General features: G+C 35.2%; 117 protein-coding genes, 6 tRNA genes and 1 other annotated feature. Of the genes, 114 read left to right on the forward strand and 9 right to left on the reverse strand.

The genetic code is table 11. The annotated features are described in order from the left end of the window. Positions 1-22: 22 nt before the first annotated feature. From FFM55_RS06675 to FFM55_RS06720, 10 genes are all read left to right on the forward strand, one after another. Positions 23-95 (forward strand) — tRNA-Val (locus FFM55_RS06675). 2 nt (positions 96-97) lie between these two features. Continuing rightward, positions 98-170 (forward strand) — tRNA-Lys (locus FFM55_RS06680). A 9-nt stretch (positions 171-179) separates the two neighbouring features. Further along, positions 180-253: transfer RNA gene (locus FFM55_RS06685), tRNA-Arg, on the forward strand. A 27-nt stretch (positions 254-280) separates the two neighbouring features. Beyond that, positions 281-354, forward strand: a tRNA-Pro gene (locus FFM55_RS06690). Between the two features lie 26 nt (positions 355-380). Then, positions 381-454 (forward strand) — tRNA-Met (locus FFM55_RS06695). Positions 455-465: 11 nt separating this feature from the next. Continuing rightward, a tRNA-Gly gene (locus FFM55_RS06700) sits at positions 466-537 on the forward strand. A 150-nt stretch (positions 538-687) separates the two neighbouring features. Further along, positions 688-1,317 (forward strand): HAD family hydrolase, encoded by a 630-nt coding sequence (locus FFM55_RS06705; protein WP_042492444.1) that lies wholly within the window; start codon positions 688-690, stop codon positions 1,315-1,317. A 34-nt stretch (positions 1,318-1,351) separates the two neighbouring features. Continuing rightward, the gene (gene murI, locus FFM55_RS06710; protein WP_137600761.1) at positions 1,352-2,185 is read left to right on the forward strand and encodes a glutamate racemase; all 834 of its coding nucleotides are present in this window, start codon (positions 1,352-1,354) and stop codon (positions 2,183-2,185) included. A 26-nt stretch (positions 2,186-2,211) separates the two neighbouring features. Further along, positions 2,212-2,808: an XTP/dITP diphosphatase gene (locus FFM55_RS06715; RefSeq protein ID WP_042492450.1), complete on the forward strand. Its 597-nt coding sequence runs from the start codon at positions 2,212-2,214 to the stop codon at positions 2,806-2,808. Positions 2,809-2,810: 2 nt separating this feature from the next. Continuing rightward, on the forward strand, positions 2,811-3,329 hold the full coding sequence (locus tag FFM55_RS06720; RefSeq protein ID WP_042492452.1) for a YfcE family phosphodiesterase: 519 nt from the start codon (positions 2,811-2,813) through the stop codon (positions 3,327-3,329). Positions 3,330-3,384: 55 nt separating this feature from the next. Here the strand turns inward: FFM55_RS06720 and FFM55_RS06725 are convergent, their stop codons facing one another. Continuing rightward, the gene (locus FFM55_RS06725) at positions 3,385-3,999 is read right to left on the reverse strand and encodes a DsbA family protein (RefSeq protein WP_052348382.1); all 615 of its coding nucleotides are present in this window, start codon (positions 3,997-3,999) and stop codon (positions 3,385-3,387) included. Between the two features lie 344 nt (positions 4,000-4,343). On the opposite strand from FFM55_RS06725, the gene FFM55_RS06730 reads away from it, so the two are divergent. From FFM55_RS06730 to FFM55_RS06855, 26 genes are all read left to right on the forward strand, one after another. After that, positions 4,344-4,961, forward strand: a complete 618-nt coding sequence (locus tag FFM55_RS06730; protein WP_042492453.1) for a GTP pyrophosphokinase — start codon at positions 4,344-4,346, stop codon at positions 4,959-4,961. A 21-nt stretch (positions 4,962-4,982) separates the two neighbouring features. Then, a complete protein-coding gene (locus FFM55_RS06735; RefSeq protein WP_042492456.1) occupies positions 4,983-5,801 on the forward strand; it encodes an NAD kinase in 819 nt (272 codons plus the stop codon). A gap of 1 nt (position 5,802) precedes the next feature. After that, positions 5,803-6,720, forward strand: a complete 918-nt coding sequence (locus FFM55_RS06740) for an RluA family pseudouridine synthase (protein WP_042492458.1) — start codon at positions 5,803-5,805, stop codon at positions 6,718-6,720. Positions 6,721-6,735: 15 nt separating this feature from the next. Continuing rightward, positions 6,736-8,115 (forward strand): magnesium transporter, encoded by a 1,380-nt coding sequence (gene mgtE, locus FFM55_RS06745; protein ID WP_137600762.1) that lies wholly within the window; start codon positions 6,736-6,738, stop codon positions 8,113-8,115. Between the two features lie 165 nt (positions 8,116-8,280). Continuing rightward, entirely contained in the window at positions 8,281-8,967 is a 687-nt protein-coding gene (locus FFM55_RS06750; RefSeq protein WP_042492462.1) for a ribosome maturation factor RimP, read from the forward strand. A 17-nt stretch (positions 8,968-8,984) separates the two neighbouring features. After that, the gene (nusA, locus tag FFM55_RS06755) at positions 8,985-10,115 is read left to right on the forward strand and encodes a transcription termination factor NusA (protein ID WP_042492464.1); all 1,131 of its coding nucleotides are present in this window, start codon (positions 8,985-8,987) and stop codon (positions 10,113-10,115) included. A 12-nt stretch (positions 10,116-10,127) separates the two neighbouring features. Beyond that, positions 10,128-10,427 carry an RNase P modulator RnpM gene (rnpM, locus tag FFM55_RS06760; protein ID WP_042492466.1) on the forward strand — a complete coding sequence of 100 codons (300 nt, stop codon included), beginning with the start codon at positions 10,128-10,130 and terminating at the stop codon, positions 10,425-10,427. Further along, a complete protein-coding gene (locus FFM55_RS06765) occupies positions 10,417-10,722 on the forward strand; it encodes a YlxQ-related RNA-binding protein (RefSeq protein ID WP_137600763.1) in 306 nt (101 codons plus the stop codon). The genes rnpM and FFM55_RS06765 overlap by 11 nt, the downstream gene beginning before the upstream one ends. An 11-nt stretch (positions 10,723-10,733) precedes the next feature. After that, a complete protein-coding gene (gene infB / locus FFM55_RS06770) occupies positions 10,734-12,947 on the forward strand; it encodes a translation initiation factor IF-2 (RefSeq protein ID WP_042492469.1) in 2,214 nt (737 codons plus the stop codon). 38 nt (positions 12,948-12,985) lie between these two features. After that, entirely contained in the window at positions 12,986-13,339 is a 354-nt protein-coding gene (rbfA, locus tag FFM55_RS06775; protein WP_042492471.1) for a 30S ribosome-binding factor RbfA, read from the forward strand. A gap of 126 nt (positions 13,340-13,465) precedes the next feature. Continuing rightward, positions 13,466-14,377, forward strand: a complete 912-nt coding sequence (gene truB / locus FFM55_RS06780; protein WP_042492474.1) for a tRNA pseudouridine(55) synthase TruB — start codon at positions 13,466-13,468, stop codon at positions 14,375-14,377. Positions 14,378-14,440: 63 nt separating this feature from the next. Further along, positions 14,441-15,379, forward strand: a complete 939-nt coding sequence (gene ribF, locus FFM55_RS06785) for a riboflavin biosynthesis protein RibF (RefSeq protein ID WP_042492476.1) — start codon at positions 14,441-14,443, stop codon at positions 15,377-15,379. Positions 15,380-15,398: 19 nt separating this feature from the next. Beyond that, the gene (locus FFM55_RS06790; protein ID WP_137600764.1) at positions 15,399-17,093 is read left to right on the forward strand and encodes an NFACT RNA binding domain-containing protein; all 1,695 of its coding nucleotides are present in this window, start codon (positions 15,399-15,401) and stop codon (positions 17,091-17,093) included. Between the two features lie 102 nt (positions 17,094-17,195). Continuing rightward, the gene (locus FFM55_RS06795; RefSeq protein ID WP_042492480.1) at positions 17,196-17,831 is read left to right on the forward strand and encodes a copper homeostasis protein CutC; all 636 of its coding nucleotides are present in this window, start codon (positions 17,196-17,198) and stop codon (positions 17,829-17,831) included. A 41-nt stretch (positions 17,832-17,872) separates the two neighbouring features. Beyond that, positions 17,873-18,289: a MarR family winged helix-turn-helix transcriptional regulator gene (locus tag FFM55_RS06800; RefSeq protein ID WP_042492482.1), complete on the forward strand. Its 417-nt coding sequence runs from the start codon at positions 17,873-17,875 to the stop codon at positions 18,287-18,289. A 174-nt stretch (positions 18,290-18,463) separates the two neighbouring features. Beyond that, on the forward strand, positions 18,464-19,330 hold the full coding sequence (fakB, locus tag FFM55_RS06805) for a DegV family protein (RefSeq protein WP_042492484.1): 867 nt from the start codon (positions 18,464-18,466) through the stop codon (positions 19,328-19,330). Positions 19,331-19,510: 180 nt separating this feature from the next. Continuing rightward, positions 19,511-20,356, forward strand: a complete 846-nt coding sequence (gene fakB / locus FFM55_RS06810) for a DegV family protein (protein WP_042492486.1) — start codon at positions 19,511-19,513, stop codon at positions 20,354-20,356. Between the two features lie 114 nt (positions 20,357-20,470). Next, positions 20,471-21,355 (forward strand): GDSL-type esterase/lipase family protein, encoded by an 885-nt coding sequence (locus FFM55_RS06815; RefSeq protein ID WP_052348383.1) that lies wholly within the window; start codon positions 20,471-20,473, stop codon positions 21,353-21,355. Then, positions 21,342-21,959 (forward strand): YpmS family protein, encoded by a 618-nt coding sequence (locus tag FFM55_RS06820; protein ID WP_081839285.1) that lies wholly within the window; start codon positions 21,342-21,344, stop codon positions 21,957-21,959. Before FFM55_RS06815 ends, FFM55_RS06820 begins: the two co-directional genes overlap by 14 nt. Further along, on the forward strand, positions 21,956-22,177 hold the full coding sequence (locus FFM55_RS06825; protein ID WP_042492488.1) for a YozE family protein: 222 nt from the start codon (positions 21,956-21,958) through the stop codon (positions 22,175-22,177). Before FFM55_RS06820 ends, FFM55_RS06825 begins: the two co-directional genes overlap by 4 nt. Before the next feature lie 21 nt (positions 22,178-22,198). Continuing rightward, entirely contained in the window at positions 22,199-23,074 is an 876-nt protein-coding gene (ylqF, locus tag FFM55_RS06830; protein WP_042492490.1) for a ribosome biogenesis GTPase YlqF, read from the forward strand. Next, on the forward strand, positions 23,064-23,831 hold the full coding sequence (gene rnhB, locus FFM55_RS06835) for a ribonuclease HII (RefSeq protein WP_042492492.1): 768 nt from the start codon (positions 23,064-23,066) through the stop codon (positions 23,829-23,831). The genes ylqF and rnhB overlap by 11 nt, the downstream gene beginning before the upstream one ends. Positions 23,832-23,880: 49 nt before the next feature. Further along, a complete protein-coding gene (gene dprA, locus FFM55_RS06840; protein WP_042492495.1) occupies positions 23,881-24,747 on the forward strand; it encodes a DNA-processing protein DprA in 867 nt (288 codons plus the stop codon). Positions 24,748-24,870: 123 nt separating this feature from the next. Further along, positions 24,871-27,021, forward strand: coding sequence for a type I DNA topoisomerase (topA, locus tag FFM55_RS06845; protein WP_042492497.1), 2,151 nt, complete (start codon positions 24,871-24,873; stop codon positions 27,019-27,021). 11 nt (positions 27,022-27,032) lie between these two features. Then, positions 27,033-27,959: a tyrosine recombinase XerC gene (xerC, locus tag FFM55_RS06850; protein WP_042492498.1), complete on the forward strand. Its 927-nt coding sequence runs from the start codon at positions 27,033-27,035 to the stop codon at positions 27,957-27,959. A gap of 79 nt (positions 27,960-28,038) precedes the next feature. Then, on the forward strand, positions 28,039-28,920 hold the full coding sequence (locus tag FFM55_RS06855; protein WP_042492500.1) for an aldose 1-epimerase family protein: 882 nt from the start codon (positions 28,039-28,041) through the stop codon (positions 28,918-28,920). Positions 28,921-29,013: 93 nt separating this feature from the next. On the opposite strand, the gene plsY is transcribed toward FFM55_RS06855, so the two are convergent. Further along, entirely contained in the window at positions 29,014-29,637 is a 624-nt protein-coding gene (plsY, locus tag FFM55_RS06860) for a glycerol-3-phosphate 1-O-acyltransferase PlsY (protein ID WP_042492501.1), read from the reverse strand. Positions 29,638-29,831: 194 nt separating this feature from the next. Between plsY and parE the strand changes: the two genes are divergently transcribed. From parE to FFM55_RS06875, 3 genes are all read left to right on the forward strand, one after another. Further along, on the forward strand, positions 29,832-31,859 hold the full coding sequence (gene parE / locus FFM55_RS06865; protein ID WP_042492504.1) for a DNA topoisomerase IV subunit B: 2,028 nt from the start codon (positions 29,832-29,834) through the stop codon (positions 31,857-31,859). 6 nt (positions 31,860-31,865) lie between these two features. Then, positions 31,866-34,322, forward strand: a complete 2,457-nt coding sequence (gene parC, locus FFM55_RS06870; protein ID WP_137600765.1) for a DNA topoisomerase IV subunit A — start codon at positions 31,866-31,868, stop codon at positions 34,320-34,322. A 77-nt stretch (positions 34,323-34,399) separates the two neighbouring features. Next, positions 34,400-35,326 carry a manganese-dependent inorganic pyrophosphatase gene (locus FFM55_RS06875; protein ID WP_042492510.1) on the forward strand — a complete coding sequence of 309 codons (927 nt, stop codon included), beginning with the start codon at positions 34,400-34,402 and terminating at the stop codon, positions 35,324-35,326. Between the two features lie 132 nt (positions 35,327-35,458). Here FFM55_RS06875 and FFM55_RS06880 read toward each other — a convergent pair whose 3' ends face one another. Next, a complete protein-coding gene (locus FFM55_RS06880; RefSeq protein ID WP_042492512.1) occupies positions 35,459-36,076 on the reverse strand; it encodes a GntR family transcriptional regulator in 618 nt (205 codons plus the stop codon). 246 nt (positions 36,077-36,322) lie between these two features. Here FFM55_RS06880 and FFM55_RS06885 point away from each other — a divergent pair, with 246 nt between their 5' ends. The 7 genes from FFM55_RS06885 to FFM55_RS06915 all read left to right on the forward strand — a co-directional run bounded on the left by FFM55_RS06885 (position 36,323) and on the right by FFM55_RS06915 (position 43,785). Beyond that, on the forward strand, positions 36,323-37,576 hold the full coding sequence (locus FFM55_RS06885) for a quaternary amine ABC transporter ATP-binding protein (RefSeq protein ID WP_042492514.1): 1,254 nt from the start codon (positions 36,323-36,325) through the stop codon (positions 37,574-37,576). Between the two features lies 1 nt (position 37,577). Continuing rightward, a complete protein-coding gene (locus tag FFM55_RS06890; RefSeq protein WP_137600766.1) occupies positions 37,578-39,311 on the forward strand; it encodes an ABC transporter permease/substrate binding protein in 1,734 nt (577 codons plus the stop codon). Positions 39,312-39,328: 17 nt separating this feature from the next. Further along, positions 39,329-39,502 (forward strand): hypothetical protein, encoded by a 174-nt coding sequence (locus FFM55_RS06895; RefSeq protein ID WP_228179876.1) that lies wholly within the window; start codon positions 39,329-39,331, stop codon positions 39,500-39,502. 231 nt (positions 39,503-39,733) lie between these two features. Next, positions 39,734-41,080 (forward strand): FAD-dependent oxidoreductase, encoded by a 1,347-nt coding sequence (locus FFM55_RS06900; protein ID WP_042492520.1) that lies wholly within the window; start codon positions 39,734-39,736, stop codon positions 41,078-41,080. Positions 41,081-41,137: 57 nt separating this feature from the next. Next, positions 41,138-41,402, forward strand: a binding site (T-box leader). 47 nt (positions 41,403-41,449) lie between these two features. Continuing rightward, the gene (locus tag FFM55_RS06905) at positions 41,450-42,283 is read left to right on the forward strand and encodes a MetQ/NlpA family ABC transporter substrate-binding protein (protein WP_137600767.1); all 834 of its coding nucleotides are present in this window, start codon (positions 41,450-41,452) and stop codon (positions 42,281-42,283) included. A 13-nt stretch (positions 42,284-42,296) separates the two neighbouring features. Next, entirely contained in the window at positions 42,297-42,827 is a 531-nt protein-coding gene (gene msrA, locus FFM55_RS06910; RefSeq protein ID WP_042492525.1) for a peptide-methionine (S)-S-oxide reductase MsrA, read from the forward strand. 13 nt (positions 42,828-42,840) lie between these two features. Continuing rightward, a complete protein-coding gene (locus FFM55_RS06915) occupies positions 42,841-43,785 on the forward strand; it encodes a diacylglycerol/lipid kinase family protein (RefSeq protein ID WP_137600768.1) in 945 nt (314 codons plus the stop codon). Between the two features lie 84 nt (positions 43,786-43,869). Here FFM55_RS06915 and rnjA read toward each other — a convergent pair whose 3' ends face one another. Beyond that, positions 43,870-45,549: a ribonuclease J1 gene (gene rnjA / locus FFM55_RS06920; RefSeq protein WP_137600769.1), complete on the reverse strand. Its 1,680-nt coding sequence runs from the start codon at positions 45,547-45,549 to the stop codon at positions 43,870-43,872. A 3-nt stretch (positions 45,550-45,552) separates the two neighbouring features. Then, positions 45,553-45,765 (reverse strand): DNA-directed RNA polymerase subunit epsilon, encoded by a 213-nt coding sequence (locus FFM55_RS06925; RefSeq protein WP_042492538.1) that lies wholly within the window; start codon positions 45,763-45,765, stop codon positions 45,553-45,555. A 307-nt stretch (positions 45,766-46,072) separates the two neighbouring features. On the opposite strand from FFM55_RS06925, the gene FFM55_RS06930 reads away from it, so the two are divergent. The 25 genes from FFM55_RS06930 (at position 46,073) to FFM55_RS07050 (ending at position 72,665) form a co-directional block, all read left to right on the forward strand. After that, on the forward strand, positions 46,073-46,555 hold the full coding sequence (locus tag FFM55_RS06930) for a hypothetical protein (RefSeq protein WP_042492542.1): 483 nt from the start codon (positions 46,073-46,075) through the stop codon (positions 46,553-46,555). Between the two features lie 44 nt (positions 46,556-46,599). Beyond that, on the forward strand, positions 46,600-47,187 hold the full coding sequence (gene def / locus FFM55_RS06935; RefSeq protein WP_137600770.1) for a peptide deformylase: 588 nt from the start codon (positions 46,600-46,602) through the stop codon (positions 47,185-47,187). A gap of 3 nt (positions 47,188-47,190) precedes the next feature. After that, entirely contained in the window at positions 47,191-47,481 is a 291-nt protein-coding gene (locus tag FFM55_RS06940) for a UPF0223 family protein (RefSeq protein WP_042492546.1), read from the forward strand. Between the two features lie 3 nt (positions 47,482-47,484). Beyond that, on the forward strand, positions 47,485-48,270 hold the full coding sequence (locus FFM55_RS06945; RefSeq protein ID WP_137600771.1) for an inositol monophosphatase family protein: 786 nt from the start codon (positions 47,485-47,487) through the stop codon (positions 48,268-48,270). Positions 48,271-48,343: 73 nt separating this feature from the next. Next, positions 48,344-50,188 carry a translational GTPase TypA gene (gene typA, locus FFM55_RS06950; protein WP_042492550.1) on the forward strand — a complete coding sequence of 615 codons (1,845 nt, stop codon included), beginning with the start codon at positions 48,344-48,346 and terminating at the stop codon, positions 50,186-50,188. Between the two features lie 162 nt (positions 50,189-50,350). After that, complete coding sequence (locus FFM55_RS06955; RefSeq protein ID WP_042492553.1) at positions 50,351-51,568, forward strand: FtsW/RodA/SpoVE family cell cycle protein; 1,218 nt, start codon at positions 50,351-50,353, stop codon at positions 51,566-51,568. A gap of 3 nt (positions 51,569-51,571) precedes the next feature. Beyond that, entirely contained in the window at positions 51,572-51,883 is a 312-nt protein-coding gene (locus FFM55_RS06960) for a YlbG family protein (RefSeq protein ID WP_042492554.1), read from the forward strand. Continuing rightward, complete coding sequence (gene rsmD, locus FFM55_RS06965; RefSeq protein ID WP_042492556.1) at positions 51,883-52,437, forward strand: 16S rRNA (guanine(966)-N(2))-methyltransferase RsmD; 555 nt, start codon at positions 51,883-51,885, stop codon at positions 52,435-52,437. Before FFM55_RS06960 ends, rsmD begins: the two co-directional genes overlap by 1 nt. Positions 52,438-52,441: 4 nt before the next feature. Continuing rightward, complete coding sequence (gene coaD / locus FFM55_RS06970) at positions 52,442-52,918, forward strand: pantetheine-phosphate adenylyltransferase (RefSeq protein ID WP_042492558.1); 477 nt, start codon at positions 52,442-52,444, stop codon at positions 52,916-52,918. Positions 52,919-52,920: 2 nt separating this feature from the next. After that, on the forward strand, positions 52,921-53,964 hold the full coding sequence (locus FFM55_RS06975; RefSeq protein WP_042492560.1) for a SepM family pheromone-processing serine protease: 1,044 nt from the start codon (positions 52,921-52,923) through the stop codon (positions 53,962-53,964). A 247-nt stretch (positions 53,965-54,211) separates the two neighbouring features. Further along, positions 54,212-55,210: a lipoate--protein ligase gene (gene lplA, locus FFM55_RS06980; protein WP_042492571.1), complete on the forward strand. Its 999-nt coding sequence runs from the start codon at positions 54,212-54,214 to the stop codon at positions 55,208-55,210. Positions 55,211-55,225: 15 nt separating this feature from the next. Further along, complete coding sequence (locus tag FFM55_RS06985) at positions 55,226-56,362, forward strand: thiamine pyrophosphate-dependent dehydrogenase E1 component subunit alpha (protein WP_042492573.1); 1,137 nt, start codon at positions 55,226-55,228, stop codon at positions 56,360-56,362. A 2-nt stretch (positions 56,363-56,364) separates the two neighbouring features. Next, positions 56,365-57,345: an alpha-ketoacid dehydrogenase subunit beta gene (locus FFM55_RS06990; protein ID WP_042492575.1), complete on the forward strand. Its 981-nt coding sequence runs from the start codon at positions 56,365-56,367 to the stop codon at positions 57,343-57,345. After that, positions 57,338-58,639 carry a 2-oxo acid dehydrogenase subunit E2 gene (locus FFM55_RS06995; RefSeq protein ID WP_137600772.1) on the forward strand — a complete coding sequence of 434 codons (1,302 nt, stop codon included), beginning with the start codon at positions 57,338-57,340 and terminating at the stop codon, positions 58,637-58,639. Before FFM55_RS06990 ends, FFM55_RS06995 begins: the two co-directional genes overlap by 8 nt. Before the next feature lie 2 nt (positions 58,640-58,641). Continuing rightward, positions 58,642-60,048: a dihydrolipoyl dehydrogenase gene (gene lpdA, locus FFM55_RS07000; RefSeq protein WP_042492580.1), complete on the forward strand. Its 1,407-nt coding sequence runs from the start codon at positions 58,642-58,644 to the stop codon at positions 60,046-60,048. Positions 60,049-60,082: 34 nt separating this feature from the next. Continuing rightward, positions 60,083-60,880 carry an alpha/beta fold hydrolase gene (locus FFM55_RS07005; protein WP_137600773.1) on the forward strand — a complete coding sequence of 266 codons (798 nt, stop codon included), beginning with the start codon at positions 60,083-60,085 and terminating at the stop codon, positions 60,878-60,880. Between the two features lie 174 nt (positions 60,881-61,054). Next, the gene (locus FFM55_RS07010; protein WP_042492584.1) at positions 61,055-62,686 is read left to right on the forward strand and encodes a peptide ABC transporter substrate-binding protein; all 1,632 of its coding nucleotides are present in this window, start codon (positions 61,055-61,057) and stop codon (positions 62,684-62,686) included. 661 nt (positions 62,687-63,347) lie between these two features. Continuing rightward, on the forward strand, positions 63,348-64,313 hold the full coding sequence (locus FFM55_RS07015; RefSeq protein ID WP_269317126.1) for a bifunctional glycosyltransferase family 2/GtrA family protein: 966 nt from the start codon (positions 63,348-63,350) through the stop codon (positions 64,311-64,313). Beyond that, complete coding sequence (locus FFM55_RS07020; protein WP_042492585.1) at positions 64,303-66,267, forward strand: glycosyltransferase family 2 protein; 1,965 nt, start codon at positions 64,303-64,305, stop codon at positions 66,265-66,267. Before FFM55_RS07015 ends, FFM55_RS07020 begins: the two co-directional genes overlap by 11 nt. 3 nt (positions 66,268-66,270) lie before the next feature. Then, positions 66,271-68,142 carry a hypothetical protein gene (locus FFM55_RS07025; RefSeq protein ID WP_052348386.1) on the forward strand — a complete coding sequence of 624 codons (1,872 nt, stop codon included), beginning with the start codon at positions 66,271-66,273 and terminating at the stop codon, positions 68,140-68,142. Positions 68,143-68,145: 3 nt separating this feature from the next. Next, entirely contained in the window at positions 68,146-68,835 is a 690-nt protein-coding gene (locus tag FFM55_RS07030) for an EAL domain-containing protein (RefSeq protein WP_137600774.1), read from the forward strand. Positions 68,836-68,843: 8 nt separating this feature from the next. Continuing rightward, entirely contained in the window at positions 68,844-70,004 is a 1,161-nt protein-coding gene (locus FFM55_RS07035) for a GGDEF domain-containing protein (RefSeq protein WP_042492588.1), read from the forward strand. A gap of 53 nt (positions 70,005-70,057) precedes the next feature. Then, positions 70,058-70,693 (forward strand): Rossmann-fold NAD(P)-binding domain-containing protein, encoded by a 636-nt coding sequence (locus FFM55_RS07040; protein WP_042492590.1) that lies wholly within the window; start codon positions 70,058-70,060, stop codon positions 70,691-70,693. 19 nt (positions 70,694-70,712) lie between these two features. Continuing rightward, entirely contained in the window at positions 70,713-71,516 is an 804-nt protein-coding gene (map, locus tag FFM55_RS07045) for a type I methionyl aminopeptidase (protein ID WP_042492592.1), read from the forward strand. 132 nt (positions 71,517-71,648) lie between these two features. After that, positions 71,649-72,665, forward strand: coding sequence for a zinc-dependent alcohol dehydrogenase family protein (locus FFM55_RS07050; RefSeq protein WP_042492594.1), 1,017 nt, complete (start codon positions 71,649-71,651; stop codon positions 72,663-72,665). Between the two features lie 110 nt (positions 72,666-72,775). Here FFM55_RS07050 and FFM55_RS07055 read toward each other — a convergent pair whose 3' ends face one another. Continuing rightward, positions 72,776-74,689 (reverse strand): sucrose-specific PTS transporter subunit IIBC, encoded by a 1,914-nt coding sequence (locus FFM55_RS07055; protein ID WP_042492596.1) that lies wholly within the window; start codon positions 74,687-74,689, stop codon positions 72,776-72,778. Between the two features lie 233 nt (positions 74,690-74,922). Between FFM55_RS07055 and FFM55_RS07060 the strand changes: the two genes are divergently transcribed. The 12 genes from FFM55_RS07060 to FFM55_RS07115 all read left to right on the forward strand — a co-directional run bounded on the left by FFM55_RS07060 (position 74,923) and on the right by FFM55_RS07115 (position 87,647). Next, the gene (locus FFM55_RS07060) at positions 74,923-76,395 is read left to right on the forward strand and encodes a sucrose-6-phosphate hydrolase (protein WP_137600775.1); all 1,473 of its coding nucleotides are present in this window, start codon (positions 74,923-74,925) and stop codon (positions 76,393-76,395) included. Positions 76,396-76,456: 61 nt separating this feature from the next. Further along, positions 76,457-77,440, forward strand: a complete 984-nt coding sequence (locus FFM55_RS07065) for a LacI family DNA-binding transcriptional regulator (protein WP_042492602.1) — start codon at positions 76,457-76,459, stop codon at positions 77,438-77,440. A 310-nt stretch (positions 77,441-77,750) separates the two neighbouring features. Then, positions 77,751-78,458, forward strand: coding sequence for a trehalose operon repressor (gene treR / locus FFM55_RS07070; protein ID WP_042492604.1), 708 nt, complete (start codon positions 77,751-77,753; stop codon positions 78,456-78,458). 17 nt (positions 78,459-78,475) lie between these two features. Then, a complete protein-coding gene (locus FFM55_RS07075) occupies positions 78,476-78,964 on the forward strand; it encodes a PTS sugar transporter subunit IIA (RefSeq protein ID WP_042492606.1) in 489 nt (162 codons plus the stop codon). 17 nt (positions 78,965-78,981) lie between these two features. Then, complete coding sequence (locus FFM55_RS07080) at positions 78,982-80,496, forward strand: PTS transporter subunit EIIC (protein WP_042492608.1); 1,515 nt, start codon at positions 78,982-78,984, stop codon at positions 80,494-80,496. Between the two features lie 24 nt (positions 80,497-80,520). Further along, on the forward strand, positions 80,521-82,827 hold the full coding sequence (locus FFM55_RS07085) for a glycoside hydrolase family 65 protein (protein WP_137600776.1): 2,307 nt from the start codon (positions 80,521-80,523) through the stop codon (positions 82,825-82,827). 6 nt (positions 82,828-82,833) lie between these two features. After that, positions 82,834-83,505 (forward strand): beta-phosphoglucomutase, encoded by a 672-nt coding sequence (gene pgmB, locus FFM55_RS07090; protein WP_042492612.1) that lies wholly within the window; start codon positions 82,834-82,836, stop codon positions 83,503-83,505. A 205-nt stretch (positions 83,506-83,710) separates the two neighbouring features. After that, positions 83,711-84,028, forward strand: a complete 318-nt coding sequence (locus FFM55_RS07095) for a SemiSWEET family transporter (RefSeq protein ID WP_042492614.1) — start codon at positions 83,711-83,713, stop codon at positions 84,026-84,028. Between the two features lie 151 nt (positions 84,029-84,179). Next, on the forward strand, positions 84,180-84,563 hold the full coding sequence (locus tag FFM55_RS07100) for a VOC family protein (RefSeq protein ID WP_137600777.1): 384 nt from the start codon (positions 84,180-84,182) through the stop codon (positions 84,561-84,563). Between the two features lie 87 nt (positions 84,564-84,650). Then, positions 84,651-85,217, forward strand: a complete 567-nt coding sequence (locus tag FFM55_RS07105) for an LOG family protein (protein WP_137600778.1) — start codon at positions 84,651-84,653, stop codon at positions 85,215-85,217. A 404-nt stretch (positions 85,218-85,621) separates the two neighbouring features. Further along, positions 85,622-86,716, forward strand: coding sequence for an alpha-hydroxy-acid oxidizing protein (locus tag FFM55_RS07110; protein ID WP_042492620.1), 1,095 nt, complete (start codon positions 85,622-85,624; stop codon positions 86,714-86,716). Between the two features lie 49 nt (positions 86,717-86,765). Continuing rightward, positions 86,766-87,647 (forward strand): formate/nitrite transporter family protein, encoded by an 882-nt coding sequence (locus tag FFM55_RS07115; protein WP_081839287.1) that lies wholly within the window; start codon positions 86,766-86,768, stop codon positions 87,645-87,647. A gap of 225 nt (positions 87,648-87,872) precedes the next feature. Here the strand turns inward: FFM55_RS07115 and FFM55_RS07120 are convergent, their stop codons facing one another. Continuing rightward, a complete protein-coding gene (locus FFM55_RS07120) occupies positions 87,873-88,550 on the reverse strand; it encodes a type 1 glutamine amidotransferase (RefSeq protein ID WP_137600779.1) in 678 nt (225 codons plus the stop codon). Positions 88,551-88,774: 224 nt separating this feature from the next. Between FFM55_RS07120 and FFM55_RS07125 the strand changes: the two genes are divergently transcribed. The 4 genes from FFM55_RS07125 to FFM55_RS07140 all read left to right on the forward strand — a co-directional run bounded on the left by FFM55_RS07125 (position 88,775) and on the right by FFM55_RS07140 (position 92,287). After that, positions 88,775-90,019 carry a peptidoglycan bridge formation glycyltransferase FemA/FemB family protein gene (locus FFM55_RS07125; protein WP_137600780.1) on the forward strand — a complete coding sequence of 415 codons (1,245 nt, stop codon included), beginning with the start codon at positions 88,775-88,777 and terminating at the stop codon, positions 90,017-90,019. A 114-nt stretch (positions 90,020-90,133) separates the two neighbouring features. Then, the gene (locus FFM55_RS07130) at positions 90,134-91,171 is read left to right on the forward strand and encodes an SGNH/GDSL hydrolase family protein (protein WP_042492624.1); all 1,038 of its coding nucleotides are present in this window, start codon (positions 90,134-90,136) and stop codon (positions 91,169-91,171) included. 17 nt (positions 91,172-91,188) lie between these two features. Then, positions 91,189-91,701, forward strand: coding sequence for an NUDIX hydrolase (locus FFM55_RS07135; protein WP_042492625.1), 513 nt, complete (start codon positions 91,189-91,191; stop codon positions 91,699-91,701). Positions 91,702-91,879: 178 nt separating this feature from the next. Further along, entirely contained in the window at positions 91,880-92,287 is a 408-nt protein-coding gene (locus FFM55_RS07140) for a hypothetical protein (RefSeq protein ID WP_042492626.1), read from the forward strand. 12 nt (positions 92,288-92,299) lie between these two features. Here FFM55_RS07140 and FFM55_RS07145 read toward each other — a convergent pair whose 3' ends face one another. After that, a complete protein-coding gene (locus FFM55_RS07145; RefSeq protein ID WP_137600781.1) occupies positions 92,300-92,842 on the reverse strand; it encodes a GNAT family N-acetyltransferase in 543 nt (180 codons plus the stop codon). Positions 92,843-93,045: 203 nt separating this feature from the next. Here FFM55_RS07145 and FFM55_RS07150 point away from each other — a divergent pair, with 203 nt between their 5' ends. The 27 genes from FFM55_RS07150 to FFM55_RS07265 all read left to right on the forward strand — a co-directional run bounded on the left by FFM55_RS07150 (position 93,046) and on the right by FFM55_RS07265 (position 111,431). Beyond that, a complete protein-coding gene (locus FFM55_RS07150) occupies positions 93,046-94,026 on the forward strand; it encodes a S66 family peptidase (RefSeq protein WP_042492629.1) in 981 nt (326 codons plus the stop codon). Positions 94,027-94,050: 24 nt separating this feature from the next. Further along, on the forward strand, positions 94,051-94,239 hold the full coding sequence (locus tag FFM55_RS09940) for a hypothetical protein (RefSeq protein WP_228179868.1): 189 nt from the start codon (positions 94,051-94,053) through the stop codon (positions 94,237-94,239). Positions 94,240-94,260: 21 nt separating this feature from the next. Then, positions 94,261-94,614: a GNAT family N-acetyltransferase gene (locus FFM55_RS09945; RefSeq protein WP_228180009.1), complete on the forward strand. Its 354-nt coding sequence runs from the start codon at positions 94,261-94,263 to the stop codon at positions 94,612-94,614. A gap of 272 nt (positions 94,615-94,886) precedes the next feature. After that, a complete protein-coding gene (locus FFM55_RS07160) occupies positions 94,887-95,288 on the forward strand; it encodes a DUF4352 domain-containing protein (RefSeq protein ID WP_137600782.1) in 402 nt (133 codons plus the stop codon). A 24-nt stretch (positions 95,289-95,312) separates the two neighbouring features. Further along, positions 95,313-95,681, forward strand: a complete 369-nt coding sequence (locus tag FFM55_RS07165) for a hypothetical protein (RefSeq protein ID WP_137600783.1) — start codon at positions 95,313-95,315, stop codon at positions 95,679-95,681. Positions 95,682-95,683: 2 nt separating this feature from the next. Beyond that, positions 95,684-95,959 carry a hypothetical protein gene (locus tag FFM55_RS07170; RefSeq protein WP_137600784.1) on the forward strand — a complete coding sequence of 92 codons (276 nt, stop codon included), beginning with the start codon at positions 95,684-95,686 and terminating at the stop codon, positions 95,957-95,959. 93 nt (positions 95,960-96,052) lie between these two features. Continuing rightward, positions 96,053-96,568 (forward strand): flavodoxin, encoded by a 516-nt coding sequence (locus FFM55_RS07175; RefSeq protein ID WP_042492632.1) that lies wholly within the window; start codon positions 96,053-96,055, stop codon positions 96,566-96,568. A gap of 76 nt (positions 96,569-96,644) precedes the next feature. Continuing rightward, entirely contained in the window at positions 96,645-97,400 is a 756-nt protein-coding gene (locus FFM55_RS07180; protein WP_137600785.1) for an HNH endonuclease, read from the forward strand. A 142-nt stretch (positions 97,401-97,542) separates the two neighbouring features. Beyond that, positions 97,543-98,037, forward strand: a complete 495-nt coding sequence (locus FFM55_RS07185) for a P-loop NTPase family protein (protein ID WP_042492635.1) — start codon at positions 97,543-97,545, stop codon at positions 98,035-98,037. Positions 98,038-98,533: 496 nt separating this feature from the next. Next, on the forward strand, positions 98,534-99,061 hold the full coding sequence (locus FFM55_RS07190; RefSeq protein WP_042492636.1) for a hypothetical protein: 528 nt from the start codon (positions 98,534-98,536) through the stop codon (positions 99,059-99,061). Between the two features lie 10 nt (positions 99,062-99,071). Then, on the forward strand, positions 99,072-99,275 hold the full coding sequence (locus FFM55_RS07195) for a helix-turn-helix domain-containing protein (protein WP_042492637.1): 204 nt from the start codon (positions 99,072-99,074) through the stop codon (positions 99,273-99,275). A 157-nt stretch (positions 99,276-99,432) separates the two neighbouring features. Beyond that, complete coding sequence (locus FFM55_RS07200) at positions 99,433-100,341, forward strand: ABC transporter ATP-binding protein (protein WP_137600786.1); 909 nt, start codon at positions 99,433-99,435, stop codon at positions 100,339-100,341. Next, positions 100,341-101,111: a DUF2705 family protein gene (locus FFM55_RS07205; RefSeq protein WP_042492640.1), complete on the forward strand. Its 771-nt coding sequence runs from the start codon at positions 100,341-100,343 to the stop codon at positions 101,109-101,111. Before FFM55_RS07200 ends, FFM55_RS07205 begins: the two co-directional genes overlap by 1 nt. Positions 101,112-102,029: 918 nt before the next feature. Beyond that, on the forward strand, positions 102,030-102,272 hold the full coding sequence (locus FFM55_RS07210; RefSeq protein WP_137600787.1) for a helix-turn-helix domain-containing protein: 243 nt from the start codon (positions 102,030-102,032) through the stop codon (positions 102,270-102,272). A gap of 843 nt (positions 102,273-103,115) precedes the next feature. Then, the gene (locus tag FFM55_RS07215) at positions 103,116-103,370 is read left to right on the forward strand and encodes a hypothetical protein (RefSeq protein WP_042492642.1); all 255 of its coding nucleotides are present in this window, start codon (positions 103,116-103,118) and stop codon (positions 103,368-103,370) included. A 5-nt stretch (positions 103,371-103,375) separates the two neighbouring features. Beyond that, positions 103,376-103,603, forward strand: a complete 228-nt coding sequence (locus tag FFM55_RS07220) for a hypothetical protein (RefSeq protein ID WP_137600788.1) — start codon at positions 103,376-103,378, stop codon at positions 103,601-103,603. 20 nt (positions 103,604-103,623) lie between these two features. Continuing rightward, entirely contained in the window at positions 103,624-103,971 is a 348-nt protein-coding gene (locus FFM55_RS07225) for a hypothetical protein (protein WP_042492645.1), read from the forward strand. 23 nt (positions 103,972-103,994) lie between these two features. Then, the gene (locus FFM55_RS07230) at positions 103,995-104,426 is read left to right on the forward strand and encodes a single-stranded DNA-binding protein (RefSeq protein WP_042492647.1); all 432 of its coding nucleotides are present in this window, start codon (positions 103,995-103,997) and stop codon (positions 104,424-104,426) included. Between the two features lie 9 nt (positions 104,427-104,435). Then, positions 104,436-105,455, forward strand: coding sequence for a coiled-coil domain-containing protein (locus FFM55_RS07235; protein WP_042492649.1), 1,020 nt, complete (start codon positions 104,436-104,438; stop codon positions 105,453-105,455). A gap of 310 nt (positions 105,456-105,765) precedes the next feature. Next, on the forward strand, positions 105,766-106,074 hold the full coding sequence (locus FFM55_RS07240) for a hypothetical protein (protein WP_042492651.1): 309 nt from the start codon (positions 105,766-105,768) through the stop codon (positions 106,072-106,074). A 13-nt stretch (positions 106,075-106,087) separates the two neighbouring features. Further along, positions 106,088-106,873 (forward strand): DNA/RNA non-specific endonuclease, encoded by a 786-nt coding sequence (locus FFM55_RS07245; protein ID WP_042492654.1) that lies wholly within the window; start codon positions 106,088-106,090, stop codon positions 106,871-106,873. A gap of 2 nt (positions 106,874-106,875) precedes the next feature. Continuing rightward, positions 106,876-107,556 carry a hypothetical protein gene (locus FFM55_RS07250; protein WP_042492656.1) on the forward strand — a complete coding sequence of 227 codons (681 nt, stop codon included), beginning with the start codon at positions 106,876-106,878 and terminating at the stop codon, positions 107,554-107,556. After that, complete coding sequence (locus FFM55_RS09835) at positions 107,549-107,896, forward strand: hypothetical protein (protein WP_165314767.1); 348 nt, start codon at positions 107,549-107,551, stop codon at positions 107,894-107,896. Before FFM55_RS07250 ends, FFM55_RS09835 begins: the two co-directional genes overlap by 8 nt. Then, positions 107,889-109,304, forward strand: a complete 1,416-nt coding sequence (gene mobP2, locus FFM55_RS09840) for a MobP2 family relaxase (RefSeq protein WP_167494800.1) — start codon at positions 107,889-107,891, stop codon at positions 109,302-109,304. Before FFM55_RS09835 ends, mobP2 begins: the two co-directional genes overlap by 8 nt. An 84-nt stretch (positions 109,305-109,388) precedes the next feature. Continuing rightward, on the forward strand, positions 109,389-109,658 hold the full coding sequence (locus FFM55_RS07260; RefSeq protein ID WP_042492659.1) for a hypothetical protein: 270 nt from the start codon (positions 109,389-109,391) through the stop codon (positions 109,656-109,658). A gap of 94 nt (positions 109,659-109,752) precedes the next feature. Beyond that, on the forward strand, positions 109,753-109,923 hold the full coding sequence (locus FFM55_RS09845; protein ID WP_155982498.1) for a hypothetical protein: 171 nt from the start codon (positions 109,753-109,755) through the stop codon (positions 109,921-109,923). Between the two features lie 329 nt (positions 109,924-110,252). After that, entirely contained in the window at positions 110,253-111,431 is a 1,179-nt protein-coding gene (locus FFM55_RS07265; RefSeq protein ID WP_052348389.1) for an RNA-directed DNA polymerase, read from the forward strand. Here the strand turns inward: FFM55_RS07265 and FFM55_RS07270 are convergent. Beyond that, a partial coding sequence (locus FFM55_RS07270; protein WP_170999657.1) for an integrase core domain-containing protein occupies positions 111,428-111,611 on the reverse strand: 184 nt, incomplete at its 5' end. The two genes, FFM55_RS07265 and FFM55_RS07270, sit on opposite strands and share 4 nt — an antisense overlap.

The following is a 111,611-nucleotide window of genomic DNA, read 5'->3' on the forward strand; positions in this document are numbered from 1 at the left end:
ATAGGACGTCGCGATGCAATATGGACGTTTAGCTCAGCTGGGAGAGCACCTGCCTTACAAGCAGGGGGTCACAGGTTCGATCCCTGTAACGTCCATTGGGTCGTTAGCTCAGTTGGTAGAGCAGTGGACTTTTAATCCATGGGTCCTGGGTTCGAGCCCCAGACGACCCATTATATATTGCACCTATAGCGCAACTGGATAGAGTGTCTGACTACGAATCAGAAGGTTGAAGGTTCGAATCCTTCTAGGTGCATTAACAATAGAATAGTTGTTAAATTTTCGGGACGTAGCTCAGCTTGGTAGAGCACCTGGTTTGGGACCAGGGGGTCGCAGGTTCGAATCCTGTCGTCCCGATTATATGGCATATAATTGTCATAGTTCGCGGTGTAGCTCAGCTGGCTAGAGCGTCCGGTTCATACCCGGGAGGTCGAGGGTTCGATCCCCCCCGCCGCGATATGTCATAATGCGGATGTAGTACAATGGCTAGTGCTCCAGCCTTCCAAGCTGGGAATGCGGGTTCGATTCCCGTCGTCCGCTTACTTATGATTATCTCTAAAATTCTCTGATGGAGGTTTTTAGAGATTTTTTTTACTTTAAATTAACATCACAAATATTAAATTTACTACTCAGATGCATGAATTTTACTAGTGTTATATAATGAGTAGTATCAATTATTTTGGGGGAACTATGAAAACAATTATTTTTGATGTGGATGGTACTTTATTAAGTACTGAGGCTATGTATATGCAATCTCTTATTCAAACATTTAAGGATAGAGGTATTGAAAAATCATATGAAGAAGTATATAAAGTTTTTGGATTACCTTCATTAGACGGCTTAATTAAAATGGATGCACCTGAGCCCGAAAAAATGCAATTGGAATGGCAAAGTCATTATGAAGATTTTTGGCACGAAGTAAAAGTGTTTAGCGGCGTAGACGAAATGTTAGCAAAGCTAAAAGCGAATAAATTCATCCTTGGAATAGTAACATCTAATACAAAAGAAGAGTTTACAAGTAATACCAGTCAATTTGATTTTGCAAAATATTTTGATCGGTTTGTATTTGCTGGTGAAACACCTAAAATGAAACCAGCGCCTGATCCAATTTTAAAATCATTAAGTGATTTACACGCTGATCCGCAATCTGCAATGTATGTTGGTGATTCTATTCATGATATGCAAGCAGCACACAATGCTGGTATAAAGTTTGGTATGGCTGCTTGGGGAGTGCGTGATCAAATGATTTTTAATAATCAAGCTGATTATGTTTTTAAAACACCACAAGAATTATTTGAGTTTGCGATAAGTAACAAATAATTTTTTTAATAATTTTTTGAAAGAAGTGATTATAATGGATAACCGAGCAATAGGTTATATAGATTCTGGCATAGGTGGCTTGTCTGTTGTTAAAAAAGCACTAGAGCAATTACCAAACGAACAAGTATATTATGTTGGTGATACTGCTAGAATGCCATATGGACCAAGACAACCTAAAGAAGTCAAAAAATTTACATGGGAATTGGCAAATTTTTTGACGAATAAAGACATTAAATTATTAGTGATAGCATGCAATACTGCCACAGCGGCAGCGTTAGATGAATTGACCGCTAATTTAGACATACCAGTAATCGGGGTTATACAACCTGGTGTTCAAACGGCAAATAAAGTGACGAAAACTCATGAAATTGGTGTAATTGCCACACAAGGTACGGTTAATTCACTAGCGTATTACAATGGTTTAAAGCAAGTAAATAAAGCTAATCATATTACACAATTAGCAGTGCCACGATTGGTTGAAATTGCTGAACAGCCTGTTAAAGAAACAGTTGAAATACAACAGGAAATAACAAAAATATTATCGCCGATTAAACAAGGTAATATTGATACATTAGTCCTTGGCTGTACACACTTCCCATTATTAGCACCATATATTCAACGTGCAGTGGGTAAACAAGTGCAACTTGTTGATGCTGGTGCAGCTGCAGTATCAGTTGTTACTAATGTTTTAAAAGAACAAGATATACAGCATGAACCGTTAATGATTACCTCACAAAACCACGATGAATATTATACGACGGGTAATCAAAAAACCTTTGCAAAGTTAGCACAAGGCTGGCTCCAAACAACCCATTTAGATGTCCAACATTTGGATATCCAAGATGGTTGTTTAATACTTAATAAGTAATCGATAATTAAATAGGAGTATTTAAAATGGCAAAAATAATTTTTGCATCAAAAAACAATGGTAAAATTCGTGAATTTCGTGAGTTTTTGACACCATTCGGCGTTGAAGTTATTTCATTACTTGATTTAAATGGGGTTCCTGAAATAGAAGAAAATGGGGCAACATTTGAGGAGAATGCGACGATTAAAGCACAAACAATTGCTCAATTTTATCATTTACCTGTCGTCGCTGATGATTCAGGTTTGAGTGTGGATGCATTACATGGTGCTCCAGGAGTGCATTCTGCTAGATATGCGGGAGACCATAATGATTTGGCTAATAATAAAAAATTACTTGCTGAATTAATTAATGTGCCATTTCCTAAGCGTACAGCAACTTTCCATACAGTCATTGTTGGTTTAAAACCTTCCGGGGAAAAAATTGTCATTGATGGTGCAGTTAATGGCCATATTTTAACAGAATTTCGTGGTGATAATGATTTTGGTTATGATCCCTTATTTTATTATGATAAGTTAGATAAAACTTTTGCCGAAATGACACCTACAGAAAAGAATGAAGTTTCACATCGTGGGAATGCCTTGCGTAAGTTCATAACAGTCTTTAAAGAATGGTGGGAGGATTAAAAATGGATTATTTAATTATTTCTGATACACATGGCGATTGTCAAATTTTATTGGATATCGTAAATCACTATCAAGGCCATGTTAAAGCAATGTTTTACAACGGTGATTCTGAATTGAAACGATCAGACGAATTGTTTGATACTTTACTACCTGTTATTGGTAATATGGATAGTGACCCAATGTTTCCTGATGACCGTGATTACCAAGATAAATATTTAAAGCTTTATCAAACACATGGGCATCTTGTGCACACTGAAGTATCACTTAATCATTTAAGGGAAGTGGTTGCGCCAAAAGATGTTGACGTCGTTACTTCAGGCCATACGCATATGCTAGGTGCTGAAATGATTGATGGTAAATTATTTATTAATCCAGGATCAATTTCATTACCTAAGGGTACCTATGCCTATTTAAAAGGAACGTATGCTATTTTATCAGTCGAACCTGAAACATTTCATGTTCAGTTTTACACACGTGATATGCAACCAGTACCAGAATTAGTATTTGAATTTAATCGTTAAATAAAAATTACGTAGATAGCATGTTTTCATGGCATCTACGTAATTTTTTTGAATGTTAATTACTACCTTCTTCATAATTAATTAAATGAGGGGTAGCAGTTAACCCATTTGATTGATGAACAGGATCAAAAATGAGTGATAATCCACTAGTTGAAAAGTCTGACGTTTTAAACGCATATTTTTCTTGTTTGGAGTCACAAACAATCATTGTTGGATAATTAGTAATATCCATAGTTGCTGCCATATTTTGATCTTGCTGCAAAGCTAGCATGGTAGCAGGTGTATTATAATCTTCTAAAAAAAGATTAGTATCTAAATTTAATTTAGACAAAGTTGTGAGTACTAATGATGTAGAATAGGGTGTGTTATTTAAGAGTAATTCCTGCATTTTTGCATAGAATATCCTAGCCGCTTTTTTACCTTGCGACTGCACAGCTTTTGTATCTAATGCAAGTTGTGATAAATTTCGAGCCACAGTAGCATAGTCAACTTTTAATTGATTATGTCGCTTTAATTCTAGATAAGTATCTCTGACTGATTGCATTGTAACAACGGGTATCATACGGTAAGAAACAAACTGTGAGGTTTGCTTAATATAATGAGTGACTTTCTTTTCTGATAGAATACTATCAGACGAAAGTGGGGTTACGAAGTGGTACACTTCTAACATGACAAGCGACAACCTCCAAAAACATTTTTTACATACCAAATAATGGTACGCTATTATTACTAGTGTGTCTATAATTGCTTTACTCAATATAACATGATTAATTAAAAAAAGTTGGTTAAGATTATTATTTAAATAATACTGGTAAGAACCGCATACTAATTGTAAAATTAAGTCATTGTGTTATTTGTTATATCAAGCTAATTTGATTATATAATTTTTGGACTGAGTCCGACAATTTTTTTGCTTATAGCTTGTGCTTTCAGTATTAGTCGTTTGGTAATATTATGATAAGCTACAGATTTTGTAACGATTAGACACAAAGCAAATAATTTGGGGGTTTGGAAATGACACGTGAAGAATGGGAAAAACTGTTACAGCCATATGTTCAGACAGTTGATGAATTAAAAGTGAAGTTACGGGGAATGCGTTCTGAATTTGAAATAGAAGGTATTCACACACCCATTGAATTTGTAACTGGGCGTGTCAAAGAAATTTCAGCCATTGAAGAAAAGCTTGTTCGTCGTCATATTAGTGTGGATCGTATTGAACAAGATATGGAAGATTTAGCCGGTGTGCGTATTATGACGCAGTTTACTGAAGATATTTATAAGGTAGTTGACTTATTACGTCAGCGTAAGGATATCGTGATTTTAGAAGAGCGAGACTATGTTACTAACGAAAAACCGTCAGGATATCGTTCATACCATATTGTCATTGAATATCCAGTACAATTAAGTAGTGGTGAAAAGAAATTATTAGCTGAAATTCAAGTTCGAACGATGCAAATGAATGTCTGGGCAACAATTGAGCACGCTATTAATTATAAATATGATGGTGATTATACACCTGAAATGTCAGAAAAATTAAAAAAGGCAGCGACATTAAGTATGGAAGTTGATAAATTGTTTTCGCAATTACACAATGGCCTGGCAAATACGATAGATACACCGCAAGATAGTTAAAAATAAAGGATGGACTACTATATGAAGATTTCTATATATAGTAATAATGTGCCACATTCACGTGCTGTTGTCTCATTGTTAAAAGACAAGTTAGCTGTACGGAGTAATGGTAAGGTAATATTTGACGATGAGAATCCAGAAGTGGTTATTACTGTTGGTGGTGATGGTACTCTGTTAGGTGCATTTCATCATTATACAAATCAATTAGACAAAATTAGATTTATCGGTGTGCATACTGGTCATTTAGGCTTCTATGCAGATTGGCAATATTTTGAATTAGATGAATTAGTTGAAAGTTTAATCAATCAAGAAACAACGGCTAAAACAGTGAAGTATCCGCTATTAAATGCAACTTTGCATTATACAGATGGACACGAAGAAACGGTATTAGCTTTAAATGAAGCGGCAATCAAGCGACCACTTGGTACGTTAGTTGCAGATGTCTATATTCAAAATGAATTATTTGAACGCTTTCGTGGTGACGGCTTAACAGCCTCAACACCGACTGGGTCAACCGCTTATAACAAAGCAATTGGTGGTGCCGTGATGCATCCAAGTTTACAAGCTATTCAATTAGCAGAAATTGCTTCAATCAATAGTCGAGTATTTCGAACGTTGGGATCACCTTTAATTATTGGAAATCATGAAGTTATCAAAATTCAATTAGAAAATGATGGTTCAGCAGTTACATTTAGCTATGATCATTTAAATAAAATTTCTTCTAATATTGACTGGATTTCATTTAAAGTTGCAAATCAAAAAATTCAATTTGCTGAGTATCGGCACATGCATTTTTGGCATCGTGTGCAGGCTAGTTTTATTGGCACGGAGGTAAAATAAATTGGCCCATTTTAGTTGGCAAAATCAAAGCGATGAAACATTACGAATCAAAACATTTTTGGCTCAGCGTGGTGTTTCACATCGTATGTTTTCAATCATTAAACGTGGTGGTGGACAAGTATTATTAAATCAAAAACCAGTTCTAACTCTGGACGAGGTTGAACCTGGTGGGGTGGTTGAAGTTAATATGCCACCAGAAACGTCAAATGCAGTTGTTGCTGCATCTAATTTACCAATCAAAATTTTGTTTGAAGATGAAAATTGGTTATTGGTAGATAAAGAAGCAGGGATTACGTCTGTTCCGGGTAAAGCTGATCGTGAAACAACAATGGTTAATCGTGTTAAAGGATATCTGATTTCAACCGGGGCAGAGGATCTTGTGCCGCATGTTGTAACAAGGTTGGATAGATTCACATCAGGGGTGGCCTTGCTAGCAAAGCATCGTTTTGCCCATGGCTTATTAGATAAGCAACTACAAACGCATACCGTTGATAAACGTTACTATGCAATTGTTGATGGTGTTTTGGATGATGATCATGGCTTCATTGATGCTCCCATTGGTCGGATGGATAATGATTTCATTCGCCGAGAAGTAAGAGAAGATGGCCGCTCATCCCAAACTGAATATTGGGTTGTTAAAAGAATGCCTAATCAAACATTGGTTCAAGTCCAATTACATACTGGTAGAACACATCAAATTAGAGTGCACTTTAAGTATATTGGTCACCCATTAATTGGGGATGAAATTTATGGTGGTCCAATGGATAGAGGAATTGCAAGGCAGGCATTACATGCATATTGGTTAGAGTTTTATGATCCTTTTATTCAAAAGAAATTACACGTAAACAGTGCTGTACCAGCAGATTTAAAAGGAATTTTATTAAATGATATGTCAGTAGAGGAAATTGACAAATTGTAACAGTATGGGGAGAAGATGAAGGAAACATTACAAGATTTAACGATACGCGATGAATTATCAGATCAGGCTAATCATCTAGTATTTTACATTGAAAATAATGAAAAAAATGCTTTTTTAGATAGTTTTGATGAATTACACACATATGATCAGGCCGTTTTTTACGTGTCACTAACAACGCAATTGCGCCATCAAATTATTGAATGGGTAACGCCCACAGAATTAGCTGATATTTTTGATGAAATTGATCCAGAAGATGTAGATTTTGAAAATCTTTTGTCAGAAATGTCACCTCGTTATGCAGCAAATATGCTAGCCGATATGTATACTGATAACGCAGTTGATTTATTATCTCAGGTTGAACCAGAAGAAATGGCTATGTATTTATCTTTGATGCCCAAAGATAATATGGATGAAATTAAACGCTTATTAAAGTATGAAGATGATACTGCTGGTTCTTTGATGAGTACAGAGTTTATTTCGATTAATCAAAATTTGACAATTGGCGAAGCCATGGTTATTGTCAAAGAAGCTGCACAGGGTGCTGAACAAATCAATTATATTTATGTACTTGATGATGATGGCGCCTTAGTTGGTGTAATTTCATTAAAATCATTGATTATTTGGCCTGATACCGCTAAAATATCCGAAGTAATGGACACCAATTTAATTACGGTTGGTCCAATTGATGATCAAGAAGATGTTGCTAAAATTATGGCAGATTATAATTTTGTTGCATTGCCGGTTGTCGCAAAGCGAAATATGATTGGTATGATTACAGTTGACGATATTGTTGACGTTATTGATGCTGAGGCTGCTGAAGACTATTCTCGTCTAGCTGGTGTTGATGTGGTAACGTTAGAAGATAATCCTTTAAAATCAGCGTTAAAACGTTTACCATGGTTAATAGGGTTAATTTTCTTGGGGATGGGGACCGCTTCAGTTATTGATGGATATAATTATCTAGTTGCCGAAACCTCAATTTTAGCAGTTTTTATTTCATTGATTACTGGAACTGCAGGAAATGCTGGTACGCAATCATTGGCTGTTGCAGTCAGAAGAATTGCCTTGAAAGAGAAAAAAACCTTATTTAAATCGTTGATAGTAGAAATTTTGATTGGGTTAATGATTGGAATCATTGCAGGGGTGACTATTTTCTTAGTCATTTTGGTTTGGAAGCATAATTTGTTGTTAGGAATTGCAGTTGGCTTAGCAATGGGTGTTGCCATTTTGGTTGCCAATGTTGCAGGGGCATTTATTCCAATGATTATGGACAAAATTGGTGTTGATCCAGCGGTTGCTTCAGGACCATTTATTTCGACACTATCTGATTTAACTTCTGTTATCATTTATTTTAATGTTGCAAAATTATTTATTGATAAATTTATGATGCACTAATTTGGCGTATAAGGCCTGTTACTTGCCTACTTAGTGGATTCATGATAGAATTAAAATTGTTATTGAATATGCTCTTAATTGAGTGGCCGGATTTTTTCTCGGCCGCTCATTTTTTTAAGGAGTTTATTAAGTTAATTAGAAAAGATAAATGAAGGGAGGTTTAGAATGGCGAAAGTTATAGAGGATGTTCAAGCAATTTTAAAACCTGTATTAGTTAAAAAAGGTTTTGATTTATGGGATGTTCTGTATGAGAAACAAGAAGGTGATTTTGTTCTTCGTGTATTTGTAGATCGTGTTGCAGGTGAAATTAATATGGATGACTTGGTGATGTTAACCGAGGTCATTAGCGAGGAACTAGACAGTATTACGCCTGATCCATTCCCACAAGCATACCTTCTGGATGTCTCATCACCAGGGGCAGATCGTGAATTAAAACAACCACAAAATTATTTGTGGGCAATTGGAAAATTTATTGAGGTTGAATTATCAGTGACATCTTTTGATGTTGATAATTATATTGGTCAACTAGTTTCATTTGTTGACGATGAACTAACATTGGATGTATTTTCAAAGGCTAAACATCAGCTCATTAATATACCACTTACTAATGTAAAATCAGCTCGACTTTCAGTGAGTCAAGATCGCATATTGGTAAGCGGTGAAGATTATGAGTGGGCACTTAATAAACTAGTACATGTCTCAACCTATCAAAAAATTGATGGTCAAAAAGAATTTTCGGGTGAATTAAGTCAGATAACAGATGATAATTTAGTTATTAAAAATGATGATGATAGTGAGTTTGTTATTCCACGTCGTGCAGTAGCCCAAGCAAGACAATCAAATGATTTTTAAAAATACGGAGAAACAAAATGAGTAAGGAATTAGTATCAGCACTTGATGCATTAGAAGAAGAGAAGGGAATTAAAGCGGAAGTTTTAATTGAAGCTCTTGAAGAAGCTTTGAAAAAGGCTTATGAAAAAAACTATGACGAATCACAAAATGTTGAAGTACAATTTGACAATAAAAAAGGAAATATCAAAGTCTACGCAGTAAAAACGGTTGTTGATGAAATTGATGAACCTTACGAACAAATTACTTTGGAAGAAGCTCTTGATATTAACAAAGCGTATGAAGTTGGGGATGAAATTCGTTTTGAAGTCACGCCAAAAGACTTTGGTCGTTTAGCAGCACAAACTGCCAAGCAAATTATTATGCAAAAAGTACGTGAAGCAGAGCGTGGTGCTGTTTATGATAATTTTGTTGGCTATGAAGATGAAATTGTTACTGGAGAAGTCGAACGTGAAGACTCTCGCTATCTATATATTATTTTGCCTGGAAATCAAATGGCTGCAATGAAGCCAACTGATCAAATGCCTAGTGAGTCATACCAAATGGGTGATAAAATTAAGGTTTTGGTTGCACAAGTGCAAAATGAAAAGAAGGGCCCACAAGTATTTGTTTCACGGACGCACCCGGATTTAGTTAAACGTTTGTTTGAAGCTGAAGTACCTGAAGTTTTTGATGGTACTGTTGAGATTAAGTCGATTGCTCGTGAAGCTGGCGATCGTTCAAAAATCGCTGTATACTCGCACAATGAAAATCTAGATGCAGTTGGAACGATGGTTGGACAAAGCGGTGCCCGTGTTCAAACCGTTGTCACAGAATTATCTGGTGAAAATATGGATATTGTGGAGTGGACAGAAGACCCAGCGGCATTTATTAAAAACTCATTGAATCCAGCTGAAGTTGTTGAAGTTATTTTTGATAAGAATAACGATCGTGCTGCAACGGTTCTTGTACCAGATTATCAATTGTCATTGGCTATTGGAAAGCGTGGTCAAAATGCCCGTTTAGCAGCCCGTTTAACTGGATTTAAGATTGATATTAAGCCTGAATCAGCCCGTGATGAAGTTATTGCGACGCTTAATGAACAACCAGTCTTTAAACAAGCCAATGATTATAATACAGGATTTGAATTAGACGACGATTCAGAAGAATAGGAGATACCGTTTATGAAACCACGTAAGATTCCAATGCGTAAAGATATTGTTACTGGGGAAATGGTGCCCAAAAAGGAACTTGTTCGTATTGTACGAACACCAGAAGGTGAAGTAACCTTAGATCCATCAAATCGAGCAAATGGTCGTGGTGCGTACATCTCTCTATCAGTTGAAGTAGCAGAAACTGCGAAGAAAAAACATATTTTTGATAAAGTATTTGAAACAAAACTTGATGACCAGTTTTACGATGACTTAATTGCATATGTCGACCATCAAGCAGCACGTAAGGAGTTATTCGGTGATGCAAAATAGACAAAAATTATTAAACTTATTGGGCCTTGCTAGACGTGCGGGAAAATTAGTAACTGGTGAAGAGTTAGTTTTGAATGCAATCCGTTCTGGCAAAGCAAGTTTAGTATTTTTTGCATCTGATGGTGGTGAATCAAGTAAAAAGAAATTCACTGACAAGACAAACAGTTATAAAATTGCGTTTTCAACGACATTTACACGCCAAGAATTGGGTGATGCAACAGGGTTAGCACGAACAGTTATTGCTGTTGCTGATCAAGGATTTGCGAAAAAAATGCGAGGATACTTAGATAATTAGGAGGAAGTTATATGACCAAGCGAGTTTATGAGTTGGCAAAAGATTTAAATATTTCATCAAAGGATCTAGTGTCAATTGCAAATGGGGTTAATATACCAGTTAAAAATCATATGTCTACATTAGATGATAAGACGGTTAAAACATTGACAACTGCTGCAAAAAACAAGAAGAACAACCAATCATCAAAGTCACAATCAGGTGATCAAAATAAAAATGTAAAGCGTGAAAATACTCAAGCGCCACGAAATAAGGCAAATGGGGGACAACCACGTACTAATAGTGACAGTAACAACGGTCGTAATAACACAAACAACAACCATAATTCACAAAATAAAAACCGTCGTTTTAATAATAACAACACTAACAACGGTAACCGTAACAATAACCGACGCGGGAAGAAAGGGCCAGGACGTAACCGTAATAATAATGAACACCGTCCTGCACCAACTGTTCGTAAGGAACAACCATTACCAGAGACACTTGTTTATTCAATTGGTATGAACGTACAAGATATTGCTAAGTTGATTCATCGAGATGCAACTGAGATTATCAAGAAATTGTTCATGTTAGGGGTTATGGTTAACCAAAATCAGTCACTAGATGCTGATACAATTGAATTGTTAGCGGCTGATTATGGTATTGAAGCTGAACAAAAAGTTGAAGTTGATATTGCCGACTTAGACAAGTTTTTTGAACTTGAAGATGATGATCAAGCTAACATGTCACCACGTGCACCAGTTGTTACAATTATGGGACACGTTGATCATGGTAAAACAACGTTGCTTGATTACCTACGTAATTCACATGTTACTGATGGTGAAGCTGGGGGTATTACCCAACATATTGGTGCTTACCAAACTAAGCTAAATGATCGTGTTGTAACATTTTTGGATACGCCTGGGCACGCAGCCTTTACTGCAATGCGTGCACGTGGGGCAGATATAACCGATATTACCGTATTGGTTGTTGCAGCCGATGATGGTGTTATGCCACAAACAGTTGAAGCAATCAACCACGCCAAGGCTGCCGGTACGCCAATTATTGTTGCTGTTAACAAGATTGATAAGCCGGGAGCAAACCCAGAAAATGTTATTAATCAATTAATGCAATATGAATTAATTCCCGAAGCATTGGGTGGAGATACAATCTTTGTTAATATTTCAGCCAAGTTTGGTCAAAATATTGATGAATTACTAGAAATGATTCTATTGACAGCAGATGTTTTGGAACTCGAAGCAAACCCAAACAAGCAAGCTGCTGGATCAGTTGTTGAAGCACGTTTGGATAAGGGGCGTGGGACAGTTGCAACTGTGCTTGTTCAACAAGGAACAATGCATGTCGGTGACCCAATCGTTGTTGGTAATACATACGGACGAGTACGTACAATGACAAACGACCGTGGACGACGTGTGAAGGAGGCTTTGCCATCAACACCAGTGGAAATTACTGGGTTGAACGATGTGCCATCAGCCGGTGATCGTTTTGTTGTCTTTGAAGATGAAAAGACAGCCCGTGCTGCCGGTGAAGAACGTGCAAAGCGTGCCGTTATTGCTGAGCGAAACCGTAACAATATTGTTTCAGTTTCAGATCTATTTAATAAGATGGCTGAAAAGCAAATGAAGTCTGTACCAGTTATTATTAAAGCGGATGTTCAAGGTTCAGTTGAAGCATTAGCTGGTTCATTTAACAAAATTGATGTTGAGGGTGTTAAGGTTGACATTATTCACACAGCTGTTGGTGCGATTAATGAATCTGACGTAACCCTTGCAGAAGCATCAGGTGCTATTATTGTTGGATTTAATGTACGTCCAACGCCACAAGCTAAGCAACAAGCTGATTCGGATAAGGTAGAAATTCGTCTACACAGTGTTATTTATAACGCCATTGATGAAATTGAAGCCGCAATGAAGGGACAATTGGACCCAGAATTTGAAGAAAAGGTTGTTGGTACTGCCGAGGTTCGGGATCTATTTAAGGTATCTAAGGTTGGTACAATTGTTGGTGGTATGGTAATGTCTGGTAAGATTACCCGCAACGCCTCAGTTCGTTTGATTCGTGATGGTATTGTTATTTTTGATGGTAAAATCGGTTCACTACGTCGTTACAAGGACGATGTTAAAGAAGTTAAGAACGGTTATGATTTCGGTCTAACTATTGAAAAGTACAATGACGAAAAAGTTGGCGATGTTATTGAAGCTTACGAAATGGTAGAAATTCCACGCTAATCCTCGTTATATAACAATATTGATGGGAGGAAGTTAATATGGCACAACAAAACTTTCGTGTTGGTCGGTTAGAACAAGAGATTCAACGTGAAGTCAATGATTTATTACTAAAGCGCATTCGTGATCCACGAGTAGAAGGTGTAACAGTAACCGGCGTTGAAGTAACTGGTGATTTGCAACAAGCAAAGATATTTTATAGTGTGTTATCTGAATTGGCTTCTGTTAATAAAAAGGCCGCAGATGGACTTGATGCTGCAACTGGTTTAATTCGTAAAGAATTAGGTTCACGGTTGCGTATCTATAAAACACCAGAGCTTAAATTTGTTAAAGACGAATCAGTACAATATGGTGATAAGATTGATGATTTAATTCGTCAATTACATCAAGATTAATTGATTATACTTTAACTAAAACGAGTATTTGTCAAAATAATTAATTAAAGGGTCTTTCTTTGCTACTGAATTGTGGTATGAGAGACCCTTTAATATACATATAGTTTTAAGATATAGGAGAATGACATGGACGGAATCTTACCAATTTATAAAGAAACAGGCATGACTTCGCATGATGTAGTTTTTAAATTACGCCGTATTTTAAATATGAAAAAAATTGGTCATGCAGGAACTTTGGATCCAAATGTTGATGGTGTATTGCCAATTGCCTTAGGCAAGGCTACTAAAACAATCGAATTTTTACAAGAAGCAGGGAAAATTTATACAGGATCAATAACGTTAGGATTTGCAACAACGACGGAAGATTTAGATGGCGAAGTTGTTGCGAAAAAGGCCATTGTGACACCATTTTCTGTGGATGAGATTAAAGAAGCCATGGCTTCTTTAACTGGCGAAATCGTTCAAATACCACCAATGTATTCAGCGGTAAAAGTAAATGGACGTCGCTTGTATGATTATGCTCGTGCTGGCGAGACGGTGGAACGACCACGTCGACAAGCAACAATATATGAGTTTAATTTGACGTCAGAACCAGTTTTTGATGTCCAAAAGCAGACGCAGTCATTTACATTTGTTGCAAGAGTCTCTAAGGGAACCTATATTCGGACTTTAGCCGTTGACTTAGGTAAACAGCTAAAGGTACCTTCTGTTATGAGTCAACTTACCCGAGTTAGTGCTGGTGGTTATGATATTGCACATGCACATAGTCTTAACGATATTGCCAATCGGATGCAATTAGAGAATGAATTAGGTGATTGGCTAATGCCACTTTCAACAGCAGTTGAGCAATTTATACATGTTGAATTAAACGATGAACAATGGGAACAAGTGAAGCACGGCATTGGTCAACCAGCTAGTTTGTTAGAACCAATACAAGATAAAATCGTTTTGACGTATCATGGTGAAGTCAAATCAGTCTTTCATTGGCGAAAAGACAAAAATCAGTATCGGGCATATCGAACTTTTTCAATCGAGTAATGGCACAATATTATATTATGTTATGATTGGTATATTGAATACAAAGAAAAGAAGGTCTTAGCGATGGAAGTTATTCATTTGCATCATCCATATAAACCTGATCAAATCAAGAAAGATCCAATTGTGTTAGCAATGGGATTTTTTGACGGTGTACATGCAGGACACCGGATGGTTATACAAAAAGCAGCAGCAGAAGCGAAAAAACGTGGTATTAAACTAGCGGTTTTAACTTACGATCACCATCCATCTGTGGCATTTAAAACGTACAAAACGCCACTAACATATCTAACAACTTTACCAAAAAAACTGGAAATATTGGCATCTTTAGGAGTTGATATTGTCTACGTTGTGAATTTTACATCTCAATTTTCAAAATTAGCTCCGCAAGATTTTGTTAACCAATATATGGTTGGACTACATGCAACAGCAGTTGTGGCGGGGTTTGATCATACATATGGTCCTAAAAATGCGGACATGCTACATTTACCAGTATATGCCGAAAATCGGTTTGATGTTATTGAAGTGCAACAGGTTAACGTGGACGGTCAAGAGAGTGCTTCAACACGAACACGACAATTGATTGATAACGGTGATTTAGATGAAGCCAAAAGATTATTGTTGCGTCCCCATGAAACGACAGGACTGATTGTTCATGGTGAGGCTAGAGGTCGTGAATTAGGGTATCCTACTGCAAATGTTGAAACAACTGCTGGTGAAAGATTACCAGGTGTTGGTATTTACGTTGTAGAAATGAAAATTGGCGATGATTGGTACCCTGGGATGGCGTCAATTGGCTATAATGTCACTTTTGGTGAAAACCGACCAAAGACTGTGGAAATTAATTTATTTGATTTTCATAATGCCATTTATGGGGAGACAGTCCAAGTCAAGTGGCATCATTTTTTGCGTGGTGAAGTAAAATTTGCCAATAGGGAAGAACTTATTGATCAATTGGCAAAAGACGAGCAACAATCACGATTATTTTTAAAAGACAATCAGTGAAAAGGGGTAAGAAGCTAAAATGTCATTTGATGGACTATTTACACATGCAATGGTTAACGAATTAAATGAGACACTTTCTGGTGGACGGATAATGAAAATTCATCAGCCGTACACAAATGAAATTTTCTTAGTTATTCGAAATAATCGAAAAAATTATCCGGTACTATTAAGTGCGCATCCGTCGTTTGCACGTGCACAAATTTCACGAATTAAATATACAAATCCACAGACGGCACCAAATTTTGCAATGATGTTACGTAAACATCTGGAAGGATCAAGACTAATACGTGTAGAACAAGTTGAAAATGATCGTATTATTCGTTTTGTGACTTCAGGACGTGATGAATTGGGTGATGAGGAGCAAACAACTCTAATCCTTGAAATGATGGGACGCCATTCTAATTTGTTTTTAGTTAACGAAACCACACAGCAGATTATTGATTTAATTAAGCATGTACCAGCAGATCAAAATCGTGTACGTACTTTAATGCCAGGTGGCACGTATGTTTTACCACCAAAACAAGATGTTGTTAATCCATTTAGGCGCTTAGATGGTTTAGCTAATTTAATTTTAGATAACCCTAAAGTTAATGATTTAGCCAAAGAAATTCAGCATCATTTTCAAGGCTTTGCTCGTGATTCGGCACATGAATTAGCAACGGTTTTACAAGAGTCTGGTAATGCTTTGACAATGGTACAAGAGTGGTTAGACAAATTTAATCACCCCAAACCGCAGTTAATTACAACTGAAAAAAGTATCGCATTTATACCATTTGATTGGCTAACACTTACTGGTAATACAGTTGCTTTTGATACGCTTAGCGAGATGTTGGACGCATATTTTTCAGAAAAATCTGAGCATGATCGTGTACAACAACAAGCAACAATTGTTTTACGAACAGTGCGAAATGAATTAAAAAAGAACAAAAATAAAATTAAAAAGCAACAAGCAGAATTAGAAAATGCCGACCATGCGGATGAGTTCCGAATTAAAGGGGAACTATTAACGACTTATATGTCGCAAATACAGCGTGGTACAACAGAAATTACATTGCCCAATTATTATGATAATAACTCGATGATGGCTATTCCATTATCTAATCAAATGGGACCATCACAAAATGCGCAAAAGTATTTTACAAAATATAATAAATTGAAAAATTCAGTAAAATATTTGAATTCACAGATTGATTTAGCACAAAAAGAAGTCGATTACTTTGAAACGTTAATTGCTCAAATTGATATTGCCTCACCAAAGGATATTGCTGAAATTCGAGAAGAATTAACGCAAGAAGGTTATTTACGTGTCCAAAGTAAAAAGAAGCAAAAAACTAAAGTCAGCCAGCCAGAAAAATTTTATGCTAGTGATGGTACATTAATTGAAGTTGGTAAAAATAACTTACAAAATGAACGTTTATCAATGAAAACAGCGAATAAATCAGACATTTGGTTACATACGAAAGATATTCCAGGATCACACGTAATTATTCATAGTAGTGAGCCTTCTCAAGATACCTTGTATGAGGGCGCTATGTTAGCAGCTTACTTTTCTAAAGCACGTGATTCAGCTAATGTACCAGTGGATTATCTACCAGTACGTCGTCTAAGAAAACCAAATGGTAGTAAACCGGGTTTTGTTATTTTTGAAGGACAAACGACAATCGCAGTAACGCCGGATAGTCGAATCATTCAAAAATTACGCCAAAATAATTAATAAAACACTTAAGGTCAGACTAATCACGTGTATTAGTCGGCCTTTTTTAGTATCTTATAATAGATGAGTTATTAAATAAAAATTATATAATGGGGACGTTTCATGAAAAAAGAAATTGCATTGGGTGATATACCTACCATGAAATTAGCAATTGCTAGTGGGATAAATCGTGTTGAGCTAAATGCTCATTTAGAATTGGGGGGATTAACGCCAGCATGGCATATAGTAGCGCAAGCTGTTGATATAGCACAGGCAGCTAAAGTTGAATTGGTTGTGATGATTAGACCTCGAGCAGGTGATTTTAATTATAATTATGCAGAAATTGAAAGCATGCGTCAGTCAATTTTATTGTTTAAAAGTTTAGGGGTTAAAATGGTTACTTTTGGTATTGTCGATGCTAAAGGCCGTTTAGACAAGCAAAATATGATTAAATTACTTGAAGCGGCAAAACCAATGCAGGTTGTATATCATATGGCATTTGATGCAATTGATAAGGCGTATCAAGACCAAGCATTGCAATGGCTATATCAATATGGCGTTATTCGCATTTTGACGCATGGTGGACAGTTGAATAAGAAAATAGATGAAACCATCGACCATCTACAAGAAATCGTCTCTATGGCGCCTGACAAGCTGATTATTATGCCAGGTGGCGGCGTGACATACCAAAATGCAGCCAATATTGCTGAAAAGTTGGGTGTTAAAGAGGTTCATGGATCTAAAATTATCGCATTATAGCTAGTTTGATTAATGAATAATTATTTTGGAGAATTGTATAGATGAAAACAATTTTTGAAGCGTTAAAGCAAGCAGAAGAACAGCATAAAATTGTGTTATTAACGATAACCAAAAATTATGGCATAACTATTGCCGAATGGAAATTACTTAATTTGTTAAGAAATCACATTAATACACAAGATAAATTATCAATTGAAACAGGGTTAGATCATTCTACCTTATCGCGTCAATTACATTCATTACAGAAAAAAGAATTGATTATGAGTGCAGCAATTGGCCACAAGAATCGGCAATTACATTATGAATTAACTGTAGCAGGAGATGATACGCTTGAAGAAGCTAATGTTAAATATGCATCTTTTCAAGATAGAGTTTTTCAATTATGGTCTGATGAAGAACTTAATATGTTACAAATATTGTTAAATCGGTTACATAAATCAATGAAGAAACCGCTTTAAAATTTTAGTTTTGGAACTAAAATGAAAACATTTTTGATTTATGGTATGATTTACCGAGTAACTAAGTCGTTTTACATATTAAAATATTTTTTTACTGATTATAAAAGATAGATATTATCAGTAATTAATTGACGCTAGGATAGGCGTCAAATGGCTTCGAAAGGATTTAATTAAATGAAACTTGCAGTCGTAACTGACTCAACTGCTTATTTGAGTCAGGAAGAAATTGATAAATATGATATAAAAGTCGTTTCAATACCAGTTATTATTGATGGCGTAACTTACCGAGAAGGTGTTGATATCACAACTGAAGAGTTCTATGAGAAATTAACCACTTCTTCAGAATTTCCAACAACTTCACAACCAGCAGTTGGTGTTTGGTTATCATTATTTGATAAGTTAAAAGTAGAAGGCTACGATGGTGCTTTGGTCATTAATTTAGCATCAACTATTTCAGGAACTGTTAGCACGGTTGCCAGCTTAAATGATATGGTTGAAGACTTTGAAGTTTATGGCTATGATTCAAAGATTACGGTACGTCTAATGGGTCATATGGTTATGAAGGCTGCTCAAATGGCACAAGCAGGACTAGATATTACTGAAATTATCAAAACGTTAGATGTATTGTCGGCAACGGTTGATGAATGCTTTATTGTTGACGATTTACAAAATCTAGTTCGCGGTGGTCGTTTATCGAATGCTTCAGCGTTTATTGGCACGATGTTAAAAATAAAGCCACTATTAACTTTTGACAATGAAACAAATCATATTGTGCCATTTGAAAAAGTCAGATCAATGAAAAAGGCAATGCAGCGAGCAGAAACATTATTTGCAGAAGCTAAAAGCCAAGCTGATTATCCATTACGTGCTATTGTTATTCAAGGAAACGATGAAGTAACGGGTAAAGCTTGGCATGATGAATTGCAAAAAAAATATCCAGATATGCTAATTGAATATTCATATATTGGTCCAGTGATTGGTGCTCATTTAGGAAAAGGAGCACTTGCTTTAGCTTGGTTACGTGATCCGGATTCACTTTAAAATGAAAAAAGCTGGTATTATCTAATAGATTATTGATTACAGCTTTTTGTGTAGAATGTTAGCTTTAATGTAGTTACAAAGACTAGATTACGGGTTTTTGTATATTAGTTAATTGAAAAAATAATTTAAAGATGAGATAATTAGGTATATTTAATTAGAGAAAACGGGGAAGTAAAAATAATGGCCCAAGTAAAAATTGTGACTGATTCGACGGCAATGTTATTGCCTGATGAAATTGAAAAATATCAAATAACAACAGTTCCATTAACTATTGTTATTGATGGCGTGACGTATCAAGATGGTATCACGATATCACCAGCGGAATTTATGGATAAAATGGCAGTAGCCAAAAATTTACCACAAACTTCACAACCAGCTTTAGGTGTGTTCACTGAAGTATACGAGCCTTTAGTTGCTGATGGATCATCAGTTATTTCAATCCATTTAACAAAGGGATTATCTGGATCAGTTGATGCTGCTTCTCAAGCAGCAATGATGGTAGATGGGGATGTTACTGTTATTGATTCTGATTTAATTGACCGTTCACTTGGAATGGTCGTTTTGGCAGCAGCTAAAAAAGCGGCTAGTGGCGCTACACGTGATGAAGTACTAGCTGAAATTGAGGCTGTAAAGGCTAAAACAGAACAATATGTGATGGTCTCAAAGTTAGATAATTTAGTTGCAGGTGGTCGGCTATCAAAGACAGCAGGGTTATTAGCAGGTATGCTAAATATCCGTATTGGTGCACATGTTGTTTCAGGTAATATTAATGTTGAAACAAAAGGCCGTGGTGCAAAATCAACGAAAGCTTATTTTAAAAAGATTACCGATATTTTGCAAGCAGCTCCTAATGGTGTACATGCTATTGGGATTTCAACTGCAGGGATTCCGGAAAAGCGGGAAGAACTTGGTGAACAACTAAAGGCAATGTTTCCAGATGCACAAATTGTGTTACAACAAACGACACCAATTGTAGCAACACATACTGGTGATGCAGCTATTGGTTTTAGTTATCAATTGAATTAATTAAAGTTAATGATTATAAAATAGCGGGGCTGTCACGCCCCGCTATTTTTCGTGTCTTGGTAAATATGGTAAAATAATACACTAGGTTATCTTGTTCAGAGAGGAGTTGCTGATATGTATAAAAAAATGATGCAATGTTTAATAGCCATGTGTGCTGTGTTTTTATTCAATACAGGCGTCATTCATGCAGCTGATAAAAAAACAATTAATTTTATTGCAGTAGGCGATTCTTTAACAGAAGGAGTAGGTGATACTACTGCACAACAAGGTTATACAAAAAGAACAGCACAAATTATTGCTGATGAATACGATGTTAAAGTTAAAACTGCTAATTATGGTAAAGCTGGCGATCGGTCTGACCAAATTTTAAAACGAATTAAGACTAATCCAAAGGCGATTAAACAACTACAAAAGGCAGATGTTATTACGTTGACTGTTGGTGGTAATGATTTGCAGCAGACATTATTCAAAGCTATTTTTTCTAAGTCTGAACAAGATGTTACAAAGTATGTTGCGCAAGCAATGCCAAATTATACTGAAAATTTGATGTCTTTAGTTAAATTTATCGAAAAGCAAAATAAAAATGCACCTATTTATTTATTTGGTAATTATAATCCGCTGTATGTTTACTTAGCTAATCGTGATGATTTAAATGCAGATGTTAAGATTTATAATGATATTAATGCTAATTTAGCATCAGCTGATAAACAGGTTTATTATGTTTCAACTTTTAAAACATTAACGTACGGCCAATATACAACGAAAATAGAACGTGAAAAATTACGAACATCTGCTAAGCTAGCTAATCGAGGGTCACTAAACAATAGTATGGTTACAAAAACGTTGCAAGCAAAAACTCAAAACGAACGTAATCATTACATAACAACACAAGATCATTATCACCCAAATGATATTGGTTATGATAAAATGAGCGCTTTGTTAGCTAAAAAAATGGCAGCTACTAAACAGGAATGGTTAAAAATAAATGACAAAAAATAATATGCGGTCAAATGCCGACGTACTTATTAAAACGGCACGTAGGCAGGGCGTTTTTAAAGGTATTTTAGGAACATTGTTAGTATTGGTTATGATTAGCATTGCTTTAATGTTGATGCCACAAAGTCATAAGCATGTAACAGACACGAGGCCAGAAATTGGACAAGCTTCATTTGAAGTTAGCATTAGTCGTAAAGAATTAAATGCTTTAGTTGAAAAGTATATCAATGCAGATCCGTCATTACGTAAACAATTTCGTTTTGAAATGCAAAAACAAGGCATGATGGTTTACGGGACGTATCGTTTATTCGGCCAGTCTGTTGATTTTGGTATGCAAATGACGCCAGAAGTAACCAAAAATGGTGGTATTTTATTACATGCTGATTCAGTTGCTGTTGGTCAATTATCGTTACCAGTAAAATTTATTGTGAATTATTTTGGCAAAAAGGTTGATTTACCCAAGTGGTTGATACTCGACTCGCATAAGCAAACCTTATTGATTGATCTAGGTAAAGCACCAAAAGTACAAGGTGTACGTGTTAAAGCCGTTCAAATTGATCCCAAAAACGATAAATTTGTATTTAAAGGAGGTTTTTCAGATAAATGAGACGTTCATTTTTTCAATGGTTAATGACACAACGAAATCCAGTGACAAGTGACGAAGTTGAAAATTTTGCTAATGCAGCATTTTATGATACTCAGTTTCCTAAGCACACAGATGATTTTGACTTCGTATCACGATATTTAGAAGAAAATGCGACGTATTTGCACAGTATGTCTATTTTTGATCAGGCATGGTCACAATATTTAATATCAGAATCATAATGACAAATAGAGGAGTTTAATATGTCTCAAATTATACAATGGTTTCCAGGACACATGGCGAAAGCTTTTCGATTGATGCGCGAAAATTTAAAGCACGTGGATATTGTGTTTGAGTTAGTAGATGCCCGAATCCCATTATCATCACGAAATCCAGAATTAGATGAAGTCTTAGGTGATAAGCCACGATTAATTGTAATGACTAAAACAGATTTGGCTGATCCAGAAAGAACAAGCATTTGGCGTGCTTATTTTGAATCACAAGGGCTATCAGTTGTGTCTTTAGATACTCGTGGCCATAAAACACCGCAAATAATCACCAAAGCAGCGCGCTTAGTTTTGGCAGATAAATGGGCCAATTTAGCAGAAAAGGGTGTGCAAGATAAGGCAATTCGTGCCTTAGTAGCGGGTATTCCTAATGTTGGAAAGTCGACACTATTAAATCATTTGGTAACAAAAAACGTTGCTATTACGGGGGATCGCCCAGGGGTTACTAAAAAATTACAATGGTTAAAAACGCCAACTAATTTAGAATTGTTAGATACGCCAGGAGTATTATGGCCTAAGTTTGTTGATCAAAGAGTTGGGCAACATTTAGCGATGACTGGAGCTATCAAAGATCAATTAATTAATTTGGATGATATTGCACTAGCTGTTTTAAAATTCTTTAGGGAATATAACCCAGAAGCGATTACGACACGGTATCATTTAAATAAAGACATTTGGGAAACGCAATCAGATGTCGATGTGTTATTAACCATTACACAAAAACTGGGATTTAAAGATGATTACAATCGTGCGGCTGAACGGATGTTACTTGATTTGAGACGAGGCAAATTAGGTCGTTATACCCTTGAATTACCTAGCGATAATATTGGTGAAGTAGTTGATGAGTCATAATAAAGAAACAATTGGTTCAATAAAAAAACTATTAAATAGTAAACCGACTGCAGATGAGTTGGTACGTTGGCGACAAGACCAGCGGATTGGTGTGCAAAAGTTGTTAATGCAATATGATAAACAACAAGAAAAAAAACAGCATCAACAGCAAGCATTTGAAAAACGCTTAATATTTGAAAAACAAGCTTGGCAGCAAGGCGCTCATTTAGCCGGTGTTGATGAAGTTGGTCGAGGTCCATTAGCTGGCCCCGTTGTTGCTGCTGCAGTTGTTATTGATGAATCATTTGATATGACGATTGTGCATGATTCTAAACAATTAACTGAAAAAACACGTTTGAAATTAGATCAAGAATTACGAGAAAAGGTTGTTGATTTTGCATTTGGTATTGTTGATGCAGAACAAATTGATTCCTTAAACATCTATGAAGCTTCACGAATTGCTATGCGTCAAGCGATTGAAGCTTTACATGTACCTATAGATGGTTTGTTAATTGATGCGATGACTGTTGACTTACCATTACCACAAGAAAAGTTAATTAAGGGTGATGACCGGAGTATTTCTATTGGGGCAGCTTCTATTTTAGCTAAAAATTATCGCGACGCATTAATGAAGGAATTTGCTGTGCAGTATCCTGGCTATGGGTTTGAACATAATGCAGGGTATGGAACTGCTGAACATCTAGCTGGTTTAGCAAAATTAGGGGTAACACCTATTCATCGAAAAACTTTTTCACCAGTTAAAAAGCATTTGAAATAGTACACAAATCACGTTGTCACACGTCTCTTTTATAGTAGGAGGATGTTAGATGAAACAACGTGATTTTTTATTGTGGTTAATGTTAGTACCATGTTTGACTATTAAAGGACGTTATCGTATCTGGCAATATATGGATAAAAATAAACTGACTAACATTAATATCAAATTAGTTTTACAATTGAGCCGTCTTAATCAAGAAAAAAAGCAATATATTTATGATTGGTATCGGAAAAAGGTTTGGCAAAGACAATTTCAATCGATTAAACAATGTCCTTTTATTGCAATATGCGACAGTCAGTATCCAAAATATTTATTGTATTGTATAGACGCACCTATCTGTTTATTTTATCAAGGTGATTTAGAACTATTACAACAGCCGTTGGTTGCAATTGTTGGTGCTCGTCAAGCAACAAACTACGGTAAAAAAATATTACGTGCATGGATACCTTATCTGGTAAAATCAGGGTTAATAACTGTCTCGGGGTTAGCGTTAGGTATTGATGAATTAACGCATCGTACGACATTAGCTGCAGGTGGCAAAACAATCGGTATTATTGGAACAGGCCTTGGTTGTACCTATCCAAAACGTGATGATTTGTTACAAGAAAAAGTTGCTGTTAACGGATTGTTATTATCTGAATATTTGCCATGGCAGGGACCTAACCGAAAAAATTTTCCTGAGCGTAATCGTATTATTGCAGGTTTAAGCCATGTTTGTATCGTGATTGAAGCTAAAAAACGTTCAGGTTCTTTGATAACAGCGATGCAAGCTTTGGACCAGAACAGAACCGTAATGGCTGTACCAGGTCGAATTGATGAGCAAACCTCTAAAGGCACTAATGCATTAATTTTAGCTGGTGCTACGCCTATTTTAGTTCCACAACAAATTGTATTAGAATTTAAAAATTTTTATTAATTAGGTTAGATTTTAAGCAACGAGCATTTGGCAAATCTCAGGTTGATAGTGTATAGTACAATATTGTTAGGTATAAAGACTAATTAAAATAAAAATAAATTATAAGAAAAGAGGTGCACGCAAATGGTTTCACAAACTGCTGTTAAAGAAAAAAAGGCGCGTGCGGTGAAGAAAACGACAACTAAAACGAAAACTCGTGCGAAAAGTAAAGCGAAAGTTAAAAAAAATTTAGTTATTGTTGAATCACCATCTAAAGCGAAAACAATTGAAAAATACTTAGGTAAAAGTTATAAAGTTGTTGCAAGTATTGGTCATATTCGGGATTTACCAAAATCAACGATGGGAGTAGATATTGAAAATGATTATCAACCAAAGTATATTAACATTCGAGGTAAAGGGGATGTCATTAAATCCTTGAAAAAGGATGCAAAGGCATCTAAACATGTGTATTTGGCTTCCGACCCGGACCGTGAAGGCGAAGCCATTGCGTGGCATTTAGCGCACATTTTAGATTTAAATTTGGAAGATAGTGATAATCGCGTCGTTTTTAATGAGATTACCAAAGATGCCGTTAAAGATGCATTTAAACATCCGCGACAAATTGATATGGATTTAGTGGACGCACAACAAGCTCGTCGTATTTTAGATAGACTGGTTGGTTATTCGTTGTCACCTATATTATGGAAGAAAGTTAAAAAAGGATTGTCAGCAGGTCGTGTACAGTCAATTGCATTAGGATTAGTAATTAAACGCGAACAGGAAATTCAAAGTTTTGAACCAGACGAGTACTGGTCATTAGACACTATGTTTAAAAAAGGACGCACTAAATTTAAATCGACGTTCTATGGCCTTGATAATAAAAAAATGACGTTGCCTGATAATGATGCTGTCCAGGATGTTTTAAAGAAAATTGATAAAACGAAACCATTTGATGTTGTCAATTTGGTGACTAAGGAGCGTAAACGAAATCCGCAACCACCGTTTACAACATCAACGATGCAACAAACAGCTAATACGCAATTAAATTTTAAAACACGTAAAACAATGATGGCCGCACAACAACTATATGAAGGAATTAATTTAGGTGGTAAAAACGGCACGGTTGGATTAATTACATATATGCGTACAGATTCAACTCGTTTATCAGAAACTGCAAAATCAGAAGCAACCACATTCATTAATGATGAGTACGGTGAAAAATTTGTGGCGGCCAAGCCTGTACAAGGCAAAAAACAAGAAGGATCTCAGGACGCGCACGAAGCAATTCGGCCAACTTCAGTTTTTAGAACACCAGCATCAGTGAAGGATAAATTAACAAATGATCAGTTTAAATTATATCAACTAATTTGGTCCCGTTTTGTGGCTAGTCAAATGACACCAGAAGTGTTGGAAACAATGGCAGTTACAATTGAACAAAATGGTGTTACTTTTAAAGCGAATGGTTCACAGACAAAGTTTGCAGGTTTTACAAAGGCATATCCTGCTGCTAAGAGTAAAGATAATAAGTTACCAGCACTTGAGATAGGTGATGTATTGGACATGGTCACAATGTCACCTGAACAGCATTTCACACAACCACCTGCTCGTTATACTGAAGCAACATTAGTCAGAGCTTTAGAAGAGAATGGTGTGGGCCGTCCTTCAACGTATGCAGCAACAATTGAAACTATTCAACGTAGAGCTTATGTACGATTAGATACAAAAAAATTTGTCCCAACTGAACTAGGTGAATTAGTTCAAAATACTGTACAAGAATTTTTCCCTGATGTGACGAATATAAAGTTTACTGCCCAGGTTGAAACAGATTTGGATAATGTTGAATCTGGTAAAAAAGATTGGGTAAAAGTTGTTGATGATTTCTTTACGCCATTTTCTAAAGAATTAGAAGTAGCTGAAAAAGAAATGGAGAAGGTAGTTCTAAAGGATGAATTAGCTGGCTATGATTGCGAAATTTGTGGTGCTCCAATGTTAACAAAACTAGGACGCTATGGTAAATTCCATGCTTGTTCACGTTTCCCGGATTGTCGGAATACACAAACAATTGTGGAAGAAATTGGATTGCTATGCCCTAAGTGTAAAACTGGCCAAATTGTTGAACGTAAAACTAAGCGTGGTCGTACATTTTATGGTTGTTCACGTTATCCTGAATGTGATTTTGTTTCTTGGGATAAGCCAAATGAAAAAACATTACCTGATGGTACAACACCTAAGGAAGATAACGCAGAGCAAACAAACAAAGAGGACCAGGTAAATACAGTTGAATCTTCTGATTAAAGGAGACAATAATGGATGTAAAAGACACGGAAAATGTTAAACAACTTTTTTTAGATTATTTACGTATTGAAAGACAGTATTCTGTTGAAACACAAAAGGCTTATAAGAGTGATATGACAGAATTCTTGAGTTTTTTGGCTAAAACGCAAACTAATCAAGAAATTGACTTAAATAAAATTACAACGTTTGATGTCCGGGTGTTTTTATCTGAACTTTATGAAAAAGGTGATGACGCCAGAACGATTGCTCGTAAAGTAAGTTCGTTACGGAGTTTTTATCGCTTTTTAATTAATAATGAATTAGTGAATGATAATCCATTTGTGGGAATTACTCTCCAAAAATTTGGTAAACATTTACCACGTTATTTTTATCAAAAAGAATTAAATAGTATGTTTGATGTTGTGCTCGCTGACCACTCCATTCTAGGTATTCGTAATTGGTTGTTGCTGGAAATGTTGTATGGAACTGGTGCCCGTGTTTCAGAAATTGTCAATATGACTCGCCAGTCTGTTGATCAACGTGCCCAAGTAGTCACAATTACCGGAAAAGGGAATAAGATGCGAATTGTGCCTTTTGGTCATTATGCATTAGACGCTCTAGAACAGTACCTAACAGCAAGTCGACCTTTATTGGCCCAAAAACAAAAATTACCAAATGACTATTTATTTTTGAATCAACGGGGGAACCCTTTGACAACCGCTGGTGTGGAGTATATCTTAAAGCAGATTGGTAAAAAGGCTGGTTTAACACAAGATGTTACTGCTCACATGTTTCGTCACACATTCGCAACTGACTTGTTAAACAATCAGGCTGACTTAAGGACGGTACAACAATTACTGGGACATAGTAGTTTAAGTACAACGCAGATATATACCCATGTCACAACTGATGCGTTACAGCAAAGTTATCGTAATTTTTTTCCTAGAGCTTCAGAGTAATTTTACAATGATAAAATTGGTAAAGACCAATTTTGTTTGGTATTATTAATATAACGTTATTGAAACTTTGGAGGGGCTTATGTCAGTAAAATTAGAAAATGAAAACATTAGTGTTATTATTTCTGAGTTAGGGGCAGAATTAACTAGTGTTACGAATCGGGAATCTGGATTAGAGTATATGTGGACGGCAGATCCTAATTTTTGGGGAAGACATGCGCCTAACTTATTTCCAATTGTTGGTCGTCTTAAAGGGGATCGTTACAAATATCGAGATAAGACTTATTTTATGACGCAACATGGGTTTGCTCGAGATAATGAGTTTGATTTAGTAGAAAAAACAGCAACTTATGCGCGCTTGCGATTGGTTGATACGGAAGAGACACATTCGATTTATCCATTTCATTTTCAATTTGATGTTATTTATCGTTTAACTGATCAAGATACTTTAGGTGTGACTTATGTGGTAACTAATACGGATTCACATGAAATTTACTTTTCTGTTGGTGGTCATCCAGGATTTAGAGTGCCGTTAGCAGAAAATGAAAAATTTACAGACTACTATGTCAATGTTGAGCCTAATCGTATTTACAATCGTTCGAAATTGGTTGGCCCATACCTAGATAACAATTTAGATACAACTTTTAATTCATCAATTCCATTAAGATTACGTCGTGATGATTATAAAAATGATGCGATTATTTTACGCTTAGATGGTAATCCTGTATCTGTTGTTTTAGCTAGATTAGGAGAATCAAATGGGGTGACGATGCACATTCAAGATGCACAATACGTAGGGATTTGGACACCTTATGGTAAAGAGGCGCCTTTTGTTTGTTTAGAACCATGGTGGGGTGTTGCAGACACGGTGGATGCTGATGGTATCATTAATCATAAATATGGTATTAATGAATTGGCACCGGCTCAAACATTTACCGGTTCATACTCATTGTCATTCTTTTAGCGCAAAAAGGACATTGCTATTGTTTGATTAGATGATGGTAAAAATATTATTGGAAAAAAACTCTCCCATATTATATGGGAGAGTTTTTATATATTATTTTTTTGAAAACCAATAACCGAAGCCAAAAGGAACTTTTGATTCAGTACCGTGCAAAATACGATTAATATTACCACGGTGACGATAAAATACGAAAATGGTTAATATAAAAGCAATGGTTGTTAATAACCAATCATTTAACCAAAATGCAGATAGTACCGTAACAATGGTAAAACCAAGCATTGACCCGATAGATACCATACTTGTTAATAGAATAGACAATAAAAACGTAATAACAGCGGCAGCAAACATTGATGGGCTGTATAATAAGAGGACACCTACTGATGTTGCTACTGCCTTACCACCTTTAAAACCAATCCAAAATGAAAAAGTATGACCTAAAATAGCGCCTAAGCCAACAACCATATATGCCCAATGTGGCGTAGAACCCCAAATAGTTGCCATTGAAGCACCTAAAATACCTTTGCATAAATCAATAATTAAAACCATTGTGCCAGGTATGACACCTAAAGTACGAAAAGTATTAGTAGTGCCAATGTTACCAGATCCTAATTGTAAAATATCTTTTTTGAAAAAAATTTTACCAATCCAATATCCTGAAGGAATAGACCCTAATAAATAGGCTAACCCAAAACTAATGATAAAATGAAAAATCGTCACAACGATAGCTCCTTATATGTTTTTTAATACTTGTATGTTTATAATCTATCACAAAACCTTATCTATTTTAGCATGTTTCTCAACCTTGGAACTTTAAATTTTTTTAATAGTGTTGCGTCAAAGGTTAGTTTTGAGATATTATGAAATTTGAAACGCGTTAAAACGCAAGTAACATAAATGAAAGGAAAACATCCATGGTAAAGAAAAATGATTATTCGGATGATTCCATTACAGTTTTAGAAGGGCTTGAAGCTGTTCGAAAACGACCGGGGATGTATATTGGTTCGACAGATGGTAAAGGTCTGCACCATCTAGTGTATGAAATCTTTGATAACGCAGTTGATGAGGCATTAGCTGGGTATGGTGATGAGATTAATGTTACGATTCATGAAAATAATGCCATTACGGTTGTTGATCATGGACGTGGTATGCCGGTTGGCATGCACGCTTCCGGAAAACCGACTCCGGAAGTCATACTGACTGTTTTACATGCTGGTGGTAAGTTTGGTCAAGGTGGTTATAAAACGTCCGGGGGACTGCATGGTGTGGGCTCTTCAGTTGTTAATGCATTATCAAGTGATTTAATGGTTACAATTGTACGTGATGGTGCTAAGTACCAAGAACACTTTATTAATGGTGGTCACCCAGATGGGACACTTAAAAAGATAGGTAAAACAAAAGAAAAGTCTGGAACAACAGTAACGTTCAAACCAGATCCTACAATTTTTTCAACAACAATTTATAATTTTAATACTTTAGCCGAGCGGTTACGCGAATCAGCATTCTTGTTACGTGATGTTAAAATTACGTTAACTGATGAGAGACCAGGTCAGGAGCAAAGTGAAGTTTACCACTACTCTGAAGGCATTAAGGCATTTGTATCTTATTTAAACGAAGATAAAGACACGCTGGGTGATACCATGTATTTTGATGGTACAGCGCAAGGTGTTGAAGTTGAAGTAGCGGCACAATATAATGATGGCTTTTCAGAAACAATGATGTCGTTTGTTAATAATGTACGAACGCCTGATGGTGGTACTCATGAGGCTGGATTACGTGCAGCTTGGACAAAGGCATTTAATGAGTATGCCCGTAAAGTTAATCTTTTAAAAGATAAAGATAAGAATTTAGAAGGTTCGGATGTTCGAGAAGGACTGTCGGCAGTTATTTCATTAAGAATTCCTGAAAATATCTTACAATTTGAGGGACAGACAAAAGAAAAGCTGGGAACACCGGAAGCACGCACGATTGTTGACAATATCATCACAGAACAATTGGGTTTTTATTTAATGGAGAATGGGGAATTCTCACAAAATCTTATCCGAAAGTCGCTAAGAGCTAGAGAAGCTCGTGAAGCCGCCCGTAAGGCCCGTGATGAAGCGCGGACGGGGAAGAAAAAGGGAAAGGCTGATCGGCTGCTCTCTGGTAAATTAACACCTGCACAGTCAAAAAATGCTAGTCAAAATGAATTGTTCTTAGTTGAGGGGGATTCTGCGGGTGGTTCTGCTAAGCAAGGTCGTAACCGTAAATTCCAAGCAATTTTACCTTTACGTGGTAAAGTTTTGAATACTGAAAAAGCAAAATTAGCTGACATCATGAAAAACGAAGAAATTGCAACGATTATTTATACGATTGGTGCTGGTGTTGGTCCTGAATTTAATGTTGCTGATTCACATTACGATAAAATTATTATTATGACTGATGCAGATGATGATGGGGCACATATTCAAACGTTGTTGTTGACATTCTTTTATAAGTATATGCGCCCATTGATTGATGCTGGCAAGATTTATATTGCTTTACCACCGTTATACATGTTGCGTCGAGGTAAAGGCAAGCAGCAACAAGTTGCGTACGCTTGGACTGATGCACAATTATCATCAGCTGAACAAGAAATTGGTCGCGGTTATACTTTGCAACGCTTCAAGGGACTAGGTGAAATGAACGCTGAACAACTTTGGGCAACTACAATGGATCCAAGTCAGCGGACACTTATCCGTGTCAAAATCGATGATGCAATGTTAGCTGAAAAGCGTGTTACAACTTTGATGGGTGATAAGGTTGAACCACGTCGTAAGTGGATTGAAAGTAACGTTGCTTTTAACCTAGTTGAGGAAGGTGATACCTTACTTGATGAAGCGGAACAATCTGAAGAATTAAATGCCCAAAGTCAAGAATTTGTGGCGCCAATTATTGAAAGTTGGCAAGACAAAAAGGAGTAAAGTTGAATGGCAGAATCTGGAAATATTCAAGAATTAAGCCTTGAAGCGGTAATGGGTGATCGTTTCGGACGATACTCAAAATATATTATTCAAGAACGTGCATTACCTGACATTCGTGATGGTTTAAAGCCAGTACAACGGCGTATTTTGTACGCCATGAATAAAGATGGTAATACGTATGATAAGCAATTTCGTAAGTCGGCTAAATCAGTTGGAAATGTGATGGGTAATTTTCACCCACATGGTGATTCATCAATTTACGAAGCGCTGGTGCGTATGTCGCAAGACTGGAAATTACGTGCACCATTAATTGAAATGCATGGTAATAATGGATCGATTGATAACGATCCTGCTGCTGCGATGCGTTATACTGAAGCCCGCTTATCAAAGCTAGCAGGTGAGATGTTACGAGATCTTGATAAAGAAACTGTTGATATGGTTCTTAACTTTGATGATACGGAGTATGAGCCTACAGTATTGCCAGCTCATTTTCCTAATTTGTTAGTGAATGGGGCTACTGGTATTTCAGCGGGATATGCAACCGATATTCCACCACATAATTTAGGCGAAGTTATTGATGCTTTAATTTATTTACTAGCACACCCTAAAGCCAGTCTAGATGATTTGATGGGCTTCGTAAAAGGTCCAGACTTTCCAACGGGTGGTATTATTCAAGGTGTTGATGGTATTAAGGCGGCTTACAAAAATGGTCGTGGTCGAATTGTCGTTCGTTCAAAAACTGAAATCCTTAAGCTAAAGGGTGGTAAGTCACAAATTCAGGTTAGTGAAATTCCTTATGAAGTAAATAAAGCGAGCCTAGTTAAAAAGATTGATGAAATCCGATTGAATAAGGACGTGGCAGGAATCGTTGAAGTACGTGATGAGTCTGATCGTGATGGATTATCAATTGCTATTGAATTAAGCAAAGATGCAAACGTAAACGGCATTCTAGCTTATTTGTTAAAAAAGACTGATTTGCAAGTTACGTATAATTTTAATATGGTTGCAATTCATAATCTTAGACCAGAACGGGTTGGTTTAAAGACAGCTCTTGAAGCATTTTTGGATCATCAAGTTGATATTATTACAAAACGGACGAGCTATGATTTACGCAAAGCACAAGAACGTCAACATATTGTTACTGGATTAATTAAAGCACTTTCAATTTTGGACGAGGTGATTACGACAATTCGCGGGTCAAAGGATCGCAAAGATGCTAAACAAAATTTGGTTGATCAATTTGATTTTACGTTAGCCCAAGCAGAAGCTATCGTGACACTGCAATTGTATCGTTTGACGAATACTGATGTCACACAACTACAAGCTGAATTTGAAGAATTATCAAAGAAGATTGAACATTTTAATGCTATTCTTTCTGATCCTAAGGTTTTGCGTCAGGAATTGCGTCAAGAATTGAAACTAATTAAGAAAAATTATAGTACACCGCGTTTGACGGAAATTCAGGCTGATGTGCAAGAACTAAAATATGATGCAACGGTAACGGTTGCGGACGAAGATGTTGCAGTATTAGTATCAAAAATGGGTTATGTTAAACGATCATCACTACGTTCACATAAAGCATCTGGGGATGATAATGGGTTACGTGAGGATGACAGTACTGTTTTTGTTGATCATGTTAATACGTTACAACATATTTTTATGTTTACAAATAAGGGCCATGTTATTTATCGGCCAATCCATGAATTACCAGAATTTAAATGGAAAGAAGCCGGTGAACATTTATCACAATCAATTAATGGGTACTTACCTGATGAAGAAGTTATCCATGTTGAAGTTGTGTCCGATATTGATAAGTTGGTTGGTACTTGGTTAACGGCAACGAGTGATGGTTATATCAAACAATTTAAATTTGCCGATCTTATACCACGTAGTACTTATAAAAAACGTAGTATGATTTTTATGAAATTAAAAGTGAGTTCAGCAACTATTATCGGGTTAGAAAAATTGCAATTGGGTGATAATGCTAACCGTACAGTGGTTTTGGTATCTCGTAAGGCAATGGGATTACGTTACGATTTAGCAGAAGTACCATTATCTGGTAATCGAACAACTGGTGTTAAGTCTATGAACTTGGCGAATGGTGATGAAATTATTAGCATGGCATCTGTAACGGACGACCAAGCATTAGCAGTGATTACGCATCGCGGTGCCTTTAAGTGGATGGCAGTTACTGAAATACCAGTTACAAGTCGCGCTCGTAAGGGCGTACTAATGATGCGTGAATTGAAAAAAGATTCACATGAAATTATTGCAACGCAAGTAGTTGATCAACATTCACCAAAACCATTATCGATTTATACAACCCGTGGCAAGCAGTTTGATGTGATACCAACTGACCATAATTTAAGTCAACGATATAGCAACGGTAGTTTTATTATTGATATATCGACTGCTGGTCAACCTGTGGCGATGCAGTTATATGATGTTACGAAGGTATATTAATACATTTCTATGGTTCAAAACGTAAAAAATGGTGTATGATTAACATGATAAAAAATAATGAATTGGAGAATTATCTGATGGCTAAGACATTGGTTTTTGGACACCAAAATCCTGATACAGATACAATTGCATCTGCAATTTCTGCATCATATTTCTTGAATAAAGCGTACAAATTGGATACGGAAGCAGTTGCATTAGGAACACCTAATGCTGAAACTGAATACGCACTAAGTTACTTTAAAGTTGAAGCACCACGCGTCATTGAAAATGCGGATACAAAAGAGGTTGTTCTAGTTGATCATAATGAAGCGAGTCAATCGGTTGCCAACTTGGCTGATGTGACGGTTGCAGGTGTTTATGATCACCACAAAATTAACTTTACTTCTGCTGCACCATTATGGTTTACTAATAAGCCATTGGGTTCGGTTGCAACCGTTTTATATTATGAATATCAAACTGCTGGTATTGAGATTCCTGCTGCAATAGCTGGTATGATGTTATCAGCTATTATTTCAGATACACTTTTGCTAAAGAGCCCAACGACGACATCAATGGATAAGCCAGCATTAGAAGGGTTAGCAAAAATTGCTGGTTTGGCTGATTATGAGGCTTATGGATTAGAAATGTTAAAAGCTGGAACGGATCTATCAACTAAGACGGCTAAAGAATTAATTGATGGGGACGCTAAGTCATTTGAATTAGGTGGTCAAACATTGCGTATTGGGCAAGTGAATACAGTGGATGTTAACGATGTATTTGCTCGTCGCGATGAAATTGTGGCTGCAATATCAGATGAACTATCAAGTGAAAACTATGATACTTTTGTCTTCGTTGTAACAAATATTTTGGATTCAGACTCAGATATTTTGGTGTTGGGTGATAATCAAGATAAGATTGCTGCAGCATTTGGTGTGACATTAGAAGATGGGCGTGCTTCATTACCTGGTGTAGTATCACGTAAGAAGCAAGTTGTACCACCGTTGACAACGGTATTTGAAGGATAAAAAAATTGCTGAACAATTACCTCATTGGGTTATTGTTCAGCAATTTTTTGGTTTAAAGTCTTAAAACCGAGTTTAATGATGATCATATGATAAAATAAATACTGGAAGGACTTGTTTGATATAATTAAACAATTATTCATAAAATAAATTGTAAACATTTTGGAAACTAAGTTCATCACCAACAAAATATAGCGTATCATTTTGATAAATTTTTGCATATGGTCCAGGTGAAAGTGTTAGATGATTTTCATGAAGAATGCCAACTAGTGTTGTACCTGTTCGATGCCAGAAGTTTAAATCACTAATGGTTTGATCAAATATAGGTGAGTCATTCACTAGTTTTAATTCATAAGGGGTAAACGGATTGTGTTGCTTATAGTACTGTGTTTGCTCAATAAATGCGTTCAGTGATTGCGTGAGTTTAACCAGGCCAACTTGTTGTTCTGCAATTTGATTGGTTAATGCTGTTTGCATATTCTGTAAATCTTGCGCATCACTTTCAGAATTAACGAATTCTTGTGCTTTTTCACGTGAAATAATGATAGCACCACTACCATGGCGTGTTTCCACAATGTCTAAGTCTTCTAAGATACTGATAGCACGGCGTGCTGTCTCTGATGAAACACCAAAATTAGTGGCCAATGTTGAACGGGCATGAATTTTAGTGCCCACTTGTAATTGCCCACTGCTAATTTGTTCAGCAATCCTTAGTGCGATAATACGGTATCGGGGTTGTTTAATTGCTGTCATAACGTCCTCCTAAAATCAGCCATATAATTTTAAGGATACCATAGATTAGTGCTTATGTGCTGTTTAAAGTATTTTTAAAATAAATTGGTACTGTATGAATGTAAGCTTTTTATTTGGCCTTTAAACTAATTATAGACGATTGGTATAGTAGTTTTTATTTGACCGAAGTGACAACTTTATGTTTACAATAGAATTGTCACTTAGCGAAAGCATAAAAACTTTCGAACAAGTAGGAGGAGAAAATGTATGTCAAAGGTAAAAATTGAACACCTGACTAAGATTTTCGGAAAACGTGTAAAGCCAGCTTTACAAATGGTTGAGCAACACGAATCAAAAACTGATATCTTAAAGAAAACGGGTGCAACAGTTGGTGTGTATGATGCTAACTTAGCCGTTGAAGAAGGTGAAATATTCGTTATCATGGGACTTTCTGGTTCTGGTAAGTCAACTTTAATTCGGTTGTTAAATCGATTGATTGAGCCTACCTCAGGTCACATTTACATTGATGATGATGATGTATCTAAACTTAATAAGGAAAAGCTACTTGAAGTTCGTCGTAAGAAGATGAGTATGGTATTCCAAAGCTTCGGACTTTTCCCTCACCGTACGATTTTGCAAAATACTGAGTACGGATTGGAAGTCCAAGGTGTTGCCAAAGCAGAGCGTCGTGAAAAGGCCGAAAAAGCATTGGATAATGCTAACCTATTAGCATTTAAGGATCAATATCCTAATCAATTATCTGGTGGTATGCAACAACGTGTTGGTCTTGCTCGTGCGTTAGCGAATGACCCTGAAATTTTACTAATGGATGAGGCGTTCTCAGCACTTGACCCATTAATTCGTCGTGATATGCAGGATGAACTGTTGGATTTGCAAGAACAGTATAAAAAGACCATTATCTTTATTTCTCACGATTTGAATGAAGCATTACGTATTGGTGATCGTATCGCTATTATGAAGGACGGGGAAGTTGTCCAAGTTGGAACTGGTGAAGAAATCGTTACACAACCAGCTAATGATTATGTTCGTGCCTTCGTTGAAGACGTTGATCGTTCAAAGGTGTTAACTGCTGAAAACATTATGATTCCACCATTCTTTACAAATATTGAAGTTGATGGTCCTAACGTTGCTTTGAAGAAGATGCGTACAGAAGAGGTATCCGGACTAATTGCAGTTGATCGTAAGCGTCAATTTAGAGGATTTATTACGAGTGAGGATGCTATTCGAGCTCGAACAGAAGGCCTATCATTAATTGACGTGGCAACTGATATACCAACTGTATCGCCTGATATGTTGGTAATGGATATTATGCCATTAATTTATGATTCACCAACACCATTAGCAGTTGTTGATGAAGATGGTCGCTTACGCGGAACGTTAATTCGTGGTCGTGTTCTGCAAGCACTAGCAGAACACGGTGAAGAACCTGCAGCCAAAAGTGTTGTTGCAGATCAAGCTGAATCCGAAACAGCTCAATTAGAGTCAAAGGAGGAGGTATAGTATGTTTGTTTTAGCGGATTTATTTCCTAAATTACCTTTAGGACCTTGGGTTGATAGTGGTGTTGATTGGTTAACAGATCATCTAGGTGGTTTATTCGATGCATTACAAAGTGCAGGAAATGCTGTTATGAATACCATGACAGGTGGTTTAATGACCATCCCAGTATGGCTATTTATTATTGGTATGACGATTTTTGCCATTTTGATGTTTGGTAAAAAATGGGGAATTCCTCTCTTTACATTTATTGGTTTATTAATTGTTGAAAATCAGAACTTATGGTCTGATTTAATGAATACATTTACGTTAGTTATTATTTCCAGTTTAATTTCGGTTATCATCGGTGTCCCATTGGGGATTTGGATGGCAAAGAATGAGACTGTAAATAAAATTATTCAACCAATTCTAGATTTCATGCAAACAATGCCAGCCTTTGTTTACTTGATCCCAGCCGTTGCCTTCTTTGGTATCGGTGTGGTTCCAGGTGTGTTTGCTTCTGTTATCTTCTCATTGCCACCAACAGTGCGCATGTCAAACTTAGGTATTCGTCAAGTACCTAATGACTTGGTGGAAGCAGCTGATTCATTTGGTTCAACTGGAAAACAAAAATTGTTTAAGGTTGAATTACCTTTGGCTAAGGGAACTATCTTCTCAGGTATTAATCAAACTTTGATGTTAGCATTGTCAATGGTTGTTATTGCCTCAATGATTGGTGCCCCTGGATTAGGTCGTGGTGTATTATCAGCTGTACAAAATGCTGATATTGGTAAAGGTTTCGTTAACGGTCTTGCCTTGGTTATTTTAGCCATTATTATTGACCGTTTCACACAACAACTTAACCGCACACCTGCTGAAAAGTTAGAAACTGCCAAGCCAAAGCATCACTGGAAGGGTTGGACAGCTATTGTAGTTGCCGTAGCCATGATTGGTGGTGGTGTGGTTAACTCAGTAACTTCAGCTAATTCACAAAAAGAATCAATTAAGTTGGTTTATGTACAATGGGATTCTGAAGTTGCATCAAGTAACGTATTAGCACAAGCCATGAAACAACATGGTTATGATGTTGAATTAACACCGTTGGATAACTCAATTATGTGGCAATCAATTGCAAATGGGCAAGCGGATGCTTCTGTATCTGCTTGGTTACCACTAACTCATAAGGCACAATACAATAAGTACAAGTCAGACATTGATCTCGTTGGTCCTAATTTGAAGGGTGCCAAAACAGGTCTAGTTGTACCAAAGTATATGGATGTAAACTCTATTGCTGATTTGCAAGATCAAGCCGGTAAGAAGGTTACTGGTATTGAACCTGGTGCTGGGGTTACAAGTTCAGCTGAAAAAGCTATGAAAGACTATGGTTTGGATAGCAAAGGTTGGCAAGTAACACCATCATCATCTGGTGCAATGGCTGTTGCATTAGGTAAGGCGATTAAAGCTAAGAAAGACATCGTGATTACTGGTTGGGAGCCTCACTGGATGTTCCAAAAGTATGATTTGAAGTACTTGGCAGATCCAAAAAAGACATTTGGTGATGCTGAAACGCTTAATACGATGGCTCGTAAGGGATTGAAAGAAGACAAGCCGGATGCATATAAGGTTCTTAAGAAATTTAAGTGGACCAAAGATGATATGGGTAAGGTCATGCTTGATATTCAAAATGGTAAGTCAGCCACGGAAGCCGCAAATGACTGGATTAAGGATAATCAATCAAAGGTTGATGCCTGGTTCAAGTAAGGAAAATATATAATATAATGTTAACCGAACAAATTGAAGATGCTTGTATATACATCATTGTACTTGTAATTGTGATTGCAATTAGTACAACTGTGATGGCAGACAAGTCGTTATTCGCTCAAGTTGTCATGGCGTTAGGCGCTATGACCGGATCAGTAATGATTGTGAGGGCGTGGCGGAACAATTCATGAGGTTTTAAAGCCATAAAGACTGCAAAGGTCTTTATGGCTTTTTTATTTTGTAATTGTGAATTTTTGTTGACATTATTGTGAAATATTATACAATATAAGTATGTTAAATTGTTGAATTATTTAAAAACCCTAATTAATTAGGTGTTTCAGCGTTTTTAATATTGTGAATAATAATTTAATGTATTTTTTAAAATGGCATCTACGACTAGAGAGTATACGAGGAAAACTAAAATGGTTAAAATCGCAGTAATTGGTAGTACACATGCAGGAACTTTCTCAGCAACACAAATTAAACAACAAAATCCAGACGCCGAAATAACAGTTTATGAAAAAGGAACGACTGTTTCATTCTTATCATGTGGTATTGCACTATGGTTAGGTAATCATGTATCTGATGAACAGCGAATGTTTTATGAAACGCCAGAATCGATGACTGAACAAGGCATTACAATGAAAATGCAACATGAAGTTATTGAAGCTAATTTAGTGACCAAAACAGTACGTGTTAAAAATCTTGTTACTGAAGAAATGGGAACAGAAAGTTTTGATAAAATTATTATCGCAACAGGTTCAAAGCCATTAGTACCAAATATTCCAGGTATTGATAGTGAGAAAATTTATATGATTAAATCGTGGGAAGACGCACAACGTATCAAAGCAGTTTCAAACAATGTTTCACGGGCAATTGTAATTGGTGCTGGATATATTGGTGCTGAGGTAGCAGAACAATTTTCCGTTACTGGTAAAGAAGTAACTTTGATTGATGAAGCTGATCGTGTATTACCGAAAAATTTTAGCCCAGTATTTACGGATCGCATCACAGATGCATTTATTGAAAATAATGTTAACCTAGCTTTATCACAACGAGTTACTGGCTTTGAAGATCTACCAGAGGGTGGCATTCGTGTTAAGACGAATAAGGGGAGCTTTGAAGCTGATATTGCCATACTAGGAATTGGGTTCTTACCTAATACTGACTTATTTGTGGATCAAATTGACATGTTGCCTAATGGCGCAATTGTCACTAATGAATATATGGAGACTAGTATGCCTGATGTGTTTGCGGCAGGAGATGCAACGACAATTTTTTATAATCCAACACAAAAACACGATTATATTCCGTTAGCAACAAATGCCATTCGGCAAGGTATGTTAATTGGTCGTAATATTAATGGGCACAACTTAGCTTATAATGGTACGCAAGCGACATCGGCAGTTGAGTTATATGGTTATGCAATGTCAGCAACTGGTATGAATAAAATGGGAGCACAATTTCGTGATATAGATGTTGTTGAAACAACATATGAAGAAGATTACCGACCTGATTTTATGTTATCAACAACATCCGTATTATCATCAATAACATGGGAAAAGAAAACTCGTCGTGTGGTTGGTGCTGCATTTATGTCAAAACATGATACATCACAAGCGGCAAATGTGGTGTCAGTAGCGATTCAAAATAAAATGACGATTGATGATTTAGCAATGGCTGATTTCTTTTTCCAACCAAACTTTACGCAACCAATTAATTTCATTGGTGCAGTTGCTTTGAAGGCGGTTAATGAAAATATGAAATAACGATTATTAAACTATTGACTTAAAAATAAGAATCATCTAATATAAATATTATAGATTTTAAACAAAGTGATCAGGAAAGTATATGTTAGACTGAAACTTAGAGAGCTACAATTTGGTGCAATGTAGTATGAAGCTGACATGGAAAATGGCCTGTGATTGGGTATTATAAATGGCAAGACTATGAATAATACACGGGTTGGTCTTCGTTATTAGACACACGTATAAACAAAGCATCATATCGCTCCTTGTTTGCACGTTTAGAGTTTCTTTTGAGTAATTAATTGAAAAAAATAGAATGGTAACACGATTAGTCGTTTCTAGGTTAGAGCCTAGAAACGACTTTTTTATTTTACGAAAGAGAGTGTTTTGATGAATAAATTTTTGATAAGTACAATTGGTGTACTGGGGGCTACTGTAATTGGGTCAACGATTAGTACACAAATTATTTCTGCAGATAGTAAACCTAAAACAGTAACAGTTGGTTTAGTTGGTGATTCTGATCGTCAATTATGGGAATATGTAAAAAAAGATGCGGCTAAAAAGTATGATATTAATATCAAGTTAAAATTATTCACTGATTATGTTAAGCCTAATCAAGCATTAGTCGATAATTCAATTGACTTAAATGCGATGCAAACAATTGATTATTTTAATGAGCAAAATAAACATTTAGGTAATAAATTAGTATCGATTGGTAAAACGTATGTGACGCCTATTCGCATGTATTCTGAAAAATATAAAAGTTTGAAAGAATTACCTAAAGGCGCAACGATTATTGTGCCAAATGATGGTTCAAATGAAAAAAGAGCATTAGATGTTTTACAAGATGCTAAATTAATTAAATATGATCATGCAAAGAAGGTTCCCGGTGTTGCGGACATAACGCAAAATAAAAAGAATTTTAAAATTAAAGAAGTAAATTCTGAACAAACAGCATCAGCTCTAAAAGGAGTTGATGCAGGTGTTGTTAATACTAATTATGCGCTAGATGCTAAATTAGATATTGATAAAGCGCTCTATACAGAGCCTGTTAATAAGGCGAATAAAGGATACATTAATATTATTGTTGCCCGTAAGGATAAGCAAAATAAAAAGGTTTACAAACAAGTCGTTAAAACATATCAAACTGAACAAACAAAAAAACATATGCATGACTTATATGGTTCAGCAGAAAAAGCAGCTTGGGATATTAAATTAAAGTAGGAGATAAATTATTATGGCAGAAAAAACAGCAATATTTGCAGGTGGATGTTTTTGGTGCATGGTGGAACCGTTTGAAACATTACCAGGTATTATAAAAGTACGTTCAGGTTATACAGGTGGGTTTAAGGACAATCCAACATATGAAGAAGTTAAAGCACATAAAACGGGTCATACGGAAGCTGTTAAAGTATGGTTTGATGATAGTGTAGTTGATTATAAGGATTTAGTTGACTTATATTGGCAAACTGCTGATCCAACAGATGCGATGGGTCAATTTCAAGATCGTGGCGATAATTACAGACCAGTTATTTTCGTTGCTTCAGATGAACAATTAGCAATTGCTGAAGCATCAAAACAACAATTGGTGGCGTCAGGTATCTTTGGTGATGACCCCATTGTGACTAAAATTGAAAAAGCAGTAACTTTTTGGGATGCTGAAGAAGAGCACCAACAATTTTATCGTAAGCATGCGGATATTTATGCCGATGAAAAACAAGATCGAGATGCTTACAAAAAGAAGTATTGGGATAAAACTAATAAATAACGGTTGTTCATAAATGAAGTATATATTTTTAGTGAATCCGATTGCTGGTAGCGGTCGGGCAAAAAGAAAATGGCGCATATTGCAACAATATTTAATTGAACAATCATTTGATTATGAAATTTATTTTTCAAAAGCAACAGGTGATATTCAAAAGCGTCTGGGAAACCAAGATTACACTGATCCACAACAGAGTATTATTATAATGGGTGGCGATGGTACATTGCACGAGGCAATTAATGGTGTATTACATAATGTAAAAATAGCACAGCAAATACCAATTGGTTACATTTCAGCAGGTTCAGGTAATGATTTTGCTCGACTGTACAGCTTATCTAACGATCCCGTTTTAGCATTTAAAAGAATTGACCAGGCAATGAAATACCGCCAATTTAAGATGATTGATATTGGTAAATATACGAATCAACAAACAAGTATGATAACGTATTTTATAAATAACATGGGCATTGGTATTGATGCAACAGCAGTCCATTTTGCAAATGATTCGCAGACGAAACGTTGGTTGAATAAATTACATATGGGGCAGTGGAGTTATCTAATAGCAGCACTTAAAAGTCTTGTTAAGCAAGAAGCATTTGAAATAATGGTGGAAGATGCTAATCGCCAGCAAATACGGACACAAAAAGGCTATTTTGTGACAATTGCTAATAATCCATATTTTGGTGGAGGAATTAAAATTTTACCCGATGCCGATCCCACTGATGGATTACTGGATATTATTATTGTTGATAAGCCGCAGCATATTTTTCGCCTTATTTGGTTATTGGGTGCATTGTTTAGGGGAAATTATTATCAATATTCAGAAGTCAATCATATTCAAACAAAACAAATGATTTTGAAAACAACGAGATCTGAATATAGTCATTTAGATGGGGAATCAGTATCACCTCAAATATTTGACGCAAAAATTCAATTAATTAAATATCCGATATGCTTTTAAAAAAAATAAAAAGCCACTTAGCTTGATTACAAATAATATGTAACAAGCCAAGTGGCTTTTTTATTTTTTTAAAAAATCTGTGTACTAAATCATAATAAACATTGGCAAAATCAACGGACGTCGTTTTGTTTGTTCAAATAAGAAACGTTGTAGCTGAGAAACAACCGCATTACGAATAGTGTGATCATTTGCTGATGTCTCATGCATTGATGATAAGATTGCGTGGAAAATAACTTTACGACCTTCATTGATTAATTCTTCAGATTCACGCATGTAAATAAAACCACGTGAAAGAATGTCTGGTCCAGCAGTAATTTCTTTGTTCTTTAAATCAATTGTTGCAACAACAACGACTAAACCGTCTTCAGATAACATCTGACGATCACGCAAAACAGCAGTACCAACATCACCAATACCATTACCATCAACGTAAGTATCTTGTGCAGGTATTTGACCCACGACATGTGCTTCATTAGGGGAAACTGCCAGAACGTCACCATTGTCTAGGACGAACGTATTCTCCTCGGGGACACCAATGTCATGACCTAATCCTTCATGTACTTTAAGCATACGGTATTCACCGTGAATAGGCATAAAGTACTTTGGTTGCATTAATGATAGCATTAGTTTTTGTTCTTCTTGACCACCGTGACCAGAAGCATGGATGTTATTAATTTTACCATGAATAACATTAGCGCCTGCTTCTTCAAGTTCATTGATAACTCGGTTAACAGATTGTGTATTACCTGGAATTGGAGAACTTGAAAAGATGACAGTATCATTGGGTTGAATAGAGATTTGTCGATGGGTTCCGTTTGCGATACGTGCTAAGGCAGCCATCGGTTCACCTTGAGAACCTGTTGACATAATCAAAACCTTTTCTGGTGGTAGACGATTAATTTCATGGGCATCTACTAACATATCATCAGGAATATCTAAGTAACCTAAAGCACGACCATTGTTGACAGCGCCTTCCATTGAGCGACCAAACACAGCAATTTTACGACCATGTGCGATAGCTGCCTCAGTAGCCATTTGGATACGAGACATATTTGAAGCAAAGGTTGCAAATATAATACGACCGTCAATTTCATTAAAGAGCTTGTTAATGGTCTTACCAACCCAACGCTCAGATTTTGAAAATTCTGGGCGTTCGGCATTGGTTGAATCAGACATTAATAACAATACGCCTTCTGAACCAATTCGCGCCATTTTTTGAAGGTTAGGTGGCTGCTTAGTCGTGGGCGTCAGATCAAATTTAAAATCACCGGTTTCTACGATAGTTCCTGAAGGTGTATGAACAGCAACACCATAAGTATCAGGAATTGAGTGGGTTGTACGGAAAAATTCAACACTCATTTTATCGAATTGTAGAACAGTATCTTCATTAATTTCATGAAGTTCCGTACTATTAAGAAGTCCATGTTCATCCAATTTGTTTTTAATTAGCGCAATTGCAAGTGGACCAGCATAGACCGGCACGTTAACAGCATTTAGAAAGAAATGAATAGCGCCAATATGGTCTTCGTGTCCGTGTGTAATAACAAGGGCCTTGATTTTATCTTTGTTTGCTTTTAGGTAAGAGTAATCAGGAATGACATAGTCAATTCCTAAAAGTTCATCTTCTGGAAATTTGACACCAGCATCAACAACAATGATTTCATCACCATATTCAATACCATACGTGTTTTTTCCGATTTCTCCCAAACCACCCAAAGCATAAACAGCTGTTTCATCAGGCCGAATAGTAAAATCAGTCGTCATAGATTAAAACTCCGTTAGTTTAAAATTTGGGCTTTGTTGCTCGTAAGCAAGTGCCTTTTCTGATAGTTGTTCAATGTGTTCAACATTAAATTCAGTATTTTTTTCAACAGCCAAACGTGCTGAAGGCAAATCAACTGCATCTAAATAGATAGATTGTGTGTTTTCGCGCTCTGGGCTTTGAAATGAATTAGGTTGATAGTAAACTTTAAAAATCATAGTAATAAAGTGCTCCTTATGTTTTATTCCGAATCTTCTTATAGAGTAAGTTTAGCAGAAAATCATGTTATCGGCTACTTAACTGTTAAGTTGATGGTTTATTATCTGGATATGGAATAGTACATATCCAGATGAGTTTGATAAGACAAATGGATAAGTAATATCATGATTAAGCTTAAATACTAGTGTGTTGAAATTATTTTGTTAAAATAATTACTGAATATTGGTCTGCTTAATCGTTTTTTCGCCTGAATTCAGGTACACTAGATATAGTAAATTTTTACAATTTTAAATAGTGGAGGATGTTATGTGGTTTCTGTGGCTAGTATTGATTATTATATGTATTATGATTGCCCTAACTATTTACCGTCGCTATGGTCGCCGTTTGACAGAACGTCAAATCATTACTTCACAGCAAGTGGTTAACCATGCCCTCACTTATGCATTGAAAGATCTTAATGACGCACTTTATTTGGTGCCAGATAAACAAATATCTTCAACTTTGGTTGCAAATATTTGGGGACATGAAGTGATGGCATTTGAATTTGTATTACCAGTTTCTGATTTGCAAGAAGTGATTGTGGTACGACAAGCAGTTAATAATGCGCTAAGAGAGTATGCTGAAAAAAACAATCTAAAAAGTGCAGCAACTGACGAAATGGCCTTGTTAGTCACTGATGTTTGGTATGATGCCCGTGTACCGGAATTACATATTGATATTGCTCATATAACAAATCAAGAAACAGCGGCCTATATTAGAGATTTAAGGAAATTAAATCAACCGGTATAGAGTTTGGTATACTAAATATAAATATAAAACAGGAGATTTTAAAGATGTATTTGATGAATGAAATTGTGCGTGATGGTAATAAAGTATTGCGTGAACGAGCAACTAAAGTTGAGTTTCCTTTATCTGATGAAGTAAAAGAAGTATCAAAAAATATGATGGAATATTTAGTTGTTAGCCAAAATGAGGAAGAAAATGAAAAATATGGATTACGTCCAGGTGTCGGTTTGGCTGCGCCACAAGTTGGTGTATCACAACAGTTTTCATCTATCTTAATTCCCTCTGATGATGTAGAAGAATTGCAAGAAAAGCCTGAAAATGATGATGAATATTACTTTAAGGGGACCATTTATAACCCAGTGATTACACGTCAGTCGGTAAAACAGGCTGCTTTATCTATGGGGGAAGGGTGCTTGTCTGTAGACAATGATTTGCCTGGTTATGTTAATCGTGCTTATAAAATTACAGTTAAATTTCAAAATGAGCAAGGCGAACAACAAGAGTTGCGCTTATCAGGGTATCCAGCAATTGTCTTTCAACATGAAATTGATCACTTACATGGTTCTTTGTATTATGATCATATTAATAATAAAGATCCATGGCACCAAACAGACAATACACGTTATTTGGGGTAATGTATGATGATACAATCAGATAAAAATTTTGCCTATCCAATATTACCGGGATGGGACAAGACAGATATTATTGTGACTAGTAAATTTTATTCGGCAATTGCAAATGCATATGAAATCGGCATTGACCGTCAAGATTTATTAGAGTCGTATGCAGCGTTCAAAACTGTTGTACCAAGTAAGAGTGAAGAGAAACAAATTGGTCGAGAATTTGAAAAGGATTCGGGCTACAGTATCTACAAAACAATAAAATTTGCTCATCAAACAACTAGTCAGCGTATTAAAATGGAGAGCTAGCATATGGATCAAATACAATTACAGAAGTTAGATACGACAGTATTAAAATGGTTGGATCAGGTCCATCATTTAGTTGAGCAATGTGTACAGCAACGCATGCAAGTAGATACAAAATCTAGCCATCGAGATTTAGTGACGAATGTAGATCGCGAAGTTGAACAGTATTATGTTCAACATATTCGTAATTTTGATCCAGAAGCAAAAATTTTAGGTGAAGAAGGCTTTGGGGATGCCGTTAAGTCAATGAAAGGACGAATTTGGTTTGTTGATCCCATCGATGGCACCATGAATTTTGTTAAGCAACAAGCTGAATTTGCAACAATGGTCGCTGTCTATGAAGATGGTGAACCAGTCATGGCTTGGATTATGGATGTGCAACAACATGATATTATCCATGGTGGTCCTGAGTATGGTGTTTTCCATAATGGTGAGAAGCTAGAACTATCTGTTGATATTGGTTTGGATGAGGGGCTAGTAATTTTGTCAGGAGCTCGTTTGTTGTATGAAGAACCAGGATTTCCTCAATTAGCCAAAGCAGCAATAGGTTATCGGGTTTATGGCTCAGCTGGTATTTCATATTTACATGTTTTAACAGGGAAAGCGGTTGCTTATTTGAGTCGGATGCGACCATGGGATTTTGCAGCAGGTGTCACTTTGGCGAAATCTTTGGGATTACGTGTCGGAACGATTGACGAACAACCTATGAATATGTTAGTATCAGGTTCAGTACTTGTAGCGACAGACAAAGCATACGCAGACATTATGGCACTTTTACAAAAAAAGAGTTAGTGTTGTTGTTATAATTGATGTTTGTTACACCGGTTAAGAAAAAAGTGACGTATTCGTCAAGGAGAAGAAAATTTTGGCAAAACGCGAAAATATCCGAAATATTGCAATTATTGCCCACGTCGATCATGGAAAGACAACGTTGGTTAATGAATTGTTGAAGCAATCTGATACGCTAGATTTGCGTACAGAATTAGGTGACCGAGCAATGGATACTAACGATCTTGAAAAAGAGCGTGGTATTACCATTCTATCAAAGAACACAGCTGTTAAAGTTGGTGATAAGCAAATCAATATCATGGACACGCCAGGACACGCGGACTTCGGTGGTGAAGTTGAGCGTATTATGGGTATGGTTGATGGTGTTTTGCTTGTTGTCGATGCCTTTGAAGGAACGATGCCTCAAACACGTTTCGTGTTGAAGAAGGCCTTTGAGCAAAACTTAACACCTATCGTGGTTGTTAACAAGGTTGACCGTCCTGGTGCACGTCCATCAGAAGTTGTTGATGAAGTTTTGGACTTGTTTATTGAATTGGGTGCTGATGAAGAACAATTGGACTTCCCAGTTGTTTACGCTTCAGCTATGAATGGAACATCATCATATGACCCAGATGTTGATACACAAGAACACACAATGACACCAATTTTTGAAACTGTCTTTAAGACTATTCCTGCGCCAGAAGATACATCAGCAGAGCCATTGCAATTCCAAGTATCACTTTTGGATTATAATGATTTCGTTGGACGTATTGGAATTGGTCGTGTCTTCAATGGTACGATTAAAGTTGGTGACTCAGTTGCTGTTATGAAGGCAGATGGGTCAACCCCTAACTTCCGTGTTACAAAGTTGTTTGGTTACATTGGTTTGGATCGTATCGAAATTGATGAAGCACAAGCTGGTGATTTGATTGCTATTTCAGGAATGGACGATATTTCAGTTGGAGAAACTGTTGTAGATCCTGCACACCCTGAAGCTTTGCCATTACTTCACATTGACGAACCTACATTGCAAATGACTTTCCGTACAAATGATTCACCATTTGCTGGGCGTGAAGGTAAATTTGTTACAGCTCGTCAAATTGAAGACCGTTTGACTCGTGAATTGCATACTGATGTTTCATTACGTGTTGCAGAGACTGATGAAGCGGGAGCATGGTTAGTTTCTGGTCGTGGTGAATTGCACTTGTCAATTTTGATTGAAAACTTACGTCGTGAAGGTTTTGAATTACAAGTTTCACGTCCACAAGTTATTATCAAGGACATTGATGGCGTACAATCAGAGCCATTTGAAGCTGTGCAAGTTGATACTCCTGACGAGTACTCAGGTTCTGTTATTGAGTCATTGAACCAACGTAAGGGTGAAATGCGTAATATGGAACCAACTGGTACTGGAACAACTCGTATGGACTTCCTAGTACCATCACGTGGTTTGATTGGTTACTCAACTGAATTTATGTCATTGACTCGTGGATATGGTATTTATAACCACACATTTGAGTCATATGGACCAATTGTTAAGAACTGGAATCCTGGTCGTCGTAACGGAACGCTTGTTTCAATCAACCAAGGTCAATCAACGACATATGCTATCATGGGTGTTGAAGATCGTGGAACGATGTTCATCCATCCTGGTGACGATATTTATGAAGGTATGGTTGTTGGTATGAATAGTCGTGATAATGACATTTCTGTCAATGTTACAAAGGCTAAGAACCAAACTAACGTGCGTTCATCAAATAAGGATCAAACTGCTTCTATCAAGACGCCACGTGATATGACGCTTGAAGAATCATTGGAATTCTTGGATGATGATGAATACGCCGAAGTAACACCAGAAAACGTTCGTATCCGTAAGCAAATTTTGGTTACAAGTGAACGTGAAAAGGCTGCTAAGCGTCGTAAGATGTCACAACAAGGCTAATTCAAAATAAAAGTTAAAAAGTTGTTGCCCATGTTAATTATGGACAGCAACTTTTTTCTTTATTGTTATGACGAAAATATGATATCCGTTAATGCATTATTAGCTATGGGAGTAGATGTGATAAAATAGAAAAAGCTATTTATAAAAGAGGAGCTTATTGATATGGAAGCAAAAAAAGAACAGGTGCCTAAAAATGGGGTAAATAAAATTAACCTGATCAACCGAATAAAAAATAGGTTTCGTTATTTAGATTTGTGGTTGCTCATTCCTATTATCGCCATCATGATTTTTGGTGATGCTATGGTATACACAGCAAGTACTAATATGGCTACCGGATCAGCTAGCAGCTTTTTAAAAAAACAGGCATTGTTTGGTGTTTTAAGTTTAACCACAATATTGATTATTTTTATTTTTAAAATTAAATGGGAATCAAAATTTATTAATCGTTCAGTTTTAGCTGTAAATATTGGTATTTTGATAACAATGGGCATTACGTTACTAGTAGGGCCAGTGACGTCCGGCGCGAAAGGCTGGATTTATATTGGATCTTTTGGAATCCAACCTGTTGAATATTTTAAAATTAGTATGATTTTGTACATTGCCCATCGCTTCGCTAGGAAAATACCTAAAACTAAGGCATGGTTTCCGAATATCCGATTATGGGATGTTATGATTCCACTTACAGGAATAGGCTTAACAATATTAATGCCTGATATGGGAGGGGCGATTATTTTAATTCTGATATTGGCGATTGTTATGACAATGGCTGGTGTTAGAAAAAGAGCATTGTTAACCTTTTTAGCAGTAGTAGTTTGTCTATATATAGCAATTCCATTTTTATTACCAGTTTTGGGCAGACTGCCATTTTTCCAGTATCAACTAGCCAGATTTGATGCATATGTTAATCCTTGGTTAGCTGGTGATGCAGGACATCAATTAATTAATTCTTACTATGCTATTAGTAATGGTGGGTTGTTTGGCCGTGGCTTAGGCAATAGTATTCAAAAGACAGGTTATTTGCCAGAACCTAATACCGATTTCATTATGGCCATTGTAGGTGAAGAATTAGGTGCAATTACTATCTGGCTTGTTTTGATTGTATTTGCGGTGATTATATGGCGTTTGATCGTGATGGGAATTCGTGCGCGTCACATGAATCAACGACTTGTTTTATATGGTATTGCAACTTATATTGTGGTTCAAATTTTAATTAATTTAGGTGGTGTCGTAGGTGCCTTACCAATTACCGGTGTGACTTTCCCGATGATTTCATATGGTGGTTCTTCGCTACTGTCATGGGGAATAACTTTTGGTGTTGCACTAAATATAATTGGTCAAATTAAATCAGAAGCAATGAATTATCCAGTTAGAAAGGAATAACTAATGGCATTTATGATGCAAGCAAGGCGCAGCGTGATTGTTTATTTAAAAAATGTACGTCAAGCTCGTCAATTACGCCGTTTTGGTGTAGTTAATTATATTTCAGAAAAAATGAAATACGCAGTAATCTATATGGATGAAGAAGATATTGAAACTAAAACAAAGTTGATTGAAAGATTGGGATTTGTAGATTCAGTTAGTATTTCTCATTGGCCAGAAGTTGATACAACGGTAGGTAGTGAGGAAGATTCATTTGAATTAACCGTTGATCCGAATGAATTAGCAGATGAGCCAATAGACGAAGAGGAATTGTAATGCGAATTGTAAGTGGTGATTTTGGTGGTCGTTCATTGAAGGCTGTGCCTGGCAATGCGACACGACCAACAACTGATAAAGTAAAAGAAGCCTTGTTTAATATAATTGGGCCTTATTTTGATGGTGGTCGTTCACTAGATTTATATGCTGGATCTGGTGGGTTAAGTATTGAAGGTGTCTCACGTGGTATTTCAGAAGCTGTACTTGTTGATCGTCAATATGCAGCCATCAAAACAATTAAAGAAAATATAGCAGTTACAAAACATGCAGAACAATTTAAAGTCATTAAAAGCACAGCTGAGACAGCAATTCAACGATTAAAAGGTGGCTTACCATTTGATGTCTTGTACTTTGATCCGCCATATGCTAAACAAACCATTGTAAAGGATTTGGAAGAGCTACAAGCAGCCAAGTTGATTAATGATGATGCGTTAGTAATAGCAGAAACAGACCAATTTGCTGATTTACCAGAAGTTTTGCCAGGATTTGAATTAATTAAGCAAAAAGATTATGGTATTACAGTTATTACGATATATCGTTATACAAAGGAGTAAGGCGATGGTTAAAGCATTATTTCCAGGAAGTTTTGATCCATTAACAAATGGACATTTAGACATTGTGAAGCGAGCTTCACAATTGTTTGATGAAGTTATTATTGGTGTTGGCACGAATTTGAGTAAAAATTATTTATTCGATGCTGATGAAAAAATCAGTTTAATTAAGGAAGCAACGAAGGATGTCTCTAATACTAGTGTTGTAAAAATGCATGGTTTAACGGTGTCTTTTATGCAAAATGTTGGTGCTGATGTTTTAGTACGTGGCTTACGGAATGAAAAGGATTACTTGTATGAACGTGATATCATGCAAATGAATATGGATTTGGCATCAGTTGAAACAATCTTTTTATTAGCAAAGCCTGAACACCAATTTATCTCGAGTTCATTGTTAAAAGAAATTGCTAGCACTGGTACTGATATTTCTGCTTATGTTCCACATGCTGTGAAAAGTGCTTTCGATAAAAAATTAGGTAAATAATTATGGCAAAAACAAAAAAACGTTTAAAGATAATTGGCATCGTTAGTCTTGTCATCATTCTAATTGGCTTATTTGTGCCATTACCATTGTATTCGGAAACACCAGGTGAGGCTGATGATTTGAAGTCGTACATTAAAGTTGATGGTAAAAAGCCGAAAGTTGACGGTCAATACATGATTACAGCAGTTTATTTATCGCAAGTTAATGGTATTGGCGCAATTATTGCAGCGTTAAATCCAACGGCATCGTTGATGACAAGTCGTGAAGCAAATGGTGGTTCCAGTGCTACGGAAAGTAAAGAAATTAATCGGATTTATATGAATTCGGCGGTTAATGAAGCTAAAGTCAATGCCTATAAGGCAGCCAAAGTACCTTATAAACGAACATTTAACGGTATTTATGTTATGTCAGTACAAGATACTTCAAATTTCAAAAAATATCTAAAGGTTGGCGATACAGTTACTGCTGTTGATCAAAAAAAATTTAATTCTGCACAAGGGTTTCAAAAGTATATTCGTGCTCGTAAAGTAGGCACGAAATTAACGATTACATATAAACATAAGAAGCAAGTTAAACAAGCGACAGGTAAGTCAGTTGCGCTTGAAGGTACTAAAAACTTACCAGGTATGGGAATCGGCTTAACGGATTCAGTTGCGGTCTCATCACCACGTAAAATTAGTGCAGACATGGGAGAAATTGGGGGCCCATCTGGTGGTTTGATGTTCTCATTAGAAATGTATGATAGCTTGGCAAATGAGAATTTGGCAAATGGGCGTAAAATAGCGGGTACCGGAACAATTGATAAAGCAGGTCATGTTGGTGAAATCGGCGGGATTGATAAGAAGGTTATTGTTGCACATGAAGCTGGTGCTAAAATTTTCTTCGCACCGTATATTAAACCAACAAAACAAAACTTGAAATATGAGATTGACGGTCAGACTAATTATCAACAGGCTGTTAAAACAGCCAAGAAGTATGCCCCTAATATGAAAATTGTGCCAGTTAAAACATTTAATGATGCATTGACATACCTACGTGATAAGTAAAAAATAGTTTCATATGCGCAACATAAAAAAATAAATAAAAAAGACGATACAAAAAAACAAAAATATGTTTTTGTATCGTCTTTTTTATTTTAAAATATTTAATTCACTAAATTAAGGGATAATAAAGTGACATTAAATGTATAGTAATTTATGTTTTAACGCTTTTTTTCCTTGTTTAAATATAAGTGTTATAATTATCGTAAAGAAAGCATGTAAGCGCTTTCTTTTGAAAAGGGGGGGAACAATCGTGAGGTACATTAACTATTTGGGCACTGATGCCTATCAGAATATTGCGATGGATAGCTGGTTACTATATAACCTAAAGCCAGATGAACCAATTTTTACGTTGTGGCAGAATAAAAAGGCTGTCATTGTCGGACAAAATCAAAATACGTTCGGTGAAGTGAATCAGGAATATGTGGACAAAGAGGACATACAAGTTGTCCGCCGTATGTCTGGTGGTGGTGCTGTATATCACGATTTAGGAAATATTTGTTTCACTTTTTTCGTACCAGTTGAGAGTAGTAGTCAGGTGAATTTCAAGCAATTTGTGGAGCCTATGTATAACGCACTACAATCAATTGGTATTGATGCTAAGATTACGGGTCGTAATGACTTGGAAGTTGATGGAAAGAAGGTGTCAGGAAATGCGCAACGGTATGCTGGTGGATATTTAATGCATCATGGTACGTTGATGTGGGACACCGACGTTGATGCAATGGTACGTTCATTGAATGTTGCTGATGAGAAGTTTATTTCCAAAGCAGCCAAGTCAGTACGTGCACGTGTTGGTAATATTAAAAATTATGCACCAGAAAACCAAACTTTAGAAGGATTTATGGATGCACTTCGTTATTACTTATCTAATCAAGGTAAGGATGGCGAATTGATTCTAACTGATGATCAGATCGCTGATATTAAGCGTTGGCGTAATGAAAGATTTTCAACTTGGGAGTGGAATTACGGTAAGAGTCCTGATTTTGATTTTGTAAATCATGCAAAATATGCTGGGGGTAGCGTCGACGTTAAAGCAAACGTTAAGGAAGGTAAAATTCAAGATATTGATTTTACGGGGGATTTCTTAGGCGTACGCGATTGGCGTGAAATGAAGGATGAATTTATTGGACAAACTTTCTCTCAAGATGCAATCTTGAAAGTTTTAGATGCTAATAAAGATGGTCAATATTTTGGTGGTATTACTAACAATGAGTTAGCGGTATTGTTTACTGGAGACGGTGATAAGTAGAAAGGGGCTACACGCATGGCAAGTATCGCAGATGCAAATAAGAAGGTTTTGGATTTTGATGGACAGTTGCAAGCACAAGATGATTTTTTCCCAACGTTAAAGTTGTTGGATAATGATGGGAAGCTATTGGATAAGGCTGCTTACAAGCGTTCAGAATTAACAGATGAAGATTTAGTTGAAATTATGAAGCGGATGTTATTTAGTCGTCAATTAGACATTCGTTCAACAAAGTTAGCAAAGCAAGGACGTTTTGGGTTCTTCGCACCAACTGCAGGGCAAGAAGCTTCACAAATGGCATCAGCTTATGCATTTGGTAAGGAAGATTGGTTGTTCCCAGGATACCGTGATATCCCTGAAATTGTTAATAAGGGTTGGCCAGTTTGGAAGGCTATCCTTTGGTCACGTGGACACGCTAAGGGTAACGAGTTTACGACTGAAGAAGGTGAGCCAGTTAACTCATGGATGCCACAAATCATCATCGGTGCGCAATATGTTGAAGCAGCAGGTGTTGCTTTGGGATTAAAGAAGCGTAAGCAAGACGCTGTCGCATATGCTTACACTGGAGACGGTGGAACATCACAAGGTGATTTCTACGAAGGTGTTAACTTTGCTTCAGCTTATAAGGCAAATGCCGTCTTCTTTGTTCAAAATAATGGTTATGCTATTTCAACACCACGTGATTTGCAAACAGCTGCACCACATTTGGCTGCTAAGGGTTGGGGTTCAGGAATTCCAAGTCTAGTTGTTGATGGAAACGATCCTTTGGCAATGTACTTAGCTTCTAAGGAAGCACGTGCTTGGGCAGTTGCGGGTAATGGACCAGTCTTGATTGAGACATTGACTAACCGTTTGGAACCACACTCAACTGCTGGTGATGATCCATTACGTTACCGTACTAAGGAAGACATTGCTGAGTGGTGGAAGAAGGAACCATTGATTCGGATGCGTAAGTTCATGACAGAAAAAGGTGTTTGGGATGATAAGCAAGAAGAAGATTATATTGCTGAAGTAGATAGTTATATCGATGAGCAAATTAAGATTGCCGATAATATCGAAAAGCAAAAGATTTCTGACTTCCTAAAGAACACTTTGGAAGTTCCAGGACAAGCTATGAAAGAACAAATTGAGCACTTCGAGAGCGAGGGTAAGTAATTATGGCTAATAAAACATATATTGCAGCAATTCAGGATGCCTTAGATTTAGCTTTAGAAAAAGATGAAGACACATTAATTTTTGGTGAAGACGTTGGTGAAAATGGTGGTGTGTTCCGTGCAACTGATGGACTGCAGGCAAAGTATAGTGAAGATCGTGTGTTTAACACACCATTAGCAGAATCAGGAATTGGTGGATTAGCAATTGGTTTGGCAACAACAGGTTACCGTCCAATTATGGAAATTCAATTCTTTGGTTTCTTGTTCGAAGTAATGGATTCAATTGCTGGTCAAATGTCACGTGCACGTTACCGTTTTAATGGTACACGTAATATGCCAATTGTTGTTCGTTCACCTTATGGTGGTGGAACCAAAACACCAGAAATGCACGCCGACAATTTGGAAGGGCTTGTTGCACAAGTTCCTGGATTACGTGTTGTTATGCCAGCTAACCCCGCTGATGCAAAAGGATTACTATTAAGCTCAATTGAATCAAATGATCCAGTTGTCTTCTTGGAAAACTTACATCTTTACCGTTCTATGAAGGGCGAAGTCGCAGATGGCTATTACACAACACCATTAGATAAAGCAGCTATTGTCCGTGAAGGATCTGACGTAACCATTATTTCTTATGGTGGCGCTGTTCCATTATCATTAAAAGCAGCTGATGAGCTAGCAAAGGACGGTATTGAAGCTGAAGTCATTGATTTGCGTACGGTTTCACCAATTGATATTGAAACTATTGGTGAGTCAGTTAAGAAGACTGGTCGCGTTGTAGTTGTTCAAGAAGCGCAACGTATGGCGGGTGTTGCATCAACAGTTATGTCTGAAATTTCAGAACGTTTTATTCTAAGTTTGAAGGCACCAATTGGACGTGTAGCAGCACCAGATACAGTTTATCCGTTTGCACAAGCTGAAAATGATTGGATGGTTAAGGCCGATGATGTTGTTTCTAAGGCCAAGGAGGTTGTAAACTATGACTGAGATTTTTAAAATGCCGGACATCGGTGAAGGAATGGCCGAAGGTGATATCACTAATTGGTTAGTCAAAGTTGGTGATAAGGTAGCTGTTGATGATTCAGTTGCTGAAGTACAAAATGATAAGTTAGTACAAGAAATTTTGTCACCATACGCTGGAACGGTAACAAAGCTCTTTGTTGAACCAGACACAACTGTTGAGGTTGGTGATCCTTTGATTGAGTTTGATGGGGATGGTTCTGGTAGTGCTGCTGGTGAAGAGTCAGCACCTGCTGCCAAGGAAGAAGAAAAGCCAGCTGAACCAGAAGCAGCACCAGAGGCTCCGGTAGAACCAGCATCTGCAGGTAATGTTGTTGCAACTAACGGTCAAATTTTGGCAATGCCATCTGTACGTCATTACGCATTTGAAAATCAAATTGATTTGAACCAAGTACCTGCTACTGGTCGCCATGGTCATATTACAATGAACGATGTTGTTGGCTTTACTGGTTCACAATTAGGTGTTGAAGAGCCAGCAGCACCAGCACCTGAAGCTCCAAAGCCAGAGGCACCTGTTGCTCCGGCTGGACCAGCTCCAAAGATAGAACCAGCTGAGATGAAGTCTGGTCGTCAACCAATGAGTGGTGTTCGTAAGGCAATTGCTAAGGCAATGTCAGTACAAAATGCTACGATTCCAACGGTTACGAACTTTGATAGTGTTGAAGTATCAAAGTTGGTTGCACACCGTTCACAATTCAAGGAATCTGCTAAGGAACAGGGCGTTAAGTTAACATACTTGGCATATGCAGTTAAGGCATTGGCAGCAATGGGTAAGAAGTTCCCAGAGCTTAATGCATCAATTGATATGGATAGCAATGAAGTTATCTATCATGATACTGTAAATGTTGGTGTTGCCGTTAACGCACCATCAGGTTTATATGTACCAGTTATTGCACATGCTGAGAGTAAGTCAATTATGGCAATTGCAACTGAAATTGCCGACTTAGCAACAGCTGTTCGTGAAGGTACTATCAAGCCAGCGCAAATGCAAGGTGCAACAATTACTATCTCTAACCTAGGTTCAGCTCGTGGAACATGGTTCACACCAATTATTAATGGTAAAGAATCAGCTATTCTAGGGCTCGGATCAATTCTTAAAGAACCAATTGTTGATGAAAACGGCGAATTGGCAGTTGGACAGAATATGAAGTTATCACTAAGCTATGATCACCGTTTGATCGACGGGATGTTAGGTCAACAATCTATGAATTACTTTAAGCAATTGTTGGCTGATCCAAGCTTTATGTTGATGGAGGTATAAAAATGGTTGTTGGTGCAGAAGCAACAGACGTTGGTACAGTAGTTATTGGTTCAGGCCCTGGTGGCTATGTCGCCGCAATTCGAGCAGCTGAACTAGGTCAAGATGTTACCATTATTGAGCGTGATAATATTGGCGGTGTATGTTTAAATATTGGATGTATTCCATCAAAGGCATTGATTAATGTTGGCCATCATTATCGTGAATCACAAGAAGAAAATCCATTTGGTTTATCATTAACAGGTAAGTTAGACTGGGAAAAAGCACAAGATTGGAAACAACACAAAGTTGTTGAACAACTTACGGGCGGTGTTGCGATGCTTTTGAAAAAGCACCATATTCAAGTGATTAAAGGTGAGGCCACATTTACTGATAACGAAACTTTAAACGTTGTACAAGAAGATGGTCACCAATTGTTGCGCTTTGAAAATGCAATTGTGGCTGCTGGTTCACGACCTGTTAAGATTCCAAGCTTAAAGTTTGGTGGTCGTATTGTTGATTCGACTGGTGTCTTGAGCTTGCCAGAAGTACCTGAGCGTCTAATTGTTGTCGGCGGTGGTGTTATTGGTTCTGAATTAGGTGGTGCATATGCCAACTTAGGATCAAAGGTCACAATTGTTGAAGGTCTTGATCACACATTGAATGGTTTTGATAAAGAAATGACAAAACCAGTGTTGAATGACTTCAAGCAACACGGCGGTGAAATCATCACGTCAGCAATGGCTAAGGGTGCTACTCAAACTGATAAAGAAGTCACATTGACTTATGAAGTTGATGGTAAGGAACAAACGGTTACCGGTGATTATCTTTTGGTATCAGTTGGACGTAAAGCTAATTCCGATACACTTGGATTAAACAACACTGATATTAAAGTTGGTGATCATGGTTTGATTGAAGTAAATGACCAAATGAAGACGAGTGTATCTCACATTTACGCAATTGGTGACATTGTTGCTGGTCCAGCATTGGCTCACAAAGCAAGTTTTGAAGGTAAGGTGGCAGCAGCAGCTATTAGTGGCGCTGCAAATGCACGTGATTTGCACTACTCATTACCAGCAGTTGCTTATACACAGTATGAACTTGCTACGACAGGGGAAACGCCAGATTCTGTTAAAGAAAAGGGCTTGAATGCTAAGATTAGCAAGTTCCCATTTGCAGGTAATGGACGTGCATTAGCTATGGATGCAGGTGTCGGCTTTATTCGCTTGATTACCGATAAAGAGAGTAATGCAATGCTAGGAGCTCAAATTGTCGGTCCATCGGCTTCAGATTTGATTTCTGAGCTTTCATTGGCAATTGAGAATGGCTTAACTTCAGAAGATATTTCTTTGACTATCCATCCACATCCAACTTTGGGTGAAGCAATTATGGATGCAGCCGAAGTAGCGGATGGTTTGGGTATTCATGTATAATGGATAGAAATAACTAAATTGAGGTGGGTAAGCAATGTCTTTCTTTAAAACAAATGACGGTGTGCGATTACATTACCAATTTGATGGTAATTACGATCAACCGGTAGTTGTACTGCTAGGTGGTTATACAAGTATGATTACGACTTGGACGGCACAAGTTGATGATTTTAAACAAGCTGGTTTTCGTATTTTACGTTTTGAATATCGTAATCATGGTCGAAGTGAGCAAACGGACAAAGGTTTACGCATTTCACGGTTAGCGATGGATTTACAAAATTTGTTGGAATATCTACATGTTGAAGATTTTAGCTTAGTTGGTCACTCAATGGGAGCAATGGTGGCTAGTCAGTATATTTCTTTGTTTGGTGACCAGCATGTTAAAGCTTTGGTAACTGAAGATCAGACGCCTAAAATGTTAAATGAAGATGGTTGGCAGTATGGTATTGCTGATTCTTCATTTAAAGAAATTAGTCGAATTGCTGATGATTTTCCCAAAACGAAGTTAATACGCCAAACCATCGATAAAGAATTGAAACAACAAGTTTCAGCTGGTTATGTGCCATTTAATTTCAAAAAGAATCGACCATTAATGGTTGATGGTATTGTTCAGGACTGGCGAGACGTTGTTGCGAATGAACGTATACCACATTTGTTTTTAGCTGGTTCAGCTTCGCCTTTATATCCAGTAACACATACGCAAGCTGCCCGTGAATTACAACAAGTTGAAAATTCTGCTGTTCATATTTTTGATGGCTCCGGTCACATTCCACACTTAGAGTTTTACAATGAATTTAATCGTATTGTTATCAAATTTATTACAAAAAACCAGTGATAAATTTCATTAAAATATTGATTTAATAACTTAATACCATATAAAAGCCAAAGTTTATTACTTTGGTTTTTTTTGTTTTCTAAAAATAAGATTAAAAAACAATTAGACTAAATGAACGATATATGGTAATATAATGAAACAATTAACAGAGATAGGATGTAGAAGGTGAAAACTATGAGAAATATTGGGAAAATTACGGCATTAGCGGCGTCGGTTACAATGATTGGTAGTGTTGCGTTACCTGCAATCACTGCCTCAGCAGCGACAACAGGCAAGACAATCAATTGGTCTGAGGTAGCAGCATTACCAACCATGGATCCAGCAAAATCAACGGATACGGTATCAGCTGATGCTATTGGCGCAACAGGCTTACCATTGGTTCAATTTGGCAAAGGCAATAAATTAGAAAATGAAGCAGCTAAAAGTTATGAAAAATCATCAGATGGTTTAACTTATACTTTCCATTTACGTTCAGGTTTGAAATGGGAAAATGGTGAGGCGTTAACAGCTAAGGATTTTGTTTATGGATGGCAACGATCAATTGATCCTAAGACTGCATCAGAATATGCTTATTTGCTTGATAGTGTAAAAAATGCGCAAGCAATTCAAGATGGTGATAAACAACCAACAGATTTAGGAATTGAAGCAGTAGATGATCATACATTGAAGGTAACGTTAGAATCACCTTCTTCATATTTCTTACAAGAAATTACAATGCCAGTTTTCTTTCCACAAAATGAGAAATTTGTGAAAGAGCAGGGAAGTAAATATGGTACGTCTGCTAAAACTTACTTGTCAGCAGGTCCTTATAAATTAAAGGGATGGTCTGGATCAAATAACAAGTACTCATACGTGAAGAATGATAAATACTTTGACGCTAAGAAAGTTAAAACAAATAAAATTGCTGTGCAGACCATTAAGGATCAAAACACAGGTTATAATTTGTATCAAGGTAAGAAATTAGATTTCACGCCACTTTCTCCTGATCAAGTTAAGGCCTCGAAGAACAAATCAGGATACAAAGAAATTAAGACTGGTGCAACACAAGCTTTGCAAATGAATCAAGAAAAAGTACCAGAATTTAAAAATACAAAGATTCGTCAAGCAATTTCTTATGCAATTAATCGTCAAACATTGTCAGATAAAATTGTTACGGGTTCAGCTATTCCGGCAACAACTTATACACCAAAGGGGTTGGTAAAGAATCCAAATAATAATAAGGATTTTGCAACTGATGCTGAAGTGAAGGGCGCAATAAAGTTTGATAAGAAGAAAGCTGCGAACTTATTTAAAGAAGGATTGAAAGAAGAAGGTAAGTCTGATTTGTCAGTACAATTACTGACTGATGATGATGATACATCAAAGCGTGTCGCACAATTCTTACAAGAACAATTAGAACAAAACCTAAAGGGAATGGATGTTTCAATTAAAACAGTTCCAAAGAAGCAACGTTTGAAGTTGAGTACAGATGGTGATTTCCAAATGCTAAACTTTGGTTGGTTAGCTGATTACCCGGATGCTTCATCGTTCTTAGATTTGTATAAGTCTGATGCGTCATATAATTATGGTAAGTGGCAAAATGCTGATTACGATGCTACGTTAGAAAATGCTGAAGGTAAGAATGCTAACGACAAGAAGGCACAATATGATGACTTTAAAAAGGCTGAGCAAATTTTGGAAAAGGAAGCCGGTGTGGCACCGCTATACTACCGTTCAACAGCATCATTGTTGAATCCAAAGGTTAAGGGTGTAATTGCTAACCCAACAGGGGCACCATTTAATTTCAAATATGCAGTTAAAAAGTAATATAAAATTAATAACTAAGAACACTAGTAGTAATATATGAGGTGTGCCCCGAAAGAAAAAATTAACTTTCGGGGCATTTTTGTGATTAAAGTTTAACACTACGATAATAAGCAACGTCTATAAATGAAATTAGATAGTGGATTATGTTACTTATTAAAATAAACTATTTAACGGTGTTTGATAGATCTTAATAAATTAATTATTAGTGCTTTTCGATTTCGATACATAAATAATTTTATTATTATATATAATTTGTAGCCAAATAATGTCAAATATATTTGTTATTTAATAACAGGTATACCTTATATTAATCTTAAGTTAATGAATATTTTATATTGTTATATACAAATATACATTAAAAAAACACATAAGGTGACTAATTACTGTTGTAACGCATTGTGTTAAATTAGTTGACATTGATTATTTATAATTGTAAACGCATTCAATTACAAATGTTGATATGGCGCTAGTTGACGCCCGTATTGAAAGTATGTACACTTTTAAATTCGTAGAACAAATAAGATATGTGAGATGTGATTAGATGAATAACAAATTATGTGATATTGCAATATTGATTCCAGCTTTTAATCCTGATGAAAAGTTATTGAAATTATTATTTGAAATTCACCAACAAAAAGGATTTAACTAAGATATCATAATCATTAACGATGGTTCAGAAGATGATTTAATTTTTTCAAAAATACAGCAAAATTATTCTAAAGTTAAAATATTAACTCATGAAAAAAATCGTGGTAAAGGACAAGCATTAAAAACTGGTTTTAATTTTATACTAACTAACAAGACAAATATAAAAGGGGTTGCCACAATTGATTCAGATGGTCAACATAAAGTGGTTGATTTAAAGAAACTTGAACATCATTTTATGAAGCATATGAATGATTTAATTATTGGCAGTCGTAATTTTGGTAAAGATGTACCATTACGCAGTAAGGTTGGCAACATTGTCACTAATCAATTAGTGAATCTATTAACCGGAATTAAAGTTAGTGATACACAAACTGGTCTGAGAATTGTCCCAATCAAATATATTAAACAATTAATAACATTTTCTTCAAATAGATATGAATTTGAATTTGATATGCTATTAGCAACTAAAAAAGCAGGTATTAATATTCGGGAAGTCCCCATTCAAACTGTTTATTTAGATAATAATGCGACTTCTCATTTTAGAGTGATTGCTGATTCGTTATCAATTTATAGTCGTTTTTTCAAATTTGCTTTTAGTGGCATGGGGTCTTTTTTGATTGATATAGTTTGTTTTTATATTTTTATTTACTTAATGGTTGGGAAGTCAGGTAATGCAATCTTATTGGCAACAATAATTGCACGACTTTGTTCAGCTATATTTAATTATATAATGAATAAAAAATTTGTTTTTTCAACTAGCAATTCACAACCATTAATTAAATATGTTGTTTTAATGTTAAGTCAAATGTTAATTTCAGGATTATTAACAACACTATTGACTCACTTAGCAAGACAAATGTATGAAACTGGTTGGATTACTTTAATTAAGATTATTGTTGATAGCTTTTTATTCTTAATTAGTTACCAAATTCAAAAGCATATTGTGTTTAAAAAAGTGGTGCGATCAAATGCAGCTTAAATTATATAAAAAAGTGTTATCTATCTTAGCTGTTGTTTTAACGATAATATATTTAATTTGGCGAATCTTTTTTACAATACCTAGCTATCAACACCATGAATTTGCATTTGTTTTTGCGATTGCGTTATTGGTAAGTGAAATAATATCAAATTTCACAGCATTTATTTTAATATTTTTAAGACTACGTTTTAATAAAAAACATAATAACGAGTTAGCGTTGCCAGAAATTAGTCAGTATACCAAGTGGCCTGATATTGATGTCATTATTGTCACACATGATGAAGAAATTTCATTATTACAAAAAACGGTTAATGCTGCTGCTAATATGACACCAGGATATGAGCAAAAGGTAAATATTGTCATTGCTGATGATGGCAACCGTTTGGCTGTAGAAAAGTTAGCAATGGACTATCATGTGAAATACATTGATATGCCTGAGAAAAATAATGCTGCCAAAGCTGGCAATATTAATCATGCTCTACAGCAACTATCAGCACCTTTGGTAGCTGTTTTTGATGCAGATATGATACCTTTTAAAACGTTTTTGTTACACTCAATTCCTTATTTTATTAAAAATGACTACGAACAACAAGAAGATGAAAATATTAAAAAATTAGGTTTTTTACAAACGCCACAAAGCTTTTATAATGCTGATATTTTTCAATACAATTTATTCTCAGAAAAAACAGCGACTAATGAACAAGATTTCTTTTCACGTGATATTAATGTCTTAAATGGTTCAAATGGCGCAGCAATATTTACCGGATCTAACGCCGTTTTTTCTCGAGATGCAATTAATGATGCAGGTGGTTTTCCTGAAAAAACGTTAACTGAAGATTTTGAATTAGGTGTACGAATTAATATGGCCAACTATACGAGTATGGCGACTGAAATTCCTGAATCAAGTGGTATTACACCAATGGATGTGAAAAGTGTCATTAAGCAACGTATTCGTTGGGCACGTGGTGTTACACAAAGTGCGCGTAATATTCATATTTTTTTCAACCGTAAATTGCCATTCATTAATCGTATGATTTTAACAAATGTTTATCTTTATTGGTGGTCGTTTATGCGCCGATTATTATTTATTTTGGCACCAATATTATTTGCTATTTGGCATGTTCAAGTTGTTGATGCCAATTTTTGGGTATTATTACTTTTTTGGGCACCAGGTTATTTCTTATTACATTATGTAATGGGGATGTCTAATACGAACATTCGTGGTGAACGGTGGGGTGAAATTCAAGAAACGTTTTTTGCACCTTATTTATGGCTACCTGTTTTATTAGAAACATTTGGTATCAAGCAAACAAAATTTAAAGTAACTGATAAAAATAATGGGCAGTCAACAAGGGCTTTACTGTATGGTGTACCTTATTTAATTTTGTGGTTATTAGATGTTTGGGCTTTGATTGTATTTAATTATGGTAAATGGGGATCAGAAATTATGTATGGTGCTGTCATCAGTTTTTGGTTATTAACACATTTAGTTAACTTAACTTTTAGTTTATATCTGGCATGGGGGCGTCAAATTAATCGTAAATTTGAACGTTTTGCACGTGAAATTCATGGCATCATCATAAACAATGATCAAGTTGAAAGTGTAATTGAAACAATTGATGTTTCTGATAGAGGATTATCGTTTAAGTCACCCGGCCCGCTGTTGTTACGAATAGGCGACCATGTCATGGGGACGCTGTATTACAATGACGAGTCTATTCAATTTACAGGTATTATACGTGTTACCTACTCTAACAATAAATATGGGTTAAGCATTGAAAATATGACTGATGAAAATCAAAATAAATTTTATAGTCTCATTTATGATGGGCAAAATATGTCATTGCCTTGGAAACAAGATGCTTGGATGACAATTTATGACGCATTGTTAATAAACATGATTTATCATCTTAAAAATAGTTGGCATAGAATAAGTACAAAAAGGAATGGATAGACAATGATTGTATTAGCATCATTATTTTTTTGCCTGGCGACAGGGGGGTATCGACAATTAGCGATGTTTTTAGGTAGCAACCGCTACCTTTCTTGGTTATTAGCAATTATTATACAAAGTATGATGGTGTATTTGGCTGCTTTAATAGGACAATTAAAATTTGGCATTTGGCTTACGTTTCTATTAGGGATGCTATTATTCCTTAGCACTTTTATTAAAAATGTGTGTAGTCGTGAAACTACTATTAAATTACACGTATTTGATGCGTGGTTTATTATATTTGGCTTTTTAATGATAATTGCTCTTTATCATAGTTCTTTGATACACTATGATAATTTTTCACACTGGGCCACAATCGTTAAATATTTAACTTTCGTTGGTCAGTTACCAGATGCACACCAAAATTTGGTTACCTTCACAGATTATCCACCAGCTACGGCAATGTTTTTAACTTATATTACGTCAATAGTTGGTTATCATGAAGGCATTTTGCTGATTGGGCAGTTTATGATGATATGGGCAAGCGCTTATGCTTTATTTGGTGGTTTAAGAGATCCTAAACGAGCAGTTATAACAGCGTCATTACTTACAATTATTAGCTTACTTAATATATTTAACATTGCTATTCGTATGAACAATTTATTGGTCGATTTTTTACTAGCTTTGTTGGCTGCTACTGGTATGGTAGCAGTATATTGTGAAAAAAAGAAACCAAAATTACAAAGTATGAGCGTTATTTTAATTGTTAATTTTTTATTGTTAACAAAGAGTTCAGCAATTTACTTTGGTATTTTGATTTTAGTGTATTTTGCAATTACTCGTTTTAAAGAAATGTCGCTAAAAGTTAATAAAATAAAAACGATATTTACAGTGATTTGTCATATTATTGTGACAATCTTACTGAGCTTTTTAGGATGGATGTATTGGCGTTTACATGTGGCACATGTATTTACAGCAGCATCTAAACATGCTTTAAATTTACAAGCATATGAAAATCAAGTAAGTCATGAATCACAGAATACTAAATTACTAATTATTAAAAAAATTGTGGCATATTTGTTCAATGTTGATACGTTATTTTTTAAAGGATTTTTGTTAATCAATGTTGCGTTATTAGTAACATGGGGAATTATACGTTTCTTATTACATAAGAAAAGTTTTAGTTTTAAAATGTTGTTCATTACAAATGGTATTATTTTACTTTATATTATTGGTGTTTTAGTGATGTTTTTGGTGTCAATGCCATATAATGAAGCGATCACTTTAGCAGGTATTGACCGATATTTATCAACAATCATTGTATTCAGTATTACGACAGCAGGATTAGTTATACTAAATGATTGCGATTTAGCCTCGTTCCAACCAGATATCTTATTAAGAGATGCTAAGAATTTTGCATCTCTGAGAACGAAACAATTATATCAAGAAACTACCTTTATTTTGATATTAATAGCAAGTGTTTTAATGTTGTCAGAAATTAATGGTATTAATTTTAATGCGCGTGAATCGCGTCAAGCATTGCCAGTTAAGCTTCATGAAATGTTGCCAAACCAAATTAAATTTAATCATAAAAAAATATTGTTAGTTGACGTTAATGCATCTGATGTTGCTAATAGTTATACACAATTTGTAGGACGCTATTACATGTTTAATGATCAAGTTATCGGTCGTGAAGCTTTTGATATGTCAACTAGTAAATTTAAAGACTTAGTATCACAGTATGATTATATTGTGATACCAGAAAAACACCAAACATTTTCGCTATTGGCTAAAAGAGCGTATCATCAAAAAATAGGTGCAGGTATATATAAGTCAAATCCAGATAACTTACAAATTGTTTCTGCTAAAAAATATATGAATGAGGTAAATGAATAAAAAATGGGTGATTTTTATTTTGTGGGTCAACAAATAATTGATGCTAAGTCACGTGAAGTACGTGAAGTAGAGTTATTGTTACGTGCTACTAATAAGGTTGGCTTTCCAGAACAAGAATTTCACAATTTATTAAATTCGTCACTTAAACAATATCAAGCATATTTAAAAGATTTAAACAATGAATTGATGTATTTGTGGGATAAGTACCCAACCTGTCAATTTAGTTTAAATTTTACTCAACAAGAATTAGAGTTTCCAGTATTGTTAACCTATTTAAAGTCGATTAATACTAATATGCGTGCTCGCATGATGATTGAAATAACAGAACAAGCGCCAAATAAAAAGTATACAGAGTATTCAGATAATATTAATGTTAGCATGTTCAAAAAAATACATGATTTAGGCTATAAAATTGCTTTAGATGACATTATGCAAGGTAATAATTCACTTGGTAATTTTATGCTAGTAAGGCCTTATATTTCACGAATAAAATGGTCATTTACTAATGGTGGTCATTATTTAAATCAGCAACAAATCTATTGGATAATTAAGCTGCTTAGAAGTTTAACTTGTGAAAAAGGTATTTCATTGGTCGTTGAAGGTGTGGAAGAAGAAATGATTTCATATTGGTTATTAACAATGAATGTGCACCAACAACAAGGATTTTTATTTGCAAAACCTGCAAAATTATAGGGGAATCTATGACAGATATATTTGATGTGTTGATTACACAATGTAATGCGTTATTTATTATTTTAGCTACAGTAGCAATTGATTTTATTTTAAGGCCATGGTTTGCAACATCTAAATATTCACGATTTTTAATGAAAACAGTCATGGCCTTCAGAATACTAAATCCGTGCTTAGCAATGCTTATTGTGACGGTTACGTTTTTACAACGTGACACTATTTTTGATAAATTAACCAGTATTAGTGTTGGCGTAGCTATGTTCTTTTATTTTTCATCTTTATTAAGGAAAAAATGGTTTATCAATTTAAATAATTTGTTAGTGATGCTTATTTTTTTAAGTTGTGTATATGGTAATATACCGACTGCTTCTAATGGACATGAACAATTTTTGTTATTAATTTCAATTTTGGGCACTTACACGCTACTTATTATTAATTATTTTCGCTTTGATTATGAGATCATGGTGGTTAAATGGCAACTAACGTCTTTTAAATTTATTATTATATATAGTATGGGATGGTGGAGTATATTTTTGGTTGATACAAATTTAACTTTAAAAATGTACATTGGACAGGTTCTATTATCTATTGTCTACATCATAGTTATTATATTTATGGATAAGGGAATTAATAAGCAACTACAAATAAAGCTACGTGAAATTGCACAGGATTTTTTAACGGGTATAGGTGATAGAACGATATTTGAACGTGAACTAACAAAATTATTTAATAATAATGATAAAACTAATAATCATTTGGTTTTATTTGATATTGATCGATTTAAGCAAATTAATGATGAATATGGACATTCAATGGGAGATTCTGCTTTAAGAATCGTATCGCAAACTGTAATAGATGAACTAGATGTACTACAGTTAGACGAAAATTTTTTTAGAGTGGGTGGTGAGGAATTTGCACTCTTATTTTCAGGATTAAACAAGCAAAAAGTTATACATACCGTTAGTAAAATCAGGGATAGCATTAATCAATTAGATTTAATAAATACTAATGATAAACCAATCAAAATAACACTATCGATAGGTATTGCAAAGTGTAGTCAAACGGATCAAGACAAACAAACACTGTATAAGCGAGTTGACAGTTATCTCTATATTGCTAAAAATACGGATAAAAATTTAATTAATTATGAAGGTGAAAACATCAATGAATAATTCATGTTTTCTTTCATTAGCGTTAAGTTATTATTATAAAGGAGAATTTGCTTATGAAAATAACAATCATGGGTGGCACTGGTTATCTGGGACAGGGAATTTTAGCTGGTTTCGTTAATAGTAAATATAATCATGAATTAATTAGTCTGTCTCGTTCAGGAATGGGGAATAAGCAGAATTTAGTTATGCCAGTTTCCTATTTAGCAGTTGATTTTAGTCATGATGGTAATTGGCAATCCGTCGTCACTACTTCAGATATAGTCATTGATTGTGTGGGAATTTTAATACCTAGTAAACGTAAACAAACGTCTTATGAAAAAAATAGTATTGAGCCTGCTAAAAAAGTAATTGATCAATTACAGGTAAAAACGGACAAAACAAAATTTATTTTTATTGCTGCTAATAATGCACCACGATTATTAGATGATTACTTAAAAGCAAAGCAAGAAGTGATTGATTATGGTCAAAAAAAGTTAGATAATCGATTTATAGCAGTTTATCCAGGAATGGTTTACGACTTACAACGATTGGGTAATTTTATACCGGGTATATTGTTAAATATTGCCATCAATGGCTTTAAAATACCCTTTTTAAAAAAGTATCGACCAGTTAAAAGAAGTGTTTTTAGTCAAGAAATTGTAAAAATAGCGGCTGGTCAATCAAGTCCGTTAACCAAAATTATAAGATAATTACTCAAGGAGAAATATATTGATTACTTTAAAATCCAATAGGGAAATATCAGGAATGGCTCATTCTGGTCAGATTTTAGCAGGTGCTCATCTAGCATTACGTGATAAAATTCATGTTGGCATGGATACTTGGGAGATTGAAGAAATTGTCAATCAATACATTTTGGACCATGATGCGACCCCTTCAGAGAAGGGATTTGAAGGTTATAAATATGCAACATGTATTAGTATCAATAATGAAGTAGCGCATGCAACGCCACGTAAAGGCTTGAAACTAAAAAATCATGACATTGTTACCGTTGACTTTTGTGTGAATTGGCATGGTTATGAAAGTGATTCAGCCTGGACATATGTTGTTGGTGAAAGTACACCAGAAATTGACCATTTAATGGATGTGACACTTAAAGCTTTGTATTTGGGTATTGATCAAGCTCAAGTTGGTAATCGCTTAGGTGATATTGGGTTTGCTATTCAAGATTTTGTTGAAAATAAAAATCATATGGGTGATGTCCGTGATTTGATTGGTCATGGGATTGGCCCCACTATGCACGAAGAGCCTAATGTCTTTCATTATGGTGTTCCCCATAAAGGATTGCGTTTAAAAGCTGGTATGGTAATTACCATTGAGCCAATGGTAAATGCTGGTGGTGATTGGGAAATTAGAACTGAAGTTGTTCCGGAAACGGGTTGGGAATACTATGTTTCAGCTGATGATAGTTTATCAGCTCAATACGAACATACGTTAGCAATTACGAATGATGGACCAAAGATTTTGACGTCACAAGATCCGATTATGGATGCTAAATATTTGTGGCAAGATTAATATTTTTGATAGACTGGCAGCCGGCTGCCAGTCTATTTTTTATTCAAAAAAATTCAATAAAAAAGTTTGTTATAATATGAGTAAGCGTTTACAATATAGTGAGGGACATTTATATACAAAGGAGAATTTATCATGGAAGCACTTGTTTTAACAGATATTAAAAAATTAGAAGTTGAAGAGATTGATCGACCAAATGTTTTACCTGATGAGGTTTTGATTCATACTGCTTTTGCTGGTATTTGTGGTACTGATCATGCATTATATGCTGGATTACCAGGTTCGACAGACGCAGTACCACCAATTATCTTGGGTCATGAAAACTCAGGTGTTGTGGCTGAGGTTGGGGATGCAGTCACAAATGTAAAAGTTGGTGATCGTGTAACTGTTGATCCTAATATTTATTGTGGTCAATGCAAATTTTGTCGTACTGGACGTCCAGAATTATGCGAAAACTTGTCAGCCGTTGGCGTAACACGTGATGGGGGCTTCGCTGATTACTTTACTGCACCAGCATCTGTTGTTTATCAAATACCAGATAATGTGTCACTGAAATCTGCATCAGTTGTGGAACCAATTTCATGTGCCGTTCATGGTATTAAGTTATTGAAGGTATCTCCTTATCAAAAGGCTTTGGTAATTGGAGATGGCTTTATGGGTGAATTATTTGTGCAATTACTACAAGCTTATGGTATTCACCAAGTAGATTTGGCTGGTATTGTCGACGAAAAGTTGGCTATGAACAAAGAAAAATTTGGTGTGACAAATACGTTCAATACCAATACAGGTGATGTTATTCCAGCAGAGTCTTATGATATTGTCATTGAAGCAGTGGGCATGCCACAAACACAAGAAGAGGCTATTGCAGCGGCAGCTCGTGGTGCACAAGTACTGATGTTTGGTGTTGGTGGCCCAGAGGCTAAATTTGAAATGAATACTTATGAAATTTTCCAAAAGCAATTGACAATTCAAGGATCATTTATCAACCCGAATAGTTTTGAGGATTCATTAGCATTGCTTTCATCTGGTAAGCTAAATGTTGAACCATTAATGTCACATGAATTGGATTATAAAACAGTTGATGATTTTGTGAATGGTAAATTGGGCGTTGTTTCAAAAGCAGTTGTCAAAGTAAACGGTGAAGAAGCTTAATCGATTATAATGATGTTATCTAAAAAGACCAATGAATTTTGTACTAGTCCCTGTCAACTTGATTGGGACTAGAGCATTTAATCATTGGTCTTTTTGTTATATTTAAATTTTTAAGGTGTCACAATAACGAATTGTTCACCATGTTCAATATCACCGTTACCAAGACGAGCGACATTATTAAAGTCAGTTGTATTTGTTATAGCTGTGATAACAGTTGTGTCATAATCAGCTGCAGCAACCTTGTTGATATCAAAACTACCTAATTGATCACCAACGTTAATATGTTGACCTTGTGTGACATTCGTTTCAAAAAATTGTCCCTTTAAATTAACAGTATCAATACCTAAATGGATTAGAACTTCAATGCCATTATCGCCTTTAATACCATAGGCGTGGTTTGTTTCATAAACAACCGTCAAAGTACCTGTAATAGGCGCATAAATGTTATTTTCAGTTGGCACAATTGCACCACCGTCACCCATTAGTTTAGAAGAAAATACAGCATCATTGACATCACTGAGGTCAGTTGCAACACCTGAAACGGGAGCTGCTACGATTTCATCACCATCATTAACGATTGTAGTTGGTGCGATATCATCTGAAACAGGAGCACTAACACCATCAATAACGGCCATTTTAGCACTATTCTTCTTACCATATAAGTATGTTAGTGAAAATGCAACTGCGAAAGAAACAACTTCACAAAGTAGATAGGCTGGGATAGATGTTGCATTAATTGATAGGAATCCTAGGAACCCAGCTGATCCTAGTGAAACAGCAATGACATGCATGAAGCCAGCTAGAGCTGCTGCAACACCTGAACCAATTAAGGCGCAAAAGAATGGGAATTTGTATTTTAAATTAACACCAAATAGCGCAGGCTCGGTAATCCCTAATAAGGCAGACACAGTTGCAGAAGACGATAAACCTTTCATCTTTTTATTCTTGGTTAGTGCGAAAACACCAAATGTTGCAGCACCTTGGGCAACATTGGCCATTGAAGCAACAACGAAGATAAAATCGCCATAACCAGTATGGTTTTGAGTAAATGCACTAATTAATTGAGTCTCAATAGCAGGGAAACTTTGATGCAAGCCGGTAAGAACAATTGGTGAATATAGTAAACCAAAAATACCAGTACCCACAAAACCAAGTGCACCATAGATAAATACGATGCCATCAGTAATGCCATCTGATAGTAAACGCATGACCGGTCCAACAACGACGAATGTTAAAAAGCCGGTCACCATTAATGAAATTAACGGCGTAAAAGTAAAGTCAACGGCTGATGGTAATTTTTTGTGCAAAAATTTTTCAACAATTGACAAAATGTAAACAGCAGCCAAGACTGGAATAACTTGGTAGTAATAATTATTTTGAGAGACTGCTAACCCAAAAATATCCCAATTATGGTTTGCAACTAAATCAGGTGACACCATAATCATTGCTAAAGCAGCACCTAAATATTGGTTAGCGCCAAAGCGTTTGGCTGCAGAGATTCCAACCAAAATAGGCATAAAAATAAATGGTGCAGCAGACATTAATTGAATCATGGCTGATAAGCCTTGAATAGCAGGTAGTGTCTCAACTAATGCTTTTGGTCCGAATAATCCTTCAGAAGTTAAGAAATTATTTAGAGCCATTAATAGACCACCAGCGACTAAGGCTGGAATGATTGGTACAAAAATATCAGATAATAGCTTAATAAAGGCCATAATAGGATTAAATTTTTTATTACCTTGCGCCAAATCTTTCAATTCCTCAGTCGAAACAGGTGATACATTTGCGATTTTGATTAATTCATCGTAAACATTATTAACATCACCTGGTCCAATAATGATTTGATACTGACCGTTTGTTTTAAACGTTCCTTTAACATCATCATTATTGTCTAATGCGTCTTGTTTGATTTTTCCCTCATCTTTAATGACTAAACGTAAACGTGTTGCACAGTGTGCAGCGGCAGCAAAATTGTCTTTACCTACAGCATCAACAATTTCATTAGCAACTTTTTTATGATCCATTTTTTTACTCCTCATTGGATATTTGAAAGCGGTTTCTTTAATTGCTACATACCTAGAATACCGCATTTATTTTATATGTCAAACGATTGACATTAATTTTTCAAAATTATTTAAATGGCTTATTTAATAGCAATATAAGAATGTCAAACGATTGACATTTATTTTTATTTAACTTATTTTATAAGTGATAGATTTTAATGAAAAATTCACGTCACAAAAAGGAGAGCCTTAGTATGGCATGGACGAGAGAACAACGTTATCAAGATTATTCGAATTATTCAGAAACTTTGATTGATGGCTTAGAAAAGCAAGCAGATACATCACGGTACAAGCCCAAATTTCATATTAGTCCTAAATCTGGTTTATTAAATGATCCCAATGGGTTTTCATTTTTTGATGGTCAATGGCATGTGTTTTATCAAGCATTTCCTTTTGGACCGGTTCATGGATTAAAATCGTGGGTGCATTGTACTTCTGATGATTTAGTTCATTGGCATAATTTAGGAGTAGCATTACCAGCAGGTGATCGCTATGATTTACATGGTGCTTACTCAGGTTCAGCACAAGTTATTGGTGATCGTCTATTCTTAATGTACACTGGAAATGTTCGCACGCAAGATTGGCAACGAAAAAGTTATCAAAATGGTGCCTGGATGGATAAAGATAATCAGGTTACAAAGGTAACGAAACCCTTAATTGAGCAACCCGCTTACGTCACTGATCACTTTAGAGATCCGCAATTATTAAAAGTTAATCACGAATATTATGCATTAATTGGTGCACAGGATAAGCAAACGTTGCAAGGTGAAATGTCACTTTTTCAATCAAGTGATTTGAAAACTTGGCATGATAGGGGGTATGTTAAGCACAATTTAAATAATTTGGGTTATATGGTTGAATGTCCTAATTTAATTGATGTTGATAATAAAAAAGTTTTAATTTTTTGTCCACAAGGATTGCCACAAAATGAATTAGCAACAGCTAATATTTATCCAAATGTTTATGCAATTAGTGATCATTTTGATTTTGAACAAAATATTTTCCAAGCAGATAGTAATAAGATGGTGCAATTAGATGATGGCTTTGACGTTTATGCTAGTCAGGCCTTTAATGCACCAGATGGGAGTGCTTATTTGATTAGTTGGATTGGACTACCAGAAATTACGTATCCAACGGACCAAGAAAATTGGGCGCACTGTCTAAGTCTTGTAAAACAATTAAAAATTATTGATGGTAAACTTTATCAAAAGCCCGTTGCTGCAATGGCAAAATTACGAGATAATGAACAAATTTTGCCGAAAAAGGAGCGTGTATTAGTTGAAAATGCAGGACAACAATACGAACTAAAGTTAACGCTAGGTGCTAATCAAATAGGTAATTTACTTTTAGCAAGCGATGGTACAACAGAACATGCACTGCAATTGAAGTTTGACACGACAGAAGGTTATTTGTTGGTTGATCGAGCAAATGTTGGGGAAAAATTTGCCACAGAATTTGGTGAGCAACGCCAGATTGGCTTAACGCCAAATAAATCCTTGACTTTGGATATTTTTGTTGATCATTCAGTTTGTGAAATATTTGTTAATGGTGGTCAAAAAGTGATGACTTTACGTTATTTTGCAGAAAATACGCATACAACGATAGCCTTTTCAAATGAAGAAATAAGAGATTATTCGGGTCAATATTTTACACTTCAGGATATGTAAGCGTTATTTTTTTGGTACAATGGATAAATAGAATTTATTTGTTCAAAAAGGATGTGTCATTGTGAAACCAAAATTATCAGATGTTGCTAAAGAAGCAGGCGTATCGCCGACAACTGTATCACGGGTGATTAATAATCATGGTTATTTAAGTGCACAAACAAAACAAAATGTTTTTGATGCAATGGAAAAATTGCATTATCAACCAAATTCATTGGCGCGTTCATTAAAAGGGAAAAAGACACGGATTATTGGACTCATTTTTCCTGGCATTACAAATCCGTTTTTTTCTGAGTTAATTGAGAAACTTGAAAAGAGTTTGTTTTTGCAAGGATATAAAGTTATTCTTTGCAATTCAGCAGATGATATTGAAAAAGAACGTGATTATTTGAAAATGCTATTAGCTAATCAAGTCGATGGTATTATTACGGGTGCACACAATTTAGGGATTATGGAATATCAAAATACCAATCTGCCGATTATTTCATTTGACAGACGCTATGCTGATAAAATGCCGACGATTAGTAGTGATAATTTGCAGGGGGGTATTTTAGCAACACAAACGTTATATGATGCTGGTGCCCGTCATATTTACTTTATGGGGAATCCTGATCAAAAAGGAAATCCAACTGACAAACGATTACAAGGATATTATCAACAAATGGATTTTTTAGGATTGGATCGTCATGTATTTCCAATTTATTTTGATGATACACCAATGATTAAACAAACATCTATTAAACGTTTATTAGAACAAGGGCAGGCTGATGGCATCGTTTGTTCTGATGACTTAACTGCTATTTTGGTATTACAAGTTGCAGCAATGCTTAAAATAAAAGTACCTGATAAGTTAAAAGTTATTGGTTATGATGGTACTGATTTTATGCGTACCTATTTTCCTGATTTAACAACGATTGTTCAACCGTTAGACGATATTGTTATGATGTTGGTTAAGATGTTAATACGGCGAATCGATAATGGTAATCAACCAATTGATGAAGGGGATTTTGTTCTACCGGTTTCATTGTATCGTGGGACTACAATTTAAACGACATTAACTAGAAAAACAGAAAAACACCACCTAATTGTTTAAGAATTCCAACAATTAGGTGGTGTTTTATACTATCTATGGCAAATTTTTATAGAAATCATAAAGGCTAGTCGAACGAAATTAGCATCATATGCTAATTTTATTTTGTAAGCAAATGTAATCAGATAAAAAACCTGACTAGCCCGGGAAATCATTACTAATCAAAACACTGTGTAACCTGACTAGTCCTGTTTTATAATCGTTGATGCGTCAACGTTGAAAACGATTTCATTGTTAGATAGAATAAAGATGTTGAAAGGGGGAACAAATGGAAAAATATCAAAAAATCTATCAAGATTTATTAAAGGATCTGCATAATCAAGTTTATTTGCCGGGTGACTTTCTACCCAGTGATGGCAAGTTGGTCATGCGTTATAAAGTATCGCGTGAAACTGTTAGAAAGGCAGTTAAATCTTTGGCAAATGACGGTTATGTGCAAAGATTGCCTGGTAAAGGGTCTGTTGTTCTAGATCGAAAGCACTTTGTGTTCCCTGTTTCAACGCTTGAAAGTTATCGTGAAATGGTGTCACAAGCTAACTTAAATGCTAGCAATGATGTCATTAGTATTGAGCCAGATGTTGAGATTCCTGAAAATTTAACTTTATCTGAGTCTTCAATATTGGCAACTTTAGTGGAAAGACGTCGACGAGTAGATGGTGAAGCCACTGTCTTAGATTATGATTACGTTAATCAAGAGACAGTCGCAACAGTGCCTTATGATGCAGCACAAAACTCATTGTTTGACTACTTTGAAAATCAATTGGGCTTACAAATAGATTATGCAATTAAGCGGATGACTGTTGAAAAAAGCAATCTGCGTGACCGTCAACTTTTACAAGTTGATGAAAAAATGGCTATGGTTGTTATTCGTAGTGAAACTCGATTAGCGGATAATCGTATTTTGTCATATACGGAGTCACGACATCGTGCTGATCGCTTTACAAGTGTTGAATTTGCAAGACGGCGTAAGGTATAACGAGGAGGATATTATTCATGTTTGGATTTGGCAAGAAAAAAGTTGTTGAAAATGATGTTAATTTATATGCACCAGTAACAGGAGAATTAATTAATTTAGAAAATGTTTCTGATCCTGTCTTTGCCGGTAAGATGATGGGTGATGGGTTTGCAGTCGAACCAAATAGTGGGAATGTTGTGTCACCAGTTGCTGGTGAAGTGACACTACAACAAGGACACGCAGTTGGTATTAAGCGTGTTGATGGACTTGAAATTTTAGTTCATATCGGTATTGATACGGTGTCATTAAATGGTGCACCATTTGCTCCACAAGTAAAAGTTGGGGACATTGTTTCAGGTGGTGATACCTTGTCAGTAGTTGATTGGCAGAGTATTGAAACTGCCCAGTTACCTAAGACGACAATGGTATTAATTACTAACTCAGCAGATAAGCTAGATAACTTGACGACAAATGTTGGTTCAGTTACGGCGGGTGAACAAGTTGGTCAAGCAATTGCCATCAATTAATTGAGGAGGAAATACTCATGGCAAAACAAGATTATGATGCATTAGCAAAGGACATTATCACAAACGTTGGTGGTAAAGAAAACGTTGATAAAGTTATTCACTGTATCACACGTTTACGTTTTTATTTAAAAGATGAAAAGAAAGCTGATTCAGCAGCAATTTCAGATTTAGATGGGGTCGCAGGTGCAGTTTACAATTCACAGTTGGGCCAATACCAAGTTGTTATTGGACAGGCTGTTGAAGATGTGTACGACAAAGTTATCGATCAATTGGGTGATGATGTTGTCGATGCAGAAGCAACTGAAGCAGCGGTTGAAGCAACTGGCGGTGCCACAGGTGGTTCTAATAAACCTAAAGGATTTTTTGGCACAATTAAGTATGGATTCCAGTTGCTAATTGGTACCATTACTGGTTCAATGATGCCGGTTATTGGTTTATTGGCAGCTTCTGGTATCTTAAAAGGATTTTTGACGTTATTTACATTTAATTTGGGTTGGATTGATGAATCATCAACCACATACCAAATTATTAATACAATGGGTGATTCAACCTTCTACTTCTTGCCTATTTTAGTTGGTTATACTGCTGCTAAGCAGTTGAAGTCGGATCCAATTATTGTCGCAGCGATTGCAGGTGTGTTAGTGCACCCAACGATGGTTGATTTAGGTGCTAAGACTTCAAAGAATTTCACTGAGTTTTTAGGTGTAACGATGAATGCAACTTTCTTGGGGCTACCAATTCACATTCCATCTTACACATATTCAATTTTCCCAATTATCTTTGCGGCTTGGTTAGCTCGTCCAGTTGGAAACTGGTTTAAGAAAGTTTTGCCACTAAGCCTTCGTTCAATTTTCCAGCCATTATTTACGTTATTCATTGTTTCAATGGTTGTCTTGGTCGTTGTTGGACCGGTTATCACTTTGATTTCATCAGGATTGGCAGCATTTATTAATTGGATTGTAACGTTAAACCAAGCAATTGCTGGTTTGTTGATTGGTGGTCTTTACCAAGTATTAGTTATTTTCGGTCTACATTGGATGATTGTGCCACTTATTTCTAACGATATTGCCCAAACTGGTCATTCAGTTTTGAATGGTTTGATTAACTTTACAATGATTGCACAAGGTGCTGGTGCTTTGGCAGTCTGGGCTAAGTCAAAGATTACAAATATTAAGAGTTTGGCATTAGCTGGTGCACTATCTGGATTTGCTGGTGTTACTGAACCAGCCATGTACGGTATTAATTTGAAGTACGGTCGTGTTTTCTGGATGGCAAACATTGGTGGTGCTGTCGGTGGTTTGATTGCTGGATTGTTTAAGGTTGATATGTTTGGTTTCACTGGTTCATGGATTGGTTTCCCATCATTCTTCTCAAAGACAAATCCAAATAACATTTGGTATTTCGTAATCGCTGGAGTTGTCACAACAGTTGTGTCATTCATCGCTGTTTACTTCTGGGGATTCAAGGATTCTGATGTAAAGGCTGCTAAGGAAGCTGAACAAAAGAATGTGTTCAAGGACGCAGTTCAATAATTAATTCAAATAAAGGAGTTATAGATGAGTCAAAATAATTGGCAATTAGTTTATGATAATTTAACAGATGGTGTTAGGTCATATGGCGAAGAATCATTATTAACTTTAGGAAATGGTTATCTTGGTTGGCGTGGTGCTCCGGTAATGACATCTTATAGTGACGATCATTATCCAGGACTATATGTTGCTGGAATATTTAATCAAACAACAACGCCGGTAGCAGGGCGTGATGTGGTCAATGAAGATCTTGTTAATTTGCCTAATCCGCAATTGATTAATTTATTTGTCGATGATGAATTGGTCTCATTTGAACCAACGGCACGTGAATCGATCTTACACTTTGACACTGGTCTGTTGTCAGAAAAATTCACGTTACCAACTGCTAAAGGTGATTTGATTTTAGAAACTCAAAAAGTTGTTAATCCATATAAGATGCATCAATTAGCACTTAATATTTCAATTTCAGGAGATTTTAATGCCGATGTGACAGTGCAAGCTGTTATTGATGGTACTGTTGAAAATAAAAACGTTAAGCGTTATCGTGATTTTGAATCGCGTGAGTTCGATGTTACCGATATGACGGATAGTGTCTTAACTGCACAGACAAAACAATCAAAGATTATTTTAGCAGTTGGCGCAAAAACAACTAGTGGTGATGCAGAATTTGTATCAACACAGGCAGATAATCAAATTGTGACACAAGCGCAATTTAAATTAACACCAGATAGTGTCATAAATATCGATCGCATCATTGGTGTTGCAACTAGTTATGAAGAAGATAATCCGGTTGAGGTTGTTACGCAACAATTGACGGATACGTTTGCTGATATTAAAGCAGATGTGCAAAAGTATTGGCAAGGTGTATGGCAAGATAATGACATCGTGTTAGATAGCGATGATGCAGATTTGCAACGTATGATTCGTATGAACATTTTTCATATGCATCAATCGGCACAACATAATGCTAATCAATATTTGGATGCTTCTGTTGGTTCGCGAGGATTAACAGGTGAGGGCTATCGAGGTCATATTTTCTGGGATGAAATTTTCGTTGTACCTTATTTAGCTGCTAATGATCCAGCGGCAGCTAAGGATATCTTGAAGTATCGACTAACACGTTTGCATGGCGCACAGTTAAATGCACAATCAGAGGGCGAAGTTGGTGCAATGTACCCTTGGCAATCTGGTATGACTGGTGACGAACAAGCACAAATTATTCACTTAAATACTGTAAATAATAAATGGGATGCTGATAATTCCCGCTTGCAACGTCATGTATCGTTAGCCATAGTTTATAATCTTTGGATTTACGTGCAAATGACTGGGGATGAAAGCATCTTACGTGAAGGTGGTTTAGATGTTGTTGTTGAAACTTCAAAATTCTGGTTGAATAAAGCACAGTTAGAAGAAGATAATCGCTATCATATCGCTGGTGTGATGGGACCTGATGAATTCCATGAGGCTTATCCTAATTCAGAGACTGGTGGTATTAAAGACAACGCTTATACTAACTTGATGTTGACTTGGGCTTTGAACTGGTTACAAGAATTAGGTGCTAATCAACAGCTACCTGATATTGATCCATCCTTACTCGCAGAAGCGGAAGACGTTGCTAATAAGCTAGCCTTGGAAATTAATGAGGATGGTGTGATTGCACAATATGCAGGTTACTTTGATTTAAAGCCAGTTGATTTTGATGCCTATCGTGCTAAGTATACTGATATTCACCGAATTGATCGTTTGATGAAAGCGGAAGGATTATCACCAGATGATTATCAAGTCGCTAAGCAAACAGATTTGTTAATGACAATTTATAATTTAGGTCATCAACATATGTTGCAGTTAATTGAACAATTAGGCTATTCGGTACCAGAAAATTGGTTGCAAGTGAATAAAGATTACTATCTTGCTAGAACGGTACATGGTTCAACAACGTCACGACCTGTTTTCGCAGGGATTGATATAACGCTTGATAATAAGGAAGAAGCATTAGAATTCTTAACGACAGCAATCGGATCAGATTACTATGATATTCAGGGTGGAACAACAGCGGAAGGTATTCACATTGGTGTAATGGGTGAAACATTAGCAGTCGTTCAAAATGAATTTGGTGGTGTTAACCTACGTGATGGTGTTGTTGTCATTAATCCAAACTTACCAGTTGGTTGGCGACATCTATCATTTAAGCAACGCTTTCATGGAAACTTAATCGCAATAGATATTGTCCCAGGACAGGTAACAGTTGTAGCTGATCATGATATGGCTGTAACGGTTTACAAACAAAATGTCTACCTAAGTGCAAATGAACCTAAGTTAATTGAGGAGGTCTAGCGATAAATGACTAATTTTACAACAATTAAAGGTTTTGCGTTCGATATGGATGGCGTGTTAGCTGATACTGCAAAGTTTCATACTGTTGCTTGGCATCAAATTGCTGATGAGATAGGTACAACATGGACACCTGAACTGGCTGAAAGTTTAAAAGGCATTGATCGAATGGGTAGTTTGGCCTTAATTATGGCAGCTGGTGGTGTTGCAGAACAGTATGACCAAGCAGAACGTGAAAAATTAGCAGTTAAGAAAAACACACACTATCGAGAATTAATTTCAACATTGACGCCAGATGATATTTTGCCTGGAATGAAGTCTTTTTTGGATGAATTAAAAGCGGCTGGTTATCAGATGAGTGTTGCATCTGCATCAAAGAATGCGCCATTTATTATTGAACGATTAGGATTAGCGCATTATTTCCAGGCCGTAGTTGATCCAGCTTCGGTTACAGCAGGTAAACCTGATCCGGCAATATTTTCCGCAGCAGCAGATGTTTTACAACTACAACCAGCAGAGGTGATTGGTATTGAAGATTCATCAGCTGGTATTCAAAGTATTAATGCTGCTGGTGAAACAAGTGTTGGCATTGGTGATAAGAATGTTTTGCAAGAAGCTGACATTAATTTTGCGACGACGGCAGACGTCACGTTAACTGCAATTAAATCTGGTTGGCATTAAGTAATTAAATCTTATAAATTAAAAAATGGTAAATTGCTGATATATTGGTGATTTGCCATTTTTTAATCTGAATATTTTTGTTTTTTTTAGAATCATTGTGATGATAAATAATTATAATTATAGGAATTACCCTTGCATAATATCTAAATACGTCTATCATGAAATGCGAGCATTATTTTATCTGTAGGAGGAAATAAACGGAAAAATGAACAGCGAAACCGATAAATCTAGTGATAGACGGCGCTTTATTGATTCAAATAGGAGAGAGAAGGTAGTAAAGGTTATAAGTGAATTAGCAACGATTATGTGTGTGCTAATGTATGTCTCCTATATTGCCGAGATCAAAAGTAACCTAGCAGGTAATCCAGTTCCACTAAGTCAGCCGCTAACAATGATGTTAGATGCTATATTATGGACTGGATACGGTTGGTTAAAACAATATCGTGACTGGCCTTTGGTTATATCGAATGTGCCTGGTATATTATTTGGTATTGTCACTATTTTAACAATATACGTTCATTAAATTTAAATATAGATGATTAAAATACCTAATTACTATTACTCTTAGTCGTTAGGTATTTTATATTTGGTAATTTTTAATAATTGTCATTATTAAAGTAAACGTTTACAATAGTATTAATTAATCGCATTTAACAAAAATTTGGGGGCATATAATGGCATTAACTGATTACTTTTCAGGATTGCAGCATGTTGGTATTCCAGCTTCATCATTAACTGAAGCGGAAACATTTTGGACAAAATTGGGGTTTAAAAAAATTGGTGATTTTCCAGTCGGGAACGTTATCTTTATGCAACGTCAAAATTTAGTAATTGAAGCATGGACTGGGGATGACATTGTGGGAAAGCCTGGGGCTATCAATCATATTTCCTTAGATGTCGCTGATGCTGAAGCAGCATTAGTTGAAGCAAAAAAAGAAGGCTTTAATTTAATTGATCACGATATACAACATTTACCATTTTGGGACAAAGGCATTAAATTTTTTAATGTACAAGGACCAGATGGCGTTATTGTTGAATTTTGTGAAATTGTTAAATAATAGAATAGTTGACATAAGCCATTTGCGTTAGATATTGTTCCAATTCAGATGGCTTATTTCATTAGGTATAATTAGAAAAGGTTATTTATGAAAAGAATCGCAGTATATTGTGGTGCAACAATGGGTAATGATAATGCTTACCAACAAGCAACAAAACAATTAGCTGACTACTTAGTTGAGCATAATTTAGAACTCTTTTATGGTGGCGGAGGTGTTGGGTTAATGGGCATGTTAGCAAATGAAGTTTTAACAAATGGGGGCAAAGTTCACGGTATAATAACAGAGCAATTAGTACAACGAGAGGTCGCTTTTAATAAATTAACAGACTTAAAAGTAGTTGAAAGTATGTCAGTACGTAAGGATATGATGTTAAAGTTATCAGATGCTTGTATTGCTTTGCCGGGTGGTCCAGGCACATTAGAAGAAATTATTGAAGCCTTTTCATGGGCAAGATTAGGAAATAACCCAAATCCATGTGTGTTTTTCAACGTTAATGGGTATTATTCTCCCTTAGAAGATATGTTTGATAATATGGTGATAACAGGATTTTTAACGGTTGCAGATCGTCAAAAATTATTATTTTCTGATTCGTTAGATGAAATATTTAATTTTATGGCACATTATGAACCACCTCAGATTAGAACCTATAATTAAAATAGGTAGTCACTGCTAGATTTATTAATAACACAGTGTATATATTGAACATTTGTCTTGTGTGTATAACACGAGGCTTTTTTATTTTCTTAAAAAAATTAAAATGACTATACTGCTTCGCAGGGGAAAATCACAAACTAACTAGATTCATTTTATAAACCATTTAGCCAAATAAATACGTATTTGAGTCATTATAAGTGAAGAAATCATGCATAAAATTAGCAAAGTAATCATAAAAGTATGTTTTTATTTTATTTATTTTTATATACCAATTTAGACTATTTTGTGATTTTTTTTAGATTTACTATTGAATTTTATTTAATAACAACGTATCATGTATTTCGTAGGGAAAATGTAAGCGGTTACATTTTTTGTAACTTAAATTTTAAAAGGGGATTATATTTATGAGTGAGTACGTTGCTAGTACACGTGAAGGAAAAGTAGATTTTGTTAATACCAATGATTTAGAAGAGGCAGCTAAAGAAACCATTCCGAGTGGGGGATATGGTTACATTCAAAGTGGTGCTGGGGATTTAATTACCTATAAGCGTAATGTTACAGCTTTTGATAAAAAAGTTATTGTACCTGGTGTTTTGCGCGATGTCGAAAATCCAAATACAGAAGTAGATTTTCAAGATATGCACCTAACAGCCCCTATTATCATGGCACCGGTTGCAGCACATGGATTGGCCCATGTTGAAGGAGAAAAGTATTCAGCAAAAGGGGTTTCAAATTTTGGATCTATCTTTACGGCATCTTCATTTGCATCAACAACGCTAGAAGATATTCGTGAAGCTGGTGGTCAAGATGCCAATCAATGGTTCCAATTTTATATGAGTAAAGATAATGGTATTAACGACCAAATTATTGCAACTGCAGAACGTAATGGTTCGAAGGCAATTGTCTTAACAGCTGATGCAACTTTGGGTGGTAATCGTGAAGCTGATAAACGTAATCACTTTACATTTCCGTTGCCAATGCCAATCGTAGCAGCATATCAATCTGGTGTGGGTCAGAGTATGGATGCTGTCTATAAATCAGCTAAGCAAAAGTTGGCACCGCGTGATGTTGAATATATTGCTAGTCATACAGATATTCCAGTTTACGTAAAAGGTGTACAAAGTGCGGAAGATGTTTATCGTTCATTAGATGCTGGTGCTCGTGGTATTTGGGTAACTAATCATGGTGGTCGTCAATTAGATGGTGGCCCTTCAGCATTTGAGTCATTAGAAACTGTTGTCGATGCCGTTAGTGGTCGAGCACCCGTTGTCTTTGACAGTGGTGTTCGTCGTGGACAACATGTTTTTAAGGCGCTAGCAACTGGAGCCGATTTAGTTGCTATTGGTCGTCCAGCTATCTATGGGTTATCGCTTGGTGGGGCAACAGGTGTTGAACAAGTATTTAATTTCTTTAAGGATGAGTTGGCATTAGTGATGCAACTTGCTGGTACGCAAACCATTGATGACGTTCGCAACTTTACATTGCGTGATGCCTGGTAAGTAGTCATATAGTCAAAAGTAGTCATATAGTCAAAAGGAGTATGTACTAATGGATGCACATGTTTCAACATCAAAACCGGCTCAGTTACCCGATTTTGATGTAACAACACCGATTGATTCAGTCAATGAAGACGTAGTTGAAAAATCACCACTATTTAGAAAAATAGACGTTGCTTTAATGAACAAAGTCTCGCTGTTTCAAAATAGTTATGCACGCTATGCAGCGCGTGCCATGCTGGCAACTTTGTTCTTAACGTTAGGAACGGCCGCTGCATTCGGAACAGCATTACAAGCAGAAAAATTGTTACCAGGTTCTGGTAAATTTACTTTTGCTTTCATGTTTAGTTGGTCATTGGTTATGATTATTTTCATGGGAGCGGAACTAGGAACGTCCAATATGCTGTTTGTGACGGTTGGGGTTTATCGTAAAAAGATTCATTTCTCAACTGCTGCTAAGGTTTTAGGAACAACGTTGTTATTTAATTTAATTGGGGGGATCTTCTTTGCTTATCTCATTTCATTAACGGGTCCGTTCCAAGATTTACCATCAAGTAATTACCTATTTGATGGTATCGCTGGTAAATTAAGTAAATCATCAATTCAAATTTTTGTCGAAGCCATTTTTGCTAATATTATTGTTAATACGGCCTTCTTCATTAACCTACGAATGAAAGATGATGCAGGTAAGGTGATGGCCATTATTTTCGTCATCTTTATCTTCGCTTTCTTGGGTTATGAACACGTTATTGCTAATTTCCCAGCATTCTCACTAGCATTCTTTGCCTCAAATGGCACAATTGCTGGTATGACTCTTGGGAGTGTACTGCACAACTTGTTTTTTGCCTTAATTGGTAACTATGTTGGTGGTGCATTAATTATTGGTATGACTTATGCTTGGATGAACAAGACTAAGACTGATTATGTTGATTAAAAAATAGTTATTACAAAAAATCGTGAAAGCGATTAATAATATTAAAAGCAGGAACAGATAATATGATATCTGTTCCTGCTTTTTTAAATTTCCCATTAAATTATGTGCAGCTATCCGGTCAACTTTGTTTGTTATATTTGTATAAAAATAACTAAAAAGTCTTGATGCCTAGTCTAACAATAGTTATCAGTACTGAATATTACAGGAAGTTAATTTGGAGAGAAGCTAGTCTTTATTGTTACTAATATAATTTAAAATTTGAAACATAGTTTCTTGGTTTTCTTTTGGTACAGGTGTGTTTAGAATATCCGTTGCCGTTTGATTAAAGATAGTACCTTTCACATAAGCGGCATCATTTGTGACAATTTCACGGACGTCATTATCTTGTGGTTCAAAATGAAATTGTAAGCCAACTACACGATGATTTAGAATAAATCCTTGATTTTTAACAGCATCACTAGAAAATAATAGTTCTGCTTCCTTTGGTATTTCAAAGATTTCTTCATGCCAATGTAATGCTACCAGTTTGTTAGGTAGATTAGGAATAGTTGTCGTTTGTGGATAAACTGGTGCCCAGCCGACTTCCTTTGCAGGTGATTTTGTGACTGCATATCCCATAGCCTTAGCAATTTGTTGGGCACCAAAACAAGCACCAAACATAGGAATATTTCTATTTAATAATTCTTGAATTAGGTTTCGCTCTTCTGCAATCCAAATTAAATGATCATTAGGACTCATTGGACCGCCTAAAATTATCAGCATATCTGTTTGATCAGCTGTTGGTAAAATACCGTTAAATTGATAGGGATGATATACATAAATTTTGTGACCATATTTTTCAGCCCAGTTGCGAATACTACCAGGGCCTTCATTAGGTGTATGTTGTAAAATATTAATACGCATAAATATTTTCTCACTTTCTCTTATGGATTATAGTAACAAAGTTTAACGGATTATTAAAACTGAAAGCAATTATCTAGATTTGGTATGTCAGATTGAAAAATTTAATCAGTTTTTCTGAATTGTGAATTTTATATGAATTTTGTCACTTAAATTTAAAATAAGTGTATAATAAAATCAATATATACATAGTATTGAAATATAAGAAATGGGCGAATTAAAGAACTATGAAGTTTATAGCATTGGATAATCAATTAGATCAATGGGAAACATTCGTTGAGACTAATGAATTAGGTAATTTTGGTCAAAGTAGTTACCAATTTGAGTTGTTATTAAGTAGAGGGCGTAAAGCAAAAGTATTTGGTGTCATTAGTAATACAGATGACATACTTGTGGGTGGTGTTGTGAACTGGGATCCGACAAGATTAGGTTATAAGTATTCACTATATTATGGCCCTTTGGTAAAAGATTGGTCTGATACTGATGCTTTAAAATGCTTTTTTGATGGTTTAGTAGAATATGCTAAACGTAACAAAGGATTATATTTAAGTGTTTCACCAAATGCCATTTATCAAGAATTTGATAATGATGGTAATCCAATTTGTACACCTAAAAAACAAATCCTTGATGCCATGTGTGGATTGGGGTTCACACATGAACCATTTAAGTATGGCATGCAAGATACTGGGGTAACTGTTTGGCAATATGTGAAAAAGATTGACGGACAAACATATCCCGAAATATCAAAAAGCTATCACAAGATGGCTAAGCAGTATTTAAAGAAAAACAAACTTTTTCAAGTTAATGTGCGTGAATTATCCCGAGATGACCTACCTATGTTCAAAAAAATCATTGATGATACAGCACAACGCAGGCACTTTTTGAGTAAAGATTTAGAATATTTTGAAACAGCTTATGACAAATTCCAGGACCGCATTAAGTTTGTGGTAGCTGAGGTATGTTTTTCAAAATATATTCAAATCGCACAAGATAAGCTAGATAAAACAAATCAAGAAATTGAAAAATTACAACTTAAAAAAGAAACAGCATCTAATAAAACCCGTATCGATAAGCAACTTAGCGAGTTATTTAAACAAAGAGATAACCATGAGAAGCGTATTCAACATGGTAAACAAATGCGAATTCATGCAGGCAAAGATGTAATTCCAGTTGCTGGCGCAATGTTCATTATCATGCCACAAGAGACGGATTATCTATTCTCTGGGTCATATGAAGAATACAGTGAATTCTATGCACCCTATCAGATTCAGGATTACATGTTACGCATCTCGCAAAACTTAGGCGTTAAAACCTACAACTTCTTAGGAATTGATGGTAAATTTGATGGTGTACTTAAGTTTAAGACACAATTTGAGGGTATCGCACAACAGTTAATTGGAACTTTTAATATACCAATTAATCCTTTTAAATTTAACATATATAAAAATTTAAAAAAATTGGTTACTAAATAATCCTACATTTATATAGGTCTCATTAAAGGATAAAAGGGGCAAATATATATTAATATAGGGATTTTGAATGACTGTTTTAAACGATAAAGATAATTAATTTTAGGATAATTAAAAATGTTTAGTAAGTATATTAAATTTAGTCTGATGATAGCTACAGTACTGTTTATTTTATCTTTTCCCAAAAACGGGGTATCTGCTAATGTATTAGATCCCAAAACACCACAAAATATTAAACTACTACCACCGGTAAAACAGCATCGTCTCCTAACTACAAGAAAAGATGATACAAACTTGCTTTCAAATGAAATCTATTTTGGTAATAAACGTATTTTAATAATTGGCGATTCATTGTCTGTGGGATGGGATGGTAAACAAGTTTTAAAAAATAATTATCCAACGATATTAAAACGATTGTTAAAGCCAAAATCATTGAACAATGCGTTTTCTTCAGCTGGGTCACAAATATCTGGTAATAATAATGGTACGCCGATATTTGATTTATCAAATAATGTTTCGCGTATATTAACTACTAATATTATAAAACGTACTGATATTGTAGTGATTGAAATTGGAATAAATGATTTAGATTATAGTCGTAATAATTTAGGTTATGTGCAACAAAGATTACAAGCAAATATTCAACGGTTACGCCAGGCAAATCCAACAATCAAAATTTTTGGGATTTTACCTGTGAATTCATATATGCCTGTTAAACAAGGTGATTACGCTATTAATCAACTGAAAAGAGCATTAACAGATGTATACTTGAGTTTTGGTATACCAGTGCTTAACGTTACTGATTTTGGTGTTGCTAATTCACCGGCTGATTTAGGCGATAAGTTAGTCCATCCAACCCAAAAAACATATAGGCAGATGGCTACAGTTATTAGTAGTTGGATGAACAGTAATTACATAATGCTGGCGGATGAACATAATAGTAAACAATTATTTAACTCGAATGGTTGGCAAAAGAATGAATCTAATCAGTGGCAATATGCAATTAACAATGTTCTACAATCTGACTATCATGAAATTAATGGACATGGCTATTATTTTGATCCTAAAACAAAAGCATTGGTGACAAACCGAAATATTAAATATCTGGGTAGTCAGTGGTATATTAATAAAGTAGGTGAGGTATTTAAGCACTGACAACAAAGGGGTAAAATATGGCACATCAGAATATACACCGTGCATTTGGTGTTTATGGAATTATCACTATTGATGGTAAGTTAGTCGTAATTAAGAAAAATGGTGGCCCATATATTAATCGGTTTGATTTACCTGGTGGTAGTTTAGAAGATGGTGAATTACTAAAAGATGCTATCAATCGTGAAATACATGAGGAAACAGGTTTAGAGGTCTCGAAGATAACACAATTAGGGATTACGAGTTTTAAATATCCTTGGGATTATCTAGACTATACAATAAACCAACATATTACTGTTTTTTATGAAGTTCAAGAGTTTGCAGGTCAAATCATGGCTTCTGTTACACAGTTTGCAGGGCAAGACTCACTAGGTGCTCTGTTAGTTAATTTGGATCAATTAAATATTAATAACGCTTCGCCACTCGTTTTGAAAGCAAAAGACTATATTCAATCTGGGTTATTTAATACTAGCGATACTAGCATTGAAACTTGGCAGGTTTTGTCAGAGAATGAGCGAGTGTTCGGAAATTAAAGCATTTATCAATGCGTAAATTATAAAAGTCGTCAAACTGGAATTTATCTGAGTTTGACGACTTTTATTTTGACATTTAAAGTTGGAACCTTTAAATTGAAAATACCTTGCGTTTAACTTCATTATACGCTAATAAGATGGTTCGCAATATTGATATAGAACGTTGCAATGTCGGGTATTGAAAAGTATTAAGTGGAGGAAATTAGCAATTTTATTTAAAAATGATGAAATTTACGATGGCTTATCGGCAAAAGGTAAGTTAGCTTATTTAATTGATATTGAAAATGGGAAGGAGAATGACCAGGAAGCATTTCATTATGTTGATACAGAACTACCAGAATCAAGTGATGATTTTGTTTTAAGTAAAACGTTAATCAAATTAACTGGTAATGATAATGAGATACAAAAGGTTCTGAATTATATAGATAAGCAAGATGGCGCTAATGCAATACCAAAAGTAATTCAAGAATTAGGTGATTGTTTAAATATTAATTTAACTGATAGTGATGGTAGGTGGTTATTAGCCTGCATCATGGCATACTCGGACGATTATTATGATAAAGTTTTAAAAATAATTGCGAGTTGATCATTAACGTTATTAATCTAGATGCATTCTATTAAACCATTCATCACGTAAAATACCATATTTAACTGAATCCCAATATTTATTTTGCCAAAAACGAACTTGACGAACTTCAGCTTCCTTTTTTAATTGTAAGCTCTCAGCTAAAGCAATCATACGAAAATTTCCTGACCAAGTGGTTAAGCCGATGTGTGGTAAATTAGTCGTTTCAAAAAGTTCAGATAACCATTTTTCTAAAGCAATTTTACCGATACCTTGATGCCACTTAGTTTGTTTGTAAACAGTGATACCGACATCTAGCCATTGGTTTAGTGGTGCATCTTCGTAGTAAGCGGAAACTAAGCCGACCAGCTCATCATTAATCCAAATAGCTTTGCGCATAGGATTTTCTAAATAAGGATTAGACTTATCTAAATCAATAAATTCTTTTTTTTCGGGAAGTTTGTCGTGAAAATAAGGGCCATTCCATTTTGTCCACTCGGCGTTAGTATCACTAAAAGCCAATTGCCAGAATGGTAATAAATCTTTTTCGCTTAATTGTTTTAATGCAATTTGCATGATTACTCCTAATATTTTGTATATTGTAGACTACTTACTTCAGTGTTAATTATATACTGAAGATTATTTTAATTTCAATAGATTTACTCATAATAAAACGTTATAATATCAATATTATCAGTTAATAAATTAAAAATAAATGACATTATACTATTTATTATTTAATGGAAGGTAATAAGTAAGACATTGAAAGGATACAAACTATGCAAAAAATTTATCCTAAAAAATTACAACCGGGTGATGAAATTCGTATTATTTCGCCAAGCTCTAGTTTAGAGAGAGTTGGTGGGATGCAAGATAATTTAGTTGCACGAGAGCGTTTAGAGAATTTAGGTTTCAAAGTTACGTTTGGTGTGCATATTTATGAAAATGATCAACTATTTTCGGCCTCAATAGCATCAAGATTGGCTGACTTACATGACGCTTTTGCGGATAAGCAAGTTAAAGCAGTTATGACAACGATTGGCGGTTTCAATGCTAATGAATTATTACCCTATATTGATTGGACATTAATTAAAAATAATCCAAAATTTTTCTTTGGTTATTCTGACACAACCAGCTTGCATACTGCTATTTTTGCTAAAACAGGTTTAGTGACATATTATTCGCCAGCGTACTCTTCTTTTAAAATGGATGAACTGCAAGATTTCCAAACTAATCAATGGTTGAAAGCAGTATCAGGTCCAGCAGGTGGCAATTATGATTTAGCGACTAATGATGTATTTACAAGTGATCCATGGTATGACACATCAATACCAAGAAATTTTTTACCTAATAAATGGGAAGTGTATAATGATGGACGTGCTAGCGGGACCATCATTGGCGGTAACATTCAAACTTATCATTTATTATTTGGGACACCTTATTTTAAAAAAGTTATGCAACCTATTGCGTTTTTAGAAGAAGCTGAAGAAGGAGATGCATATGAATTTGACCGATTACTTGCACAATTTTTACAAGTTAATCCAGATATAAGAGGATTAGTAATTGGTAGATTTCCCAAAGAATGTGAGATGACACCTGATTTGCTGTTATATATATTAGACAAATATCCACTTCTCAAACAGATACCTGTCATTTATGATGTTGATTTTGGCCATACGCAACCTATTTTCACGTTTCCGTTAGGTGGCGAAGTTACAATTGATACTAATACGTTACAGATAACAGTTTATGAAGAATAGTTTTTATTTTCGGGAGGTTGCATGATGTTCCAATTTAAAATTGATGAAGAAGTAAGTTTAGCACTACCAAGGCCAAAAATTGATGCAGAAGCAATCTATGCTTTAATTGATGATAGTCGTGATGAAATTGCGCCATGGTTGACGTGGGCAAACTTTATGAAAAAACCAGAAGATGAAGAAAAATTTTTAGTTAAAACAATGGAACATTTTTGAAAAGGGTATTCTTTAAATCTGATTGTTCTTTATAAGAATCAACCCGCGGGTATGATTAGCTTTAACAGATTTCACAAATTAGATAATAGTACTGAAATTGGGTATTGGTTGGCTACTAAATTTGTTGGTAAAGGGATTATGCAACGAGCAGTTAGAGGGATGTGTGAATTAGGATTCATTGATTACAAAGTTAATAAAATCGAAATTCATACAGCGGTTGAAAATACACGGAGTAACAAGGTTGCAGAACGATCAGGTTTTCACCTAGATGGTTTAATTCGAGCTAGTGAATTACTAGAAGATGGTTATCATGATGGTTATATTTGGACTTTACTAAAAAGTGATTGGGGGATAATAAGAGGAATAGTTAGATAGATTTAGGATTGATGTCAGGCATATAATAAGCATCAATCTTTTTTAATGGCTTTTTATTCATAATACTTTTTACTCCAATAAAATATATAAATTAGTTGCTGAAACAACAGACTTCGTCATATTTTTGTTATAATTTAATTAGGATATCTCTCATCATATGTGACATTAATTCATATATGATGTTTTCCAAATATAATATTACTAAGTTGGCTTAAACATATAGATATGGGGAATTATGTTTAAATGCAGATTAATAAAAAGAGGTATTTATCATGAAAATGCATAACAAAATGGGCATTGCTATTGCATGTTTTATGGCAGTGGGTACGCTAGCAGGCTTTGGTGGCAGTATAGACACTGTCGCTGCTAAAGCTTCAGCACCTTCAAATGGCGCTGCAGTTAAAGTTAAGAGCGGTGAATATATTATTCCTGATAATAAAAAGACTTTATCTAGTGATAAGGCTTATTTGGCTTTAGATTTACACATTAAAAATAATGGTCCTAAAGTTAGTTTAATGACCAGTGATATTAAATTAAAAGATAAAAGTGGTAGTCGTATTAAATCCGTTCAAATTTACGGTAGTGGGGATGATTTCTCGACTATGGGATACGAAAAATTAGCAAAGCATGATACAACGAGTGGTTACGTTGTTTTCCCTGTTGCTAAAGATTAAAAATATACTTTAGAAATTGCACCGATGGCATCTGGTACTAAAAAGTATCCAACTACTAAGGTGAAGATTAACACTAAAAAGTATCAAGATCATACGCAAGATTCTCAAAAGGCTATGACAAGTTATGTTGATAGCGTGTTCTTAAACAAGCAAGATGGTAGTTCGTATGACAAGCTGCTTACTAATAAATTAGAAGATGAACAAGTTTCATATCGTAATGTTGCACGAGATTTTCTTGAAACAAGAGCATTCAACAATACAATTGCTGATGAAACAGCCGAAAATATGGTTAAGCAGATTCAAGATGTAAACAATAAAAAGGATCTGTTAAGTATGCAATCAAATCAGCAACACCAACAACTGCTGAAATCACAGTTACACCAACATTGGTAAAGTTGTCTGAATTGTCGTCAGTTATTTCTGAGACACAACGTCGAATAGACGAAACGCAAAATGCGAATGGCAAAATGTCATATAGTGAAGTAAATCGTGCTGTTAAGGAATCACTTGTTCAAAAGTTCCCAGAAGTGCTAGAGAAGATGCCTATGCGTGAAGCTGATGGACAAGATATTAAATTAATTAAAGATGGTAAGAAGTGGACAATTGACACATCTGAGTCAGACTACTCATTTGAATCTTTGCAGAAGGAATTTAGTGGTAGTTTTAATTAAAAGGCAGGTTATTGAAATAACGTGTTAAGCCCTGTGAGTCGGTAATAAATCAACTTACGGGGCTTCATTATGTGTTTTAAAGGAGTTTATATTATGAATAATAATAAAAATTTAATCGTGTATTATTCACGAACAGGTAATACGGAAGCTGTAGCAAAATTAATTCATGACAAATTAGGTGGGGATGTTATAAGAATAGAAACAAGTGAAACGCGGCCGGCCAATTATCGACAGGAAGTTCAACAAAATCAAATGGAACAGGAAAACGGTATTCTACCTGGTTTAAATACTCATATTAGTAGTCTAAAAAATTACAAGAATGTTTTTATTGGAACGCCAACTTGGAATATGGCATTACCGCAGGCAGTTGTTTCTTTCTTAACCAGTAATGACTTTACTGGGTTAAATATTTTCTCTTTTAATACTAATGGTGGATATGGTCAAGGGACAACCTTTGATCAGATTAAGACGTTAGCGCCAGATGCACATATTAATGATGGCTTCTCAGTTAAAGGTGGAGAAGAGAGTAAAGGTAGACTTTTAAATATTAAAGATGATCGTAAGTTAGAGGTGTCTCAGTTATTAGATGAGTGGTTAAATGAGTTTTGAATGGCAATGTTTATTTTGGCAGCCGTTTTATTGTATGCTTATGGTATAAAGTTTAATAAAGAAAGTACGTGCATAAATGAGTTCATTCATAATACCATCCAATAAAAACAAATATGATGCAACAAAAGCATTTAACGATTTGGATATAGTTCACTGGGTACAACATAACAATAAAAGTGTACAAGTTGGCGATATTATATATATATATGAGTCAAAACCTACACAAAAAATAATCTTAAAAACAAAAGTTATAGAACGAGATGTCTATAATTATCATATTGATGATTCACAATATAGCGTGATTGGTTTTGATTTTTCGAGTAAGGGACCTTGGTTTTCTTTAAAATTAGTGAAGAATGTTAACGTTAATATTTCACTAACAGATTTGCATAATCTTGGGCTTAAAGGAAATATACAATCTCTAAGAAGTTTGGACGATGCTACATCACAAGCAATAGATATAATATCTAACGACACTAATGGTTTAACTAGTGTTAAATTAACTGAGGGTAAAAAAATTCAATTTTATACTACCCGATATGAGCGAAATCCTAAAAATAGGCAAGTATGTTTGAATTATTATGGATATAATTGCATGGCATGTGGATTTAATTTTGAACGGATGTATGGTGAATTAGGCTATAAGTTTGTTGAAATTCACCATAAAAAACCACTTTTTTTGCAAAATAAAGAAGTTTCTATAGATCCAATAAATGATTTAGTTCCACTTTGTTCTAACTGTCATAGAATGATTCATAGAGATAAAACCAATATCATAACTTTAGACGAACTACGAAGTAAAATATCATTTACTTATACAAACTTTGATTAATTGTTTTGAAATGGGCTATTTTCGATAATTTAATTGTTTATTGGCTAAATTTAAAAAGATGAAAAATAATAGAAAGTGCTATAACTCAATAACGTAGGTTTAAAATTGATGCTATTTTAAATAAAATAATGGAGATAAATTTATGAAGCCTATTTTTGTTTTGATACGTGGAAATTCTGGTAGTGGTAAGAGCGTTTTAGCTGATGAATTACAAAAATCTTTTGGATTTGATGATTGTTTTGTGATACATCAAGATGTTATTCGTCGAGACATACTACATGCAAATGATCATGTAGGCACACCAACAATTGATTTAATAAAAACTTTATTTTTTTGGGGTGAATCTCGTTATAAAATAATTGTCCTAGAAGGTATTCTACGAAAAGATGTATATGGGGAAATGCTTATTGATTTAATTAATAATTTTGATGATAACGCTTTTGTTTATTATTTAGATGTATCATTCTCCATGACAATTAAATATAATCAAATGAAAAATCAACCTTTCCCGGTGGATAGTTTAAAAAAATGGTGGCGTGCCAATGATTACTTGAATTATAAAGAACAACGTTTGTCAAATGGGAGTACAAAATATCTTTTACAAAGTATTATTCAAGATATAACAGATAATACTTAATTAACATAGCAGATGTCTTAAACTACTTTTTTATTTATAGTGGTTTTTAAGATTAATAATTTAGTAAAACCGCAGTTGAATTTATCATAAATTTAGCTGCGGTTTTTGAGTGTTTAAACTATATTTTAATTACTAAATGAGGTTGTATAATCAATATTTTAGAGTATGTTTTTATAAAAATTATAAATAATCTATACTTTTAATGATTATTACGTATGTTAAAGAGTTAGCATGAATCAAAAGTCTTTTGTTTTTCAAATATTTCTTTCAATAATAGTTCAGTCAACAATAGACTTCCTATTTATGTGACGATATGAAGTTAACCAATAATAGTTTTAGTACGTAAAAAATAAGTGAATAATATTGAAGTAGCTTTTATGAAATATTTACATAGAATATCTAATTATAAAATATACAATATTGCTTAAAACTATTAAATAAATCATCACGATAATTAATTATCGTTATATAATAATTTCGTAGAGGAGATAAGAAAATGATAAAAAAAGAAAGTTTAATCGTAAATTTTCTAAGCTGGGGACTGATGATAGCTAAATGGTTGTTTGGGATAATGGTATTTTTATTAGTTACTATAGGAATAGGTTTAGCTGTCCCAGGAATTCGTAAGAATCTAAGTTATAGTACTAACATTTTAGGAATTTCTACTTCAAATCTGACCGTTGTATTTGGTGCAATTTTTGTAAGCTTATTTATTTTTATGATTTTTTTTGCAATAATTAGCTATTTACAAAAGCTTATAAAAAACATAAAGAATTTAAGCTTTTTTGAAATTACCAATTTGATAAGTATTAAGAAAATTTTACATCTTATTTGGGTGTTAATAATTGTACAAATATTTTATGGAATGTTGGAAATTGTACTAGGTATTTTGAATAATCAAGCCATTTCGATCAATTTTGCAGCTTTATTAATAAGCTTTATTTTTGTGGTGGTTGTTCAAACCATCTATATATTGTTGGATAATGGTTTAAAACTAAAAAATGAAAATGATTCATTTCTGTAGAGGGAATTAGATGATTAAAGTTAATTTAGCAAAAGTTTTAATTGATAAAAAAATGACTTCGAAAAAATTAGCCATAGAAGTCGGAATAACTGAGGCCAATTTATCAAATTTTAAGAATGGTAAGATGAAAGGAATTCGCTTGGACACACTAAATCGGATTTGTGCAGCCTTGGATTGTCAGCCAGGTGATATTTTTGAATATGTCGTTGATTAAAAATTTAGATGATAGTAGAAAAATACATTGTATTACTCTTATTGATAATAAGAATTGTAAAATAAAGGTATAAACATACCATTCAAAAAACATTTAATATTGAATTTAATCGTCTGCACATTGTGAATTAAATTTTGTCACAGATACGAGGAGAACAATGAATAATACATTAGAAATAAAACACTTAGAAAAAAATTTTGGTAAGAAAAAAATATTAACAGATATTTCATTTACTGTTACTAAAGGACATATTGTGGGGTTGGTTGGTGCAAATGGTGCAGGGAAAACAACCATTATGAAAGCTATTTTAGGATTGGTTGGTTTTTCTAATGGCACTATTACAATCAATGGTGAATCAGTATCATTAAATAAACATCAAGCTTTGTCTAAAGTAGGTGCATTAATTGAAAATCCAGGAATATATCCTTACTTAACAGGTTGGGATCATTTACGCTTGTTTGCTGAAAAAAACATAACCAAAAGTATGATGACAGAATTAGTTTCTGCTTTAAAAATGGATAAATATATTCATCAAAAGGCTAAAGGGTACTCACTGGGGATGAAACAAAAGTTAGGAATTGCATTAGCTTTTTTGAATAATCCTGATTTTGTTATTTTAGATGAACCGATGAACGGTTTAGATCCACAAGCAACGTTTGATTTGCGGCAATTGATAACTACTAAAGCGAATGAAGGAACAACCTTTTTAATTTCATCACATATTTTAGGTGAATTGGAAAAATTAGCAAAGGATTTGGTAATTATTGATCGTGGTCAAATTATTAAACAAACTACAACTTACGAGCTATTAAGTACAGGAGAAAAATATTTTGTTTTACAAACTAGCGACGATGATAGGGCACAGCAATTATTATTGGACCACAACTTTAATCTGAAAGAGGATATATCTATATTAGTTCCTAATATAGATAATAATAGTTTGGCTAATGCTTTAAAAGTACTTATTAACAATAATATTGATGTTTTGGACGTACAACATAAGGATAATGACTTAGAGGTTTCATTGCTTGAATTATTACAACATGGTGAAGAAGGAGTAAAATAATGAGTACCTTAATTAAACAAGAAATCTTTAAACTTGCCAGAAAACGCAGTACTTGGCTTTCGACCATTATTTTAGTCGTGCTACAAGTCGTATTGGCTCTAATTGTTAATAAATATCCAGACGTATTATCAATAGAATCTATATATATGGATGGATTTTTAGGGTTAGAATTAATATTCTTTTTTATGGTTGCTGCATGTAGTAGTATAATTACAATGGAATTTCAGTATAATACGGCAAAAGAGTTATTTTATCGTAAATATAGTCGTGGACAAATCCTAATATCAAAATGGATAACATTATTTTTGTACAGTGTTTATTGGTTTATTTTAACTTATGTTGTTACTTTTGGACTTAAACTTATCTTTTTCCCACACTTTGACTTAACTAAGAATGTTGGCCATGGTACCACATTGGTAATAAGTCAACTACAGTATGTTGGGTCTCAATTTTTAAGTTATTGGTTAATTTTGACGCTTGTATTATTATTAGCTAATTTGTTCAAAAGTTCTGCTGTTGCAACGTCTGTTGGACTAATAGGTTATTTTTTGATTAATATTGTTTCAGGTTTGATGGTATTATTAATTGAAAAATGGGATTGGATCAAGTGGAATCCATTAACTATGTTGATGTATCCAGCTCAAGTACAAGAGAACACTACTAAAGCAATAACACATTTAACAATTAATGAATTATTTACAGGGAACGTTATTTATATTGTTATCTTTCTTGGAATTGGTTATGTTATTTACCGTAAGCGGACTGTATAATCAGTGAACTTGCATCAGTTATAAATTATTTGAATATATAACTTTTTTAAAGTTAGCTAAACGAAAAGTATTCCGTAAATTATGTGGTTCTACAATTTTGGTTTCGATGTCAAATGGCATGAAAAATTGTAAAATTAACTAGAAATATAGCTTGTAAACCCGGCTGTTTTGCCAGATTTACAAGCTTTTTTATGTAGTAAAATTCACAAAAGTAGTTTAATGTATTACAATTTCTCCAATATGCTTAATATGTCGATTAGAGAAAATTTTTAAGAAAGCGTGTTTAATACCTTAGGTCCATGGCCAAGTTGGGAGGAAATGTTGCGGTCAATTAAAATGATGATGCTTATAAAAAAGTAACCTTAAACTAAGTGATATTTCAGAGTAATAAGTTATATCTAGGTAGAATTAAAGAAGTAATCTTAGCAAATATTATACCAACTATAGCCTTGGATTATTGATCATATTTTAGTTGTGGTAAATATTGAATTAAAATAAATTGACGTTCTTCAACGTGTACTGATTATTAAAGATATTTAATAGTTATATCGTAAATAACTATTATTATTTATTCTAAAGGAACAAGGAGACCAACTGGCAAAATGCATTATGGTAAAACTGGTTCAGAAACCTTAGCTATATTTAACAGTGGTGTCAGTAATTTTAATTGTTATGCATGGTCTTTTGACAATTCCCACATTTTTTAGTTGTATGAACTTTATTCTTAACTATACACAGTACTATAAACGTTGATATAAAGGCGTTTAGAGACGTGTATAGTTTTTTTATTACATTGGTTACAAAATAATGACAGACTGATTTTTAATCAAGTATATAGCTAGTCACCGGACTTAGTTCGGTTAATTTTTTGGTAAGAACTTCCATTATCGATATTAAAGAGTAAGGAGGTGAGAATTAATGGATTATAAAGAAAAAGAAACATTGGGGCAAGCAGTTAAAGCTTGGCGTGAAGATCATCATTATCGCATGGGTGATGCAGCTAATGTAGCAAAAATTCCATATGCAAGCTTTCAACGTATTGAATATGATAAAGGCACACCACGTATAAAAAATTTAGCATTGATTGCTAAGACATTAGGCATGTCCACTGATGAAGTCATTATGCGTTGGTTTAATGATGACAAACAAAAAGATCAATAACTGAAGATAACATCGCATCTCACAAATGACTGATGTTATCAACCGTTATTGATCTCCCAAAACTTAATAAATACCCTCTGTTGCGATTAGTACTGGTAATACTTTTTAAAACAGAAAGTACACGTATCATTTTCAAAAAAATGAAGAAAATGAGCTGGTTTTAGTGCGACATTTTTTAGCACCGAACCTAATGTGTAGATTAGTATAACATACTATAGCATATCATGTGAAGTCATGAATGAAAAGTTCATTTCTGAAGGTCATTACTGGTGTATAAGACGTTACTAAGAGCCACAGAGGGGGTATAGTAGCGTTTTTTGACTATACCAAGATGGCTTTTAGGCAGTTACAGAATGCGACGTTGTAACTTGTATGAGCAAACGGGGTTCGCATCGCCCACACGTCGTCAGAAAGGTGCCAGAGAACGTCGTAGCGAACGTTTAAAGTAATGTGGCGTAATTGATAGCCACTGGTGGTGACAACCAGACAAACGCGTCAAAAGGTCAGGGTGGACGTACTGAAAATGGCGTCACACGGCAATCACAATGACTTCATGGTGCTTAGTTCATAATTCGACCGTATAACTCGAAATGATGTTGTGATGGTAGCTGGGCAGTGCTGGCTTTAAACGTGTGCCAATTCTTGTAATTGGACGACAAAACAGTGATTTTGATCACTCTGATCGCAGTTAGTGTTTTGTTGGAATAGCTCGCTCAAGGGAGAACTCTCCTAACTAACGCTACGCGTTGTTGATGAGTTGTTAAGCATCAGTCTAATTAATGATTAACTACATGAAGTATGTCGTTTTGTTGTCCAGCAAGTTGGACAGAACGGAGAAAGAATATGTTAGAAATTGATAAATTAAAAACGATTGAACGCATGGAGCATCAACCAACAGCGTATGTGTATGTTGCTTTCGATAAGACCTTTTCAACTATTAGAGCTTATGCCGATAAGCAAGCCGATTTACATAAGCAAGTCTTGGCAATGCAAGCACAAAAGGTAGAGATTTTTTGGTTAGGACGATTGTCTAAAGCAGCCTGGGATGATGTGATGCAGCATTGTATTGTGTTAGAAACAGTGCGTGGGTGGAGGTGAATGAAATGAATTACCAGTACATTGCAGTGGATTGGCAGCGACGTCATATCTTATTAAGTGCCGAGTCAATGGCCAGTTTGAATCGGCTAATCTTATCTGAAAAAGGGCAAGCATTAATTTACCAACAAGCTGTTTGGATATACCGGATTGAGGCAGAAGTATTTGGCAAAGTAGTACAAGAAATTGATCGAACTGGGGTCGCTTTTAGTCAATTAGTACGACCTGATCATTAGGTAATTGTGGGAGGTAGGTTATGTGGGAGCAATTAGATTTAATTGATCAGCAGGCAACAGATAATGATAATCATTCTAATGAACATTATTCAGTTTATTATGCACATCGTGTATCAGCACAACGTATTAATCAAACAATTGAATTAGTTCAAATTAATCAGAAAAAATATTTATCGAAGGGACAACTTGTTGAAACTAATCAGCACGAATTGTTAGTTATTGAACGTCGTGTTTTAGCTAAAGAATTAGTCAAGATTACGTCTGATATTGTTTTGAAAGTGCAGATTAAAGAACAGTTGTTAGAAGAATATTTATTACTGACAATAGCGCAAAGTTGTCAGCAAATGGATGAATTGTTTAATAGTTAAAGTCATGAAAAGGAGAAAAAATCATGCAAACAAATATTCATGTGGGACGTCTGTTAAAAACATTTAATGTGCAAATGGTGGGTGAGAAAAAAGATATTAAAATAGTGCGTTTAGGTTTGGCAGTTAAACGGTATTTGAGCCAGAAATCCCAAACTGATTTCATTTATTACGTGGCGTTTGATAAGACGGCGGATATGTTATATCAGTATGCCAATAAGCAAGGACTACCACTTGAAGTTCATTTTAATATTCAAAGTCATCGCTATGAAACGACCGACGGTCAGCGTAAATATCAAACCACTAATGTGATCACATCATTCATGCCTTGGTCAACTAATAATCAAGACAAATCTGGTGTGGCGGATGATGAACTAGCAGCTGCAAATGACGAAACAGAGGCAGATGTTTTACAAGGGTTAGCCGGCTTAGTTGCGGATGATTTAGAAATTAGATAGGAGGATTTCATGCAGCATGTCAAAGTTAAATATAGTGAAAAAACGCATCTAAAAGAAGGTGCTGGTTGGTTCAGTCGTTGGTGGTATCGCAGATGTGTTAAGCATGATAATCGGCAATATAATCACTACGATCAGCAACGCAGAACCGTCACGTTACGTTTCCTAAGTTTACTCGGAATAGCTGCGGCTATTTTGATTTATTCTATGGTAATGCCACGGCCGTCAAGTACCGTTTCAACCAAATTAAATCAAGAGATGGCGTTTGGTAATCAAGGCACTAATGTTGCCTTAACGAAGAAAATTTTTAATGATGAAACGGGACTATTAGAATTACATTTTAAGTTCACCGGAAACGTTGATGATTCGATTACCACAGGCATTAATATGAAACGGTTTAAGTTGTCATTTGCTGGTGATCGGTATATTCAAAATGACCAATCTGAGTATCATATTTTGGCCACTTCACCTAATACAATGGTTGTCCAATTTGAGAAATTAAAGACTAATTTTCAAGATGTACGTATTAGTTTTGCAGACAAAACAATTGATACGGAAAGCATCAAAACGGCCGCTAATGATGACGAAAGTGCCACAAATAAACAAGCCAAAGCAAGCGATCAATTAGCCACAATTATCATTAACAATGATGATAAATTACCAACTAATTCACAACGTAAAGTATTAAGCAAAAAGCAGCTAGTTGTGGCCCAAACGAGAACAAATATTCAAGAACATGAACACAATATTAAAGAAAATCGTGCCGCGATTAAAGCGTGGCAAGCAGCCATTAAAGAACAAACGGAAAACGTGCGGGCAACGCGTCAACAAATGCAAGATATGACTGATAAAGAACGATCACAAGCTAACGAAATAATTGAGTCTTATGAATCAAAAATGACCGATCTTAAGAAAAATATTAGTGATGCAAAGACTGATATTCGGAGTGGAAAAGACAAAATTAAACACTTAGAAAAACAAAAAACGAAGCAACAACATGGGCAACTGAATGTCCCTAAATTAGCGCAATAACTTTTGCGGAATTGCTGCAAACTAATCAGTAATTCCGCAATATTTTTAACCAAATACATGGGGTGTCACTGGGGTGTCCGGATGGCATCCAGTGGGGTGTCTGGCGGGGTGTCTTTGGGGTGTCCAGTGGGGTGTCACTGGGGTGTCTTTTGAAAAATGGTAGTATCACCAAGAATGCCCGCACAGCGGGGTTATATCACAACGTGGTATCATTCCCCCTTAACCTGTTATTTATCATTGATGTATTTGAACTTTAATTTGGGTGCAATAAAGAATTTGAATTTTGACTTAATGATTGAGGTTTAACTTAATGACAAATCAATTTATAATGCGCAACTTATCAGACCATACTTTAAAGATTATTGATGCAGAAGCTGCACGAAATAATATCTCACGAAATGCTTTATTACAAATTGTCATTGAGAACTTTGCGAATAACTTAGAACAAGCCAATGCAAACGAAATTTTGTTGGAACCTTTGCAAGATGTTACCAAACAATTGAATACGTTAACGCATGCAACAACTGATTCACAACATGCAATCTCACATGATTTAACCGCTTTAAAAAATAGTATTGATCAGTTAATTAAGTACATGTATGACGATACATTTGAATAAAAGGAGAAACAAAATGTATGGTTATCAACGACGATGGCTACGTCGATTAATGGTGATAGTAATGACAGTGGTAGCAGTCTTAGTTTTTGTTAAACGAGATGTTATTTTAGATCATCTTTTTAATCAATTTAGTCAGTCAACAGCAGCACCTAAGATACCGCAAAAAGAGGACCCACAGAAAAAATTAGCCGCACAAGATTTTACAAATCAACAAGCGATGGTGGTTAATGATAATCAACCTAATTTTACAGCAAGCGATTTAAAAACAACCGCAGAACCCTGGCAAAAGTTGTCCCATCGGGATTGGTTAGGACGACCTAAACAAGCCAATGCTTTACTGAATCAAAAACAGATGCCAACGCTCAAAAGAAAAAAATTAACTGTTAAAACGCCTGGTTATCATGTGTATCGACTTAAGCAAAATGGTCAAGAAACATATCTTTATAATCGTTCACATTTAATTGGTTATCAGCTAACTGGATTGAACAATGATGCCCGTAATTTAGTAACTGGTACGCGTGCGATGAATGCTATTCATGAAGAAGATAACCAAGCATCAATGGAAACTTATGAGAATCAAATTGCAGCTTATTTACGACAATCGTCCAATCATTATGTTCGTTATCAAGTGACCCCATTATATCGAAACGTTGAACGTGTACCACGGGGTATTGAACTGGCTGGTCAATCGATTGGTGATGATGTGATTAAGTTCCATGTTTATATTTTCAACAGCCAACCAGGTTGGCAAATTAATTATTATACAGGCACAGCTTTACAACAAAGTGAGGAGAAATAATCATGCAAACTTTAAGTGAATTTCGTCAAAAATTAAAGCGGAAAAATCAGAATCGTATCAAGTATTTACGAACAAAATTTAAAAATTACGCCGATGAAGATTTGAATGAAAACGTTGCTGATGAACTAAGAGGCTTAATCAATATCACCGAAATTTTGGATCATGAGCCAACTGAAGAAAATAGTCGGCGTCGTCAAATTACTATCAAGACGAGTCAGCAAGAAGCTTGGTATCGTGATGTCTTTAAAACATGGCTTGACCAACATCCGGAAACGGGTATTAGTGGTGATAATAATGCTGGGATGTATCGTTTTGCGTTAACTTTTTTTGTAAATCAAGTCATCTTAAATCCAAAAAATAATAGTCTGTCATATGCTGATTTATTAAAGGGCATGGATGAAATCAATGACCCAGATCCAATGTTAAATCAAATCAATTTACAGATGAACGATTTAAAAGAAATGACCTCATTTATTGCAGCCATGGACTACTTAGAAAATATGCAAGTCTTTGGTCCAACGCGACAAATTGATGAAATAATTCAAACGGATATTCGTTCAGAAATTGATAAGAGTAGTCAGTATGCGAAAGACTATAATGCCTACCAGAAGCGTCGTAAAAATGATCTTGCAAACAAACGTCAGCGCCGTCGCGGTGAAGGAATGGAATTTAAACATGACTAATCAAAATTTTGATTTACAAGCAGCTTTAGAAAAACTACATGAAGAAGATTGGTTGCATCCTGATCAATCTGCCTTTCAAGATAAGATGACGGTTCAAGAAGTTGAAACGGAGAAGAACTATCGGCAAAAAAATTATTGGCTTGCGCAATTTTCCCATTTATTAATGAACCAGTATCAACAAAATAGTCATGCATGTGCTAGAATTTTGCACCAAACAAGTCATAAAAATATTACGCGAGCTGTTGCCCGTTATCCGGAATCAGATTTTGCAACTTTAAAGGACGTTCAGAAAAGTTTAGCAGCTTACGCACGACAACAAGGAGTGAAAACAGATGGCTAAAACAGGGGGCTTTGCGAATTTTGCAACGGGGGAAAAGAAAACAGGTGCCGTGTTATTACCAACACATTTTACGACAGCAGCACAAGCAACTAAAGCCGGTAAACAATTTGGTAATCTAGTGCGCACTTATGCGGCAAAAAGTTCCAAAGTAATGGATGAAAATAACCAAGCTTTGGTCGATATAACTGATGCTGAACAAGTCCAAGAGTCGAGTAATAGTTTTGGTTATAGTTCTCGCTTTTCTGCTACGGGTGATGAACACCCTCTGTTTGATAGTGACACGTTAAATATGACCGATGAGCAGATGGACAACCTGGAAAATAAACTAAACTTGGCCCAAGAAAATGGCAATATTTTGCATGAGATGGCCTTCTCAATACGAGGTGATTGGTTGGTTGAGAATAATCTGTATGATCCAGAAACAAAGCAATTAGATCAAGATAAATTAAAGCGGGCTGAACAACATATTGTGCACGATTTATTTGAAAAAGGTGGGTCACAACCTTTAGGACAAGGTCCTGATGATGTGGTTTGGTTTGGTGCCGTGCATCAAGATACTGACCACCTTAACATGCACATTTGGTACGCAAAGATTTCACCAGAAACGCGACCTAGTATGTTACTTAAAAGTGGTAAACCAAAAGGTGTTATTGATTTTAAAGCAAAGCACCAAGCTGAAAGTAAATTTCGTTATGAAATAGAATCAGACGCAACGAAAATTAAACGGGCAAATGTCTATGAAGCGGTGGGAAATTATCGCACACAAATTAAACAAGATTCTTTGACAAGGTTGGATCGGACACACAAATACACGGCGGACCTGCAGAAAATTTATGATGTCTTACCACAAGATTTACGGGGGCGTTGGAAGGTTGGTAACACTGATAAGTTAGTAACGAATGATACAAGCCGAATGGCACCAGCTAATCGACAAATGAATGGCTTGATTGATAAGTTATTGACGAATGAATTAAAAGATGATTACCAAGAATTTCGAGCAACTGCACAAAAAATGGATGACATGATGGCAGAAACGCATGGAAATCAACACAAAGGTCAAGAGAAATGGTCAGAAGCACAAGATAAACGACTACGTAAAGAGTTAGCTAATGGTATTTATCGGCAATTTAATGAACAGTTTAATACAGATCAGAAGATTAACGATGGTAAGTTTCACAAACAGGCCAAAGGGAATTTTGAAAAGGTTAAACAACGTAATGATCAACCTGAAAATCCTAAAATGGTGACGCCACACAAACCTGCACCTGTCGGTAAATTAAATAAAATTGCAAAACGGATGACGAAACAAAGTCGACAGGAAATACAACAAATGCATCGGATGTTACAAGACACGATGGTAGATCAATCACAAAATGTTAGTGATGAATCACTTTCACGGCATTTATAGGTTTTACAGAGTTAATATACAAATCGTTATTTGCAAAGGTGTAGAATTAAGGTATTGATATAAAACATAAAGAAAGGTCGAAACATGAGAAAAAAAGATTTATCAAGACAATTCGTTTTAGCCATTAATGATGTAGGAAAAAACAGTGAATTAGGGATTTTTTTAAGTACTTATCAGGCAAAATTAGACAAAAATCAGCTAAAAGGCCTTGAAATAACACGTTTTACTGATGGAATCTCAAAAGTAGTCCGTAAATCACATCAAGGTGTTCCAACATCTGTCACAAAGCTTATTTCTATGATAAATCAACGTGGTATTTTGAATGGCTTTGGCCTAGGCTTACGAATGTTCTAAAATGAATTATTAGTCAAGAAGTGACAAATCACTTTCACATAATTCAATGTGCTGTCCCAAATGTCTAAGGGTTTGTTTTCAGGATGGAGGGTTTATGAATAACAAAGAGTCAAGAAAACAAAGAACAATACGAAAGGCCAAAGATCGTAGACAATTAGAAGATGATGTAAAAGACATTCAATTCTATTCTCAATTTGTTCCAAATGAAGCGTTAAATATATCGGAAGAAATTTCAGATTGGCTAAATAACGATAATAATTGGTGATTTGCAAAAAATGAGATTAAATTATTAATTAATACAAATACACTAAAACAAGCCAGTATAGTTTATTTGGTGAGTTTTCATTTATAAGGTCTTTACACATTTATGAATAACAAATTAACATAAAAATACTCCTATACTTTCATTTTACGGACTGAATAAAAATAGTCCATTTTTTAGTATTAGAGCAAAAAAATCGATGCTTTTTAAGCTATACATGATGTTAGGAATACTTAGTTCATTTTTCAAATTTCATGTAAGTGTCATTGTTCTTCTTACTTTTTAGACAAATTTGATGCATAATTAAATTAATTAAAAGTTTGGAGAAAAAAATGTTTGATAGTAGCTTTTATGAAACGAATCTATATAATTCTTTGTTTTCTATAGAATTCTTAACCAGATTTGGATATTATGATTCAATAACGAAGACCGATAGTGTGAATACTTATGCTCAATCTGATAGCTTTTTGATTGACATTTTCAATATGGATTCTTTAGCTGATTACATGCAGAATCATCAAGGTGATTTAGAAAATCTATTTTTTAGTGATGTAACAACTGGTAATGAAATTACTGAACCAATTTCGTTCTCAATTCCAAAAAATTTGATTTCTAGGAGAGAGTACAAAATGCCAAATATATACAGCTATTTACAGTTGGCATATTATGTGACACTCAACAAAAATGAATTTGTTGACGCTTTCAACGAAAATAAGCATAGTACTTCTAAATATTTCAATCAATTGAAGTATAATTATACGGTTACTCAAAAAATTAGAGAAGGTCAACTTGCGGATGACAATAATATTCTCAATATGGATTTAGGTAATTTTTATCACTCACTTTATACACATACTATTTCTTGGATGCTGATGGGACGAAATGAGTCAAAAAAACACAGAAGAGGAGGGTTTAGTAATACATTAGATCATTTGATTCAGCAGGAACAATTTGGTGAAACCTATGGTGTTCCGGTAGGAAATCTAATATCAAGAATAATTACGGAATTATACATGTGTAATTTTGATAAACAAATAGATTCTGCTTTTGAAGGTGGCGTCAGATTTACACGATATGTAGACGATTTTCATTACACATTTACAAACGAATCACAAAAAGATGCATTCGTACAAAGATTTAGGTTCTTATGTAGAGAATATAGACTAAATGTTAATGAATACAAGACTAAAGTTGATACTTTTCCTTACCTCACGTCGCTAGACAAAGACTCAATATTTCATTACTTTGATAACAAATTTCAGGGTGAACAAATTTCTGAAAAACTACTGAAACAATCAATTATTGCATTTATAGATCTTTGTTTAAAAGAAGAAAGTCAAGGCAATAAAGGTTCTATTAAGTCATGTTTTTCAGTGTTAAATAATTTTCTAGAAAAAATCATTAAACAAAAAAGGTTAAGTAAAAAGTCAATTAATGCATTGTTCACAAATGACGAAAATTTGACGAACTTTAACTGCTCCTATGTCAATAAATGGCACATATTTTTCTAAACACTCGTTCTAATTCTGTCGGAATTAAACCAACTGATGTAATTTGAGGTCCGGATTACCAAGTCCTCAAAATTGGAAAAAGTTGTTTGAAAGGCAAACTCTCTCTTCAACAATGAGTGAAAAGCTTCAATTGGCCCATTATCATAAGGATAACCTTGTTTTGAGTATGAGTGGCTAATC

It is taken from the genome of Weissella sagaensis (assembly GCF_005405285.1).
In the GTDB taxonomy this organism is placed as follows: domain Bacteria; phylum Bacillota; class Bacilli; order Lactobacillales; family Lactobacillaceae; genus Weissella; species Weissella sagaensis.

Bases quoted from the DNA above. Each gene is read 5' to 3' on its own strand.
- FFM55_RS07160 (WP_137600782.1), top strand. From the start codon at position 94,887: ATGAAAATGCATAACAAAATGGGCATTGCTATTGCATGTTTTATGGCA.
- FFM55_RS06900 (WP_042492520.1), top strand. From the start codon at position 39,734: ATGGTTAAAATCGCAGTAATTGGTAGTACACATGCAGGAACTTTCTCA.
- FFM55_RS07210 (WP_137600787.1), top strand. From the start codon at position 102,030: ATGGATTATAAAGAAAAAGAAACATTGGGGCAAGCAGTTAAAGCTTGG.
- FFM55_RS06975 (WP_042492560.1), top strand. From the start codon at position 52,921: ATGGCAAAAACAAAAAAACGTTTAAAGATAATTGGCATCGTTAGTCTT.
- FFM55_RS06875 (WP_042492510.1), top strand. From the start codon at position 34,400: ATGGCTAAGACATTGGTTTTTGGACACCAAAATCCTGATACAGATACA.
- FFM55_RS06715 (WP_042492450.1), top strand. From the start codon at position 2,212: ATGGCAAAAATAATTTTTGCATCAAAAAACAATGGTAAAATTCGTGAA.
- FFM55_RS07100 (WP_137600777.1), top strand. From the start codon at position 84,180: ATGGCATTAACTGATTACTTTTCAGGATTGCAGCATGTTGGTATTCCA.
- nusA (WP_042492464.1), top strand. From the start codon at position 8,985: ATGAGTAAGGAATTAGTATCAGCACTTGATGCATTAGAAGAAGAGAAG.
- FFM55_RS07230 (WP_042492647.1), top strand. From the start codon at position 103,995: ATGCAAACAAATATTCATGTGGGACGTCTGTTAAAAACATTTAATGTG.
- FFM55_RS07075 (WP_042492606.1), top strand. From the start codon at position 78,476: ATGTTTGGATTTGGCAAGAAAAAAGTTGTTGAAAATGATGTTAATTTA.
- FFM55_RS07185 (WP_042492635.1), top strand. From the start codon at position 97,543: ATGAAGCCTATTTTTGTTTTGATACGTGGAAATTCTGGTAGTGGTAAG.
- FFM55_RS07010 (WP_042492584.1), top strand. From the start codon at position 61,055: ATGAGAAATATTGGGAAAATTACGGCATTAGCGGCGTCGGTTACAATG.
- FFM55_RS07180 (WP_137600785.1), top strand. From the start codon at position 96,645: ATGAGTTCATTCATAATACCATCCAATAAAAACAAATATGATGCAACA.
- FFM55_RS06945 (WP_137600771.1), top strand. From the start codon at position 47,485: ATGGATCAAATACAATTACAGAAGTTAGATACGACAGTATTAAAATGG.
- parC (WP_137600765.1), top strand. From the start codon at position 31,866: ATGGCAGAATCTGGAAATATTCAAGAATTAAGCCTTGAAGCGGTAATG.
- FFM55_RS06820 (WP_081839285.1), top strand. From the start codon at position 21,342: ATGACAAAAAATAATATGCGGTCAAATGCCGACGTACTTATTAAAACG.
- FFM55_RS07125 (WP_137600780.1), top strand. From the start codon at position 88,775: ATGAAGTTTATAGCATTGGATAATCAATTAGATCAATGGGAAACATTC.
- ribF (WP_042492476.1), top strand. From the start codon at position 14,441: ATGGAAGTTATTCATTTGCATCATCCATATAAACCTGATCAAATCAAG.
- FFM55_RS07130 (WP_042492624.1), top strand. From the start codon at position 90,134: ATGTTTAGTAAGTATATTAAATTTAGTCTGATGATAGCTACAGTACTG.
- FFM55_RS07265 (WP_052348389.1), top strand. From the start codon at position 110,253: ATGTTTGATAGTAGCTTTTATGAAACGAATCTATATAATTCTTTGTTT.
- FFM55_RS06720 (WP_042492452.1), top strand. From the start codon at position 2,811: ATGGATTATTTAATTATTTCTGATACACATGGCGATTGTCAAATTTTA.
- FFM55_RS07085 (WP_137600776.1), top strand. From the start codon at position 80,521: ATGAGTCAAAATAATTGGCAATTAGTTTATGATAATTTAACAGATGGT.
- FFM55_RS07165 (WP_137600783.1), top strand. From the start codon at position 95,313: ATGGCATCTGGTACTAAAAAGTATCCAACTACTAAGGTGAAGATTAAC.
- infB (WP_042492469.1), top strand. From the start codon at position 10,734: ATGACCAAGCGAGTTTATGAGTTGGCAAAAGATTTAAATATTTCATCA.
- FFM55_RS07205 (WP_042492640.1), top strand. From the start codon at position 100,341: ATGAGTACCTTAATTAAACAAGAAATCTTTAAACTTGCCAGAAAACGC.
- FFM55_RS06795 (WP_042492480.1), top strand. From the start codon at position 17,196: ATGAAAAAAGAAATTGCATTGGGTGATATACCTACCATGAAATTAGCA.
- FFM55_RS07195 (WP_042492637.1), top strand. From the start codon at position 99,072: ATGATTAAAGTTAATTTAGCAAAAGTTTTAATTGATAAAAAAATGACT.
- fakB (WP_042492486.1), top strand. From the start codon at position 19,511: ATGGCCCAAGTAAAAATTGTGACTGATTCGACGGCAATGTTATTGCCT.
- FFM55_RS07200 (WP_137600786.1), top strand. From the start codon at position 99,433: ATGAATAATACATTAGAAATAAAACACTTAGAAAAAAATTTTGGTAAG.
- coaD (WP_042492558.1), top strand. From the start codon at position 52,442: ATGGTTAAAGCATTATTTCCAGGAAGTTTTGATCCATTAACAAATGGA.
- FFM55_RS07030 (WP_137600774.1), top strand. From the start codon at position 68,146: ATGGGTGATTTTTATTTTGTGGGTCAACAAATAATTGATGCTAAGTCA.
- FFM55_RS06815 (WP_052348383.1), top strand. From the start codon at position 20,471: ATGTATAAAAAAATGATGCAATGTTTAATAGCCATGTGTGCTGTGTTT.
- FFM55_RS06735 (WP_042492456.1), top strand. From the start codon at position 4,983: ATGAAGATTTCTATATATAGTAATAATGTGCCACATTCACGTGCTGTT.
- FFM55_RS06985 (WP_042492573.1), top strand. From the start codon at position 55,226: ATGGCAAGTATCGCAGATGCAAATAAGAAGGTTTTGGATTTTGATGGA.
- FFM55_RS07080 (WP_042492608.1), top strand. From the start codon at position 78,982: ATGGCAAAACAAGATTATGATGCATTAGCAAAGGACATTATCACAAAC.
- FFM55_RS06890 (WP_137600766.1), top strand. From the start codon at position 37,578: ATGTTTGTTTTAGCGGATTTATTTCCTAAATTACCTTTAGGACCTTGG.
- FFM55_RS06705 (WP_042492444.1), top strand. From the start codon at position 688: ATGAAAACAATTATTTTTGATGTGGATGGTACTTTATTAAGTACTGAG.
- FFM55_RS07235 (WP_042492649.1), top strand. From the start codon at position 104,436: ATGCAGCATGTCAAAGTTAAATATAGTGAAAAAACGCATCTAAAAGAA.
- mgtE (WP_137600762.1), top strand. From the start codon at position 6,736: ATGAAGGAAACATTACAAGATTTAACGATACGCGATGAATTATCAGAT.
- FFM55_RS07250 (WP_042492656.1), top strand. From the start codon at position 106,876: ATGCAAACTTTAAGTGAATTTCGTCAAAAATTAAAGCGGAAAAATCAG.
- FFM55_RS09940 (WP_228179868.1), top strand. From the start codon at position 94,051: ATGTTCCAATTTAAAATTGATGAAGAAGTAAGTTTAGCACTACCAAGG.
- FFM55_RS06915 (WP_137600768.1), top strand. From the start codon at position 42,841: ATGAAGTATATATTTTTAGTGAATCCGATTGCTGGTAGCGGTCGGGCA.
- topA (WP_042492497.1), top strand. From the start codon at position 24,871: ATGGTTTCACAAACTGCTGTTAAAGAAAAAAAGGCGCGTGCGGTGAAG.
- dprA (WP_042492495.1), top strand. From the start codon at position 23,881: ATGAAACAACGTGATTTTTTATTGTGGTTAATGTTAGTACCATGTTTG.
- FFM55_RS06990 (WP_042492575.1), top strand. From the start codon at position 56,365: ATGGCTAATAAAACATATATTGCAGCAATTCAGGATGCCTTAGATTTA.
- FFM55_RS06880 (WP_042492512.1), bottom strand. From the start codon at position 36,076: ATGACAGCAATTAAACAACCCCGATACCGTATTATCGCACTAAGGATT.
- FFM55_RS07220 (WP_137600788.1), top strand. From the start codon at position 103,376: ATGAATTACCAGTACATTGCAGTGGATTGGCAGCGACGTCATATCTTA.
- fakB (WP_042492484.1), top strand. From the start codon at position 18,464: ATGAAACTTGCAGTCGTAACTGACTCAACTGCTTATTTGAGTCAGGAA.
- FFM55_RS06765 (WP_137600763.1), top strand. From the start codon at position 10,417: ATGCAAAATAGACAAAAATTATTAAACTTATTGGGCCTTGCTAGACGT.
- FFM55_RS07225 (WP_042492645.1), top strand. From the start codon at position 103,624: ATGTGGGAGCAATTAGATTTAATTGATCAGCAGGCAACAGATAATGAT.
- FFM55_RS07020 (WP_042492585.1), top strand. From the start codon at position 64,303: ATGCAGCTTAAATTATATAAAAAAGTGTTATCTATCTTAGCTGTTGTT.
- FFM55_RS07245 (WP_042492654.1), top strand. From the start codon at position 106,088: ATGTATGGTTATCAACGACGATGGCTACGTCGATTAATGGTGATAGTA.
- def (WP_137600770.1), top strand. From the start codon at position 46,600: ATGTATTTGATGAATGAAATTGTGCGTGATGGTAATAAAGTATTGCGT.
- parE (WP_042492504.1), top strand. From the start codon at position 29,832: ATGGTAAAGAAAAATGATTATTCGGATGATTCCATTACAGTTTTAGAA.
- treR (WP_042492604.1), top strand. From the start codon at position 77,751: ATGGAAAAATATCAAAAAATCTATCAAGATTTATTAAAGGATCTGCAT.
- FFM55_RS07110 (WP_042492620.1), top strand. From the start codon at position 85,622: ATGAGTGAGTACGTTGCTAGTACACGTGAAGGAAAAGTAGATTTTGTT.
- FFM55_RS07190 (WP_042492636.1), top strand. From the start codon at position 98,534: ATGATAAAAAAAGAAAGTTTAATCGTAAATTTTCTAAGCTGGGGACTG.
- FFM55_RS07105 (WP_137600778.1), top strand. From the start codon at position 84,651: ATGAAAAGAATCGCAGTATATTGTGGTGCAACAATGGGTAATGATAAT.
- FFM55_RS09835 (WP_165314767.1), top strand. From the start codon at position 107,549: ATGACTAATCAAAATTTTGATTTACAAGCAGCTTTAGAAAAACTACAT.
- truB (WP_042492474.1), top strand. From the start codon at position 13,466: ATGGACGGAATCTTACCAATTTATAAAGAAACAGGCATGACTTCGCAT.
- FFM55_RS07040 (WP_042492590.1), top strand. From the start codon at position 70,058: ATGAAAATAACAATCATGGGTGGCACTGGTTATCTGGGACAGGGAATT.
- FFM55_RS07095 (WP_042492614.1), top strand. From the start codon at position 83,711: ATGAACAGCGAAACCGATAAATCTAGTGATAGACGGCGCTTTATTGAT.
- FFM55_RS06825 (WP_042492488.1), top strand. From the start codon at position 21,956: ATGAGACGTTCATTTTTTCAATGGTTAATGACACAACGAAATCCAGTG.
- rsmD (WP_042492556.1), top strand. From the start codon at position 51,883: ATGCGAATTGTAAGTGGTGATTTTGGTGGTCGTTCATTGAAGGCTGTG.
- FFM55_RS06925 (WP_042492538.1), bottom strand. From the start codon at position 45,765: ATGATTTTTAAAGTTTACTATCAACCTAATTCATTTCAAAGCCCAGAG.
- FFM55_RS06930 (WP_042492542.1), top strand. From the start codon at position 46,073: ATGTGGTTTCTGTGGCTAGTATTGATTATTATATGTATTATGATTGCC.
- FFM55_RS07175 (WP_042492632.1), top strand. From the start codon at position 96,053: ATGAATAATAATAAAAATTTAATCGTGTATTATTCACGAACAGGTAAT.
- FFM55_RS09845 (WP_155982498.1), top strand. From the start codon at position 109,753: ATGAATAACAAAGAGTCAAGAAAACAAAGAACAATACGAAAGGCCAAA.
- FFM55_RS07120 (WP_137600779.1), bottom strand. From the start codon at position 88,550: ATGCGTATTAATATTTTACAACATACACCTAATGAAGGCCCTGGTAGT.
- rnhB (WP_042492492.1), top strand. From the start codon at position 23,064: ATGAGTCATAATAAAGAAACAATTGGTTCAATAAAAAAACTATTAAAT.
- pgmB (WP_042492612.1), top strand. From the start codon at position 82,834: ATGACTAATTTTACAACAATTAAAGGTTTTGCGTTCGATATGGATGGC.
- FFM55_RS06725 (WP_052348382.1), bottom strand. From the start codon at position 3,999: ATGTTAGAAGTGTACCACTTCGTAACCCCACTTTCGTCTGATAGTATT.
- FFM55_RS07055 (WP_042492596.1), bottom strand. From the start codon at position 74,689: ATGGATCATAAAAAAGTTGCTAATGAAATTGTTGATGCTGTAGGTAAA.
- rnjA (WP_137600769.1), bottom strand. From the start codon at position 45,549: ATGACGACTGATTTTACTATTCGGCCTGATGAAACAGCTGTTTATGCT.
- xerC (WP_042492498.1), top strand. From the start codon at position 27,033: ATGGATGTAAAAGACACGGAAAATGTTAAACAACTTTTTTTAGATTAT.
- rnpM (WP_042492466.1), top strand. From the start codon at position 10,128: ATGAAACCACGTAAGATTCCAATGCGTAAAGATATTGTTACTGGGGAA.
- FFM55_RS07035 (WP_042492588.1), top strand. From the start codon at position 68,844: ATGACAGATATATTTGATGTGTTGATTACACAATGTAATGCGTTATTT.
- FFM55_RS07060 (WP_137600775.1), top strand. From the start codon at position 74,923: ATGGCATGGACGAGAGAACAACGTTATCAAGATTATTCGAATTATTCA.
- FFM55_RS06885 (WP_042492514.1), top strand. From the start codon at position 36,323: ATGTCAAAGGTAAAAATTGAACACCTGACTAAGATTTTCGGAAAACGT.
- FFM55_RS07240 (WP_042492651.1), top strand. From the start codon at position 105,766: ATGACAAATCAATTTATAATGCGCAACTTATCAGACCATACTTTAAAG.
- mobP2 (WP_167494800.1), top strand. From the start codon at position 107,889: ATGGCTAAAACAGGGGGCTTTGCGAATTTTGCAACGGGGGAAAAGAAA.
- FFM55_RS06955 (WP_042492553.1), top strand. From the start codon at position 50,351: ATGGAAGCAAAAAAAGAACAGGTGCCTAAAAATGGGGTAAATAAAATT.
- FFM55_RS06790 (WP_137600764.1), top strand. From the start codon at position 15,399: ATGTCATTTGATGGACTATTTACACATGCAATGGTTAACGAATTAAAT.
- lpdA (WP_042492580.1), top strand. From the start codon at position 58,642: ATGGTTGTTGGTGCAGAAGCAACAGACGTTGGTACAGTAGTTATTGGT.
- FFM55_RS07115 (WP_081839287.1), top strand. From the start codon at position 86,766: ATGGATGCACATGTTTCAACATCAAAACCGGCTCAGTTACCCGATTTT.
- ylqF (WP_042492490.1), top strand. From the start codon at position 22,199: ATGTCTCAAATTATACAATGGTTTCCAGGACACATGGCGAAAGCTTTT.
- FFM55_RS07135 (WP_042492625.1), top strand. From the start codon at position 91,189: ATGGCACATCAGAATATACACCGTGCATTTGGTGTTTATGGAATTATC.
- FFM55_RS07260 (WP_042492659.1), top strand. From the start codon at position 109,389: ATGAGAAAAAAAGATTTATCAAGACAATTCGTTTTAGCCATTAATGAT.
- FFM55_RS06895 (WP_228179876.1), top strand. From the start codon at position 39,329: ATGTTAACCGAACAAATTGAAGATGCTTGTATATACATCATTGTACTT.
- FFM55_RS06730 (WP_042492453.1), top strand. From the start codon at position 4,344: ATGACACGTGAAGAATGGGAAAAACTGTTACAGCCATATGTTCAGACA.
- FFM55_RS06940 (WP_042492546.1), top strand. From the start codon at position 47,191: ATGATGATACAATCAGATAAAAATTTTGCCTATCCAATATTACCGGGA.
- FFM55_RS07215 (WP_042492642.1), top strand. From the start codon at position 103,116: ATGTTAGAAATTGATAAATTAAAAACGATTGAACGCATGGAGCATCAA.
- FFM55_RS06800 (WP_042492482.1), top strand. From the start codon at position 17,873: ATGAAAACAATTTTTGAAGCGTTAAAGCAAGCAGAAGAACAGCATAAA.
- FFM55_RS07145 (WP_137600781.1), bottom strand. From the start codon at position 92,842: ATGCAAATTGCATTAAAACAATTAAGCGAAAAAGATTTATTACCATTC.
- FFM55_RS07025 (WP_052348386.1), top strand. From the start codon at position 66,271: ATGATTGTATTAGCATCATTATTTTTTTGCCTGGCGACAGGGGGGTAT.
- FFM55_RS06960 (WP_042492554.1), top strand. From the start codon at position 51,572: ATGGCATTTATGATGCAAGCAAGGCGCAGCGTGATTGTTTATTTAAAA.
- msrA (WP_042492525.1), top strand. From the start codon at position 42,297: ATGGCAGAAAAAACAGCAATATTTGCAGGTGGATGTTTTTGGTGCATG.
- FFM55_RS07150 (WP_042492629.1), top strand. From the start codon at position 93,046: ATGCAAAAAATTTATCCTAAAAAATTACAACCGGGTGATGAAATTCGT.
- FFM55_RS06905 (WP_137600767.1), top strand. From the start codon at position 41,450: ATGAATAAATTTTTGATAAGTACAATTGGTGTACTGGGGGCTACTGTA.
- rbfA (WP_042492471.1), top strand. From the start codon at position 12,986: ATGGCACAACAAAACTTTCGTGTTGGTCGGTTAGAACAAGAGATTCAA.
- FFM55_RS06750 (WP_042492462.1), top strand. From the start codon at position 8,281: ATGGCGAAAGTTATAGAGGATGTTCAAGCAATTTTAAAACCTGTATTA.
- FFM55_RS06995 (WP_137600772.1), top strand. From the start codon at position 57,338: ATGACTGAGATTTTTAAAATGCCGGACATCGGTGAAGGAATGGCCGAA.
- FFM55_RS07050 (WP_042492594.1), top strand. From the start codon at position 71,649: ATGGAAGCACTTGTTTTAACAGATATTAAAAAATTAGAAGTTGAAGAG.
- FFM55_RS07005 (WP_137600773.1), top strand. From the start codon at position 60,083: ATGTCTTTCTTTAAAACAAATGACGGTGTGCGATTACATTACCAATTT.
- FFM55_RS06855 (WP_042492500.1), top strand. From the start codon at position 28,039: ATGTCAGTAAAATTAGAAAATGAAAACATTAGTGTTATTATTTCTGAG.
- murI (WP_137600761.1), top strand. From the start codon at position 1,352: ATGGATAACCGAGCAATAGGTTATATAGATTCTGGCATAGGTGGCTTG.